Origin of the sequence: Ruegeria sp. HKCCD6604 (genome assembly GCF_013110635.1) — a bacterium.
Lineage (GTDB): Bacteria > Pseudomonadota > Alphaproteobacteria > Rhodobacterales > Rhodobacteraceae > Ruegeria.
The window spans coordinates 171,752-284,321 of sequence record NZ_WVQW01000001.1; the positions used below are offsets into that span (position 1 = coordinate 171,752).

The window sequence follows — 112,570 nt, forward strand, 5'->3', positions numbered from 1 at the left end:
TTGTATGTCAGTGACACACGTGCTGCGATTTCCGGTTTCTCCCATGCAACCCCGATAACGTAGCCGAATGCAGTGTCGGCATCGGTGTCAACCTGGTACCCTGCTGCAAGCGGGACGGTGACAGAAGCCTTCACACGCTGTGCTCGAATACCGCCGATCGCGCTGAACCCGCCATCGAATTTGTAACGCAGCAATGCCGTAATGGCGTCCGTGTCTGCTGTAGCCCTCAAAACATCGGTACGACCACCCGGAATAGGGTTGATCGAAAGAGGGTAGGTGTTTGCGTATTCAATGTCGGCCCCAAAGGGCTGGTCATACATGATCGCGAAATCGAGCTTTTCGGTCAGTGACGTTTTATAACCCAGATGCGGTGTGAAAAAGTCGTTCGCAACTTCTCCGGAATCGACCGGCTGCCCGATGTTTGGTCCAGCCAAAGCAGGCATGGTGCCCGTTACGCTGGGGTTGGTGTATCCCAACCGAAACTGGACTGCTGACCCTTCTTCGAAGATCAGGTTGATGCCCTGACCGCTTCGATCAAGGCCGCCTGCGTATCCTGCCGTCGCTCCAACGCACAAAGCACAGGTCGCGAGTAGTGTTTTTTTCATTCTGTCCTCCCTAACAATCTCAGGCGGGTTTCAATGGCGTTTGGCTGAGTGTTGCGAACGCCTATCCCGTGTATGATGAGCGATACTCTCTTTTTGGTTACTTTAAGGTCAACTGGTGACGGTGCGTTACGTATTGCGACTACTGTTTTCAACTGTTGCTAAACTGTTACGGCTTTCAGACCAGATATTCAGGAATATTCCTGAAAAGATGATCGCCGCACCGATCAGAACCCAATGGTCAATGGGTTCGTGGTATAGGATCATTCCGACCACAGCGATGGTGGGAAGCCTCGCAAAATCAAATGGGATCACAACTGTCGCCGGGGCGATCGCCAGCGCGTTGGTAATGCAGAAATGTGCCAGCAGTCCCGCCAGACCGACCAGAACCAAAAACGGAGCGGTTTGCGCCGTGGGCAAGGCAATCTGCCCGTCAAAACCGGCTGCGATGGCCCCAAGCACCGCCTGCATGGAAGTAAGCCAGAAAACGATGCACCCGATGCTGGCAAAACGAGTGAGGTTTTTTGTTGTAATCGTTGTAAATGCGAAGAAAATCGCAGACGCGGCTGCGGTGGCAAGGCCAGGGCTTAAAGGCGCACTGCCTGGGCGCGTGACAATCAGAACGCCAGCAAAACCGATAAGTGCTGCCGTTATCTTGAGGGGCGTCAGACGTTCGTTCAGCAGCAGCGGCGACAGCAGGATCACCCAAAGCGGCTGTGTGAATTCCAGCGCGAACACCTGCGCCAAAGGCGCAACAGCGACCGCATAGAACCAAAGATTCTGCCCTGTGAAATGCAGGGTGTTTCGCAGGGCGTGCAACCCCAGGCGTTGCGTGGAAACCTGAATCCAACCGCCTGTGGCCGTGAATACGAGGGCGACAACAAGAAACCCGACGAGGCTTCGATACATCATGATCTCGAACGTGTCGTGCACGAGGCTCAATTCGCGACCGGCAACCGCCATCGAGGAGAAGGACGCGATGGCTCCGGTCATCCACAAGGCGGCCTTGAATGTGTTTTTTTGTGTCTGATTCACGTACCGCACCCCGGCCTGGCCGCGCGGTCACGGCCTCGATATCGGGGCTTTCGCTACGCGATCAAAAAGATTGAATTCGTTGAATCATTGAAACGCTTATGAAGCGTCAGGTTCAAGGCCGTGCCCGACTTTTTCAGGCACGGCTAGGGAAGATTTCCCGGGATCGGGTCGTTTTGGCGTCGAACGAGGTTGCGTTTTACCGGATCATTCCCACTCGATGGTTCCGGGGGGTTTCGAGGTGATGTCATATGTGCATCGGTTGATGCCTTTGACCTCGTTGATGATCCGGGTTGCCGTTTCGCCAAGGAACTCATGGCTGAACGGATAGTAATCCGCCGTCATCCCATCGACCGAGGTGACGGCCCGCAACGCACAGGCATAGTCATAGGTGCGCCCGTCGCCCATCACGCCGACGGTGCGGACGGGAAGGATGGCGACGAAAGCCTGCCAGATGTCATCATAAAGCCCGTGTTTGCGGATCTGATCGATGTAGATCGCGTCGGCCTCGCGCAGAATCTCCAGCTTTTCGCGGGTGATCTCGCCTGGGCAGCGAATGGCCAGACCCGGTCCGGGGAAGGGGTGGCGCCCGATGAAGCTCTGCGGCAGACCAAGCTCGCGACCCAAGGCGCGGACCTCATCCTTGAACAATTCACGCAGCGGTTCGACCAGTTTCAAGCCCATCTTTTCCGGCAGGCCACCCACGTTGTGGTGGGACTTGATCGTTACGGAAGGCCCGCCCGAGAACGACACCGATTCGATCACATCGGGATAGAGAGTGCCCTGAGCCAGGAATTCGGCGCCGTCGATGGTATCGGCGTGTTTCTGGAACACATCGATGAACAGTTTTCCGATGATTTTGCGTTTGGTCTCGGGGTCGCTCTGACCTTCCAGTTCGCCAAGGAACAACTCGGATTCGTCGGCGTGGATCAACTGAATGTTGTAGTTGTCCCGGAACATGCCAACGACTTCTTCGGCTTCATTCTTGCGCAGCAGCCCATGGTCGACAAAGACGCAAGTCAGCTGATCCCCGATTGCTTCGTGAATAAGGATCGCGGCAACCGAGCTGTCGACGCCACCGGACAATCCGCAAATGACCTTTTTGTCTCCAACTTGTTCGCGGATCTTGCGGATCATCTCTTCGCGATAGGCACCCATGGTCCAGTCGCCCTTGAACCCGGCCAGCTTAACGAAGTTTTCATACAGTTTCGCGCCTTTTGGCGTATGGTGTACCTCGGGGTGAAACTGCACGGCGTAGAAGTGCCGCGATGGATCGGCCGTGATCGCATAAGGTGCGTTGGGCGAGGTTCCGAATACCTCGAACCCCGGTGCGATTTCACTGACATGGTCGCCATGGCTCATCCAGACTTGTTCATCGCCGTCCGCGAACCAGCCATCTAGGATATCCAGTTTGTCTTTCGGTGTAACAAAGGCCCGACCAAACTCGGCTGTGCCATGGCCGCTTTCGACCTTGCCGCCAAGCTGATGCATCATCACCTGCTGGCCATAGCAGATGCCCAGAATCGGAACGCCGTAATCAAAAATCTCTTGCGGGGCGCGGGGCGAGCCCTCGCGCGTCACGCTGTCCGGACCGCCCGAGAAAATCACGGCGCGCGGCGCCATTTCCCGCACGAAATCCATCGTGACATTCTGGTAAGGGTGAATTTCACAATAGACATTCAACTCGCGCAGGCGGCGGGCGATAAGCTGCGTAACCTGGCTGCCGAAGTCGATGATCAGAAGGCGGTCGTGGGATGTCTGGGTCATAACCGGCTCATAAGTTGCAAGCCTTGCATGTGCAAGCGGTATGGCGTCATTTGGTACAAAAGCTGAGTCAAACCGGCGGAAAGATCAGGTGCCATGTCGAAGATCAAATTCAGAACAGCTGATGTGGCGGATGCGGATAAGGTAACGCGGTGCCTGGAAAATGCTTATGCAGATGCAATAAGCCGGATCGAAGATCTGCCGGACGTTACTGCCGGAATCGCGGATGACATCAAGACCCATCGCGTCGTGGTTGCGATATCCGGCGGTATAGTCGGGGTCATCGTTTTTGACCAAGTTGACGACGCAATCATGGTGTACAACCTTGCGGTTGCGCCCGAAGCCCAAGGGCAGGGGGTTGCGCGGCAATTGATGCAGTTTGCCCAAGAAGAAGCACAGGCGCGGAATCTGTCCAAGTTGAAGTTGCGAACTCATAAAATGATGAAAGACACTATTGCGATGTATCGGCACATGGGCTGGAAAGTGACGGATCAGGCGCGCAGCGGCCTTACCATGGAGAAAGCGTTGGCGGCCGATCCTGACTGACCGGCCTGGGGCGGCGATGTCGCTTTTCCCCCCAGAGCGCCGCAATCCCTATGCTTGAGTTCCGGCAAACCTGTATCAAAACGCTCAATCTAACCAATCAGACGGGATTTTCTCATGGCAGAGGCAAACACCCGGCGCAGGGCGAGAGGTGGCGGTGGCGCTGCCCGCCGTGCCGAGCGTACCGCAGTTCGTATCGAGACTGCGAAATACATCGAACGCAACATTCCGAATTTCGAGATCCTCAACGAAGAGGCGCTTGAGATTATCGAAAACAACGCTGAAACCGTGCTGGAAGAAATCGGCGTCAACTTTGTCGACAATCCAGCAGCTTTGGAACGGTGGCGTGACGCGGGCGCAGATATTGACGGTGAGCGTGTGCGCATTCCGCGTGGTCTGGCGCGTGAACTGATCAAGACAGCCCCCAGCCATTTTACCCAGCACGCCCGCAACCCCGAAAAATCGGTTGTGATCGGTGGCCGCAACATGGTTCTGGCCCCGGTTTACGGTCCTCCGTTCGTGCGTGATGCACAGGGTGGTCGACGCTATGCAACCATGGACGATTTCAACAAGTTCGTGAAACTTGCCTACATGTCCAAGTGGTTGCACCACTCGGGCGGTACGGTGTGCGAGCCGACCGACATTCCGGTGAACAAGCGCCATCTGGACATGCTGAAGGCGCATATGACCCTGTCGGACAAGCCTTTCATGGGCTCGGTAACCGATCCCAGCCGGGCACAGGATTCGGTTGAAATGTGCGAAATCCTGTTCGGCAAGGAATTCGTGCAGGAAAACACCGTGATGACCTCGCTGACCAACATCAACTCGCCGATGACATTCGACGATGTGATGATGGGCTCGTTGGAGGTTTATGCGCGCAACAATCAGGCCTGCATCATCTCGCCCTTCATCGTGGGTGGAGCGATGGCGCCAGTCTCGGTGACCGGTACTTTGACGCAGGTTCTGGCCGAGGTCATGGCCGGTGTTGCCTACAGCCAGATCATCCGTCCGGGTGCCCCCGCGATTTTCGGCGCGTTCGTGACGTCGATCGATATGAACTCGGGCGCACCCACCTTCGGCACACCAGAAGCCGCGCATATCACGTATGGTGCAGGCCAGCTGGCGCGTCGTCTGAACCTGCCATACCGCTCGGCAGGGTCGTTCTGCGGCTCGAAACTGCCGGATGCGCAGGCGGCCTACGAAACAGCGAATTCGCTGAACATGGGTCTGCTTTCGGGCGTGAACTTCATGCTGCATTCCTGCGGCTGGCTGGAAGGCGGTCTGGTCGCCGATTTCGAGAAGTTCGTCATGGATGCGGATCAGTTGGGAGTGCTGCATTCACTGGCCAAGGGCGTGGCCTATGATGAAAACGCGCAGGCCATGGACGCAATCCGCGAAGTAGGGCCGGGTGGTCACTATCTCGGCTGTGCCCATACGCAGGCCAACTTCAAGGAATCCTTCTGGAAATCCGAAGTGCTGGACTACAAGCCATATGAAACCTGGCAGGAAGAGGGTGCGCGTGACACGCGGGCTTTGGCCACGGCGCGAGTAGAACATTTGCTGGCCAATTATCAGCAACCACAGATGGACCCGGATACCGCGGCGGCGCTGGAAGCCTATATCGCCGAGAAAAAGGCCTCCATGCCGGATGCTTTCGCCTGATTATTGAAGAACCGAGGCGCGGCTGGCCTGATACAGCTGCGCCTCACCCAACAGCGCAATAAGCAGATCCAGATGCCGCACCAATGAGTAGGCGGCATCATCTTCTTTTCGCAGTTCATTTACCTCTTTCTCAATCTCGAGCAAACGCAGCAGCGCCTGACCTGAACCGGGCAGCGAGCCGTATCCCAGAATGCGTTGCAGATGCCTGTCCCGATTGTAATCCCGCGCCCCGAATCTGGCAGCACGCGCCAACATGCGTGGGCGGCGGAGGGTTGCGATAATTGTCATCAGGTCCTGCATGTTATGTGTCCTTATTTCGGAAATTGATGGATCCTGTTTTTGCACAACTTAAGCGGGTGTTGCCTTGGTCAGAGTCTCCCCGAACGATGGTTTCACGACTGTTTATCTTTTTGAATCAAATCTGGTTCTTGCCTTGTGTGGTTAACGAACGAGTAACGAATGGACCTCTAGTTAGATTTGGTTAACCCACATTCCGAGGGCGAAAAGTGGCAGTTTGTTTTGTCGACGAGGGCAAATAATTATGGAAAACAACATGGCTTTCACCATTCCGGCATGGGTTCCAGAAGGGGCGCAAAGATACCTTGCTCATACCGAGACCGGTCGCTCGATCCGCGATATCGCGCGATCAGCCGGGTGCCATGCGTCAACTATCCTCAGGCAAATTCGACGCATCGAAATGCGCCGCGACGATCCATTGGTGGATGCGGCCTTGCAATCGCTCGCAGAGACACATTTTTCCGCTTCGGAGTGCGCCGACGGCCCGGCAAGCGGGTCAGAAAACGCGGCTGAAGAAGAATTTGAAAATGAGGCACTGCGTGTGTTGCGCCGCCTGAGCGAGACGGGTTCGGTCCTTGCCGTGGCCGAGGAAATGGACAAGGCGGTCGTCGTACGCGACACCGGCAATGCCGGGGCTACAAGAACCGCAGTCGTAGAATGCAGGATCGCGCAGGCCTTGGCTTTGAAAGACTGGATCACCTGCGACAATCCCGGACGCATTTCGCGATATCGGATTTCCGCAGCGGGACGAACGGCGCTAAGCCATTTGATCGCCAAGGCAGAAAACAAGGCACGTGCCGGGACTGACTTTGGTTTTGCCGAAGCTCAGAGTAGCTTTCAGGGCAAGCCTTCGGGCGGGTCCGCCGAGCGGGTCAAACGCATTCGGTACAGTGCTGCGGAAAGCCCGCTGATAGCATTGTCGCGCAGACGGGATCGTGACGGAAAACCGTTTCTGGATGACTCACTCGTCAGCGCCGGCGAGCGCTTGCGCGAAGATTTTGAGCTGGCACAGATCGGCCCTCAGGTTTCGCAGAACTGGGATCGTTTTCTGACGACAGGTGGTCGAAGCAGCTTTGACAGTGAAAGCCATGGAGGAAAGGGGGCTTCTGATGCGAAGGACCGCGTTGCACGGGCCTTGTCCGACCTGGGACCGGGTCTGAGTGATGTTGCGTTGCGATGCTGTTGCTATCTGGAAGGGTTGGAGCTGGCGGAAAAGCGAATGGGTTGGTCAGCGCGGTCCGGCAAAATCGTCCTGAGGATCGCCCTGCAACGGCTGAAACGGCATTATCAGGAACAGGCGGAACGAGATCGGATGATCGGCTGATCAGAAATAAGGCCCGGTGTATACGGGCCTTTTCTTTGGATTTGAGGCTTAGGCCATTTCAGGTTCTGCTGACGCCTTCAGGTGTTTCATCAGGTTTTCCGGCGAGGACACGCCATAGGGATCTTCTGGGCAATTATCCATCAGGCCGGGCTCTTCGAACCACGCCTCGACAACGCCATCATTGACGATGGCCGCATAGCGCCACGAGCGCATTCCGAAACCCAGATTGTCCTTGTCGACCAACATGCCCATTTTCCGGGTGAACTCCCCCGATCCGTCGGGGATGACTTTCACGTTCTTCAGGTCCTGATCCTGGGCCCATTTGTTCATCACGAAACTGTCGTTGACGGACATGCAGTATATTTCGTCGATCCCCATGGCCTTGAAATCGGCATAGCCGTTCTCAAACCCAGGCAGCTGATAAGTCGAACAGGTCGGGGTGAACGCACCCGGCAATGAGAACAGGATTACGCGCTTACCGGCGAAATAGTCAGCTGTCGTCTTGTCTTCCCAACGGAATGGGTTTGGTCCTTCGATGGAATCGTCACGGACACGGGTGTGAAAGGTCACGTCGGGCAGTTTTGCGCCGGTTTTCATAGTCAAACTCCTGTGATTCACATATGATTTTGGTGTGAACTAAAACAGTTCTAAACCGCATTCAATCGCGTAAACGCTGCGATTGCGAATAAGGTCAACGTCTTGCTAGATATTGAAATTAAATCGCAAATACGAATACGCGCATGAAGTATTTCTGCGCTTGCGAGGGTACAACGCATAGCGGCTATGCGCCGCTGGTCTAACACCGCGCTTCTGACTATGTTATGAGCAAGAAGAGTTGACCCAAAGTCAGGAAAACGACCGTGCGAGATCTGAAGATCCCCGAAGAGCGCCATCCGGAAAAAGCCCATCGTCCGGACAATGCACAGCCCAAAAAGCCGAACTGGATCAGGGTCAAGGCACCCGGTGGCAAGGGCTATGCGGATACGCGGCGGATCATGCGCGACAACAATCTGGTGACGGTCTGCGAAGAAGCGGGGTGCCCCAACGTAGGAGAATGCTGGAGCCAAGGTCATGCCACCATGATGATCATGGGCGAGATTTGTACGCGCGGCTGCACCTTCTGCAACATTGCAACCGGTCGCCCCGACGACCTTGACGCGTTTGAGCCGGGTCGCGTGGCCCATGCGGTCGAAAAACTTGGCCTGAACCACGTGGTGATCACCTCGGTGGACCGTGACGACCTGCAAGACGGCGGGGCCGAGCACTTTGCGCAGACAATTCGCGCGGTACGTCATCGTTCTCCGAAAACCACGATCGAGATTCTGACGCCGGATTTCCTGAAATGCGACAGCACGGTCCTTGAAATTGTGGTCGAAGCGAAACCGGATGTGTTCAACCACAATCTGGAAACGGTACCGGGTCTCTACCCCGAAGTGCGCCCGGGGGCGCGGTACTTTCATTCCCTGCGTCTGCTACAGCGGGTGAAAGAACTTGATCCGTCGATCTTCACCAAATCGGGCATCATGGTCGGGTTGGGCGAAAACGAACAGCAAGTGCGTCAGGTCATGGATGACATGCGCGCGGCGGATATCGATTTCCTGACCATCGGCCAGTACCTGCAACCGACACCGAAACATCACGGAGTGGATCGGTTCGTAACCCCGGAAGAGTTCGCATCTTACGAAAAGGCGGCTTATGGCAAGGGGTTCCTGATGGTATCCGCGACGCCTCTGACCCGGTCTTCATACCACGCGGGCGACGATTTCGCCCGGCTTCGCGCGGCCCGGCAAGCAAAGCTACAGCAAGCGTGACGCCGGAGCGGATCGCGCAGCTCATCCGCCTGCGCCACGAGTTTCACCAACAGCCAGAGCTTTCGGGGCAGGAGGAGAATACCGCGGCGCGGGTTGCGGATCTTTTGCGCCAAGCGGGTGCGGACAGGGTTTTGTGCGGCATCGGCGGGCACGGTGTTGCGGCCGTTTACGAAAGCGGTGTTCCCGGCCCCACAGTTGGAATTCGATGCGAACTGGATGGGCTGCCAATTCAGGAACTCTCGGATCTGGAATATACATCTCGGATTGCAGGCAAGGGGCATCTGTGCGGCCATGATGGCCACATGGTGATGGTTCTCGGGGTGGCGGAGGCGTTGAAGGAACAGCGCCCAAAATCTGGCCGCGTGGTTCTGATCTTCCAACCCGCCGAGGAAACCGGACATGGTGCGATTGCATATCGGGCCGATCCTCAGTTCGCTGAGGTTGCCCCTGACATCGTGCTGTCTCTGCATAATTTGCCGGGGCTGGCGCTGGGCGCCGTGGAACTGTGTGAAGGTCCCGCGAATTGTGCCTCGCGCGGGATGCAAATCGTTCTGACAGGCAAAACCTCACACGCAGCGGCCCCTCAGGACGGCGTGTCACCGGCAGTTGCATTGTCCACGTTGATTCCGGCATTGGCCAACTTGGGGGCGGGTGGCGACTTGGATGACACCTACGCTTTGACCACGGTCACCCATGCCACTCTGGGCGAGCGCACAGTCGGTGTCGCACCAGGACAGGCCGAACTGTGGGTGACCCTGCGTACGGTTTCGGACGCGCGGATGGAAAGCCTGATGACCGAGGCCGAAACTCTGGTCAGAAAGACGGCGGAGGCCGAAGGTCTGGCGTTCGAAATCAGCTATGACGAGGTGTTCGAAGCCTGCGTCAATGACCGTGAAACCGTTTCGGTTTTGGCCAAAGCCTGTGCCGATCGGGGCGTCGCGTGCAGGCTGGTCGATCAGCCACAGCGTTTTTCCGAAGACTTCGGCCAATTTGGCAAAGGCGCGCAGGCGGCCATGTTCTGGTTGGGGGCGGGGCAGGACCATCCGCAACTGCACAACCCGGATTACGATTTCCCGGATGCGCTTATTCCGATTGGAACCGGGGTTTTCCTGAGCGCGATTGATGTCGCACTTAGCAACACCTACTAGACGCCATCCACTTATTTGACCAGATCACCAACGATTCCAAAGGCTTCTATAACTGTCTTTGTATCATCAGATATCGAGAGTATTTCATCATCCACCCGGATATAGCGCTGGCCGGGCCCCAAAGGCTTGAGCTTCCAGTTGTCGAGATCGTCGATATAGTCAAAACTCAGATCACCCGGCAGCTTCTGCCCGCGCGTGTATCTTTTGATTTGACCGGGCGGTACGGCTTTGCCGTTTGACTTGATGGATTTCTCTACCTTGTTTTTATTGGCACCTTGCCCTTTGCCCTTGTTGTCTTTTGCAGCACCCGAACTTGCAAGTGCCACGATCGCTATAACGACGCCGGCTGTCGCAACTACACGCTTCATCCATAATCCTCCCGAGCTGATAGGAAGAGTAAGGGCGCGCAAATAAGTTTGTCTATTATTATTCGGGTTTTTGAATTTGAGGCGCTGGGTAGCCACTCAAATTGCCCGGGTAAAGTGCGGCTAGTCCTCGGTGAACCGGACTTTGCCGATAAACGGCAGGTTGCGGTTGCGCTGAGCGTAATCGATCCCGTAACCCACGACGAATTCATCGGGAATTTCAAAGCCTATCCAGTCTGACCGGAAATCAACTTCGCGACGGCTGGGTTTGTCGAGCAGGGCAATCGACTTGAGCCGTTTCGGCTTGCGGCTGCGCAGCAGGTTGGTGACGTGGTTCAGCGTGTGTCCGGTGTCGACGATATCTTCGACCACCAGCACGTCGCGGCCTTCGATGGCGCCGCGCAAGTCCTTGAGAATGCGTACTTCCCGGCTGCTCTCCATCGAATCGCCATACGAGGACGCCTCAAGGAAATCCACTTCGATCGGCAGGTCCAGTTCCCGCACCAGATCGGCGATGAAGACGAAACTGCCGCGCAGCAATCCTACGACGACAAGCTTGTCCGTGTCGCCGAACTCATCCGTGATTTCGCGGCATAACTCTTCGATCCGCGCCGCGATGGCCTTGGCCGAGATCATCTCATCTATCACATAAGCGCGGTTAGTCATCGCAGCCCCCTTGATCTTTGGCGCGCAACATACGACATGACGCGCCATTGTCACCTGCAAATACCGGACATCATGCCAATCCATTCGGAAACCCGCCACCTGCCATACACAGCCCAGCAGATGTATGATCTTGTTGCGGATGTGGGCAGCTACCCAAAGTTTCTGCCCTGGTGCGCCGCGGCCCGGATCCGCAAGACCTATGCGGTCGGTGCGGCCGAGGTGATGGAGGCCGATCTGGTCATTTCGTTCAAGGTGTTTCGCGAACGGTTCGGCAGCCGGGTGACCCTGTTTCCAGATCAGAAGAATATCGATACCGAGTATCTGGACGGGCCTTTCAAATACATGAAATCCGACTGGCAGTTCGAGGACGCGCCCGACGGGGGGTGCAACATCTCGTTCCATGTGGATTTCGAATTCAAGAACGCCATCCTTCAGGGGATCATCGGCGTTGTGTTCAACGAAGCCATGCAGCGGATCGTCCGCGCATTCGAGGCGCGTGCGAAAGAACTCTACGGCTAGGTCTTTACGCGGCAAGGGCGCACGCTAGACTGCGCTCATGACGGATTTCACAGCAGCATTGGCCACCTTCGCGGCGGGCCCGGTTTCAACGACGGCTCAAGCGCGGATTGTCACGTCGCTGTCCGTTCTGGATTGGATGGCGGTTGGTCGTGCAGGGGCGTCCGAGCCGGTATCCTGCATAGTACGCGATATGGTTCTGGCCGAGGGCGGGAACGCTCAGGCCCATCTGTTCGGAGGGGGCGCGGCCCCATTGCGCGGCGCAGCTTTGGTGAATGGAACCATATCCCACGCGCTGGATTACGATGACACGCATTTCGCGCATATCGGGCATCCATCAGTCGCCATCCTGCCTGCGGCCCTTGCCGTAGCCGAGTGGGATGACCGAATTCTGGTTGATCTGCTCGAAGCCGCGCTGGTTGGTATGGAGACGTCAATCCGTGTCGGCCTGTGGCTGGGCAGGGGGCATTATCAGGCCGGGTTTCACCAGACAGCGACATCCGGTGCATTCGGGGCCGCTGTCGCCGTGGGGCGGTTGCTTGGATTCGACAAGGTTCAGATGCGGTCCGTATTGGGTTTGACGGCAACGCGCGCGGCCGGGCTGAAGGCCCAGTTCGGAACAATGGGCAAGCCTTACAATGCCGGGCTTGCCGCTTCGGCAGGGGTCGAGGCGGCTGTGCTTGTTCAGCGTGGATTTCAACCCAACGCCGACGCGCTGGAAGGCACGTATGGATTTGGCGCGACCCATCAGGGTGCAGCGGATCAAAGCGCGCTGGATGGTTTGGGCGATGAATGGTTGTTCGAAACGGTAAGCCACAAGTTCCACGCCTGTTGTCACGGCCTGCACGCGGCGTTGGAGGCGGCGCGCGCGCTAGACATCGCGGAACCCGAAGTGGCCGAGATCAAAATCAAAACCCATCCCCGTTGGATGAGTGTGTGCAATCAGCTTTCGCCCACAACCGGGCTGGGGGCCAAGTTCTCTTACCGGACGGTCATCGCAATGCAGGCGCTGGGGTATGATACGGCTTTGCCGGGCAGCTACACCGACAAGGTCTGCGCGGACCCGCGCATTACGTCTCTGCAAGATCGCATCACGGTCGAAGCGGATGAAAACCTGTCGGAAACGCAGGCGCATCTGGCCTTGCTGCGTCGCGACGGTATCCGCCGCGAGGCGACGCATGACCTGCTGACCCCAATGTCGCGGTCTGACCGCGAGGATCGTGTGCGCGCCAAAGCGTCGAAGCTGATCGGAACGGATGAGGCGGACGCGATCTGGTCGATGCTGCGCACCGGCGGTCGCGCCCGTGATCTGGCCGAACGTATGGCGGGTTAAGCCACGCGCCAGTGCAGCGGAAAACCGGGGTCGAACAACGTGACAGGTCCATCGCCCGTGTCGATCTTTGACGGGTATGCAACCGGCTCGCCTTTGGTCAGGGTAATCGTCTCTTCGTTCACAGGCAGGCGGTAAAAGCCCGGCCCGTTGAGCGAGACGAACGCCTCGAGCTTGTCCAGTGCACCTTCGCGGTCGAACATCTCGGCCACCAGAGACATGGTATTCGTCGCGGTGAAACACCCCGCACAGCCGCAGGCCATTTCTTTGTTTGCATCCGTGTGCGGAGCGCTGTCCGTGCCCAGGAAGAACCTCGGGTCGCCCGAGGTGGCGGCAGCCAGCAAAGCCTGGCGATGTTCCTCGCGCTTGGCGACCGGCAGGCAATAGTAATGCGGTTTGATCCCGCCCACCAGAATATGGTTGCGGTTGATGATCAGGTGGTGCGCGGTGATCGTCGCACCCAGATCCGTTTCGTTGGCTTTGACATAGTCCACGCCATTGGACGTGGTGATATGTTCCATCACCACGCGCAGACCCGGCGTCGATTTTCGGATTGGGTCCAGAACGCGGTCGATGAACACGGCCTCGCGGTCAAAGATGTCGATCTCGGCGTCGGTCACTTCACCATGGACACACATGGGCAGGCCGATCTCGGCCATTTTCTCCAGAACCGGGCGCACTTTGTCAAAGTCACGCACGCCCGAGGCCGAATTGGTCGTGGCCCCTGCGGGGTACAGCTTGACCGCTTTTATCAGCCCGCTGGCATGGGCGGTGGCGACGTCCTGCGCATCTGTATCCTCGGTCAGGTACAGGGTCATCAGTGGCTCGAACACCATGCCGTCGGGCAGGGCGGCCAGGATTCTGTCGCGATAAGTGGCGGCCTGATCCCCGCGCACAACCGGCGGCACGAGGTTCGGCATTATGATTGCACGGGCGAAATGACGTGCAGTTTCGGGCAGAACGGCCTGCAACATGGCGCCATCGCGCAGATGCAGATGCCAATCGTCGGGGCGGCGGATCGTGAGGGTATCAGTCATGGCCTTCCGCTAGCATAGCTGCCCCGAAAGACCAACCAGCCCGGAACGAGTTGCCAAAAAAACTTGTCAACCAACCGGAACGTCGTAGCTCTGACAGGGGCTAGGGCCTTGACGCAAAGGCGCTTGCGTGACCTGTTTGTCGGCGAAGTAGAGAGGATTTCCATGACGCAGCCATTTTCCATCGATGCCGTGCAGCAGATGCTGGGACGTCAGGGCTATGTCTGCGGGCGGGCCCTTGCCACGGTTGTGTTCCTGTCGCTGAAGCTTGGACGCCCGTTGTTTCTGGAAGGCGAGGCCGGAGTTGGCAAAACGGAAATCGCCAAGGCGCTGGCATCCGGTCTGAACCGCCGTTTGATCCGGTTGCAGTGCTACGAAGGTCTGGACGCGTCCTCGGCCGTTTACGAATGGAACTTTCCGGCGCAGATGGTTGCGATCCGAACGGCCGAAGCTTCGGGCGGGGCCGACCGGGGCGCGTTGCAGGCGGAACTGTTTTCGGATGAATACCTGATCGAACGCCCCTTGCTGCAAGCAATGCGCCCCGACGAAAACGGAGCACCGGTTCTTCTGATCGACGAACTGGACCGGACCGATGAACCGTTCGAAGCCTTTCTGCTGGAAGCTCTCAGTGATTTTCAGGTCACGATCCCTGAACTGGGCACCGTTGCAGCACCCCAACCACCCATTGTGATTGTCACGTCGAACCGGACTCGCGAAGTGCACGATGCCCTCAAGCGTCGCTGCCTGTATCACTGGGTCGATTATCCCGATTTTGAACGCGAGATCGAAATTCTGCACGCGCGCGCGCCCGAGGCCGCCGATGCGCTCAGCCGCGAAGTCGTGGCTTTCGTTCAGCGTCTGCGCACCGAGGATCTGTTCAAGAAACCCGGCGTGGCCGAAACCATTGACTGGGCCAAATGTCTGCTGGCGCTGGACGTGATGAACCTTAGTCCCGAGGTGATCGGTGACACGCTGGGGGCGATCCTGAAATATCAGGACGACATCCAGAAGCTGCAAGGGTCTGAGGCCAAGCGCATTCTGGATGAGGCCAAAGCGACCCTTGAGCCGGCCTGACGCGCTATGGCCGAGCAAATCCCGCTGGAGATTCCCGACAACCCGAAGCTGGCGCAGAACATCACCCATTTTGCCCGCGCGCTGCGGAAGGCGGGGCTGCCGATTGGTCCAGGGCGGGTGATCGATGCAATTCGTGCGGTACAAGCCGCGGGTTTTACCCAGAAACGGGATTTCTACTGGACGCTGCACGCCTGTTTCGTGAACCGCCCCGAACATCGCACGGTGTTTGCGCAGGTCTTCCGAATGTACTGGCGCGACCCGCGATACATGGAACACATGATGGCCATGATGCTTCCTGCCATTCGGGGCGTGCAAGAGGAGCGCAAGGCGGATGCCGGTGAAAAGCGCGCAGCCGAGGCCCTGCTGGATGGTGTCGAACGTGACGCGCCCCAGCCGGCTGCGCAAGATGAAGGCGAAACCGAAATCGAGATTGACGCCACGCAAACGGCATCGTCCGAAGAGCGTCTTCGCAACCTGGACTTCGAACAGATGAGCACCGCAGAAATCGCGCAAGCCAAACGCGTATTGGCGCGGATGACCCTGCCGGTCAAACCCATTGAATCGCGCCGCGGACAGGCCAGCCATCTGGGGCACCGTATCGATCGTGCCCGCACCTTGCGCGCAGCCATGCGGCAAGGGGGCGAATTGCGTGATATCGCCCGGCTGCAACCCAAACCGCGATGGCCAAATCTAGTTGCGCTTTGCGATATCTCGGGCTCGATGAGCCAATACAGCCGAGTCATTCTGCATTTCCTGCACACGGTCTCGAACGCCAAGGGGGCGGGTTGGGCCAAGGTTCATGCCTTCACGTTCGGCACGCGCCTGACCAACATAACCCGCCACTTGCATCATCGGGATGTCGACGCAGCGCTCGCCGCTGCCGGGGCCGAGGCACAGGACTGGGAAGGGGGCACACGCATCGGCGACTGTCTGCATCAGTTCAACAGAGATTGGTCAAGACGTGTCATGGGGCAAGGTGCGGTTGTTCTTTTGATCACCGACGGTTTGGAACGGGGTGACCCGGAGACCCTTGAGAAAGAGATCGAGCGGCTGCACCTGTCCTCCAAACGCCTGATCTGGCTGAACCCTCTGCTGCGCTGGGACGGGTTTGCCCCCAAGGCCCAGGGGGTGGCGGCCATGCTGCCCCATGTCGACAGTTTCAGGGCAGGGCACTCGATTGCCTCGCTCGAGGATCTGGCCGCCGTGATTTCACAACCTGACGACCAGGGGCAGAAAGCACGGCTGATGGCCGCGCTTTACGATTAGACCGTTACGACAACTGTTCTTCGTTGCACTTCCGGGCCATTTCCATGGCCTTGTAGGTGCCGGTCAGATCGACGGTAAATGCATAGGATGTCTCGGGGAACACGATCATGACCTTTTTCTTGGCCAGATCATCCGCGAATTGCGGGTTGTCTGACAGAACATAGCCGCCGGAATAACCCTTGGTGATGTTGCCTTTCATACCTGTGGCTTCACCCAGATAGATGTTGTCCCCGATCAGGATGGCCACTTCTTGTGTTTCGCCACGTTTGATGTCGGTATCGGCTTTGGTGAACACCCCCACATACCCCACGCCGCGATCTTCGGTCAGGCCCATCTGAACGACGTTTTCCGCATCGTCCACGGCCTCGATCAGGCAGGATTTCTTTTCGTTGTCGATGAAGACTTTCCAGCCCTCGACCTCTCCATAACGTTCGAATGTGTCAGCCCACGCTGCGGTCGAAGCCAAAAGGCCAACCACTGCGCCCAATGCGAGATAATGTTTCAACTGCTTGTCTCCGAAAAAATGTGTTTGGTATGCAGCTTGGGCAACTGGCCCGCTGCCCGCACAAGCTAAAACCCGGGCCCATAACAATCAATACTATGATTTATTGAATATTGTTCAGGCTTTAGCATCGGCTTGCAGGGTTCAACATAGACGTTTTGACAGGGGCGTTGCGCTTTTCATCCCGCCAATCCTGCCTATGTTGGAGACAGACGACGTCTGGAGGTCCTGATGGAACGATTCGACAACAGCCCGGAAACGGCATTGAAGTGGCACCGCAATGGCAGCGGCGCCGCGCTTGCCACGGTTGTCGAAACCTGGGGCAGCGCGCCACGCCGGGTGGGTTCCCAGCTGGTGATCGGCGGCGATGGTCGGATCGAGGGCTCTGTGTCTGGCGGCTGTGTCGAAGGCGCGGTGATCGTCGAGGCGCTTGAGGCCATTGACGAAGGCGAAGCCCGCTTGCTGGAATTCGGAGTGAGCGACGAAGATGCATTTGCGGTCGGGCTGGCCTGTGGCGGGACCATTCGCGTTCTTGTCGAACCCGTTGGAAAGGTGCTGCCTGAACCGATGCTTGCGGAACTGGTTGCAGCCCGCGCAGCGCGTGAACCAATCGCTTACGAAGTCAACATCGATACCGGGCACAGAGCCTTGCGTCGTAACGCCTATGCGGAACGGCTGCGCATGGATCGGTCTGGTTTTGAAGAAGATGGTCAGACCTTTGTGGCTGTTCACAACCCGCCGCTGCGATTGATCGTTGTTGGTGCGGTGCATATCGCACAGGCATTGGTGCCGATGGCGCGAATTGCCGGGTATGATCCGGCCATAATAGACCCGCGCGACGCGTTTGCATCCAGCGCCCGTTTTCCGGGGGAAACGATCCTTACGGATTGGCCGGATGAGGCCGTTGCAAAACTCGGGTTGGATGCGCGCACCGCAATTGTCCTGCTGACACATGATCCAAAGCTGGATGATCCGGCATTGCAAGCTGCACTGGATGCGGATGTGTTCTATATCGGTGCATTGGGATCGACACGCACCCATTCCAAACGCGTCGAACGTATGAAGGCGGCGGGTTTCAGTGATGAGCAAATCTCGAGGATTCATGGGCCAATCGGGTTGGATATCGGGGCTGCCGGCCCATCCGAGATTGCCGTTGCAATTCTGGCGCAGATGACGGCCGTTCTGCGAGGCAAGGCATGAGGTTTGGTCCGGTACCCGTCTCCGAAGCAAAAGGCGCCATTCTGGCCCATTCGGTGACGGCTGACGGTCAAAAGCTGCGCAAGGGGCTGTCACTGCAAGCAGAGCATGTGGCGCAGTTGACGCAGGCGGGCATCCGCGAAGTGATCGTTGCGCGCCTTGAACCCGGCGATTGTCACGAAGACGAGGCCGCACGTCGTTTGGCCGCAGCTCTTGCGCCAGATGCGGCGTCGGCCAATCTGCGCGTGACCGACGCGTTCACCGGCCGGGTCAACCTGTTGGCGGACGGGCCGGGCGTGGCGGTTCTGGATGTGGATGCGTTGGAAATGTTCAATCAGGTCAACCCGATGATCACGGTTGCGACGGTTCCGCAATACCAGCAGATGGGCCCGAATGGCATGGTCGCCACCATCAAGGTCATCTCATATGCCGTGCCAGAGGCTGATGTTCGGCGGGCCGCCAATTTGGCGCAAGGGGCCGTGCGTCTGGCAAGACCCGTTCACAAGACGGCAGGTTTGATCGTCACCGATATCCGCGGCGGCCCGCCCAACGACAAGGGGATCGCCGCCATTCGCGGACGGACCGAAGCCCTGGGTCTGGATTTGTGTGATGTGCAGATCGTGCCGCATCGCGTGGATGCGCTGGCCAAGGCGGTTTCCAGAACGACCGGTGATCTGCTCATGATCCTGACCGGATCCGCGACCTCGGATCCGGACGATGTTGCCCCGTCTGCTGTTCGGTTTGCCGGCGGGCGGGTGGATCGGTTCGGGATGCCGGTTGATCCGGGAAACCTGCTGTTTCTGGGTGCGATGCAGGATCGACCGGTGATCGGGTTGCCCGGATGCGCGCGATCTTCGGCGTTGAACGGGGCGGATTGGGTTCTGTCACGGGTTGCCTGCGGGATCAAAACGACCGGATCGGATATTGCCGGAATGGGTGTCGGAGGATTGCTGAAGGAAATCCCGACCAGACCGCAGCCGCGCGCCAAACGAAAAGAATGATCCGCCGCTGATCCTGAGCGGGGCTGAATTCTGAGGTTGACCCCAGAGGCTTTGACCGAACCGGCTTATGGTTTTCTGAGCTTTGGCAATACGCCGGGTCGCCAATACGCACCGGTATCTTCCCGCGCTTTCTGATAGGCATCTACTCTTTCTCTGGCGGTCTCTCCGCCGGCGTCAAACAAATGGCCCAGCAGGCATTCAAGAACAGCCATTGCCCCCGAAAAACTGGAAAACGGGTGCAAGGTTCGCGTGCTGACAGGCAGGACGACATCCGGTTCAACCCCCGGGGCGATGACCTCGCTATCCGACAACAGGACGATGCGCATCGACCGGCCCCGAGCATACCGCATCGCCTGAATCGTGTCGGCGGAATAGGGGTGAACCGTGATGGCAAACAGACAATCCTCGGCGGTGGCTTCGACCAGATCATCGATGGCCGAACCCATGTGGCGGGGCACCAGCTGAAGCCCGGGATGGGCCATGCGTGCAGCGTAGTGAAAGTAATAGGCCAGCGCGTGGCTGGATCGTGTGGCCGTCACATAACAGCGACGCGCCGATCTGATGTGCGCGACGGCCTGTTCCGTCAAATGGGGGGCCATGAGACGCAGCGATCTGGCCACGACATTTATTTCGTTCTGCGCAAATCGTGCCTGCGCCGCACCAAACTGTCCTTGTTCCTTTAGGTGTTCCAGCCAATCCTGCCCAAACCTGTCCTCACCATCGGTTGTCAGAGCGTTTCGAAATGGGCGCCGAAAAGCGTCAAAGCTGTCATACCCCATGCGTTGCGCCAGCCGGATCAGAACGTTCGAGCTGATGCCGATGCGATCGGTGGTGGTGCGGATCGAATTCAACGCGAACTCGGCGGGATGATCGATGATGTACTTTACAGCGACCTGCATTTGCGCAGGCATTTCATCGATCTCGCGGCGCATTTGCGTAACGATGGCAGTTAGAGCGCGGGTCATGTGGCAAGCAAAACATATGTTCTCTAATTGGTAAATTGAAAACGAAACTTGAGCTCATTAGCTGAGGACAGACGAACACGAGGGCGCAATGACCGAGAGCACAGTGAAAACCACCTCGAAACCATATATACTGGTTGCTCCGAACGGGGCCCGGCGGGGCCGCGCGGATCACCCGGCCTTGCCAGTCACGACGGATCAGATCGTCGCAACGGCGCGGGGCTGCCACGAGGCTGGGGCGAATGGCATACACCTGCATGTACGGGATGCCGACGGACACCACACGTTGGATGCCGGATTGTATCGCGAAACAATTGCGGAGCTGAATAGGGTGGTGCCGGGCATGGATGTTCAGATCACCACCGAGGCAGCAGGCGTATTCGACGTCTCGTCGCAGTTTGAATGCCTGCAACGGGTTCGGCCTGAATGGGCCTCGATTTCAGTCCGGGAAATCGCGCGGGCCCTTGATCTTGCACCTCGGGTCTATGCGCTATGTGCGGCTCAGGGCACGCGGGTTCAGCATATTCTCTACGACACGGAAGATGTGAAGCTGCTGGAAGACTGGCAGTCAAAAGGTATCGTCCAGCCGGACCAGACAGACCGATTGCTTGTGTTGGGACGCTACAGTCAGAATCAGCAATCCGTGCCAGCGGATCTGGATGCGTTTCCGTCCAGCCCGGCCAATTGGATGGTGTGCGCCTTTGGGACGCAGGAACATGACTGTCTGGTCGAAACCGCGCGGCGCGGCGGTGACTTGCGTGTTGGATTCGAAAACAGCCTGACGGCACCGGATGGCACGCTCTGGACGGACAACGCGGCTTCGGTCGCGGCTTTGGTTGAAACACTTGGAAGGACCGGAATATGAGCCATGTTTTCCCACGCCACACCAAATCTGAACTTCCCGTCGCAGCGGGTGGCGACGGCGCTTACCTGATCGATGCCGACGGCAAGCGATATCTGGATTGCGGCGATGCGGCCGTGTCCTGTCTGGGGCATTCCAACCCGGCAGTGATCCGGGCCGTGCAACAGCAGGTGGAACAGATCGCATTTGCCCATACCGGGTTCATGACCTCGGAACCGGCCGAGGCATTGGCCGATCTGCTGATCCAGCACGCGCCGGGGGATTTGGACCGGGTGTATTTCGTATCGGGCGGGTCCGAGGCGACCGAAGCGGCCATCAAATTGGCGCGCCAGTATTTTCTGGAAATCGGGCAGCCCGAGCGCCGCCACGTGATCGCGCGCAAGCAAAGCTATCATGGCAACACTCTGGGGGCCTTGTCTGCCGGGGGAAACGCCTGGAGACGGGCCCAATTCGCACCGATGCTGATCGAAATGACCCATATCTCGGCCTGCTATGAATATGCCGAAAAGCCCGAGGGTGAGAGCAGCTTTGACTATGGTCAGCGCGTCGCCAACGAGCTGGAGGCGGAAATTCTGCGCCTTGGTCCCGAAACGGTTATGGCTTTCATGGCCGAGCCGGTTGTCGGTGCTACGCTTGGCGCGGTTCCGGCGGTTGAGGGGTATTTCAAACGCATCCGGGAAATCTGCGACCAATATGGCGTGCTGCTGATTCTGGATGAGGTGATGTGTGGCATGGGGCGCACCGGTCATCTGTTCGCCTGCGATCACGACGGAGTTGCACCGGATATTCTGTGCATCGCCAAAGGGTTGGGCGCAGGCTATCAACCGATCGGGGCGATGCTGTGCACCGATAAAATTTTCGGCGCAATTCGCGATGGGTCAGGGTTTTTCCAACATGGGCATACCTATGTCGGCCATCCTGTCGCCACGGCTGCGGCTCTTGCGGTGGTCCGTGAACTGACAGAGGGTGATTTGCCGGTGCGCGCCGGACGCATGGGCAGCAAACTGCATTCCGCACTGGAAGCCGCGTTTGGACAGCACCCGAACGTGGGCGATTTGCGTGGCCGTGGCCTGTTCCGGGGTGTGGAATTGGTGGCGGATCGCGAGACGAAGACCCCCTTTGATCCATCGTTGGGCATTGCCGGAAAGATAAAGAAGGCGGCGCTGGCCGAAGGGTTGATCTGTTATCCCATGGCGGGCACCCGGGATGGCCGGAACGGAGACCATATACTTCTTGCGCCGCCTTTCATCATAGATGACAAGCAGATAGGCGAACTTGTCAGCAAACTGGAACGCTCTTTTTCAGCCGTTCTCTGACAATACCGTGAGCACCCTGTTTGCCTGCGACACGTTTGTTATGTGTCGTGGGCTATGGAATTGGAAAAGGCGACGTCCATGGTGCTGGATATCTGGCGCAGTTTCCGAACGCTCCCTGTGTGGGTGCAGGTCTGGGTAGCCTTTGTTTTGGTGCCGGTAAACCTGCTTCCGTTGGCATTTCTGGATCAGCCACAGGGGCACCTGATTGCATTGCTTGCAATTTCAGGCATGGCGCTGAACGTGCCTATCATGTTGGGTGCACGCGGGATGAGCGGTGCGATGGCCTTGCCGCACATTCTGTGCTGGGTGCCGTTGGTCATCATCGCGACGCTTCTGCTGTTTTCTGAAGATCCCCTGAGCCCAGCCTTTGCCGGCTTTCTCCGGGTGCTTCTGATCGTCGATATCACCTCGCTGGTGTTCGATTTCCGGGATGCGGCCCGTTGGTTGCGCAGCAGGCAAGCGCCCTGAGCAAAAAAGCCCCTTCAAGAGAGAAGGGGCTTGGACCGTTTCGATCTTTGGACCGGATTATTTCTGCGGCAGCGGGCCGATCATCATGATCATCTGACGGCCTTCCATCTTGGGCATGTTTTCAATCTTGCCCAAGTCCTTGACGTCCTCGGCAACGCGCTCCAGCAATTCGCGGCCCAGGTTCTGGTGTGCCATTTCGCGACCGCGAAAACGCAGGGTAACTTTGACCTTGTCGCCGTTTTCCAGAAACTTGAAGACGTTGCGCATCTTGACGTCATAGTCATGCGTGTCAGTGTTGGGTCGGAACTTGACCTCTTTCACCTCGATGATCTTTTGCTTCTTGCGGGCTTCGGCTTCGCGTTTCTGCGTTTCGTATTTGAATTTGCCGAAGTCCATGATCTTGCAGACCGGTGGGTTCGCATTGGGCGAAATTTCGACCAGATCAAGACCGGCATCGGCGGCCATCTGCATGGCTTTGGCGGGATGAACCACCCCGACATTTTCACCTTCGGCGCCAATCAGGCGAATTTCGGGGGCACGGATCTTATCATTGACGCGCGGGCCGGTGTCTCGTTGTGGCGGCGCGTTGTGAGGTCTGCGAGCTATGGGTTCATTCCTTTGATAATTGCAGAATTTCGAGCCCGGAATTTAAACCGGGCCGGGCCACACTTCAAGCGGCATAAACACCGGCAGTTGCGAAAAAACAGTGTTTTGTCCGCTGATTTTTGCGTTCGGGGCTGCAAAGCTCCGAACGCATGGTGCCTTTAGCCGACAAAGGCCTTTTCGATCACGAACTCTTTGGGTTCGGAATTCGCGCCCTCACGCAGACCAAAACCTTCAAGGATTTCCTTGATGTCCAGGTTGAAAGCCAGCGAACCGCAGACCATGGCGCGATCGGTTTCGGGCTTGATTCCGCCTTCGATGCCCAGATCGCTGAACACGGTGCCATCCTTCAGCAGGTCGGTGATCCGGCCCATCTTGGGGCTCTCTTCGCGCGTGGTTGTCGGGTAGTAGCGGATCTTGTCAGCAAAGCCTTCGCCTATAAGTTCGGCAAGCATTTCATCCTGACGGATGCTGTCGATCAATTGGCGGCCATATTCCAGTTCGGCCACTTCGCGGCAGGTATGGGTGATGATCACCTCGTCATAATCTTCATATGTTTGCGGTTCACGCAACAACGAAGCAAACGGGGCAAAGCCGGTGCCGGTGGCAAAGAACCACAAACGCTTGCCCGGCAGCAGTGCGTCATGCACCAACGTGCCAACCGGCTTGGGGCGCAGGATGATCTGGTCGCCGGGCTTGATATGCTGAAGCTTCGACGTCAGCGGGCCGTTCTGAACCTTGATCGAATAGAACTCCAGCTCATCGTCCCACGACGGCGAAGCGATTGAATAGGCGCGCAGCAATGGCTTGCCATTGTCGCCCAGCAGACCAATCATCACGAACTCGCCCGAGCGGAAACGCAGCGTGGCGGGGCGCGTCACCTTGAAAGAGAACAGGCTGTCGGTCCAATGCTTGACCTCGGTTACAGTTTGCGCGTCCGGCAGGACCGGGGCCTTCACGGCAGTTGCTTCGCTCACGGGCTTCATCTCTGTCATCGTTTACCTGCCGGTCTGCTAAACCGACATCTCCGTTTAATCTTTGATCCAAGTCAGGAAAAGGGGACAGATTGCCCCCTTTGCGTTTCAAGCTGGCGATGGGCGGCTTTTAACCGCGCAAACGCGCCTGATAGTTGTTCTCTTTCCAGTTGGCCCGGGAAAGCCACTGATCTTCGGGCTGGCGATCTGCCAGGTCTCCGTCAATCTCAACTTCGTCAAAGCCGCAGCGACGTGCCATGGCATATTGGTCTGCCAGAACATGACCCTTGGCGCGCAAGCGTCCCGTATAGCCCTTAAGGCGCAGGGTGCGGGCGATGGTAAAGCCGCGACCGTCGGCAAAGGATGGAAAATCCACCCGGACCAGCTTGGCACTGCCCAAGCGGTCAAAAAGCTCATCCGGGTCCGTGTCCGAGCTGACGTCCAGCGCAACCACGTCATTTGCGGCATCATCCAGAGTGACAAAGCCGTCGGTCCAGTCATCGGGCGAAAAGCCCTCATCCGTTACGATTACGTTCATGTTTTCTCTCCGATGCGCACCATCTTGCCATCGACAAAATGAATGCCGCATTCTTCCTTGTTCTGATCGCGCCAGCGCCCGGCGCGGGGGTCTTCGCCTTCCTTCACCGGTGAAGTGCAGGGCGCACAGCCGATCGAAGGGTATCCTTTGGCCACCAGCGGATGCCGGGGCAGGTTGTTTTCTTCCATATAGGCGCGCACATCGTCCGGCGCCCAATGGGCCAGCGGATTGACCTTGATCCGGCCCGTGCCGTCTTCGACCTCGAAAAACTCGAGCGCGGCGCGCGTGCCGGACTGAAACCGTTTTCGGCCGGTAATCCAACCGCAATACCCGGTCAGGGCTTGCTGCAAGGGAAAGGTCTTGCGCAAGTTGCAGCACGCATCCGTATCCCGCAGGCGCAGCGCGCCATAGGGGTCTTCGCGTTGCAGTTCTTCGTCATCCGCCCGGATGATCCGGATGTTCCTGAGACCCAGACGCTCGCTGACTTCCTGCTGGTATTCCAGCGTTTCGGTGAACAGCAATTGGGTATCCACGAACAACACCGGCGTCATCTTGTCGATCACCGCAGCCATGTGCAGCAGCACCACCGATTCCGCACCAAAGCTTGAGACCAGAGCAAGCGCATCGATCTCTTCAAGGGCGCCATGCATCACGTCATGGGCGCTGTGGTGACGGAACCGGGCATTCAATGCGTTGACCTTTTCGGTCAGGTCGCTGCGGTCTTTGCCCAGTTCCGTTTGGATCAGATCAAGCGGCATTCGCCCGAGCCTCGGGGTAGAGAGCGGCCTTGAACGGCTCCATGCCGACGCGGCGATAGGTCATCAGAAAAGTTTCTTCAGCACTCTCGCGCAGATCCAGGTAGGTGTCGACGATGCGTTCCACGGCCGGCACGATCTCGTCATAGGCAAAACCCGGACCGGTGCGGTCGCCGATCGCTGCCGTCTCAGTGGCGTCGCCACCCAGTGTGATCTGGTAGTTTTCGACGCCTGCACGATCCAGGCCCAAGATGCCGATATGGCCCACATGGTGGTGGCCGCAGGCGTTGATGCAGCCCGAGATCTTGATCTTCAGGTGCCCGATGTCATGCTCCAGCTTCAACTCTTCAAAGCGGGTCGCGATTTCCTGAGCAACCGGGATCGAGCGGGCCGTCGCCAGCGCGCAGTAATCCATGCCGGGGCAGGCGATGATATCGCTGATCAGGCCGATATTGGCGGTGGCCAGTTCGTGCTGTTTCAGCTTGGCGTGAATCGCGGGCAGGTCCGATTTGTGGACATGCGGCAGGATCACGTTCTGCTCGTGGCTGATACGCAGCTCATCATAGGCGAATTCTTCGGCCAGATCGGCCATCACGCGCATCTGCTCGGCGGTCGCATCACCCGGCGTCTGGCCGTGTTTCTTGATCGAGATCGTAACGATCGCGTGGTCCGCGTTCTTGTGCGGCGCGATGTTGGTATCGACCCACGACCGGAAAACCGGATCGTTGGAATAGGCGCTTTCAAACGACGCAACCGAACCTTCGCGGAAGGCCGGAGGCGCAAAATGGCCCTTGATCTCATCCAGCAGCGCCATGTCGGCGCCCTTGAACTGTGGGCGAACCTGCAAGAAACGTTCATTCACCTTGGCGCGGATGGCGTCGATGCCGTGTTCATGCACGGTGATCTTGATGCGCGCCTTGTACTTGTTGTCGCGGCGACCGATCTGGTTCCAGACCGACACGGTGGCTTCCAGATAGGCCAGCAGATCATCGAATGCGACGAATTCGGACAGTTCCTTGCCGATCATCGGGGTGCGGCCAAGACCACCACCCACGATAACGCGGGCACCCAGAACGCCGTCACGTTCGACCAGTTGCAGGCCGATGTCATGCGCTTTGATCACGGCGCGGTCGTTTTCCGAACCGGTGATCGCGATCTTGAACTTGCGCGGCATGAACTGGAACTCTGGGTGGTCGGTCGACCACTGGCGCAGCAGTTCGGCATAGGGGCGCGGGTCGGCGACCTCATCCGCGGCGGCACCGGCGAAATGGTCGGCGGTCACGTTGCGGATGGTGTTGCCCGAGGTCTGGATGGCGTGCATGCCGACCTCGGCCAGCGCGTCCAGCATGTCTGGCACATCTTTCAGTTTCGGCCAGTTGTACTGGATGTTCTGACGGGTGGTGAAATGACCATAACCTTTGTCCCACTTTTCAGCCAGCAGGGCCAGTTGACGCATTTGCGCGCTGTTCAGCGTGCCGTAGGGAATGGCGACTCGCAGCATGTATGCGTGCAATTGCAGATACAGGCCGTTCATCAGGCGCAAAGGCTTGAATTCATCTTCGGTCAGCGAACCGTCGATGCGGCGCTCGACCTGAGCGCGGAACTGCGCGTTACGCTCTGCCAGAAAATCTTTGTCAAACTCGGAGTAGCGATACATGTCTAGCTGTCCTTGGTTGCAGCCCCGAACCTGGGGCCTTGAAGGGGAGAGAGAAGGGCCAGAGGTCAGGCCCGGGGCTGCGGGGAAGTTTCCTGTTTGCCGTGGGCATAGTTGGACGGACCAGTGCGGCGGAAGTCTTCCCGGAAATGGGTGGGCTCGGGGCCGTTTTCGCCAGCGACGGCATCGGCCAGATAAGCGCCCACGATTTTGTTTGCCTGACGCGCGGCATCCAGCAGGCGAACCTGCGCATGCGCCTCGTCGGTGATCAGTTCTGCTTCGCTCAGGTCACGAGACCAGCGGTCATCTTCCGTCAGATAAATCACGTCACCTTCGAGCAAGTCATTTGCAGTGACGATTTTGGGGGTAAAAGCGCGGGCCATCAGGCAAGCTCCTTGTTGAATTCGGTTACAGCCTGCGCCGCTTCGCGCGGGGCAAGGCCATAGAAGGTCAGGGCCGGTCCATCCATTTCGGCGGCGGCCAGATCGGTGGGCAATTGGTCCAAGGTGGTGGCCAAAATCCGTTGGTCGGGACGCGATGCATTCTCGACCAGGGTAATGGGGTTGGTGCGATCGGCGCCGTGCATGATCAGACGGCCCTGAATGAACCGAGCGGATTTCTTGCCCATGTAGATTGCCGCCACGGAACCGGCCTGAGCCAGAGCGTTCCAATCGTGATCCGCGAATCCTTGCATGTCGTGCCCGGTCAAAAAACGCACCGATGAGTTGCGTCCGCGGCGGGTCAAGCTTTGACCGATGCCAGCCACTGCGGCAGAGGCCGCCGTGATGCCGGGAATGATCTGCCAGGAAATACCGGCCGCATCGACGGCCTCGATTTCTTCGTCCAGGCGGCCAAAGATTGTGGGATCCCCCGATTTGAGACGCACCACACGGTTGCCATTCAGGGCGTGTTCAACCAGAAGCGCGTCGATATCGCTTTGCTTCCATGAGGGGCCGAACCCGGCCTTGCCGACATCGACCAAAGCGGCGTTCTGGGCGGCAACGTCCAGCACAGGCTTGCTGATCAGGCGATCATGCAGCACCACATCCGCGCGCTCGAATGCGGCCAACGCCTTGAGCGTCAGCAATTCGGGGTCACCGGGTCCGGCGCCGACAAAGTCGACATGACCTTTGGGCTTGGTTGTGTGAAAATCCTGCATCGGATCGTCTCGGGCATTGTTTGACTTGACCCTCAATATAGGAAATATTCCCACCAAAGCGCCATATCGCCGCTGAAATAAGGACAAATGTTCTGAAATTCGGGAAAACCGGAACAGGGGCATCGAAACAGAAGGAAAATTGGAATGTCGGTGCGGATAGACGACACGGATCGAAAAATTCTGGCCGAGCTGCAACGCGATGCGGGCCAATCTTTGGACGAAATTGCGGCTCGGGTCGGCAGTTCAAAGACGCCTGTCTGGAATCGCATTCGCAAGCTCAAGGGGGCGGGAATCATCGGCCAGCAAACGGTTCTGCTGGATGCCGAGGCACTTGGGTTCGAAGCCACCTTTTTTGTTTTGATCCGCACCTCGGAACATGAGGCGGACTGGCAACGTAAATTCCTGAAAGCATTGAAGGATCACCCCGAAGTGCAAGAGGCGCACCGGTTGGCGGGTGATATCGACTATATCCTGAAAGTCCGGGTCAAGAACGCGCGCGCCTATGATCAGTTCTATCAGTCGCTCATCTCGGAGGTGCGCGTGCACAATGTCACGGCGTTGTTGTCCATGGAAGAGATCAAGTCCACGACGATGTTGCCGCTGAATGCGTTGGCAGAGGGGGCCTAGAACACTCGACCGTGGCTCCTCCGCCAGTGTCTTTCAGGGGGCTTTGAGCCAGATGAACTGATGGGTGTTTTCATCCGGCCGGAAGCAAAATCGCCAGAGGCATCGTGTGGAAATGCGAAAGGTGATGGCTAAGGTCTGACCAGCAGCTGATTCAGCCCGTGAAAGTGATAGCTGTCCGAATAATGCGGCGGCGCAGCCAGTTGCAGGTTTGGACAGCTTTCGAACAGGATCGGCAAAGCAATCCGCATTTCAAGACGCGCCAGAGGTGCGCCGACGCAGAAATGAATTCCGCCCCCAAAGCTTGTGTTGACTTCAATCGGACGGCTCGGCTGAAACGTGTTCGGTTCAGCCCAGACAGCGGGGTCGCGGTTGGCCGCGCCAAGCAACAGTGCCACTTGATCGCCACGTTTGAATGAATGGCCGAACAGATCCACGTCCTCATACGCGTAACGTGTGAACATGTGCAGAGGCGGGTCATAGCGCAGGATTTCTTCGATGGTTGCGTCGAGTCCATCCGGTGCCAGGGCGTCGGGGGCGGTACGGGTCTGCAACAGGGTTTTCACCCCGTTCCCCAGTGAATGCACGGTGGCCTCATGGCCTGCGTTGAGCAGCAGGATGCAGGTGGCAACCAGCTCGTCCAGTGACAGTTTCTGGCCTTCTTCCTCGGCGCTTATCAACCGGGTTATCAGGTCGTCCCGTGGATCATTGCGCCGCAGCTCTATGTATTCCTTCAGGAATTCGGTGAACTCCCGAGATGATTTGGCGGCCGTGTCTTCGGTGTCCTGCGTGCGATTGGCCTGATACATGGCAACCATATCGTGAGACCACCGTAGCAGATCGGGCGCCATGGCTTCGGGGACGCCCAGAAGCCGGCAGATCGTGACCACCGGAACCTGAGTGCAATAGGCTTCCAACAGGTCGAACGTGTTCCGAGGGAATTCCTTGATCAGGCCGTGGCACAGATCTTCGATGGAAGGTTGCAGCGCAGAAATCGCCCGTGACGTGAAGGCGCGCATCACCAATGATCGAAGGCGTGTGTGCCTGGGTGGTTCTGCTTCAAGCAGTGAATGGGCCTCGATGGCCAGCCAGGGCGCCAGGTGGGCTGGACCTTGCTCTGCCAGTTCGGGCGGTACCTCGCGGCCAAATCTGCGGTCCCGAAACAGGGCGCGAACCGCGCGGTATGAAACCGCGGCGACCATATCGTAGTCCTGCCAATAGAACAGATCGCCTGCGCGTCGCGCCTTGTCGTAGAACGGGTAGGGGTTTTGGACGAAACCCGGGTCTGTCGGCGATTGCGAAAAAGACTTCATGCGCCGCACACTTGCCATGCGGCGCGTTGAATGCAAGACCCTGTCTATGCACAGGGTTTGGTTCATTTCCGGTTTTTTGATCGCCGTTGGGCTATTGTCGGGGTTTGTCTGGTCTTATGGCTATCGACAGGCCCTGTCTCAGTTGAGCGAGAAGGCAGAGGCCGATCTTGAGCTGGCGGCTGACCGGCTGAGCACGCAGATGCAGGTGTATCAGGAACTTGCCGTGCTGATGGCGACACATCCCGTTTTGCATGAACTGGAAACACAGGCCGACAGACGCCAGGCCCGGGAAATGCTGCTGGACGTTGCAGACAAGACTGCCGCCGTAAACATGATGTATCTGGACAAGAACGGGCAGGTTTTGGTGTCGGCGCAGCTGGTGTCCCAGCGCAGCATGGCCGGGCACCCAGCTTTCCGCCGCGCGATGCAGGGCGCCCTGGGCAGCGCGCATGAGGTTGTGCCCGCGGGCGATGACCGGATCTATTCCTATGCCGCCCCCACTTTTGGCCCGTCTGGCCAGATCGAAGGCGCGTTGATGGTCGTTGCTGATGTTCAGGACGTTGAACAAACGTGGCGTGGCAGTACCGAGGCGGTTTTCTTTGTCGATTCAGATGGTGTCGTTTTCATTTCCAACAGATCCGACCTGCTGTTCTGGCGCCGGGCGGACGGTGAGGCGGGATTGACGCCGCCAGATGGTGCGGCCGTCGATTTTTCTTCGAAACAGGTTGGCAGGCACGAGTTGTGGCATTTGAACTGGGGGCGTTACCTGCCGCGCGATGCGCTGCATCTGACCCTTGATTTGCCGGTGATCGACATGACTGCCGAGGTTCTGGTGGACGTGGCGCCGGCCCTTCAGCTTGCCAGGCTTCAGGCGGCGGCCGTCGCAGCGATCTGTCTGGCCTTTGGGGCCATGCTCTTTCTTGCCATGGAGCGGCGGCGGGCATTGGCAGAAGCGAATGCCGTTCTGGAAAGCCGTGTGGCCAAACGTACCCATGACCTGACAGTGGCAAATGCCAGTTTGCGCAAGGAAGTGGCGGAACGGGAAGAAGCCGAGGCGGCGCTGCGGCGGGCCCAGGCAGACCTGGTGCAGGCGGGAAAGCTCAGCGCTTTGGGGCAAATGTCGGCGGGCATCAGCCACGAACTGAACCAGCCGCTTATGGCCATACGACAATTTGCGGATAACGGTTCAGCGTTCATGACGCGGGGAAAACCTGAAATGGCTGCCGAGAACCTGGGCCGGATCTCGGAAATGGCGGCGCGGATGGCGCGGATCATCAAGAACCTTCGCGCCTTTGCCCGCAACGAAAGCGAACCGATGGGGCGGGTTGACCTGATTCAGGTTCTCAACACCGCTGTTGAACTGACCGAGGCCCGCCTGCGAGACGACGACGTAACCCTGAACTGGACCCCCCCGAATGGCGCTGTGTATGTTTGGGGGGGTGAAGTACGTTTGGTGCAGGTGTTCGTGAATCTGATCAACAATGCGGCGGATGCAATGCTGGGGCGACCAAAACGGATTATTACGATAACGCTGCGAAAAGGCGCACGATTGAGCGTTTCCTTGCAGGATACTGGCCCGGGCATTGAAGACCCCGACCGGATGTTCGAGCCCTTCTATTCCACGAAAAGCGTTGGATCGTCAGAAGGTTTGGGGCTGGGGCTTTCCATTTCCTACGGGCTGGTTCAAAGCTTTGGTGGGGATATACGGGGCGCGAACACGGCGGATGGGGCCATGTTTACCGTCGAACTGGAACCCTGCGACAAGGAAGAGGCCGCATGATGCGCAGGGTTTTGTTGGTCGATGATGATGCCGCCGTACGCGAGGCCCTGTCTCAAACTCTAGAATTGGCGGACTATCAGCCAACGACCGCTGGATCCTTTGTGGCGGCCAAGGATCACATCAGCCGCGAGTTTCCCGGTGTCATCATCTCTGATATCCGCATGCCGGGGCGGGACGGGTTCCATCTTTTGTCTTATGCCCGAGAGGTCGATCCGGATCTTCCCGTGGTTCTTCTGACGGGTGAGGGCGATATTCCCATGGCCGTCGACGCCATGGGAAAGGGTGCGTTCGATTTTCTGGAAAAGCCGTGCGCCGCGTCCGATCTTCTGGAGGTGCTTGAACGCGCCTTTGCAGCCCGTTCGCAGGTATTGGAGCAAAGAGCGGCGAAATCCGAGCTGGAACGAGGAGACCCCGCCGCGCGTTTGCTGTTCGGCCTGTCGCCCCAGGCCGAGGCCCTGCGCGAGCGGGTTCGGACCGTTGCGCCAACAGGTGCCGAAGTTCTTGTGACAGGACCGCCAGGCAGCGGCATCTCGAAGGTCGCCGAGGTCGTGCATCTGATGTCGCCAGCAGGGCAGGGACCATTTGTCAAACGCACGGCCTCAAGCCTCAGCCCCGACGACTTGGCCGAGAGCTGTGAAGATGCGGCAGGTGGGTCATTGTTTCTGGATGAAGTCTCGGCCATGCCCCATGCCACGCAATTTGCGGCGTTGGAGATCATCGAGCATGGACCAGGCGGGCGTATCATTGCGGGAACGACCGCTGATCTTTCAGCGCTGAGTTCTGAAGGCCGGTTCAATGCAGACCTGTTTTACAGGCTGGATGTCATGCGGGTGCGTATTCCATCGCTGGCAGAACGCCCCGACGACATTCCGGTGATCTTCCGCCATTACGTTGCACAGGCCGCAGAACAGGCGGGGATCGTGGCGCCGGAAATCTCGTCCGAGCATCTGGCGTCGCTAATGGCCAGCGACTGGCCGGGGAATGCGCGATCCCTGATGTCAGCCGCGATGCGCTTCGTGCTGGGAATGCCGGAAGAAGTCGCGCAGGCAACTGATCTGGGGCTCAGCGAACAGATGGCGCGGGTGGAGCGGTCGCTGCTCATCGCGGCGCTGGGTCGTCACAACGGTAAGGCATCAGATGCGGCGAAGGCATTGAAACTGCCGCGCAAGACATTTTACGACAAGCTGGCACGGTACCAGATTCGGGCCGAGGATTACCGGCGATAACGGTCGGGCTCCCGCCACCTTTTTCCGTTTTAACATGCGTCTAAAGCTGTTGGGCCGGGCAGCCCGCTGTCGCGGGCTGCGGTTTCGCGCCAGTTGATTCGGGTGTTTTGATTCGCAGGGTGTGCGGATTTCCGCACAAACTGGAAGATTGCTGTGCGGAATTTCGCACTCGGGGTTTCGAGTGCGTCAAGTATCCATTGCAGAACGGTTCATAACCTTATGAAATAAAATCACTAAATAGAAACTCGAGGAGCAAAAAACAAATCGTTGAGTGGATCGTGCCGATTCGTTTCACTTCGCTGCATCTGATACCGAATTGGTGTCGAAGGACAGTTTCAAGGAAGTCTGGGAGGAAAAGACAGATGAAATTCCTGACAACGGCAGCAACCGCTCTGGCGCTGACAGTCACAGCCACCGCAGGGATGGCAGCCTGTGACGATGGTGAAATCGTCGTCAAGTTCGCGCATGTGACCAACACTGACAAACACCCCAAGGGCATTGCCGCATCGCTGCTGGAACAGCGCGTCAATGATGAGATGAACGGCGTGATGTGCATGGAGGTCTATCCGAACTCGACCCTGTACAACGACGACAAGGTGCTGGAGGCGATGTTGCAGGGCGACGTTCAGCTGGCCGCACCGTCGCTGTCAAAGTTCGAGAAGTTCACCAAGCAGTTCCGCCTGTTTGACCTGCCGTTCATGTTCAAGAACATCGATGCTGTGGATGCATTCCAGGCTTCGGCTGATGGTCAGGCGATGAAGGACAGCATGCAGCGCCGTGGCCTTCAGGGGCTGGCCTTCTGGCACAACGGCATGAAGCAGATGTCGGCCAACAAGCCGCTGGTCGATCCGTCGGATGCAAACGGTCTGAAGTTCCGCGTGCAGTCTTCGGACGTTCTGGTGGCACAGATGGAGGCCATTGGTGGCAGCCCGCAAAAAATGGCGTTCTCGGAAGTTTACGGCGCGCTGCAACAGGGGGTTGTGGATGGTCAGGAAAACACTTGGTCGAACATCTATGGCAAGAAGTTCTTCGAGGTGCAGGACGGCATCACCGAGACCAACCACGGCATCATCGACTATCTGGTCGTAACCTCTGTGGACTGGCTGGACAGCCTGGATCCGGACGTACGTGACCAGTTCCAGACCATTCTGGCTGAAGTCACGGAAACACGGAACAAAGAGGCCTTTGCCGTGAACGAAGCAGCCAAAGCTTCGATCGTTGAAGCAGGCGGTGTCATCCGCGAATTGACCCCGGAACAGCGTCAGGCCTGGGTTGATGCGATGAAGCCTGTTTGGGACCAGTTCGCAGGTGACGTGGGTCAGGACAAGATCGACGCGGCTCAGGCCATCAACGCCGGCTTCTGAATCTGGCCAAAGGCCGCGCGTCCGGGGACTGGGGAGTATTCGACGCGCTGGCCGGGCGGGCTGAACAAGCCCGCCCAACACTCTCTCATCACAAAAAATGCGGGGACAGAAAGATGTCTGGTGCGAATTCCGGCCAAGGCGGGCTGGTCGACCATATCGAAGAAACCCTGATCGCGTGTCTGTTGGGCCTGATGACGGTCGTGACATTTGCCAACGTGATCGCGCGGTTTGTTTTCAATTCCAATATCCTGTGGGCGCTTGAACTGACGGTGTTCACTTTTGGCTGGCTGGTGCTGCTTGGTGCCTCTTACGCGGTCAAGAAACACTCTCATCTGGGTGTTGATGCGATCCTGAACATGCTGGCCCCGGCGCCGCGTCGCATTCTGGCGCTCATCGCTGTGGGGTGCTGTCTGGTGTTTTCGCTGCTGTTGCTGAAAGGCGCCTATGACTATTGGGCGGTCTTCGCGGATCTGCCGCCGACATCCGGACGCTGGTTCCCGACCGGGCTCAACTTCGACGCCCGCAGCCAGAGCTTCTATGAGGTTGACGATATCCCGATGGTCGCTCCGCTGCGGTTTCTGGAAGACCTGATCAACTATGGCGAAGGATACGAGAAGCTTCCCAAGGTGGTGCCCTATCTGGTGCTGCCGGTATCGATGCTGCTGCTGGTGATCCGGTTCGCCCAGGTTGCCGTTCAGATCTGGCGTGGTGAAACGGATCGCCTTGTCGCCAGCCACGAAGTCGAGGACGAGATCGAAGAAGTCCGTGCTCAGCAAGGAGAGCACAACTGATGGACGTCGTACTTCTTTTCTCGATGGTTGTCGGCCTGCTGCTGATCGGTGTGCCGATTGCGGTTGCGCTTGGCCTCAGCTCGACCCTGTTTCTGCTGATCTACTCTGACAGTTCACTCGCTTCTGTCGCGGGCACGCTGTTCGAGGCTTTTGAAGGGCATTTTACCCTGCTGGCGATCCCGTTCTTCATCCTGGCGTCGTCCTTCATGACAACAGGCGGTGTCGCACGACGGATCATCCGGTTCTCGATCGCCTGTGTCGGGCATTTGCCCGGCGGGCTGGCGATTGCGGGCGTCTTTGCCTGTATGCTGTTCGCAGCCCTGTCCGGGTCGTCCCCGGCGACCGTGGTCGCCATCGGCTCGATCGTCATCGCGGGGATGCGTCAGGTGGGCTATTCCAAGGAATTTGCCGCCGGTGTGATCTGCAACGCGGGGACACTGGGTATTCTGATCCCTCCGTCCATCGTCATGGTCGTATATGCCGCCGCTGTTGAAGTCTCGGTTGGGCGCATGTTCCTTGCGGGGGTTATTCCCGGTCTGATGGCTGGTTTGATGCTGATGATCACCATCTATGTCATGGCCAAGGTCAAGAACCTGCCCAAGGGTGAATGGAAAGGCTGGGGAGAGATTTTTACCTCGGCCCGTGAGGCCGGTTGGGGTCTTTTCCTGATCGTCATCATTCTGGGTGGTATCTATGGTGGCATCTTCACCCCGACCGAGGCCGCCGCAGTCGCCGCAGTCTACGCGTTCTTCATTGCCAGCTTTGTGTACAAGGACATGGGCCCGCTGAGCACGGAAGAAGGCACACAGAACCTGCCGCTGCTAAAAAAACCCTATGCGCTGATCACGGCTTTCTTTCACCCGGACACCAAGCATACGCTGTTCGAGGCTGGCAAGTTGACTGTCACTCTGCTGTTCGTGATCGCCAACGCGCTGATCCTCAAGCATGTTCTGACCGACGAACAGGTGCCGCAGCATATCGCCGAAGCGATGCTGTCGGCGGGCCTTGGCCCGGTGGCTTTCCTGATCGTGGTGAACGTGATCCTGCTGATCGGCGGTCAGTTCATGGAACCGTCTGGCCTGCTGGTCATCGTGGCGCCCCTGGTGTTCCCGATCGCTATCGAGCTGGGCATCGACCCGATCCATCTGGGTATCATCATGGTGGTCAACATGGAGATCGGGATGATCACGCCTCCGGTCGGTCTGAACCTGTTCGTGACTTCGGGTGTTGCGGGTATGCCGATGATGAGCGTTGTGAAGGCGGCGCTGCCCTTCCTTGCGGTGCTGTTCGTCTTCCTGATCATGGTGACGTATATTCCGTGGATTTCGACCTTCCTGCCCAACACCTTCATGGGGCCGGAAATAATAACCAACTAGACTGCCTGAAAACTGAGCAAAGCCGGGTGGTGTCAACTGCCCGGCTTTTTCGTGTCTTGAAACCGCGCGATGGGTTCTTATCTGAGGCATAGAGGACGACCTCTGCTTTCTGGGACATCATTCGGGACGACCCGTACGGATATGAGGTTGTCTTATGCCCTGGATCTTTCTTCTGTTTGCTGGCCTTTTGGAAATTGTCTGGGCGGTTGCCATGAAGCAGTCGGCCGGTTTTACCCGATTGTGGCCGACGGCCGTGATGGGCGTTTCGATGTTGGGTTCATTTGGTCTGCTGGCGCTTGCAATGCGGGACTTGCCGTTGGGGACCGCATACACGATCTGGACTGGGATCGGTGCGGTGGGGGCGTTCAGTGTCGGTATTCTGTTTCTTGGCGAAGCCCTGACACCTGCGCGGATCGCAGCTGCGGTTCTGATCGTGACAGGCCTTGTGGTGATGAAGCTTTCCTGAAGCCCTTGACTGGCCAAGCCAAAGTACTTCGGCAGTTTGCAGTACACACACGAAGCTCGGAATTTTGACCGGCTCTGACAAACGCATTTTGTGTGGCTTCTAAAAAGGCGAACGCCGGATTTGATGGCGGCGGATGTCGCATCGCATAGGTTCTGGCGCGGGATTGCGGAGTTGTCTCACAAGGTCGCAATCAGCCTGTACAGGGCGGCAACCCGACCGTGCTGGAAGAGACGGAAGCCCTGCGTAAGGCGGGGTGTCAGAAAACATATCGCGCCATTACCCAGTTTAATTTTGTTCGCTTCCCATCGCTCAGATCGGAATCCCGCGTATCTTCGTCAACTCACGGAGTTTCGTGCGCAAGGCAGGATTTTTGTACGATAAAAGGGGACGGGCCTGTTGTAGTGAACAACCCTGACCGCAACGCGTTGAAGCGACGATCTATTGAATAACCGATCCTTGGGCCGAAGAAACTGCGGGACGAAGTCTGAAATTAGGCGCCTTCCAGCGCTTGAATGATTCCTGAGAAATCAGACGCTTTCAGGCTGGCCCCGCCCACAAGTGCGCCATCGACGTTGGAAACTGAAAATATATCCGCCGCATTGTCGGGTTTTACCGAACCGCCATAAAGCAGGCGGACGGAACGGCCCACGCCTTCGCCAAAGCGGCGCTCCAGCCGGGCGCGCATGAAGTCGTGAACTTCCCCGATTTCTTCCAGGGTGGGAACTTTGCCGGTGCCAATTGCCCAGATCGGTTCATATGCGACGATCAGGTTCTCGCCGGTTGACTGATCCGGGATCGACCCGGACATCTGGCCGCCGATGATGTCGAGCGTATTGGCAGCTTCGCGCTGCTCAAGGCTTTCACCCACGCAAATGATCGCCTTCAGACCTGCATCCATCGCTGCGCGCGCCTTGGCCCGCACATCTTCATCATGTTCACCGTGGTCCACGCGGCGTTCGGAATGGCCCAGGATGACCGATGTTGCACCGGCATCCACCAGCATATCCGCACTGATATCTCCGGTGTGTGCGCCTGATTTTGCGGCATGACAGTTCTGACCACCGACAGAGATGGCGGTGCCCTGAACGGCAATTGATGCGCGGCTGAGCAATGTTGCCGGTGGGAAAATCAAGATATCCACCGATGCCGCCGGGTGGATCTGAGACAGCGCCTTCAACTCGGTCAGCTCAGCGCCGGTCCCATTCATTTTCCAGTTTCCAGCCGCCAGCTTCTGCCGCATTTCGGTATCTCCCTGATCATCCGATGATTTTAGCATGCGGATAGCATTGTCGGCATCATCTTACAATTCTGCTCGCATGCTGATGCCGGACGGAAACATCGAAGATCGGTCCGCATGCGACGTTCAAATCAAAAGTGATGAGGCGGGCTTAGCCTTGTTGGCCGATGCTTTCGTCAAATTTGATCGACTCACCGCAGCCGCAGGCGTCGACGACGTTCGGGTTCTTGAATTTGAATCCGGATTCCAACAACGACACTTCGTAATCGATTTCGGTTCCAAACAGAAACATCTGGGCCATTGGCGCAATCATGATGCGCGCGCCATCCTGTTCGACGACTTCGTCATGGGGATCTGCCTGATCGACGTATTCCATGGTGTATTCCATGCCTGCACAGCCGCCTTTTTTGACGCCGATGCGCAAACCAGCGTGACCGCCCGAATTCATCAGGCGGGTAATCTGCTCTGCGGCTTTGGGCGTCATGGTCACAGCCTGTTTGCCGGGGATGCCGAACATGTAAGTCTCCGTTGTCGCGCGTTACACCCAATCTAGGGGCCAAGGCTCTTTTGCTCAAGGCAATGTCGTGTAAAGAAATTGAATTCGCTGGAAAGCTTAGTGTTTCTGCGTCGCCGCTCCGCAAACTTGCTTTGATACGTGAGGCGGGGTTAGCATCGGTCTTATGAAGTTTTGGAACCCTGCCCGAATAGATGGCATGACATGAAGTGGTAAAAATATGAATTATTTAGAGTCGAAAGTTAAAGTAGCTTTACTTGCGGCCGCACTTTTTTCCGTAAGCGTGTGTGCGATGTCCGACGAAGCTTGGGCGGCCACGGGATCGGAACGGCACCCGGTGAATTGTGCAACGGCGGAAGGGGATCTGCGCGCAATTGCATCGGAAAAGAAACATGCGGAAGACAAACAACTGGAAAGCATTGCTGCCATAACACCTGCCGGGGCTCTGTTGGGGCTGGTCACGGGAACCGAGCAAAAAAGACTGCAAATGCTGTCAGGTGACTACGTCAAGCAACTGGACGCCAGAGCGGCAGAGATCAAGGAAACCTGCAATCTGAATTGATCGCCGTGGTCGGAACAAAAAAGGACCGTTCTCGGGCAAGAACGGCCCATATTCTTGAGCTGGGAAGCGGGGGGCGGTCATGGCATACCCAGCCGACGGCACCGCATACGCGAATGCCACCTTCAGATGTTATCCGTCAGGAGTGTGACAGGGGCTGCACGATAGGGTGACGAAAATGCCAAGCTTTCGTGACAGTCGGCTGGGGGCAAGTGCCTGATGGCTACATAAAGCCCAATTCCAGGCGCGCCTCATCTGACATCATCTCCATGCCCCAGGGCGGTTCCCAGGTCAGTTCGACATCGACTTCCTTGACGCCCGCAACAGGCTCTATGGCCTCGACAATCCAGCCGGGCATGTCGCCCGCGACCGGACATCCGGGTGCCGTCAGGGTCATGATGACCTTCACGGCGTTGTCCGGCGAAATGTCGATCGTATAAATCAGGCCCAGGTCATAGATGTTGACCGGAATTTCCGGGTCGTAAACCGTGCGGCACGCTTCGACGACAGCCTCGTACAGCGGGTGTTCAATCGTTGACGGCGCAATCAGCGGGGTGCCTTCAAACTGTTCGCTCGGGTGGGTCATCTTTGCCTCGGGTCAGTTGCCTGAGTGATTATATAGGGAATACCTGCAACAGCGTCCAGTAGGGGCGTGACGCTCGGGTGAGCGTCACTGTGTCTTAGTCATTGATGTCATGCGTGAAGGTTTTGACCTGACCATGCGGCAAGGCAAAAAGCCGGCGCAGGACAAGCCATGCGATCAACGAAAGAACTGCGAAGATCAGCGCAATCACATGCAATGACAATGTCAGACCGGGGATGGCGAGGATGAGACCGGTGATCGCGGCCCCGATTGCAAAGCCCAGAAAGATGAATCCGGGCAGAACGATTTCCAGGATCCCCAGAGCCAGCGCGGCGGCCAGCCAGATCCACCAGGTCAGCCAAAAGGGATCAGCCATCATCTACCTCCTTTGAGCATCTTGAACGCGTCACCAAAGGCTTCGAGCGCATTGGCAGGCACAACTATGGTCTGCTTGCCGGAACCGTTGCCCAGTGCATTAAGGGCTTCAACCTGTTTCAGCGCAACCTGATACTGCGCAGCCTCGATGCCATTGTCCTGAATGGCCTTGGCGACGACGCCTGTAGCGTAGGCCTCGGCCTCGGCCTGAATGCGTCGCGCCTTGGCGGTTTGCTCCGCTGCGTACAGCTCGGCATCGGCGTGCAGCTCGACGGCGCGTTTTTGGCCTTCGGCTTCGGTCACCTGCGCACGGCGGGCGCGTTCAGCGTTCAGCTGTTGCAGCATGGCATCGCGGGTGGCCTGATCCAGATTCACATCCAGAATCTCGGCCCGGGTTACTTCGATTCCCCAATCATCCACTGCGGTTTCAACGCTTTCCTGAATGCGTGTGATCAACTGTGCACGGTTCGACTGCACTTCGTCCAGATCCATCTTGCCGATCTCGGCACGAACGATACCGGCAACCGTGGTGGCAATCGCTCCGTCAACGTCGCGGATACGATAGACCGTCTTTTCCGGTTCGAGAATGCGGTAGAAGACAGAGGTGTCGATTTGCACCAGCACGTTGTCCTTGGTGATCGCGTCCTGTGTCGCGTTCGGCAACTGGCGTTCAAGGATCGAGATTTTGTGGCGGGCAACGTCCAGTAACGGAACAATGAAATTGATGCCGGGGCCAAGCACCGAATGCAGTCTTCCAAACCGTTCAACCACGTATTTTTCGGATTGCGGAACGATCTTGATGCCCTTGAAAATAATGATAACCACCAGCACGGCGGCCAGCAGGTAAATGATGTTTGATGAAAGCAGTCCGATGATCTGATCTTCGGTCATTCTGTCCTCTTTTTATTGTGTACTATGGTATACATATGGGGATCGAGTCGCTCGATTTCAACTCTGGTATGGAGGGAAAGCTGGCGGATGCAAACGCCTCACTACGGGAATTCAGCATTGAGCCGAACTGCTGTGACTGCTTTGCATCCCGGCTTGTTTGCGGTATCGGGCGGGGATGAAATTGATAATCGATACAGACCCCGGCATCGACGATGCCATGGCGATTGCCTATGCCGCCGCTGCGCCTGAATTTGACCTGATCGGCCTGACCACGGTGTTCGGCAATACGTATGTTCATCAGTCCAGCCGCAATGCCCGTTTCCTGTTGGACAAGCTGGGCCTGGACCTTCCGGTGGCGGAAGGCGCGCCTTTCCCTCTGGGGGCTGACATGCACGTCCCATCGGACCATGTCCATGGTCCCGAAGGGTTTGGCGATCTGACCGAGATTCCCGAGATCGGACGGAACCATGATCTTCCCGCCGCAGAGTTTCTGGCCGAGATGGCCCGGATGCACAAAAACGAGTTGGTGGTATGTGCGGTCGGACCGCTGACCAACATTGCCAACGCCATGCGATTGGACCCGGAATTTGCCGGCAATCTCGGCCGGTTGGTGATCATGGGCGGTGCCGTCTACTGCAAGGGCAACGTCACCGACCATGCAGAAGCCAACGTCTATCACGATGCGGTTGCCGCGGATGCGGTCTTTTCCGCACCGCCCGAGACCATGCTGGTTGGTTTGGACGTTACCCTGAAAACACTTTACGAGACCGCGGACTTCGACGCGCTGGCTCAAAAATCGCCCGGCATGGGATCTTTTCTGCGTGATATCTCTCGATTTTACCTGAAATTCTATAAAGAAATCGGCGGATTGGAAGGGTGCGGCCTGCATGATTCAACCGCCGTGATCGCCTGTTCGCACGGGGCCATGTTCGACATGGTCGAAACCGGGCTGCGTGTTGTGACGGAAGGCGACCGGATAGGTGCGACGCAACCTGACCGGGATCGTCCCGCAGTTCATGTTTGTTGTGATGTGGATGGGGCGGGTGTCGTGCGTCTGTTTACTGACCGCGTTGCATCCTTGCCCTGACGGGTTGCAAAGACCGATCGGATCGGGCAAATCCTGCCCGGTTCGGCGATCCGAGGCGATGACATGACCCAGCAATTCTCTTTCAAGCTCAAGGCCACAGACGGCAAGGCGCGCACCGGTGTTATAAGCACTCCGCGTGGCGAGGTGCGGACACCTGCCTTCATGCCGGTTGGTACCGCGGCGACAGTCAAGGCGATGATGCCGGAAAGCGTCCGGGCCACCGGGGCCGACATCCTGCTGGGCAACACCTATCACCTGATGCTGCGCCCCACGGCCGAGCGGATTGATCGCCTGGGCGGGTTGCACAAGTTCATGAACTGGGACCGGCCGATCCTGACGGACTCGGGGGGGTTTCAGGTCATGTCGCTGGCCGGTTTGCGCAAGCTGACCGAAAAGGGTGTGACCTTCAAATCCCATATTGATGGATCGAAGCACGAGCTGACGCCAGAAAGATCAATGGAAATTCAGCGCCTTCTGGGTTCCGACATCGTGATGTGCTTTGACGAATGCCCTGCATTGCCTGCAAATCGCGACCGGATCGCCGAGTCTATGCGTTTGTCGATGCGTTGGGCCGAGAGGTCCCGTGACGCATTCGGGGATCGTCCGGGGCATGCTCTGTTCGGAATCATGCAGGGCGGTCTGGAGCGGGATCTGCGGGAAGAAAGCGCCGAGGCGTTGAAGAAGATTGGTTTCGAAGGTTACGCCGTTGGCGGTCTGGCAGTGGGCGAGGGGCAGGAGGCCATGTTCGACTGTCTCGATTACGCGCCTGATTTCCTGCCCATGGACAAGCCGCGTTACCTGATGGGCGTTGGCAAGCCGGATGACATAGTTGGAGCAGTGGCGCGCGGGATCGATATGATGGATTGCGTTCTGCCCTCGCGCTCGGGCCGTACCGGTCAGGTGTTCACGCGCCATGGCGTGGTGAACATCAAGAACGCGCGTCATGCGGATGATCCGCGCCCGCTGGATGAAAACTGTACTTGCCCGGCCTGTTCGAACTATTCACGTGCCTATCTGCACCATGTGTTCCGCGCCAACGAGATGATCTCGGGCATGTTGCTGACCTGGCACAACCTGCATTACTTTCAGGAAATCATGCAGGGCATGCGGGACGCGATCGCTGAAGGCTCATTCGAGGCGTGGCAGGCCGCGTTCCACGCGCAACGCGCACAGGGCGACATCGAACCCCTGTAACCTGTCCGTTCAGGTGACAATTGCGGGGTTTTCCGGTATTCTGAAACCACTTTGTTCAAAGTTGTTTTGTTTGTGACCCGGAGAATTTTTGATGTTCCGCTTTTTCCTCGGCGCAGTCATTTTTTGCGCATCCCCTGCCGTTGCTGACGTCTGGACCTTTGAGACCCCATCCGAAAACATTCAGTGTTCGGTGGGGGAAAGCGCCGAGACCTCGGACATTCGGTGTACGATCATAGAAAGATACGGCCCTCCGGCGTTGCCGCGCCCCGCGAACTGTCAATCTGACTGGGGGCATGATTTTCAGATGTTCGACACCGGTCCCGTGGAATTGCTGTGCCAGCCACTGAACCGGAGCCGGGACGGATTTGACCGTGCGGAATACGGTGTAACCGGTCGGTTCGGAGGATTTACCTGCACCTCCTCCACGAAAGGTCTGGAATGTCGCAACCTGGATGGCCACGGTTTTTTTCTGTCCCGGGCAGTGCAGCAGGTGTTCTGACCCCGAAATTGCGCATTGCATATGCATGCTACACTAATTTCGGTGGATATGTTCCCGGGACATCTTGCAGTCCCGAAAACCTCGGTTCATGCTGCGACACGATACATGGCGATAAGGTTGAAAAAGGGCGATGAGGCCCCACCTTTATCGTCCAAGACAGGAGATGGCCGGATGTTGCCTCGATGAGGGACAAGCGCCATCTTGCCAACGATAAGGATAGAGCATGCAAGAGCCTCTGAATTCCTCATACCCCGTCCTGCCGCTGCGCGATATCGTGGTGTTCCCACATATGATCGTGCCGCTTTTCGTGGGCCGAGACAAATCGGTCCGCGCGCTGGAAGAGGTGATGCAGGATGACAAACAAATTCTGCTGTCCAGCCAGATTGACCCCAGCGTCGACGACCCGGATGAGAACGGTATTTACCAGTCCGGTGTTCTGGCCAATGTGTTGCAGCTGCTGAAACTGCCCGACGGCACCGTCAAGGTGCTTGTCGAAGGGCAGGCGCGCGTGCAGATCACCGAGTTTCTTGAAAACGAAGAGTTTTTCGAGGCGCGGGCGGAATATCTGACCGAAATCCCGGGTGACGTCACCACAACCGAAGCTCTGTTGCGCACCGTCGCGGACGAGTTCGAGCGCTATGCCAAGGTGCGCAAGAACATCCCCGAAGAAGCGCTGACGGCCGTGGGTGAAACCACCGAGCCGGCAAAGCTGGCCGACCTTGTGTCGGGCCATCTGGGCATCGAGGTCGAACAAAAGCAGGACCTGCTGGAAACACTCAGCGTCAGCGAGCGGCTTGAAAAAGTCTATGGCCTGATGCAGGGCGAAATGTCGGTTCTGCAGGTCGAGAAAAAGATAAAGACCCGCGTCAAATCCCAGATGGAGAAGACCCAGCGCGAGTATTATCTGAATGAGCAGATGAAGGCCATTCAGAAAGAGCTTGGCGATGGCGAGGACGGCGCGAACGAGATCGCCGAACTGGAAGCCAAGATCGCCGAGACCAAGCTGTCGAAGGAAGCGCGCGAGAAGGCGGAAGGCGAGCTGAAGAAGCTCAAGAACATGTCGCCCATGTCAGCCGAAGCAACCGTGGTGCGCAATTATCTGGACTGGATTCTGTCTTTGCCGTGGGGCACCAAATCCCGCGTCAAAAAGGATCTGGGTCGTGCGCAGGATATACTGGACGCCGATCACTATGGCCTTGAAAAGGTCAAGGAGCGGATCGTCGAATATCTCGCCGTTCAGCAGCGTTCGAAAAAGCTGAAAGGCCCGATCCTGTGCCTTGTCGGCCCTCCGGGCGTGGGCAAGACCAGCTTGGGTAAATCCGTCGCCAAGGCCACGGGGCGCGAGTTCATTCGCATTAGCTTGGGTGGGGTGCGCGACGAATCCGAGATCCGCGGCCACCGCCGGACCTATATCGGTTCGATGCCCGGCAAGATCATTCAGGCGCTGAAAAAGGCGAAAACCACGAACCCGCTCATCCTGCTCGATGAAATCGACAAGATGGGGCAGGACTTCCGTGGTGACCCGGCCTCGGCGATGCTCGAGGTGTTGGACCCGGAACAGAACAACACGTTCATGGATCACTATCTTGAGGTCGAATATGACCTGTCCAACGTGATGTTCCTGACCACGTCCAACAGCTATAACATGCCCGGGCCGTTGCTGGACCGGATGGAGATCATCCCACTGGCCGGCTATACCGAGGATGAAAAGCGCGAGATCGCCAAACAGCACCTGATCGCCAAGCAGGTCAAAAACCATGGTCTGAAAACCAAGGAATTTGAGCTGACCGATGACGCGCTGCAAAAGATAATCCGCACCTACACCCGCGAGGCCGGTGTGCGGAACCTCGAGCGCGAAATCGCCAAGGTGGCACGGAAAGCGCTGACCAAGATCATCAAGAAAGAGGCGGAAACCGTTACGGTCACGCCAGAAAACCTGGATGAATTCCTGGGCGTGCCAAAGTTCCGTTACGGTCTGGCCGAGCAGGACGATCAGGTCGGTGTCGTGACCGGTTTGGCCTGGACCTCGGTCGGGGGCGATCTGCTGCATATCGAGGCGTTGAAGCTGCCCGGCAAAGGTCGGATGAAGACGACAGGCAAGCTGGGCGATGTGATGAAAGAATCCATCGATGCGGCGTCGTCATATGTGCGGTCGATTTCTCCCAAGATCGGAGTGAAGCCGCCTCAGTTCGACAAGATCGACATCCATGTGCACGTGCCGGATGGCGCAACGCCCAAGGATGGTCCGTCAGCGGGTCTGGCGATGGTGACATCGATCGTATCGGTTCTGACGGGCATTCCCGTTCGCAAGGATATCGCTATGACGGGCGAGGTTTCGTTGCGCGGGAACGCAATGCCGATCGGCGGCTTGAAGGAGAAACTGCTGGCTGCGTTGCGCGGTGGTATCAAGACGGTCCTGATCCCAGAGGAAAACGAAAAGGACCTGGCGGATATCCCGGACAATGTGAAGGAAGGGCTGGAAATCATCCCGGTCAAGCACGTCTCGGAGGTTCTTGAGCATGCTCTCGTTCGTACACCGGAGCCGGTTGAATGGGACGAAGCCGCCGAGGAGGCCGCCGCAGCCGCAGCAGCCTCGTCAGAGGCGACGGGGCCATCGGCCACGGCACACTAAGCAGATTGAGCGAATGAAAAAGGCGGGGCGAATGCCTTGCCTTTTTTACAATCCAATGACCGGTTGTTTTGGATCAAGTATTTCTTCTTCGGCTATGTATTTATTGAATTTTTTCGATGGTAGCGCCGAGCGGACGGCAAGAACGAAAATGATCGACGAAAACAGGATGCAAAGCAGAAGGTCCCACCCAAACGGGATCTGCTTCAACGAACCGGCTCCGAATTGCCCAAGGAATGAGATCAGCCCAAGGCCTGAGAAATAAGGCACAAGCCACAGGGCCTCGGTAACGTCCATTTCATCCAAACGTCCCCGGAACCGGATCAGCAACAGAATTTTCCCGACAATCAGCGCGATGCCAAGCCGCCAGACCGTGTCCCATCCGCTCCAATACACGATCAGCGTGGCGATGGCGAAAGCGGACAGTGCGACAAGGCGTACGGCCGGTATTCGGATCGATCTGGGATGATCTGGCATAAGGTTTCTCAGGCATACCACGGCTATGGGCCCGACGGCGAATGACAAGACGATGGCCGCACCGTTCAGGGCAATGACGGTGGTAAAGGGTACTGTCAGCAGGAAAACCGTTCCGATCAGAAAGTTCAGCCCCAGCGCCCACAGCGGAACCCCGAATGACGACAAAACCTGCAACCGTTTGGGCAGGAAACCGTTTTTTGAAAGGGCGAGGGCGATACGGGCGTTCGACCCGGTTGCGACCAGCCCGTTTCCAAAGGGGCCTATCACGGATCCGATATTCAGCAGGCTCAGAAACCAGACCAGCCCAACAGACATGATGATGGCGTCCAGTGGTCCTTCGCCCCCAAAGCTCAACTGTGCCCATCCTTTGGACAGCATGGATGGGTCCAGCGCACCGATGAAGGCCACTTGCAAGCCAAGGTAGATGAAGGCGCAAAGAACTATCGACAACACCAATGCGGCCGGAATTGCAAATTTTGGATTTCGAACTTCGCCAGCCATATCAACCACATGGCGAAAGCCGATGAATGAAAAAATAATGCCCCCGGTGGAAACGGCGGCCATGATACCCTGCGCGCCGTAGGGCGCAAAACTATCCGGTTGGGTGAAGTTCTCGATGTTGAACCGGCTTGCGACAAGCAGAATGGACAGGACAACTGGTATGGCGATCTTGGCCCAGGTCAGCGCAGCATTGACGCGCGTGAAGAACTTGACCCCAAGCGCATTCACCGCGACGAACAGCAGCATGAAAACCAGCGCAACGAAAATACCCGCCCCGGTCAAATCACCTGTCTCGGCCGTATGCAGCCAGGGCGCATACGGCGCCAGGTACTTCAGCATGGCCTCGACTTCGATTGGCGCTGTGGTGTTGTAGCCGATCCAGGCGGTCCATCCCATGGCCATCGATACGATGTTGCCATGCGAAAACTGAGGCACGCGCGCGATCCCTCCGGGAATGGGTAGCATGGCGGAAATCTCTGCGAAGGTGATGGCCAATATGAACATGGCAACCGCGCCGACTATCCACGAGATCGTGGCCGCAGGCCCTGCATGCTGAACGGCCAGAAGGGGGCCGAATAACCAGCCCGAGCCGATGATTCCTCCGACTGAAATGAAGGTCAGTCCCAGAAGGCCAATGTCGCGCTTTAACCCCGTCATGGTGACCTCAGCCTTTGTGTGTGTGGCCTGTTGTCAGGCCAAATAGGGCACGATAGCCACCGAACGCGCGACATGGCAAGCCCGCTGGTTCCAAGCGAAAATCCGAAAAGGGGGTGGTGGGTGATAAGAGATTTGAACTCCTGACATCTTCGATGTGAACGAAGCGCTCTACCACTGAGCTAATCACCCATGACACGCGGTCATATCTTCCCCGGGGGTGCGCTGCAAGCGAAATTGAACAATTCGCGAGGGCAAAAAACAGCGGGCAAACAAAAAACTGGATTCTGACAAAAAACTGCAAAACGCCGCTTGACGCTGCCCGACCGTGGCCATAATACACCCAAACGTTCAGCAATGAACATGCAGCGGGCGGTTGTAGCTCAGTTGGTTAGAGTACCGGCCTGTCACGCCGGGGGTCGCGGGTTCGAGCCCCGTCAACCGCGCCATCGCTGCCAACCTTGGTCCAGGACAAAGGCCATGAAATAGATGCGCGGTTGTAGCTCAGTTGGTTAGAGTACCGGCCTGTCACGCCGGGGGTCGCGGGTTCGAGCCCCGTCAACCGCGCCATTTTCTTCTCAAAACCGTCGGTCCGCCAGATAGCCAGGCATTGCGCTGTACGATTCCATGCCCATGGTTTGATTTGGTCGGCGAAAACCTGTGCGTTCACTAAATGTTCTAACTTTTCTGTTGGAGACTCGGGCAAGCTCGCCTATCTCTAAACCACTTGTTTGTTGGGGGCCGGAAATGGCTGAGCTGAAGAATATAGAGGTGCGCGGCGCGCGCGAGCATAACCTCAAGGGCATTGATGTCGATATCCCTCGGGATCAGTTGGTGGTGATCACCGGGCTGTCCGGTTCGGGCAAGTCGTCGCTGGCGTTCGACACGATTTATGCCGAAGGTCAGCGCCGCTATGTCGAAAGCCTGTCCGCCTATGCGCGGCAGTTTCTCGACATGATGGAAAAGCCCGATGTTGACCATATCAGTGGACTGTCTCCGGCGATCTCCATTGAACAGAAAACGACCTCGAAGAACCCGCGTTCGACTGTGGGAACCGTAACCGAGATCTATGACTATCTGCGTCTGTTGTTCGCGCGCGCAGGTACGCCGTACAGCCCGGCCACCGGCCAGCCGATCGAGGCGCAACAGGTGCAGGACATGGTCGACCGCATCATGGCGATGGAGGAGGGCACGCGGGGTTATCTGCTGGCTCCGATCGTGCGCGACCGCAAAGGTGAGTACCGGAAGGAATTTCTGGAACTGCGCAAGCAGGGGTTCCAGCGCGTGAAGGTGGATGGTGAGTTCCATGAGCTGGATCAACCCCCGACATTGGACAAGAAGTTCCGTCACGATATAGACGTTGTGGTTGACCGCCTGGTTGTTCGTGAAGGCATGGAAACGCGTTTGGCCGATAGCCTGCGCACCGCTCTGGATCTGGCGGACGGAATCGCGATTCTGGAAACCGCCCCACGAGAAGGAGAGCCGGAACGGATTACCTTCAGCGAGAACTTTGCCTGCCCGGTCAGCGGTTTCACTATCCCCGAGATCGAACCGCGCCTGTTTTCGTTCAATGCGCCATTCGGAGCCTGCCCGGATTGTGACGGCTTGGGGGTCGAGCTGTTCTTTGACGAGCGTCTCGTGGTGCCGGATCAGACGCTGAAACTGTATGACGGGGCCCTGGCACCATGGAGGAAAGGCAAGTCGCCGTATTTCCTTCAGACCATCGAGGCCATCGCCCGTCACTATGAGTTTGACAAGAACACGCCTTGGAAAGACCTGCCCAGCAAAGTGCAGCAGGTGTTCTTGCGGGGCTCGGGCGATGAGGAGATCCAGTTCCGCTATGACGAGGGCGGACGGGTGTACCAGGTGACACGCAGCTTCGAAGGCGTGATTCCAAATATGGAACGGCGTTATCGCGAAACTGATAGCGCGTGGATACGCGAGGAATTCGAACGGTACCAAAACAACCGCCCATGCGGCACCTGCGAAGGGTATCGTCTGCGCGCCGAAGCCTTGGCCGTGAAGATTGCGGGGCTGCATGTCGGTCAGGTGGTGCAAATGTCCATCCGCGAAGCGCTTGCCTGGATCGAGGATGCTCCGAACCATCTGAGCGCTCAGAAGAATGAGATCGCCCGGGCCATTCTGAAGGAAATCCGCGAGCGGCTGGGTTTCCTGAATAATGTTGGTTTGGAATACCTTACGCTATCTCGTTCAAGTGGAACCCTGTCAGGCGGCGAAAGTCAGCGTATTCGTCTGGCAAGCCAGATTGGATCGGGCCTGACCGGGGTGCTTTATGTATTGGACGAGCCCTCGATCGGCTTGCACCAGCGTGACAATGACCGGTTGCTTGGTACGCTCAAGAATCTGCGGGATCAGGGCAACACCGTGATCGTCGTCGAACATGACGAGGAAGCCATCCGCGAAGCCGATTATGTGTTCGACATCGGCCCCGGTGCGGGCGTGCACGGCGGGCAGGTGGTCAGCCACGGCACGCCCGAGCAGATCGCAGCGGATGCGGCCTCGATCACGGGGCAGTATCTGTCAGGTGTACGCGAGATTCCGGTACCCGCCGAGCGGCGCAAGGGGAACAAGAAAAAGGTGACGGTGGTAAAGGCTTCGGGCAACAACCTCAAGGACGTGACGGCCGAATTTCCTTTGGGCAAGTTTGTTTGTGTCACGGGTGTATCTGGCGGTGGTAAGTCGACCCTGACGATTGAGACGTTGTTCAAGACCGCCTCGATGCGCCTGAATGGCGCGCGGCAGACGCCTGCGCCGTGTGAGACAATCAAGGGTTTGGAGCATCTGGACAAGGTCATCGATATCGATCAACGCCCGATCGGGCGGACTCCGCGGTCGAATCCGGCAACCTATACCGGGGCCTTCACTCCGATCCGAGACTGGTTCGCCGGGCTGCCCGAGGCGAAAGCGCGAGGATACAAGCCGGGCCGTTTCAGCTTCAACGTGAAGGGCGGCCGCTGTGAGGCCTGTCAGGGGGACGGCGTCATCAAGATCGAGATGCACTTCCTTCCCGACGTCTATGTCACCTGCGAAACCTGCAAGGGCGCGCGGTACAATCGCGAGACGCTTGAGATCAAGTTCAAGGGCAAATCCATTGCGGATGTGCTTGATATGACGGTGGAAGACGCGCAGGAATTCTTCAAGGCCGTGCCATCGATCCGCGACAAGATGGATGCGCTGGCCCGCGTTGGTCTTGGCTATATCAAGGTGGGTCAACAGGCGACCACGCTGTCGGGTGGTGAGGCGCAGCGCGTGAAACTGTCCAAGGAACTGTCGAAACGATCAACCGGGCGGACGCTCTATATTCTGGACGAACCGACCACGGGTCTGCATTTCGAAGATGTACGCAAGCTGTTGGAAGTGCTGCATGAATTGGTCGATCAGGGGAATACCGTCGTGGTGATCGAACACAATCTGGACGTGGTGAAAACCGCCGACCATATCATCGACATCGGGCCTGAAGGCGGTGACGGCGGTGGAGAGATCGTAGCCGTCGGAGCGCCCGAAGAGATCGCTCAAGTCGAACGCAGTCATACCGGTAGGTATCTGAAAACCATGCTCAACCCGGATCGGGTGGCGGCGGAGTAGGCGGCTTCAGGCTGCCTTCACTCCACCGCCTGCTCAATCTAGTTTTTCTTGGTTGGGCAGGTGCTGATGCCCAACACAGAGTATATCGGGCATGAATTCAGCAGACCGGTGACCAACGGCACGATGCCGATCCACATCCAGGTTCCGTATCCCAATAGGGCGCCCAGAATAAGCGCGGCGCCTAATGCGATCCGAAGCGATTTGTCGAGCCCACCCATGTTTTTGGTCGTCACGTAAGAATCCTTTCCAAAAGGTTGCACCCTTTGGGTATCAAACATTCCGTGGGCGGAATATGACTTGGATCAACTTCGCCCACGCTTTTCAAACCGAGGCAGCATGGCGCTGAAATCGCGGCCCAGACCGTCCTCGTTTTCGACGAATTGCTCGTAAAGTGCAGTCGCGGCCTGTCCCATCGGTGTATCCGCATCCGCACTGGATGCGGCCTGTTGGCTGAGGCGCAGGTCCTTCAGCATCAACTCGGCTGCAAATCCAGGAGTATAGTCATTATCGGCTGGGCTTTGCGGGCCAACGCCCGGGGCAGGGCAATAGGCGTTCATCGTCCAGCTGTATCCGGATGAAGTGCTGACCACATCGAACATCTTTTGGCGGTCCAGACCCAGTTTGTCGGCCAGGGCAAAGGCCTCGCACGTGGCGATCATGGTCACGCCGAGGATCATGTTGTTGCAGATCTTGGCGGCCTGGCCGGCTCCGGCTTCGCCGCAGTGTACCGCTTTCTGCCCCATGATGTCGAACAGAGGAGCAGCCTTTGCAAAGGCGTCGTCTGACCCGCCGGCCATGAATGTCAGGGTGCCACCTGCCGCGCCGCCGACCCCCCCCGAAACCGGAGCGTCCACGAACAGCAGACCAGCGCCGCTGGCCTGTTCCGCGACTGCGCGTGCGCTGTCCACGTCAACTGTCGAGCAATCGATCAGCACGGCACCCTTTGCCATGGCGGGAATGATCTGATCCGCAACTGACCGCAGGATGGCGCCATTCGGCAGCATGGTAATGACTGCATCGGCAGAGGCGACGGCTTCGGTCGCAGTACCGGCCTGCGTCACCCCGTCAACGGCAACGCCTGCCGTGTCGAATCCGAGAACCTGATGGCCGGCCTTTGCCAGATTGGCCGCCATGGGTGCCCCCATGTTTCCCAGCCCTATGAACCCGATCTGCATCTCTCAGTCCTCCTCGAATGTCAGGGTGTCCGCACCCAATGGCTGCAACATTTTCGAGACGGCCACCAGGGGGACGTCCATATCGGGAAACTGCCAGTTCGGGTTGCGGTCTTTGTCTATGATCTGCGCGCGGATGCCTTCCAGAAAGTCACCATGCTCCATCGCCCGGTGGGTAAAGCGGTATTCCATCTCCAAGGCGCGCCGCATGGTCAGCGAGGGGCCACGCAGACGGTGCAGCATCTCGATCGTGCAGGCCACGGAAAGCGGCGCGTTTTTCGTTATTTTTTTCAGAGTTTTGTCTGCAAATTCCTGACCGTCATTGCGCAGGCTGATCAGGATATCGCCCAGAGTTTCACCGGAAAAATGCTTGTCGATTTCGGTTTGCAACTCTGCCAATTCGCCCTTGGGTGGTGTTTCGGCATGTTCGGCCACCAGTTCCGCGTTTCCAGACGCTTCCAGCATTTCGATCAGATCAGACCATTGCGATTGCGGTATGAAATGGTCGGCAAACCCCGCAAAGATCGCGTCCGCAGGCCCCATTCTGAAGCCCGTGGTCCCAAGGAATTCACCCAGTCGCCCCGGTGCAAGGGCCAGCATCAAAGACCCGCCGACATCCGGAACCAAGCCAATCGAGCATTCCGGCATTGCAATCATGGAGCTTTCTCCGACGACGCGGTGGCTGCCATGGCAGCCGATTCCGACACCTCCGCCCATGGTAAACCCCTGAAGAAAACTGATGACCGGTTTGGGATATTCGAAGATCAGGGCATTCAGACGATATTCATCGCGCCAGAACTTCTGACCATAGGCATAATCGCCCTTGGTGCCCGTTTCATAAAGTTCGGCGATGTCACCCCCCGCACAAAAGGCTTTTTCCCCCTCGGCGTCCAGAACGATCAGGTCAACGGCATCGTCTTCCCGCCAATTGCGCATCGCTGTGTCGATGGCCATGCACATGTCATAGCTCAGCGCGTTCAGCGCATGAGGACGGGTCAGGGTGATGCGACCGGCACGGCCTGTGGTGCGGATTTCAATATCTGACATCGGGGCCTCAGCGATTGGCGAGCAACTGGCGTGAAACGATCACGCGCATAATCTCATTCGTGCCTTCCAAAATCTGATGCACGCGAAGATCGCGCACAAGCTTTTCGATGCCGTAATCCGCAAGATATCCGTACCCGCCATGCAGTTGCAGGCACTGATCCACCACCTTCGATCCGGTTTCGGTCACGAATTTCTTGGCCATGGCGCAGAATTTCGTGGCATCGGGCGCGCCGTTGTCCAGTTTCCACGCCGCCTGACGCAGGAAGGTGCGGGCGGCCTGTAATTCGATCTCCATATCCGCCAGACGGAACTGAAGCGCCTGGAACTGATCGATGGATTGGCCGAACGCCTTGCGCTCGGACATGTATTGCAGGGTCATATCCAGCCCGGCCTGTGCAGCCCCAAGAGAACAGGCCGCGATATTGAGCCGCCCGCCATCGAGGCCCATCATCGCGTATTTGAAGCCGTCGCCTTCGGTGCCCACCAGGTTGCCTGCGGGAATTTTGCAGTCGTCAAACTGAACCTGCGCAGTGGGTTGGCTTTTCCAACCCATTTTCTGTTCCAGCGCCCCAAAGCTGAGCCCCGGCGTGCCGTCCTCGACATATACGGTCGAGATCCCCTTGGGCCCGTCCTGACCGGTGCGTACCATGCAAACATAGGCATCCGAATAGCCACCGCCCGAAATGAACGCCTTGGTACCGTTCAACGTATATCCTTCGTTGGTGCGTTCGGCGCGGGTTTTCAAGGCCGCCGCGTCAGAGCCGGAACCGGGTTCCGTCAGGCAATAGCTCAGAACCGTATTCAGGCTCAGAACATCCGGCATGATGCGCGCCTTTAGGTCATCATCTGCGAAATTGTCCAACATCTTGGCGCACATGTTGTGGATCGACAGGAAGGCGGCGACCGAGGGGCAGGCCATCGACAGCGCCTCGAAAACCAGCGTGGCATCCAAGCGGGTCAGATTTGACCCTCCGCTTTCCTCGGATACGTACAGCGCGCCGAAACCAAGCTCGCCTATCTGGGGCCACAGGGTTTTGGGAATGGTTCCGTCCGCTTCCCACTGGCGCGCAAAGGGGGCGATGTTTTCCTGCCCGAACGCGTGCGCCATGTCGAATATGGCCGTTTGTTCCTCGCTGAGTGCGAAATCCATGACGCTCCCTCCAGTCGGCAATGAATTGAACGGTTGTTTATTTCTGAATTCTTACAGAAATTTTGCAGGCGCAACAATGAGTCGGTTGAAACGGATCACAAGCCGGAAACGTTCAGAGATCGGCGTGAAATTCCTCGATCAGGTGGCGCACGACGGCTTGCCCCGGATCGTCCCCCCGCGCTGTTGCCTCGGCATGAATACGGCGTTGGCGCGTGGCGGAAGTGCCGTTTTCAGCAATCTGCCTGAGCCGTGCAAGCTCGGTCATCGTGCCAAGTGCTTCGGTGTCTTCTGCCAACAACCCCATGAGATCGCCGATCAGTTCGGACATGGGCTTGACCGAACGGTCGCCGAAATCGATCAGCCCTTCACCCACTCCGTAGCGCTGTGCGCGCCAGCGGTTTTCACCGATCAGGAAACGATCATATTGCCGCCAGCGCAGGTTGCGGTCTTTCAGGCGGCACAGCATCCGGGTCAAGGCCTGCACCAGTGCCGCCAACGACAACGTGTGCTCCAGCCGGGGCTGAACATCCATGATCCGTGTTTCCAAAGTCGGGAAACGATGCGAAGGGCGCAGATCCCACCAGATCTTGGTGGTGTCTTCTATGACGCCAAGCTCGACCAGAATACCCGTGGTCCGTTCATACTCGCTCCAACTGGCAAAAACTGGCGGTAGCCCGGTGCGGGGCAGGTTGTCGAACACCGTCAGCCGGTATGAAGACAGGCCGGTATCCTCGCCGTTCCAGTAAGGCGAAGAAGTGGACAGCGCCAGGAGATGCGGCAGAAAGTATGACAGTTGCGGCATCAGGTCGGCCCGAAGCGCAGGGTCTTCGACCCCAACATGAACATGCATCCCGCAGATCAGCATCCGCCGGGCAACGCCGCCGAGTGCGTGTTGCAACGCGTCATACCGTTCTTTCCGGGTGTGGTGTTGATCTTTCCAGTTGGCGAAGGGATGGCACGAGACGGCGATAGGGGACAGGTTGTATTCACCCGCCCGTTTCGACACGCATGACCGCAGCCGCTTCAGATCTTCGCGCGCTGAAGCGACCGTGGTGTGTGGTCTGGTTCCAACCTCTATCTGGCATTGCAGGAACTCGGGGCTGACCTGACCTTCGAAATCGCTTTGGCAGGCCGCCATCAACGCTTCGGGGGCTTCGGACAATTGCAGGCTGTCACGATCCACCAACAGGTATTCTTCTTCGATCCCGAGTGTAAATTCCTGCTGCATGGGGCCCCTCGCAGTTGTCAGTTCCATCAGTGAATACGGAAATTTTCGTTTTGCCAAGGGTTTGCCCGGCTTGCCCTTGCAGTGAAACGGTTTGCAACGGTAAGGAACATTGCATCACAGATCGCGGAGCCAGCGCCTTGAAACCCAGAAAATTCCCGAAGATCAACGCAGCCCTTGAAGAATTGGGGGTGAAACTGGTCGACAGAGTTACGGAACAGGATGAACGGGCGCGGCTGGAAGCCTTCGAAGCGGCAGGAGGGTTGACGCGCCCCGCCTATGCGTTGTCGCCGGGGATGGAGGGGTTCGACATCTCGCAACTGGTGGCGGAACACGAGCGTCACAAAACAGCCCTTGAGGCGCTGAAAGATCCCGCACGCAACCAGACCGGTTATCGTATCGGCAATGGTTACTATGACAGCCCGGATGCGGATGCGTTGTATCTGATGATCCGCCGCTTTCAGCCCAAACGCGTGATCGAGGTCGGATGCGGCAATTCCACCCGTGTGACCCGTCAGGCAATCATCGACGGCAATCTGGATACCACCATTACCGCTGTTGATCCGTACCCACGCGCCGATATCGCCCATGTGGTCGACCGGTTCGAACAGAAACGTCTTGAAGATACAGACCCGGCACTGTTCGCAGAGCTGGAGGCCGGAGACATTCTGTTCATCGATTCCAGCCATGTTGTGCGGATGAGCAACGATGTCGCCCATCTGTTCTGCCGCATCATACCTTCGCTCAACACCGGCGTGGTGATCCACGTTCACGACGTGTTTTTGCCCTACGAATATCCCAAGCGCTTCTTCTATGATTGCCCGGGCTGGGGAGAGCAGTACGTATTGCACAGCTTGCTGCAATCTGGCGCGTATTCAATGCTTTGGCCGGGATATTACCTGCAACAGGATCGGCCTGATGCCGTTGTTGCCTTGCCGTTCCTGGCCGAGGGGCGGGCGCAAAGCATCTGGGTGCAGCTCAAAGAAAACTGAAACCAAAGTGATCCATTGCGGCAAAAGGTCCGTAACCCTTTCCATAACACGCTGGAGAGGAGAAGACAGCTATGTTCCGTCGTACATTCATGGGCGCAGCCGCCGCACTTGCATTTGCTATGCCGCTCAAGGCTCAGGCCGCTGATATCGTCGACACCGCCGTTGCCGCCGGGTCGTTCAACACTCTGGTCGCCGCCGTTCAGGCTGCAGGCTTGGTTGACACCCTGAAAGGTGATGGTCCGTTCACCGTGTTTGCACCCACGGACGAAGCCTTTGCTGCGCTTCCTGAAGGCACTGTCGAGACGCTTTTGAAACCAGAAAACAAGGATCAACTGGTCGCGATCCTGACCTATCACGTGGTACCGGCCAAGGTTATGTCCGGTGATATCGCGGGCAAACGCGCCAAGGTTCTGACTGTTCAGGGCGACCGGCTGAGCGTCAACGCCAAAAACGGTGTGAAAGTGAACGACGCCAAGGTCGTACAGGCCGACATCGAAGCCAGCAATGGTGTCATCCACGTCGTCGACGCGGTAATCCTGCCGGAATAAACGCCGTCTTCCGAAGACAAGAAAGCCCCGGCGATTGACCGGGGCTTTTGCTTTTCAGAGAGGGTGGATCAGACCAGTCTAACCTGCGTGCCGACTTTTACCAGCGGATACAGCTCCTCGACATGCTGGTTGTACAGGCCAATGCAACCTGACGAGCTCTGACGACCGATCTTGCGGGTGTCGTGTGTGCCATGAACAAGATAGGCAGGCCAACCCAGATACATGGCGCGGGTTCCCAGTGGGTTGCCGGGATCGCCACCTTCCATCCGAAGTGGCAGCGAAGGGTCACGTTCGCGCATCGATGCCGTAGGTGTCCAGCTTGGGAATTCAGTTTTGCGCACTACTTTTGTGTATCCGCGTTTGGTAAGCTCTTCGCTCATGGGTACGGAACTTGGGTACAGTTTGTATGTGCCGTCAGGCCCCCAGTAATGGACGGCGCGGCTGGTGATATCGGCCAACAGGCAACCAACGCCCAATTCATCGAAATGGTCCTGCCAATTCTGCTGCGAGAAGGATGATATGTTGCGTCGGACTGGCAATTGCGTACTGATCGCGTCTTCCGTTTCAGGGAAAGCATCCGTGCTTTGTGCCCGAACAAGGGCAGGTGTTGCCACCAAAGAGGCCACGCCCAGCAAGGCAGAGCGACGGGTCATACGGGATTGGGACAAGGTTGCCTCCGATAAGTTCACTGCTCAGTACATCGTTCACGCCAAAATATGGGTGTTGGTTGAATTTTTCCAGAGTGAACCACTTGAATTTCCTGTGACCGAGCGGACGAAAGCTGGTTTTCGGCGGAAAGATGCAAAAAGCCCGGCCATTGAACGGGCCGGGCTTCAAGCGTCAGGAAACTGTGGGATCAGTCCATTGCTTTGAAGTTGAACTCGCCACCTTCCTTGATGCCTGACGGCCAGCGTGCGGTCACGGTTTTGGTGCGGGTGTAGAACTTGAAGCTGTCCGGGCCGTGCTGGTTCAGATCGCCAAACATGGATTTCTTCCAACCGCCGAAGGTGTGATAGGCCAGCGGAACCGGAATCGGAACATTGATGCCGACCATTCCGATGTTCACACGGCTGGCAAAGTCACGTGCGGTATCGCCATCGCGGGTAAAGATCGCGGTGCCGTTGCCGTATTCGTGATCCATGGCCAGTTTAAGGGCCTCTTCGTACGAACCCGCGCGCACGGTGGACAGAACCGGGCCAAAGATTTCCTGTTTGTAGATGTCCATCTCGGGCGTCACGTGGTCGAACAGGTGCGGGCCGACAAAGAAGCCGTCCTCATAGCCTTGCAGGCTGAAGTCGCGGTTGTCGACAACCAGTTTCGCACCCTGTTCGACGCCTGAATTGATCAGGCCCAGAATGCGCTGTTTGGCGGCGGCGGTCACAACCGGGCCCATGTCGACATCATCGCCGGCAGTGTAGGGGCCAACCTTCAGCTTTTCGATTCGCGGCACCAGTTTTTCGATCAGTGCGTCCGCGGTCTCTTCACCCACGGGAACAGCAACCGAAACGGCCATGCAACGTTCGCCAGCCGCACCGAAACCGGCGCCAACCAGCGCGTCCGCCGCCTGATCCAGATCGGCGTCGGGCATGACGATCATGTGGTTCTTGGCACCGCCGAAGCACTGTGCTCGTTTCCCATTCGCGGTTGCGCGGCTGTAGATATACTGTGCGATCGGGGTTGAACCCACAAAGCTGACGCCCTGGATGATCTCGCTGTCGAGGATGGTGTCGACAGCTTCCTTGTCGCCGTTCACGACCTGGAAAACGCCTTTGGGCAGGCCTGCTTCGACGAACAGTTCAGCCAGCATCAGGGGCACGGACGGGTCGCGTTCGGACGGTTTCAGAACAACGGCGTTACCGCAGGCCAGGGCAGGGCCAACGTGCCAGAGCGGCATCATGGCCGGAAAATTGAACGGCATGATCGAGCCGACAACACCCAAAGGCTGGCGCATGGAATACATGTCAATGCCGGGGCCCGCGCTGTCGGTGAACTCACCCTTCAGCATCTGCGGTGCGCCAATGCAGTATTCGATCACTTCCAGACCACGCTGCAAATCACCCTTGGCGTCGGGGATGGTTTTGCCGTGCTCGCGGCTCAGCGCTTCGGCCAGTTTGTCCATGTCGCGGTTCATCAGGCCGACCATGGCCATCATGACGCGCGCGCGTTTCTGCGGGTTGGTTGCGCCCCATGCGGGCTGGGCCGCGGCGGCGGCCTCGATCGCGGAGGTGGTTTCCGCCGCACTGGCCATCGGGCACTTGTATTGAACTTCACCCGTTGCCGGGTTGTAGACGTCGTCGAAACGACCGGACGTTCCGGCGACCATTTCGCCGTTCAGGAAATGGGTCAGGTCTTGCATCAATAGCTCCTCCGATAGATTTGCGCGCAGAATAGGCTTGCAGAAATCCCGCGAACAGAGGCAATGTCTCAAAAGAGTTTTGCAAAAATGCAAAAGGGATCAAAATGACCCCAAATTGGGATGATATGCGGATTTTCCTGGCTGTTGCGCGCGAGGAAAGCCTGTCTTCCGCTGGTCGTATCCTGAAGATCGACCCTGCCACCGTCGGTCGACGCATTGCGCGCCTGGAGGCAACGCTGGATTCCACATTGTTCACCAAGTCGCAGCAAGGCTATGTTCTGACCCCGGCGGGCCAGCGGCTGTTGGAACACGGGCTGCACGCAGAAGAGGCGATGCGCGCGGCGGCCGGGGCGGTAACAGGACCAACGAAAACGCTAAGCGGGCAAATCCGGATTGGTGCGCCGGACGGCAGTGCCAACTACCTGCTGCCGCAGGTGTGTTCCAAAATCAGCGACGCAAACCCTGATCTGGACATTCAGATCCTTGCGCTTCCGCGTGTGATCAACCTGTCCCGTCGCGAGGCGGATATGGCGGTTACGGTCAGTGCGCCGACCGCTGGACAGCTGTTGGTGAAGAAGGTCAGCGACTACAAGCTGCACATGGTCGCGACCGAAGAGTATCTGAAGCGACATGATCCGATCCGGAGCATAGCTGACCTGAAGGGCCACAGGTTGATCGGCTATATCCCTGATATGATCTTTGACCGGGAACTTGACTACCTGAATGACATTGGCGTTGACCGTGTCGCTCTTGCATCGAATTCGGTATCGGTTCAACTGCGGCAAGTCTGTCTGGGAACAGGGGTGTGCGTGGCGCATGATTTCACGTTGCCGTTCCACCCGGGGCTTCGGAAAATCCTGACGGATCAAGTGAGTTTGACGCGCAGCTTCTATCTGGTCAGGCATCAGGGGGACCAGCGCAACGAGCGGTTGAACCGCTTTGCGGATGCCCTGACACGCGGTATTCGCGATGAAGTGCTTCGTTTGGAAGCAGGTCCCGACGCTTGACAGGTCGCGGCAATCGCGCAACGCTTTGGAATAAGTGTTATTATTCCGGAGGTATTCTTCATGCTAGTCCAGGCCATCCTGAAGTCCAAAGCGACAGATGGTGTCGTGACCGTGGCGTCAACGGCGACAATCTCAGAGGCCTCGAAGATTCTTGCGGACAAGCGGATCGGAACGGTCGTTGTTTCCGACGACGGTGGCGAAACCGCGGCCGGCATCCTGTCGGAACGAGACATCGTCCGGGAACTGGCGGCCAGCGGCAGTGGTTGTCTGAACCAACCGGTAAAGTCTTATATGACCCAAGACCTCGTCACGGCGACGCGCCAGACCACCGTGGAAGACATCATGTCCCGTATGACAGAGGGGCGCTTTCGCCACATGCCGGTGGTTGAAGATGGAAAACTCGTAGGCATTGTCACTTTGGGTGATGTGGTGAAGGCTCAGCTTTCCGAACTTGCGATGGAAAAAGATGCCCTTGAAGGCATGATAATGGGGCACTGACGACAAGGGTTGCCCAAGCAATCACTTGCACCTGCAGCAAAGTTATGTTTGCTTGCGCAGAAATTTTGTTGCGCAGGAGGGCGCGATGCGGGTTGGATTGTATCCTGGAACCTTTGATCCCATCACCATGGGGCACATCGATATCATCCGTCGGGCGGCAGCTTTGGTGGACAAACTGGTTATCGGTGTGGCCATCAACCGGGACAAGGGCCCTCTGTTCTCGCTGGAAGAGCGCGTGGCCATGATCGAAGCGGAATGCGCCAGGCTGTCCGAGCAGACCGGAACCGAAATCATCGCGCATCCCTTTGAAAACCTGCTGATTGATTGTGCGCGGGATGTAGGCGCGCAAATCATCGTGCGCGGCCTGCGTGCGGTTGCCGATTTCGAATACGAATTTCAGATGGTCGGCATGAACCGGGCTCTGGACGATTCGATCGAGACCGTGTTCCTGATGGCCGAAGCGCGCCATCAGGCGATCGCGTCCAAGCTGGTGAAGGAAATCGCCCGGCTGAACGGGGACGTGTCGAAATTCGTCACGCCCCGTGTCAATGATGCGCTGAAAAAAAGGTTAGGCTAAGGCACCCATTGCGGCCGCAGTATCCAGCATCCGGTTCGAAAAGCCCCATTCATTGTCATACCACGCCAGCACACGAACCAGCGTGCCATCAGTGACTTTGGTTTCAGCCAGTGACACGGTCGAGCTGTGCGGGTCGTGATTGAAGTCGATGGAAACCAGAGGACGGCTTTCCGCGGCAAGAACGCCGGGGATTTTGGCAGCCGCATCGACGAACAGTTGGTTGACCTCTTCTTCGGTCGTGGGGCGTGAAACCTCGGCCACAAGATCAACGACCGAGACATTGGGGGTTGGAACGCGGATGGCCTGACCGGTCAGTTTTCCTTTGAGTTGCGGCAGCACCAGGCCCACGGCAGCGGCCGCACCGGTTGTCGTAGGGATCATCGACAGCGCCGCCGCTCGGGACAGGTAGGGATCTTTTCCCACTGTATCATGCACCGGCTGGCTGGCAGTGTAAGCGTGAACAGTGGTCATGTTGCCGTGCTTGATACCAAGGCCGGCATCCAGAGCAGCAGCAACAGGAGACAGACAGTTGGTGGTGCAGGACGCGTTGGACACCACCAGATCATCGGCGGTCAGCTCGCCATCGTTGACGCCAAAGACGATGGTTTTCACACCGCCGTCACCTCTGGCCGGGGCAGAGATCAGAACTTTCCGGGATCCGTTCTTGAAGTGACGTTCCGCCGCCTCGCGCGTACGAAACACACCCGTACATTCCAGAACGACGTCTATATCCGACCAGGGCAGATCCTCGGGGTTGCGCTCGCTGCTCAGCCGAATTGGTCCACGACCCACGTCCAGACCTGCATCGCTGAGCGTAACCGGGTTGGGGTAGCGGCCGTGAACGCTGTCAAATTCAAACAGGTGCGCGTTCATCTCGGGTTTGCCAAGATCGTTGATCGCGACGATCTCAACGTCCGTACGTCCGCTTTCCATCACCGCGCGCAGAACCCCGCGCCCGATCCGTCCAAATCCGTTGATCGCCAGTTTCAAGGTCATGGTCTGCTCCGTCCAAATGTCTCAGCAAGATGAGTTAGCGCTAACAATGACAGATCAAGCGAAATGTCAAGGAAAACCTCTGTCAGCGCCAGAAAGCGAGCCAGTCCAGAAAGTCGTAAAGCTTCTTTCCGAGGAAAAGCAGATGTTCGGTGCCGTACAGCGCCACATCCAGCATGATACCGCCGAGAAGAAGAAGGCCGAGCCAGATAGCGATTTGGTTGGTCATGGCTGTCCCGAACGTAAAATGCCCGCTCAGATAACCTGAGCGGGCATCAAGGTACAAGCGAAGTCCGAAGGGTCAGTTAAGGCGGCCCATCGCAACAGCTACGTCGGCCATACGGACCGAGAAGCCCCATTCATTGTCGTACCAGGCCAGAACGCGGACCATGCGGTCATCGACAACGCGGGTCTGATCCGGTGCAAAGATCGAGCTTTCCTCGGTGTGGTTGAAGTCGGTCGACACCAGCGGAGCGGGCTCATATCCCAGAACGCGCTGCATCGGGCCTTTGGCGGCCTCTTCGACGATGGCGTTGATTTCCGCCGTGCTTGTGTCGCGTGAGGCACGGAACGTCAGGTCCACCGCTGAAACATTCGGGGTAGGGACGCGAATGGCGGAACCGTCAAGACGGCCTTTCAGGTTTGGCAGAACTTCACCCAGCGCCTTGGCGGCGCCGGTCGAGGTCGGGATCATCGACATTGCAGCAGCGCGGGCGCGATAGAGGTCGCTGTGACGGCGGTCCAGTGTCGGCTGGTCGCCTGTGTAGGCGTGGATGGTCGTCATGATGCCGTGTTCGATACCGACGCCCTCGTCCAGCACCTTGGCCAGCGGGGCGAGGCAGTTGGTCGTGCACGAACCGTTCGAAACCATGTTGTCATTGGCGGCCAGCGTGTTGTGATTGACGCCGAAAACGATGGTCTTGTCCACGTTCTTGCCCGGAGCCGACAGAAGAACCTTGCCGGCGCCACGTTCCAGATGCGTTTTGGCCTTCAGGCCATCGTTGAACTTGCCGGTGCATTCGAGAACGACGTCACAGCCTTCCCAGTCCAACTCGGTCATGTCGTAGGTCGAGAACATCTGCATCGGGCCGCGACCCAGATCCATGGTATTGCCGTCAATGGTGATGTCGCGCGGAAAACGCCCGTGAACACTGTCATATTTCAGCAGATGCGCCGAGGTTTCCAACGGGCCAGTTGCGTTGACTTTGATCACTTCGATGTCGTTGCGCCCGGACGCGGCGATGTGCGACAGGGTGCAGCGGCCAATACGGCCAAAACCATTGATACCGACCTTGATGGTCATATGACGTCTCCAGATGCGCTTGCTTTGAGGGCCATATAACGGCGAAAAGGGAATCTCAAAAGGGCAAAAACGGCATATTTTTAAGGTGTTAGCGCAAACCTGCGCCGGTTGCGCTAACGCTTGCGCTAGCCGTTGGATCAGGTAGGGTCCGGTTGGCGACAGCAGATTGAAGGGAAGCGCGATGAGTGGTCTTTTGGCCCTGTTGGATGATGTGGCGGGCATTGCCAAAGTTGCGGCGGCATCAGTGGATGATGTGGTCGCGGCGGCAGGCAAAGCGGGGGCCAAAACCGCCGGTGTGATCATTGATGACGCAGCAGTGACGCCGAAATACGTGCAAGGTTTCGCCCCGGCGCGCGAGTTGCCGATCATCTGGCGCATTGCGCGCGGGTCGATCTTCAACAAGATCATACTCTTGCTGCCCGTCGCCTTGTTGCTGGCCAATTTTGCGCCGTGGCTGATCACGCCCTTGTTGATGCTTGGCGGGTCATATTTATGTTTTGAAGGGGCCGAGAAGATTTTTCATGTGCTGTTTCCTCATGGCAGCCATGTGATCGAGGACGACATGAAAAACCGCGATCCGGGCCACCTGGAGGAGCAAAAGGTCAAGGGCGCTATCAAGACCGATTTCATTCTGTCTGCCGAGATCATGACCATTGCATTGGCGGCGATCGAAGCCCCGAACCTGTGGATGCAGGCTGCGACGCTGGCCGTTGTCGGGATCGGCGTGACGGTGGCCGTCTATGGGTCCGTCGCGCTGATCGTGAAAATGGATGATGTGGGGCTTTATCTGGCGCAGAACGCGCCGACACCTATCGGTCGCGGTCTGGGCCGAGGGTTGGTCAAGGCAATGCCTGGGGTGATGAAAACCCTGTCGATTGTGGGAACTGCGGCGATGCTGTGGGTGGGGGGCTCGATCGTCATCCACGGGATGGAGGTTCTGGGCTTTGGCTGGCTGGGCCATCATATCCATGATTGGGCCTATGCCATTGGGCATTCCGTGTCTGATCAATGGGTTGGTGCGGTTGAGTGGGTATCCAAGGCCACGATGGATGGCGTATTTGGTTTGGCGTGGGGATTGGTTTTGATCCCGGTGGCGACCAAGATAATCATGCCGCTGTTCAGCAAATCCGAAACGCATTGAAACCAAAATGAAAAGGGCGGCCAAGGCCGCCCTTTACTCGATCAGAAGGGACTGTCTTACAGTCCCAATAATTCCTTGACCTTGGCCACGGTTGCTTCGGCCGTGATGCCGAAATGCTTGTACAGCTCACCGGCAGGGGCCGAGGCACCAAAGCTGGACATGCCGATGAAGCCTGCCTTGGCTTCGCGGCCACGCTCGCCCAGCAGCCAGCGATCCCAGCCACCGGCGCGCACGGCGGCCTCGATGCCGACGCGGGCCGGACCGGCAGGCAGTACCCGCTTGCGATAGGCTTCGTCCTGCTGTGCGAACAGCTCCATGCAGGGCATCGAGACGACGCGGGTGCCGATGCCTTCGGCTTCGAGCATCGCTTTGGCTTCCATGGCCAGCGAAACCTCTGACCCGGTGGCAATCAGGATCGCCTGACGCTTGCCCTCGGCCTCGGCCAGAACATAGGCGCCTTGTGCGGTCAGGTTCTTGGTCTTGTGATCCTTGCGCACGGTCGGCACGCCCTGGCGGGTCAGCGACAGGACCGAGGGGCTGTCCTTGAAGGTCAGCGCCAGTTCCCAGGCTTCGGCGGTTTCGATCGTATCGGCGGGGCGGAACACATAGGTGTTCGGCGTCGCGCGCGAGATGGCCAGATGTTCCACCGGCTGGTGGGTCGGACCGTCCTCGCCCAGACCGATCGAGTCATGGGTCATTACGAAAACCGACGGGATCTTCATCAGTGCCGCCAGCCGCATGGATGGGCGGGCATAATCGGTGAAGGCCATGAAGGTGCCGCCATAGGGGCGGATACCGCCGTGCAGCGCCATACCGTTCATCGCTGCGGCCATGCCGTGTTCGCGAATGCCGTAGTGGATATAGCGGCCCTTGCGGTTTTCCGGCAGGAACACGCCCATATCAGCCGATTTTGTGTTGTTCGATCCGGTCAGGTCGGCCGAGCCACCAACAGTCTCGGTCATGATCGGGTTCACGACGTTCAGAACTTTTTCGGACGAGGCGCGGGTGGCCAGTTTCGGCTGCTCTTCAGACATCTGCTTTTTGAACGCACGAATGGCGCCAGCCAGCCGCTTGGGGGCCTCAAATGCATAGGCGCGTTTGAATTCGGCCTGCTTCCTCTCGGAAAGCTGGGCAAAACGTTCTTCCCAAGCCGCACGTTCGTCTGCACCGCGTGCACCAATGGCTTCCCAAGCGGTTTTGACGTTGGCTGGAACTTCGAATGTGTCGTGCGGCCAGCCATAGGCCTCTTTCGCGGCTTTCAGCTGTTCCTGATCCGTCAGTGCGCCATGACCCTTCGAGGTGTCCTGCGCAGCATGACCCAGGGCGATATGGGTTTCACAGGCGATCATGGTTGGTTTCTTGGACTTTTTCGCCTGAACTATGGCCGCATCGATGGCTTTGGGGTCATGACCGTCGATCTCAATCACGTGCCAGCCAGAGGCCGCAAACCGGCGGACCTGATCGGTGCGATCGGCGATATCGACAGTGCCGTCGATGGTGATGTTATTGTTGTCCCAGAAGACGATCAGTTTGCTCAGCTCATGGCGGCCGGCCAATGTGATCGCTTCCTGACTAACACCTTCCATCAGACAGCCGTCACCCGCGATCACGTAAGTATAGTGATCCACGACCTTCTTGCCGTAATGCGCGCGCTGGATTTCCTCGGCCATGGCAAAACCCACGGCGTTCGAGATACCCTGACCAAGCGGGCCGGTCGTGGTTTCAACACCGTCGATCAGAAAGTTTTCAGGGTGGCCCGCGGTCTTGGCGCCCAACTGGCGAAAATTCTTGATCTCTTCCAGCGTCACATCGGCATGACCGGTGAGATAGAGAAGCGAATAAACCAGCATCGAACCGTGACCAGCCGACAGGATGAACCGATCGCGGTCCGGCCAGTTCGGGGCCGAGGCGTCGAATTTCAGGTGCTTTTCGAACAGAACGGTCGCAACATCGGCCATGCCCATCGGCATACCGGAATGGCCGGAATTTGCGGCGGCGACGGCGTCAAGGGTCAGGGTGCGGATGGCCGCAGCTTTGTCCCAGTGTTCGGGGTTGGCTTTGCGCAGCGCAGTCAGGTCCACGGGCGTTGTTCCTTTGGATAAAAAGCAGATTGCGCGCTCAATACCATTCAACACCCAAAGTGCAAGCGGAACCGGGCTTTGGCAACGCACGATAGGTGAAGAGCGCGGCCCAAGTGATTGAAACCAAACAGTGGGTATTTTCTGTCGCATTCCGTTAGACTGTCGGTAAGCGGGATTCGGTATTGATTCGGATCACTTCGCGACAGAATGAACCTTGATAAAGAGGTGACAGGGGCATGAGCCAGTTAGAGGAACTACAGCACCGTATTATTGCTGCGATGGACCGTATCAGTGCGGGCGTCGAAGGGTTGGGCGGTGCGTCCCGGAACGCTGAAGTAAGTGAGAGGCTTCAGGCCGAACTTGAAGACGAAAGAGTTGCCAATGCGCAGCTTCAGGAACGACTGAAGACCCTGAAAGAGCAGCACGAAAAACAAGTGGACGCGTTGCGTGCTGATCTGGAAGAGTTGCGCACGGAACCAGCGGATGCCCCAGACGCGGATGCGCTGCGCGCAGAGCTGGAGGAAGCCCGGGCGAAAATCGCGTCTGTCGAAGCGGCCCGCGCCGAGCTGGCCGAGGCCAAGGCGGCCTTGGACAACAGTGCCGAACTGGACGCGTTGAAGGCCGAGAACGAAAGGCTGCGCGCCGAACTTGACGGCATCGAAGATCCTTCGGCGGTGAAAGCCGAGCTTGAGCAATTGCGTGAATTGCTTGCTCAGGCAAAAGAAGTCGAGGCGGAAAACAGCCGCCTCAAGGCAGAGCTTGAAGATACGGTACGGGTCGATGATCTGAGCGCCGAGCTTGAGATGCTGCGGGCCGAACGGGCCAGCCATGGCGCTGCGATGTCCCGCCTGGATGACGATCTGCAACGTATGCGCAAGGCGAACGAGCAGTTGCGGAATTCGGTCGAAGAGTTGCGTTCCGCGGCCGCAGAAGGGCTGACGGACGCTGAATTGCTGAACCGCGCCACCGTTGCCGAGCTTGAGGCAACGCGTGCGGCGCAGGCTTCGGATGCCGCCGAAGCGCAGGCCGTGTTGGCACGGTTGGAACCTCTGCTGTCGCAGGCAAAACTTGTAGAAGGTGAGGTAGAGTAATGCCCGAGGTAACCATTCATATTGGCGGGCGGGGTTTTGACGTGTCCTGCCGGGACGGGGAAGAACCCTTTCTGCACGCGGCCGCCAAAATGCTGGATGACGAAGCGCAGGTTCTGTCCGATCAGATTGGGCGGATGCCGGAAGCGCGCATGTTGCTGATGGCCGGTCTGCTGCTGGCTGACAAGACGGCGGCGACGGAAGACAAGGTCAAGTCGCTGGAGGCCAGGCTGGCCGAGGCCGAGGCCGAGCTTCAATCGCTGAGAAACGCGCCCGCGCCGGAACCTGAACGTATTGAAGTCGCGGTGGTGCCGCCATCCGTCACGGATACGCTGGCCGAGCTGGCAGCACGTGCGGAAGCGCTGGCTTCGGTCGTCGAGGAGAAGAAGGCACAATGACATATCTGCGCAATTTCTTCTGCGGTGCTTTGCTTGTTTTCCCGGCAACAGCGGCACTCGCCGAAATCGACATTCTGTCTGTCACCTTTACCTGCGAGAACGGCGTGCCGTTGCCGGTGACCTATTTCAACGCGCCCGACGGTTCAGGCGCGGCGGCGACGATGGTGGACAACACTCTGGTCGCGATGCGTCAGGTCGAAAGCGGGTCGGGCATCCGCTATGAATCTCTCGGAGCCGAAGGAACCTATATCCTGCGCTCAAAAGGCTGGAACGCGTCAATCAGCTATTTGGCGGCAGGTGCCGCCAATGAGCAGGCGATTTATCGGGACTGTTCCAGCCGGTAGGCAGGACTACGCGTTTGCTTCGCGGATTTTGTCGGCTGCTTCCTTGTTGTAGCCGACACCGTTTTCATCAAAAAGCGTGTCCAGCTCACCCGAAAGGGTCATCTCGGTGATGATGTCGCAACCGCCTACGAATTCGCCTTTGACATACAGCTGCGGCACGGTCGGCCAGTCGGAATAATCCTTGATGCCCTGGCGCACGTCTTCGTCGGCCAGCACGTTCACGTCGGTGTATTCGACGCCCATATAGTTCAGAACGCCGGCCACGCGCGAGGAAAACCCGCATTGCGGCATTTCCTTGGTGCCTTTCATGTACAGCACCACGTCATTGGCTTTGACGGTTTCGTCGATCTGGGTTTTCACATCGGTCATTTTGCGTTTCCTATTCGTTTCTCCAACGGGAGAGTCATATGTTCGCCTCGAAAGAAGCCGAGAAGCTTATTCTGGCACTTTGGTGGTGAGCGCCAGCGCGTGCAATTCTCCGTCCGGGCCGTCCATCTTGCCCTTCAGAGCTGCGTAAACAGCGCGCTGTTGCTGAACCCGGTTTTTGCCGCGAAAGCTTTCATCCACCACCATGGCAGACATATGAACACCGTCACTTCCGCCGACCTGAATCTCGGCGTCGGGAAAGGCTTCGCGCAGCAGGTGTTCGATTTCGTGGGCGCTCATCGGCATGTAGGTATCTCCAGAAGGTCTTTCCCAAGATGTAGAGCGCATGAACCGGGCGTGCAAGAGCACTGGCACATGCAAAAACAACCAATCCCGCACCGGCTCACAGCGCGGGTTTCGATTGGCATTCGTGTTGCGTTGTCAGGCGACAGCTTCGGCAAAGCTGTTGCGGTAAATCGCGGCAAGTTCATCAAGCGAGGCTTCCGAACTGCCGATCTTCACCGTATCGCCGGTGAAACGACCAACCGCATTCAGAGGAACGCCGGCCTGACCGGCCGCAATCATCAATGCCTCGGCCTGATCGAAATTGCACGCAACAAGATAGCGGGCCTGGTCTTCACCGAACAGGAATTCAGTCGGGGCGTCGTCAAGACATACGCCAACGCCTGCGGCTTCTGCCAGTTCGAAGGCAGCCAGAGCGATGCCGCCATCGCTGAGGTCGGTGCAGGCCTTGATCATCTCGCGGTTGGCGCGGATGAAATCACCGTTGCGCTTTTCGGCATCCAGATCGACATGCGGGGCGTCGCCGTCTTCGCGGTTGAACACCTCGGCCAAAAGGGCGGATTGACCCAGATGCCCCTTGGTTTCACCGATCACCAGCACGACGTGGCCTTCGCGCACTTCGTTGCCGATGACCTCGTCCGAGTGCTGCAACAGGCCGACTGCGCCAATGGTGGGGGTCGGTAGAATGGCCTGTCCGTCGGTCTCATTGTACAGCGAGACGTTGCCCGACACGATCGGCATATCCAAGGCGCCGACTGCGGCGCCGATGCCCTGTATGGCGCCGACAAACTGGCCCATGATTTCGGGCTTTTCGGGATTGCCGAAGTTCAGGTTGTCCGTGGTGGCCAGCGGCTTGGCTCCGACGGCGGTCAGGTTGCGATAGGCTTCGGCCACGGCTTGTTTGCCGCCCTCAAGAGGGTTTGCGCGCACATAGCGCGGGGTGACGTCGGATGTGAAGGCAAGCACCTTGTCGGTCCCGTGGACGCGGACCAGGCCCGCACCCAGACCCGGCGTGCGGACGGAATCCGCCATCACCATGGTGTCGTATTGTTCATAGACCCACTGCTTGCCTGCGTAGTTGGGCGAAGCGAGCAGGGCGCGCAGCCCGTCAATCGGGTCGATCTGGGGCACTTCGGCCAGTTCCTCTGCCTGTGGCGTAGGCTCCCATGGGCGGTCGTATTCCGGCGCGGTGGAAGACAGTTTGGACAGAACCAGATCGGCTTTGACTTCACCGTTATGCATGATCAGGAAGCGGTCTTCGGCAATGGTTTCGCCGACGATCGCGAAATCGAGATCCCATTTTTCGAACACGGCGCGGGCCTCTGCCTCAAGCTCGGGCTTGAGGACCATCAGCATACGCTCCTGAGACTCGGACAGCATCATTTCATAGGCTGTCATGTTTTCTTCGCGCTGAGGAACGTTCTCCAGATCAAGACGCACGCCAAGGCCACCCTTGTCACCCATTTCAACGGCCGAGCAGGTCAGGCCCGCCGCGCCCATGTCCTGGATCGAGATCACCGCACCGGTCTGCATCAGTTCCAGCGTCGCCTCCATCAGGCGTTTTTCGGTGAAGGGGTCGCCGACCTGAACGGTGGGGCGCTTTTCTTCGATCGTGTCGTCGAATTCGGCGGATGCCATGGTTGCGCCACCCACACCATCACGCCCGGTTTTTGCGCCCAGATAGACGACGGGCATACCCACGCCCGACGCGGCCGAATAGAAAATCTTGTCACTGTCAGCCAGACCGGCCGCAAAGGCGTTCACAAGGCAGTTGCCATTGTATGCGGGGTGAAAGCGCACTTCGCCACCGACGCAAGGCACGCCGAAGCAGTTGCCATAGCCACCGATGCCCTCGACCACGCCGTTGACCAGTTGACGGGTCTTGTGATGGCCGGGTTCGCCAAAGGACAATGCGTTCATGGACGCAATGGGACGCGCGCCCATGGTAAAGACGTCGCGCAGGATGCCCCCCACGCCGGTCGCCGCACCCTGATAGGGTTCGATATAAGACGGGTGGTTGTGGCTTTCCATTTTGAAAACCACGGCCTGACCGTCGCCAATGTCCACCACGCCTGCGTTTTCACCGGGTCCGCAGATCACCTGGGGCCCAGAGGTGGGCAGGGTGCGCAGCCATTTTTTCGAAGACTTGTAGGAACAGTGCTCGTTCCACATGGCCGAGAAAATGCCGAGCTCGGTGAAAGTAGGTTCACGCCCGATGATCTCGAGGATCATGTCATATTCCTCGGGCTTGAGCCCGTGTGCGGCAATCAGATCGGGTGTGATGGCGGGCTCTTGCATCTTCTGTCCTGTGTCCAAGTGGGCCGAGATTGCGCGCCTTGTAGGGCAAGCGCGCGCGTGTGGAAAGGGTCAAGACGGCGCAGGTTGCGTCTTTCAAAGAAAAACGGAACCGGCATCACTGCCGGTTCCGGATGAATGCGCCCCAAAATGGGTGCATGCAGCTGGCGTGGACCGCGAAGCTTACGCCGATCCCTGATCCTTGTTGAGCTGCGCTGCGGCTGCGGCGCCAACAGCCGTCTTCTGTTCCGGGGTCAGGTTTTCATTGTCGTCCAGACCCGGAATTGCAACGCGCACCTCGCGGCGGGCAAAGTCGATGCCGTTTTCCTTGAAGGCCGCCTTGACCCGGTTGAAGATCTCCTTGCGCAATGTGAACTGCTTGCCGGGCTTGGCCATGAACTTGCCACGGATGATCATGCCGACATCGTCAAAATCGAACACACCTTGCGATTTGAACGGTTGCAGGAAGCCATCCTTGTGGGTCTCGTCCTCCATCATCTCAGCACCGATCTTCTTGAAGATCTTCTTGACCTTGTTGGGATCGGTGTCGAACGGCACGGTGAATTTCAGCTTCATGATTACCCAGTCGCGGCTGAAATTTGTCAGCTTCTGAATCTCACCGTAGGGAATCGTGTGTACGGGGCCGCGATGGTGACGCAACTGCATCGAGCGAACCGAGATTTTCTCGACAGTTCCCATTGTGCCGCCGACATCGACATATTCTCCGACGCGGAAGGCATCGTCGATCAGGAAGAAAACCCCGCCCACGATGTCAGCAACCAGCTTCTGCGCACCAAAGCCGATCGCCAGTCCCAGAACACCGGCACCGGCCAAAAGCGGCGTGATATTGATGCCCAATGCGCCCAGCGCCAGCAGGCCAAAAATCACGGCAATCGTAATCTGGGCGGTGATCCGCATCAGAGGCAGAACCGTCGCCAGACGAGAGCCGCCGGCACCGCCGCCTTCACCGCCTGCCTCTTCGTCCAGGGCCTCGGCCGCAGTCTGTTCCCTGGCCAGTCGGCGGTTGATCCAGAGCGAGACGACCTCGTTCAGGATATAGCCAACGGCGATGATCAGCAGGAATTCGATCACAGCCCCGCCGACTTCGGCACCGACACCGGCCGAAGCGACATTGCGCAGGTCAAGATGCCATGCGCGTGCAATCATGAAAACAACGACCAAGCCGGCGATAACGCGACCAATCCGGATATAGCTGCGTTTCGCGGAACGGTAGGCGCGTTCGGCAAGAGGACCTTCGCCCGACATTGGCGGTTGCAAATGCCGCACGAGACCGCGGATCAGCGTATCTAGCGCAGGTGCAATCAACAACCAGAACATCGTCGTGAAATGCGCACCGCTGGTCAGCAATCTCAGTGTTGCCGGATCACGCTGCGCGACCAGGAACTCGACCAGCAGCCAGATTGCCACCGAAACGCCGATGGCAAAATAGGGGTAATAATGCGCAACTTCCTCATCGAATTTCGTGTGATCCGGGTCTGTCCCAAGCATCATCTGCGACAGTCCTTCGCGCGCGGTCCAGGCGATTACGGCGATATAGACGTGAATTGCAGCGTTCAGCCAGAAGCCAATGCGGGTATCGTCACCCGTGACGCCATTGAGCGCGTTGAACCGTACGACGAACAGCGTGAACCCGATCAGGATCAACAGGCCGATCAGGTTGCGGTGCAGGTACTTTGCCCAGTGGTCGTCGATATTGACCAACCGAAATTGCGGCTTTTCCGGTGCCAGAACAAACCGGGACGCTGCTGCACCCAATCGCGGCACCCAGATAAGATAGAATACAAACGGTGCAGCATAGGTGATCTGTTCCGTGGTCAGAAGACCGCGGCCAACCGCGCGGATCACGACATAGAAAATGATCAGCCCGGCGATTTCGCGGCAGAACCGACGAAACAGGTATCTGACGGCGCCCCAAAGGTCGGCCTCGTCCGCCGCTTCGGTCGCTTCATGCCAGCGACGTGTCAGGAAGATGAACAGCTTTTCCGCAATGAACCCGACAACAAGTACAGAAAGGACAAGCCCCATAAGTGTAAAGACACCGGTCGTTCCGAATGTATCGCTAAAATTGCTGAACGCGGTAATCTGCGCGGTGATAATGTTGGGAGCAGTGGTCAGTACATGTGTCCAGGATGCGACCATGGCTGCCCAAATCTCGCTTATCTCGGTCAACGGGTCTTCTACGTCCGCCTTTTCGGCGGCTTGTTTTTCCGCCACAGCATCAAGACGCTCCAATAGAATTGCGCGAACCTGATCATCGGACATGCGTGCAACAAGATCGTCGACCTGTTCGGGTGTCAGGTCTTCCGGAATGGCCACTGTAGAAGTTGAACCGGAGTCCTGTGCATATAGTGGCACTGCCATGAACAATGCGGAGACGAGCGCCAAAACCAGGCGGAGTGGGTGGAACATGTATTTTCCCTCAAACACGAAATTGTATCGTTTTTTGGGGATCATATGCCTATGCGTGTATTTTTCCCAGAGCTTTCGCTGACTTAATGCAGGGTCCAGCCAAAAAAAAGGCCGAGCTATGAGCTCGGCCGTAGTCCAACAGGGAGGTATGAAGATGATGAGCGTTTCAGCATCACCGCCTTCGAGTGCTCATTTAGGGGTCAGTTTGTGAACGTTCAAGGCAATTAACTCTGTGATCACTTCATGTCCGTTATGCTATTTGCGCATAGCTACAGTTTTCCCATCTGTTTCAGCTGCTTACGCTGTGCGATGATTTCGTCCTGCACGAAGTCCCGAAACGCGCCAACGCGTTTTGAATGCCGTAATTCTTCCGGGTAGGCCAGATAAACCGGAACATCTGCGGTTTCGATGTCTGACAGGATGGGCACGAGGTGCGGAAAATCCTGAGTGACATAATCGGGCAGAACACCGATGCCCAGATTGTGCAAAACGCCCTGAAGCACACCAAAATAGTTGTTCACAGTCAGCAAGGACCCGGGATTATAGGTCATCAGGTGGCGCACCATGGCGGCACTGGCTCCAACCTGCGGCGCCGCAGGGGTCTGACAAATCAGGCGGTGGTCCTTGATCTCTTCCAGGGACTGCAACATGCCGCCGTGGTTTTCGATATAATCCTGGGTTGCATACAACATCATCTGAACGGTCATAAGGCGCTTGCGCACCAGATCAGCCTGGCTGGGCTCTTTCATGCGGATGGCGACGTCCGCTTCGCGCATCGGAAGATCCAGAACGCGTTCTTCAAGCATCAGGTCGATGTTCAGGTCCGGGTATTGCTCATAAAGTTTCGGCAAGCGCGGTGCCAGCCAGAGTGTTCCAAAGCCGAAGGTCGTTGTGACACGCAAAACACCAAAGACTTCTTCCTCGCTGTCCCGAATACGTGCGGCTGCGGCATCCAGCCGTTTCGACATGGCGGATGTGGCGTCAAACAACAACTCGCCCTGTTCGGTGAGAATCAGTCCCCGCGCGTGACGGTGGAACAGGGTGGCATCCAGAGACTCTTCCAATGCGCGGATCTGTCGGCTTACGGCGGATTGAGACAGGTTCAGCTTGTCTCCGGCGTGCGTAAGGCTGCCCGCATCGGCCACCGCGTGAAATATTCTAAGCTTGTCCCAATCCATCACCGCAACTTTCGTTATCTTTCAGAAGCCCTATATGAAATAGGTAACAAGTTCTACATTCAAAGGACGAAATCGTTACATATCAGTGGATAAATTCTATACAGGTCAGAAATTATGACCTAAAATGAACCCAAGTAAAGCACACTGATCTGACGAGGGGAGACGTCTGATGAGCCAGCCACAGATAACGCTGAACGACCGGTTCGATCTTGAGAAAAACCCGGTTCTTCTGAATGGAACGCAGGCGCTTGTGCGCTTGATGCTGATGCAAAAGGCCAGAGACCGGCAAGCGGGCCTTAACACCGCAGGATTGGTCACCGGATACCGCGGGTCGCCTTTGGGGGCAGTGGATCAGCAAATGATGCGGGCCCAAAAGCCTCTGGCCGAAAGCGATATCACGTTTCAGTTCGGTTTGAACGAAGACCTGGCGGCTACCGCGCTTTGGGGCAGCCAGCAGGCGGGTCTGCGCGGCGACGGCAAATTCGATGGGGTCTTCGGGCTTTGGTATGGCAAGGGACCGGGCGTTGACCGGTCCGGTGACGTCATGCGCCACGCAAACATGGCAGGGACAGCCAAACATGGCGGTGTGCTCATGGCGATGGGCGATGACCATACCGGCGAAAGCTCGACGGTGCTGCATCAGTCGGAATGGTCGCTGGTCGACATGTACATGCCGATCGTCAGCCCCGCTGGCGTTCAGGAAATCCTCGACTATGGAATTTATGGATTTGCACTCAGCCGTTTCGCGGGTGTCTGGGTGGGTCTGAAGACGATGAAAGACACGATCGAAGTCACTTCGGTCGTGGATGGAAGTCCGGACCGGATGCAAATGGTCATCCCTGAATTCGACATGCCGGAAGGGGGGTTGAACATCCGGTTGGGCGACACGCCGCACATGCAGGAAACGCGCGTCATCGATTACAAAAGGTTCGCGGCCGAAACGTTTTCACACGCCAACAAGCTGGACAAACGGATGTGGGGCAAACCCGGCGCCAAGATCGGCTTTGTCGCGGCGGGCAAAAACTGGTTGGACCTGACACATGCGCTTTCGCTTCTGAATATCGACGAAGCCGAGGCCGAGCGTCTGGGGATTACCACGTACAAGGTGGGGCAGACTTTCCCGCTGGATATGGCCGGATTCCACGACTGGGCCGAGGGGCTGGACCTGATCGTGATAGTCGAGGAAAAGCGCAAGCTGATCGAGGTTCAGGTCAAAGAGGCCATCTTTGACGACCGGCGCGGACGGCGGGTCTATGGCTGGTACAAAGGCGGTGCCGGGACATTGCACCGCGAAGAACTGTTCCCGACGCGCGGTGCGCTTGACCCGATCATGATCGCTGAAAAGCTGGGCGAGATCCTGATTGAAGAGGGGCGCGAGACCGATGGTATCCGGGCCGGGCTGGCGTCTTTGTCAGAAGCGCGCCGGGCCGACAACGCACAGGAAATAGCAACGCGGCTTCCGTATTTCTGTTCCGGCTGCCCGCATAACAGCTCGACAAGGGTACCGGAAGGCAGCCGCGCCTATGCCGGTATCGGCTGTCACTACATGGTTCAATGGATGGATCGCGAGACGACCGGTTTCACTCAGATGGGTGGGGAAGGCGCCAACTGGATCGGTGAGGCTCCGTTTTCAACGACCAAGCACGTATTCCAGAACCTTGGCGATGGCACGTACAACCATTCCGGCGTTCAGGCGATCCGGGCTGCGTTGTCCGCAGGAACGAACATCACCTTCAAGATCCTGTTCAACGACGCGGTTGCCATGACCGGCGGGCAGGAGAATGAGGGCGACCTGACCGCCGAACGGATCGTTGCCGAGGTCAAGGCAATGGGTGTCCGAGAGGTGGCTCTGGTTTACGATGAAAAAGAGGACGTCAACTTCAAGGCTCTGCCCGCCAGCGTTCAGACATACGAGCGTGCCGACCTCATGCAGGTGCAGGAGAAGTTTCGCGAGATCGAGGGCGTATCGGTCATCGTCTATGTACAAACCTGCGCTGCCGAAAAGCGCCGCCGCCGCAAGCGCGGGACATTCCCCGATCCCGACAAGCGTGTGTTCATCAACACCGATGTCTGTGAAGGCTGCGGCGATTGCGGTGTACAGTCAAACTGCGTGTCGATCGTTCCCAAACAGACCGAGCTAGGCCGCAAGCGGGCCATTGATCAATCGAGCTGCAACAAGGATTACTCGTGCTTGAACGGTTTCTGCCCGTCTTTCGTGACGCTTGAGGGCGCGAAAATTCGCAAAGAGGCGACGACCGAAATTGATCTGCCAGATTTGCCAACACCAGATCTGCCGAAGATCACCGGCACGCACAACGTCGTGATTACCGGCGTCGGCGGTACGGGTGTCGTCACCATTGGCGCCATCCTTGCGCAGGCGGCGCAGATTGACGGAAAAGGCGCGGGCATGATGGAAATGGCGGGGCTGGCGCAGAAAGGCGGCGCAGTCCACATCCACTGTAGATTGGCCAACCGCCCCGAGGATATCAGCGCGATTCGCGTCGCCACTGGCGAGGCCCACGCGCTGATCGGCGGCGATCTGGTGGTCTCGGCCGGCGCAAAGACGTTGGGCCTGACGCGCACTGGACGTACGGGGGCCGTCGTGAACAGCCATGAAACGGTGACGGGCGACTTCACGCGTGATACCGAGTTCCGCATTCCGGCGGATCAGCTGGAACTGGCCCTGCAAGCGCGGCTGAAAGAAGATGTCTCGCTGTTTGATGCGACCGAACTGGCGCGCGCGGTGATGGGGGATTCAATCTATTCCAACATGATGATCTTCGGCGCGACCTGGCAGCGCGGGCTGTTGCCGGTCAGCCATCAGGCGATCTTTGAGGCCATCGAATTGAACGGCACGGCGGTCGAACGCAACAAACGTGCGTTTGATATTGGACGTTGGGCGGTTCTGCACCCGGAAGACGTGCAATCCATCCTTGCGCCGACCGTGGCTGAGATGCCTAAGACACTGGATCAGATCATCGCGTTTCGCGCGCAGCACCTGACGGAATATCAAAGCGCCCGGCTGGCCAGGCGGTACCGCAAGCTGGTGGACAGTGTCGAGGACGCGCATGTGCGCGAAGCGGTGGCAAAAGGGTATCACAAGCTGTTGTCGTACAAGGACGAATACGAGGTTGCGCGCCTTCTGCTGACCAGTCGGGAAAAAGCGGCGGCCGAGTTTGATGGTGATTTCAAGATGACCTTTCACCTTGCCCCGCCGATATTCGGCGGATCAGGCAGCAATGGCAGGCCGAAAAAGCGTGCCTTCAGCGAATCCATCCTGACTGCATTGAAGCTGTTGACCAAACTCAAGGCATTGCGCGGCACACCACTGGACATTTTTGGGTATTCATCCGAACGCAAGATGGAGCGCGCCCTGATCCGACAGTATGAAAAGGACATGCGCGAGGTTCTGCCCCTGGTGTCGCAGGACACCCGTGATGCGATTGCCGCCCTGGCCCGTTTGCCGCTGGATATCCGCGGATTTGGGCCGGTACTGCGGGAAAATGAGGCCAAGGCTGCGAAACGGCGAGAAGAGCTGCTGGCCGTCATCCGCAGCGGTGGGCCTGAATTGCAAGCTGCGGCAGAGTAATTCGTCACAAGGGTGTCACGATAGCTGGTCAAACCTGTTGCTTGTACTTATTTTGCGGGCAGCAAAACGGAGCCCTTCATGTCTTCTCGTCGTCATGTCGTTCGTGACATCTCGTATGCGCATTCCGCCGAAACCAAGGGGGGGCGGTTGGTCATCAGGCTGATGGAGAACACCACGGGACGGTTGCGTCTGATCAAACGGGCCGACGGATACGAACAAGAAGTCGCAAAGGGTCGGGATTTTTGGTCGGTCATGGTCGATCGCTATGGATTGACCTTGGATGTCGTTGGTGGCGCACTGGCGAATATCCCCAAGGAAGGTCCGCTTATCCTGATTGCAAACCATCCATATGGAATTCTGGATGGGCTGATGATGGGGCATATATTGTCCCAGACCCGTGGTGATTTCCGGATTCTCGCAAATCGCGTTTTCCGCAAGGCCGAAGACCTGAACCGTATCGTTTTGCCTGTTTCGTTTGATGAAACCAAAGAAGCGGTGAAACTGAATCTGGATACGCGGAAGACCGCATTGAATTACCTTGGCGATGGCGGCGCGATCGGGATTTTCCCTGGGGGTACGGTTAGCACTGGCGTTAATCCGTTCGCGCATCCCATGGATCCGGGTTGGCGCGGTTTCACAGCCCGAATGGTGGCCAAATCCAATGCCACCGTCGTTCCGGTGTTCTTCGACGGGCACACGTCACGTCTGTTTCAGATTGCTAGTCATATGCACAACACCCTGCGCATGGGGTTGCTGATCAAGGAATTCAAAAAACGTGTCGATACTCCGGTCAAAGTGGTGATTGGCACGCCTATCGGGCGCGACATTCTGGATCCGCTGGGCAAGGATACGCGCAAGATGATGGATTTCCTGCGCAAAGCGACGTATGAGCTGTCTCCGACACCGCTGAAGTCTTATGACTATGGCTATGAATTTGAGGAACGGCATCGCGCCTGAAGGGGCTAATGGCAGTAGGTATCTTTGATTCCGGATTGGGCGGTCTTACCGTCCTGAGCGCCGCGCAGACACGTCTGCCTGACGTTGATTTCCTGTATTACGCGGACAGCGCGCATGCCCCTTACGGTGTGCGCGATGCCGAGGACATCTATCAGCTGACCCGAAAGGCCGTGCAGGACCTTTGGGATCGCGGCTGCAACTTGGTGATTCTGGCCTGCAACACCGCCAGCGCGGCGGCGCTGCGCCGGATGCAGGAAGAGGGCGTGCCCGAAGGCAAACGTGTGCTTGGTGTCTTTGTTCCCTTGATCGAGGCCCTGACCGAACGGCAATGGGGCGACAATTCCCCACCTCGCGAAGTGGCGGTCAAGCATGTCGCCTTGTTCGCCACGCCCGCCACTGTATCCAGCCGGGCCTTTCAGCGCGAGCTGGCGTTCCGGGCAATTGGCGTGGATGTCGAGGCGCAGGCGTGTGGTGGCGTCGTGGATGCCATTGAAGACGGTGACATGATCCTGGCCGAGGCGCTGGTGCGCAGTCATGTGGAAGCCCTCAAGCGCAAGATGCCTGAACCGCAGGCGGCCATTCTGGGCTGTACGCATTACCCGCTTATGGCTGACGTGTTTCAGGCGGCATTGGGACCTGACGTGCAGGTCTATAGCCAGGGGGAACTGGTTGCGGAAAGCCTTGCGGATTATCTCCATCGCCACCCCAACATGCTGGGTAACGGCCCGGGAGGGTTCCTGACGACGGGGAAACCCAATGTGGTGAGCGATCGGGCGACACAGTTCCTCCGACGACAAATCACATTCGAGGCCGCCTGACTTCGGTCAAGGACGCGGCCGCTCTGCTTTCATTAATTCAAGACCGTCGCATCGGCGGTCGTAACATGTGACACACGTTGAGAAGAGGTCTGACATGACCCATAAAATCGCAATTCTGGGCGCTTCGGGTTATACCGGTGCGGAACTGGTACGGCTGATCGCCGAACACCCCAACATGGAAATCGCCGCGCTGGCCGCCGAACGCAAGGCGGGGATGACCATGGCGCAGGTTTTCCCGCATCTGCGCCACATGGATCTGCCGGACCTGTGCAAGATTTCCGAGATCGATTTTTCCCGGATCGATCTGTGCTTTTGTGCCCTTCCGCACAAGACAAGCCAGGAAGTGATCAGTGCGCTGCCCAAGGATCTGAAGATCATCGATCTGTCTGCTGACTTCCGGCTGACTGACCCGGATGAGTATGAAAAGTGGTACGGAAACCCGCATACCGCGCTCGAGCAGCAGGAAGAGGCCGTTTATGGCCTGACCGAGTTCTATCGCGACGAAATCCGGGGCGCACGGCTGGTGGCGGGTACGGGGTGCAACGCGGCAACCGGTCAATACGTTCTGCGGCCGCTTGTTTCTGCCGGGGTGATTGATCTGGACGATATCGTGCTGGATCTGAAATGTGCTGTATCCGGGGCAGGGCGGTCGCTGAAGGAAAACCTGCTGCACGCCGAACTGAGTGAGGGCACCAACGCCTATGCCGTCGGCGGGACCCACAGGCATCTGGGCGAGTTCGATCAGGAGTTTTCCAAACTGGCCGGTCGTACGGTTCATGTGCAGTTCACTCCGCACCTGATCCCTGCAAACCGGGGCATTCTGGCCACCACCTACGTGAAAGGGGACCCGAATAGCATCTATGAAACGCTTGCAAAGGCTTATGCGGATGAGCCTTTCATTCAGATGCTGCCGATGGGCGAGACACCATCGACCCACCACGTGCGCGGGTCCAACTTCTGTCATATCGGTGTTGTGGCAGACCGGATCGAACGGCGCGCGATCGTGATCGCGGCGCTGGATAACCTGACAAAAGGTAGCAGTGGCCAAGCCTTGCAGAACGCCAATCTGATGTTAGGTGAGACTGAAACCCGGGGCCTGATGATGGCACCGTTATTTCCGTGAGGACGGTATGAAAACGCTCAAGAAACGTCGCCGAGTACAAGTCATTCTGGTAGCTGTCGTTGCCTTGGTGGCATCGACTGCGTTGATTGGCTATGCCATGCGCGACGGGATCAACTTTTTCCGCTCGCCAAGCCAGGTGATTGCCGAACCACCCAAGCCGACCGAGGTCTTTCGGATTGGCGGCCTGGTCGAAGAAGGTTCAATCATCCGTGGGCAGGGCGAAACCGTACATTTTGTCGTCACCGACGGCGGCGAAAGCGTAAAGGTATCTTTCACTGGGGTTCTGCCTGATCTGTTTTCGGAAAATCAGGGCATGGTCGGCACCGGGCGTTACGTGAACGGTGTGTTTGAAGCCACTGAAATTCTTGCCAAACATGACGAAACCTATATGCCGAAAGAAGTCGTGGACGCGTTGAAAGAGCAGGGCGTGTACAAAGAGGCTGAAGAAAGCTGACCTGACCCACATTCGTGTTGAGGGCGTTGCGCGCGGGATGCGGGCAGCGCCCTCGGTCGTTCAGGCTTGTTAATTCTTTTTCGGGATCGTCAGCGCCATTCAATGAAATGAGGGCGCTATGCAAACGGTTCGGCAGATTGCCAATGAAATTGTGCGCCGGGAAGGCGGGTACGTGAATGACCCGGACGATCCGGGCGGGGCAACCAAGTTCGGTGTCACGATCCACACGATGCGCCGGCTTGGATTGGACCTGACCGGGGATGGGCTGGTTGACGTGGCGGATGTCCGGGCGCTTACTCAGCGCGAGGCGGTCGATATCTTTGTTCAGCACTACTTTGAAAAGCCACGCATCGCGCTGTTGCCGGATGTTCTGCATGCCCCTGTCTTCGACATGTACGTCAATGCCGGTGCGCAAGCAGTAATAATCCTGCAACGGCTTTTGCGTGATATGGGGTTTGACGTGGTGGCAGATGGCGTGATCGGCGCGCAAACGGCGCGGGCGTGCGAAGACGCGGCCCAACCAGATCCCAACGCGTTGCGCGATGCGTACGGCGTGGCGCGGCGGAACTATTACTTTCGGCTGGCCGACAAACGCCCGGCATCCAGAAAATACGCGCGCACCCGATCCGGTGGCAAAGGAGGCTGGATCAAACGGGCCGAAGAGTTTCTGTCGCCACGCTATCGTCTGACGGAAAGTGAATTCAAGGAAAGGGTTGCGGCATGGGGTTGATCTCGGGGGTATTGGCGCTGCTGTTTGGGGGCGGTCGCAACGCTGTGCGTGAGACGGTTGAAATATACCGGGAAAACGCCGAGTCCCGTGCCGAGCGCGCGACAGAGTTGCAAAGTCAGGCAATGACGCAGTTCGGCCGAGAGTTCGTGGTTCCTCAAAAAGGCCTGTTCGACCGCGTCATGGATGGTGTCAACCGGTTGCCACGCCCGGCGTTGGCACTAGGAACGCTGGGATTGTTTGTTGCCGCGATGGTGGATCCGCTGTGGTTCGCTGAATGCATGCAGGGCATTGCGCTGGTGCCGGAACCTCTTTGGTGGTTGCTGGGCGTGATTGTCTCTTTCTATTTTGGCGCGCGCCATCAGAGCAAAATGCAGGATTTTCAGCGGGATATAGGCGCAGCCATGCAGCGGTTGCCGACGGTCATGGGGAACATAGAAACGGTGCGGGCCATGCGCAGCGACAGCCCGGGCGTCGCCGACCCCGGCCCTGATGCCAACCTGATACAGAACGCCTCGCGTCCTGATGCGAATCCAGCATTGACCGATTGGCGCAAGCTTCGGGGGCTTTGACCCGCGACACTATGTGCCCTCGGATCGTGCGAAAGTTAATGGCCCCCGGTTCGGCCTCGCAGTATATTCCGGGGCATGATTACAGAGCTTGGCCACTTCGCCCTCATCCTCGCCTTTTTCGTCGCCATCGTGCAAAGCGTGGTGCCTCTGATCGGTGCGTCAAAAAACTGGACCGGCTGGATGGCTTTTGCCGAGCCTGCTGCCATCGTCCAGTTTCTGCTGACTGCATTTTCCTTCGGTGCGCTGATCTGGGCTTTCATCGTGTCGGACTTTTCGCTGCGGATCGTGGTCGAAAACAGTCATTCGGCCAAGCCGATGATCTACAAGATCAGCGGGACGTGGGGAAACCACGAAGGATCGATGCTGCTCTGGGTGCTGATTGTCACGCTGTTCGGAGCGATGGCGGCGTTCTTTGGGGGCGGGTTGCCCCCAAGCCTGAAGGCGCGTGTGCTTGCGGTTCAATCTGCCATTGCCGTGGCATTTTTTGCTTTCATACTGTTTACCTCGAACCCGTTTGACCGGCTGGCAATTGCGCCGTTTGACGGGCGGGATTTGAACCCGTTGTTGCAGGATCCCGGTTTGGCCTTCCACCCGCCATTTCTGTATCTCGGCTACGTGGGGCTGAGCATGGCGTTCAGTTTTGCCATAGCCGCGCTGATCGAAGGGCGTATTGATGCGGCGTGGGGCCGCTGGGTTCGCCCATGGACGCTGGCCGCCTGGGTGTTTTTGACGATCGGCATCGCACTGGGGTCCTGGTGGGCCTATTACGAGCTGGGCTGGGGCGGTTTCTGGTTCTGGGATCCGGTTGAGAACGCCTCTTTCATGCCGTGGCTGCTGGCGGCAGCGCTGCTGCATTCGGCAATCGTTGTTGAAAAGCGCGAGGCGCTGAAAAGCTGGACCATCCTGCTGGCAATCATTGCCTTCGGGTTTTCGCTGATCGGAACATTCATCGTTCGTTCGGGGCTGCTGACCTCGGTTCACGCCTTTGCCAATGACCCGGAACGCGGGGTGTTCATCCTGTTCATTCTGGTGGTTTTCATCGGTGGGGCGCTGACTTTGTTTGCCGCGCGGGCGCAGGCGATGGAGGCCAAGGGTGTTTTCGGCATGGTCAGCCGCGAAAGCGCGCTGATCGTAAACAACGTCCTGCTGGCGGTCAGTTGTTTCGTGGTCTTTGTCGGTACGATGTGGCCGATGGTGGCCGAGATGATGTTTGATCGCAAACTCTCGGTCGGGGCGCCGTTTTTCAACGCTGCATTCTCTCCTTTCATGGTTTTGCTGGGATTGATCCTTCCCATCGGGGCCATGTTGCCGTGGAAACGCGGGCGGATTGGAAAAACGGCCTGGTCGCTGCGCTATGCCTTTGGTCTGGCCTTGGCGATTGCCTTGCTGGTTTGGGCGATGCAGACCGGCCGCAGCGCTTTGGGGCCGGTGGGTCTGTTCCTTGGGGCGTGGATTACATTTGGCGCCATCGTTGATTTGTGGAGCCGTACGGGGCGCAACGGCAGCCTGAAACGCTTGTTCCGCCTGCCAGGTGCGGATTGGGGTAAAGCCGTCGCTCATACCGGGCTGGGTGTTACCATCTTTGCCATTGCAGGCCTGACTGCATGGGAGGACGAGGATATTCGCGTCGCCCAACCCAACCAACCTTTCGAAGTGGGACAGTTCACGCTGACGCTGCAAGATGTCCGTCGGGTCGAGGGGCCGAACTATTTTTCGACCACGGCGGATGTTCTGGTTGAAAAGAATGGTCGTCCGATCGGGACATTGCACCCGGAAAAACGGGACTACCCCGTTGCGCGGATGCCCACGACCGAAGCGGCGATCGATTATCGTTTCCTCGGGGACCTTTACGTCGTGATCGGCGATCAACAGGCAGATGGTGGCTGGGTGATGCGAACCTATATCAAGCCGCTTGCAAACTGGATCTGGGGCGGCTGTATCCTGATGGCGCTTGGCGGTGTCCTGAGCCTGTGTGACAGGCGCTTCCGTGTGGCCGCAGGCGCAAGAAAAACCCCGGTCGGCGGAGTACCTGCGGAATGAAACGCCTTGTTCTGATTCTGATGATGCTCGCAACACCCGTCTTTGCGGTGCAGCCTGACGAGGTTCTGGATGATCCGGTACTGGAACAGCGTGCGCGGGATCTCAGCGCCGGACTGCGTTGCCTCGTGTGCCGCAATGAGAGCATCGACGAAAGCAACGCGGATCTCGCGCGTGATCTGCGCGTGTTGTTGCGGGAACGGTTGGTGGCTGGGGATACGGACGAACAGGCGATCGCGTTTATCGTTGATAGGTATGGCGAATACGTACTTCTGAAACCGACTGCCAGCGGCTCGAACCTGTTTTTGTGGCTGGCCGGGCCAATCATGCTGTTGATCGCTGCCGCGGTTGGGTTGAACTTTCTCCGTACCCGGGCCAAGGCCCGTGCTTCGGTGGACTCTGCCGCGTTGAGTGAGGACGAAAAAGAACGTCTGCGTCAAATTCTTGAAGACTGACGCGTGGTTCTGCTTTTCCCGTCCCGTCCGGGCCAGTAAGTGTGCAAAAACACATGGCGCGACGGGAGGGTTTTCATGAATTACGAAACGGTTGCTCTGGAGATTGCAGACGGTCTGGCGGTTCTGACGCTGAACAGGCCGGACAAGATGAACGCGCTGACCACCCAGATGCGGGCAGAGATTACGCACGCCATGAAAGATGCAGCGATCAAGGCGCGCTGTGTCGTCATCACCGGTTCGGGCCCTGCGTTTTGTTCCGGGCAGGATCTGGGCGATGCGTCTTCAACCGGCAAGATCGATCTGGAACGGTCGCTGCGCGATGAATATGAACCGATGCTGGAGACGATCCACAATTGCCCGGTGCCCACGATTGCCGCGGTGAACGGACCGGCGGCCGGGGCAGGCGCGAACCTTGCCCTTTGTGCCGATGTGGTGATTGCCACCGAAAGCGCCTACTTCCTACAGGCATTTGCCCGTATCGGTCTGCTTCCCGATGCCGGTGGAACATGGTTCATGCCCCGTCAGATGGGGTTGGCCAAAGCAATGGGCGCGGCCTTGTTTGCCGAAAAGATCACGGCAAAGCAGGCGGATGAATGGGGCATGATCTGGGAAGCCGTGCCGGATGACGCTTTCGCCGATCATTGGCGCAAGAGGGCAGAGTATCTGGCAAAAGGCCCCACGGCCGCCTATGGCGCGATCAAGCAAGCCATTCGCCGAACGTATGAAAACACTCTGCAACAGCAGCTTGCGACCGAGGCGCACCTGCAAGGCGAATGTGGCCGTTCGAGGGACTTTGCCGAAGGTGTCGTGGCCTTCATGGAAAAACGCCCTCCGAAATTCGAAGGGCGCTGATCAGGCTGACATCATGCGCGGCGGCGGCGGCGTGTGCGGCGTTCCGGTGCCGCATCGTCATCCGTCCCGTCCGAGGCGGATGTGAACGGACCCAGCGTATCAGTGATCTGATCGAGCGTCGGGCGTTCGCCGCGAGGCATGGTATCCAGCGCCTCACGCATCTTGCGCAGGTGGTCGGGCATGGTTCCGCAGCACCCGCCAATGATGGTCGCGCCGGCATCCCGCGCCATGGCGGCATACTGCCCCATAAGTTCGGGCGTGCCGTCATAATGGATGTGACCATCCACGTATTTCGGAATTCCTGCATTGCCCTTCGAAATCAGCGGGCGTTCAGTGCCTTGCGCGGCAAATCCCAGTACTGTGCGCAGAATGTCGGATGCGCCGGTGCCGCAATTGGCACCGAAAGCGATGGGGGGATTCGGCAGAGTTTCGACCAGCTGGGCCAGATCGGCCGAGGTGACACCCATCATCGTGCGTCCGGCAGTGTCAAAGCTCATTGTGCCGCACCAGGGCATGTCGGTCAGGGCAAAGGCTTCGGCGGCGGCGCGAAACTCTTCGGGGGCGCTGATGGTTTCCACCCACAGAACATCCACCCCACCTTCTTTCAGCGCTTCCGCCTGTTCATGGAACATTTCCACGGCTTCGGCGTGCGACAGGCTGCCGACCGGCTCCATGATTTCACCAGTCGGGCCGACCGATCCTGCAACGACGACAGGTCGTCCGGCCTTGTCGGCGATTTCGCGCCCCAGCTCGGCGCCGATGCGGTTCAGCTCGCCCACGCGGTTGTGCGCGTCATGAAGTTTCAGCCGTGCCGCTGTGCCGCCGAACGTGTTGGTCAGGAACAGATCGCTGCCTGCATCAACCGACCCCTGATACAGAGCCCGGATCTTGTCCGGGGCATCCACGTTCCAGAGTTCGGGAGCGTCACCAGATTGCAGGCCCATGTTGAACAGATTCGTTCCCGTGGCACCATCGGCCAGAATGGCGTCATTGGATTCCAGAAGCTTGCTCAGCGCGTTTGTCATAGGGTTGTTCCAGGAAAAGGCGCAAAACGCCGTTAAAAAAAGAGACGCCCCGTGTCTCATGACCAAGGCGTCAAATCAAATTCATAAAACTCATGAAGATCATGAGTCGGACGCCCTAGGCTCAGTTGGTCTCGCTCAGGACCTGCGCCTTGGCTTCCGGCAGAAGCTCGGCCATTTTTGCGCGGATTTCCTCGTCCGAGGACAGGTTGCCCAGATCGCCCGAAACCTTGCGAACGACATCTTCGTGCCCGGCTTCCTCGAAGTCGGAAATCACGACCGTCTTTGCATATTCTTCGGCGTCGGCACCGGATTTACCCAGTTTTTCAGCAGCCCACAGACCCAAAAGCTTGTTGCAGCGGGCTTGTGCCTTGAACTGCATCTCTTCGTCATGGGCAAACTTGGCTTCAAAGGCGTTTTCGCGTTCGTCGAACGTCGTCATAGGGCAAGGACCTCTTGGGTTATGTCTTCTTTCCTGATGATATGACTATACGACGTCCCATGCGCAAGGGATTTGCGCTGCGTCAAAGCCTCTCGGGTACATGAACTTGCGGGAAATGGGTGCTTGGACTATGAGGACGCCAACGTGAGGGGACTCAATCCCTCTGTGCAGAGTGGAAAGGTCGCTTATGGCGCGTCGCAAGAAAATCTACGAAGGCAAGGCCAAGATTCTGTACGAAGGCCCCGAACCGGGAACGATCGTCCAGTATTTCAAGGATGACGCCACCGCCTTCAACGCGGAAAAGAAGGACGTGATCGACGGCAAGGGTGTGCTCAACAACCGCCTGTCGGAATTCTTCATGACCGGCCTGACCCAGATTGGCATTCCGAACCACTTCATTCGCCGCCTGAACATGCGTGAACAGCTGGTTCGCAACTGCGAAATCGTTCCGCTGGAAGTGATCGTGCGCAACTATGCCGCCGGATCGATGTCCAAGCGCCTGGGCATTGCAGAGGGCACGCAACTGCCGCGCCCGATCGTCGAGTACTGCTATAAGGACGATTCGCTGGGTGATCCGTTGGTCACCGAAGAACACATCGCCGCGTTTGGCTGGGCCAGCCAGCAGGACATGGACGATATCCTCAGCCTTGCCTTGCGCGTGAACGATTTCATGAGCGGTGTGATGCTGGCGGTGGGCATTCGTCTGGTCGACTTCAAGATCGAGATCGGCCGCGTGTTTGAAGGCGATTATCAGCGCCTGATCGTTGCTGACGAAATCAGCCCCGACAGCTGCCGCCTGTGGGATATCGAAACCGGTCAGAAGCTGGACAAGGACGTGTTCCGCCGTGATTTGGGCAGTTTGACCGACGCCTATTCCGAAGTTGCACGCCGACTGGGTGTCCTGCCCAGCAACAATGTCACCAAGCCGACGCTGATCAACTAGGAACGGCCGGACCACAAGTTTGCCAAAGCGCCGCAACCGTGTTTGCGGCGCTTTTTCGTTCGCGGTTGAAATTGACAGTTTCTCGTTTCCCCAGCATGTTTGCCTCGGGCAGGCACAAAAGGTTCAGGATGGGTGTCAAATGGCGGAACTGTTTGATCAGACAGTGTTTCTGAAGTTTCTGGCCGCCGTGCTTGCAATCTTCAATCCGCTTTACAACATCCCGATTTTTCTGAGCATGACGAAAAACTGCACCGCGGCAGAACGGCGGCATGTTGCGGTTGTTGTCATGATCTCGGTTACGGTTATTGCGCTGACCGCTGTCGTGATCGGGGAAGAGGTGCTTGGGGTTTTTGGCATTGATGTGCCGGCTTTCCGGATTGCCGGAGGGATCATCATCTTCGGAATCGGGATGTCGATGTTGAAGGCCGAGGACCGGCCGCCGGGCGATCAGGCCGCGATGGATGACGGGCACGAGCGGAAACTGAATTTTGCGGTCGTACCGCTGGCGATACCTTTGACCATCGGGCCGGGCACGATCGCCATCACGATCGTTTTTTCGCACCAACTGTCAAGCGGCGCCGAAATCGTGACGCTGGGTTCGGCGATCCTGATTGCCTGCGCGATCGTGGGGCTGGGATTGTTGTTCGCGGATCAGATCTCGCGCCTGTTGGGTGAGACTATGATCAACGTCCTGACCCGGATCATGGCCATCCTGCTGGTCGCCGTCGCGGTCGAGATGGTTCTGACTGGCACGTTCCATGCAATTGACGCGCATTATCCGGGATTGGCCAAAGAAGGCGGATAGTTGGATTGCTGCGGCAAACTGCTTTGCAAACAGGGTTGTCGAAAGCCATTTGGCGCGCTATCCCCCGCGCAACGAAATGGGCCTCGGATTGCGGCCCGCAGGTGGAGTTGCCAAAATGAAAGCACGGGTTCATGTGATGCTCAAGAACGGGGTGCTGGACCCGCAGGGCGAAGCGGTTCGGCACGCATTGGGCGCAATGGGCTTTGATCAGGTCGAAGGTGTGCGTCAGGGCAAGGTGATCGACCTTGAACTGGCCGACGGCGCGACCGAAGCAGATGTGACCGAGATGTGCGAAAAGCTTTTGGCCAACACTGTTATCGAACGCTACGAGATCGAACTGGTCTGATGGAATGCGGGCCGCGCGTCTGATCACCTACCGTCAGCCGCTTGAGGTAACGACGATCCCGGATCCCGCACCGGCGGCAGACGGCGTGGTCGTGCGGGTGCTGGCCTGCGGCGTGTGCCGGTCTGACTGGCACGCGTGGTCTGGTTCGGACCCGGACGTCATCCTGCCCATGACGCCAGGGCACGAGTATTGCGGCGAGGTGGTTTCCGTCGGCGCGCGCGTCACCCGGTGGCGTGTCGGGGATCGGGTGATTGCGCCTTTCATTCTGGCCTGTGGCCGGTGTCCGGATTGTGCGCAGGGTCATCAGACGATCTGCGCGGATCAGCTTGTGCCGGGGTTCACCTGTGACGGCGCTTTTGCGGAATATGTCGCGGTGGCCCATGCCGACGCGAACCTGACATCCTTGCCGGACAGTATCGCGCCGGACATCGCGGCCGCGTTGGGTTGCCGCGTGACGACAGCGTGGCAGGCATTGGTCGGTCGGGCACAGGTTCAGGGCGGTGAATGGATTGCCGTCTTCGGCGGTGGCGGTGTCGGGATTTCCACTTTGCTTCTGGGCAAGGCGCTTGGCGCACGTGTGGTAATTGTCGATATCACGGATGACAAACTGAACTATGCCAAGGCTCTGGGCGCAGATGCGGTGGTCAATGCGGCAACCTGCGACGCGCCGCAGGCGGTGAAGGATATCACTGGTGGCGGCGCCCATGTTGCGATCGAGGCGCTTGGCGTCGAAGCAACGACCGTTTCCGCGATGCGTTCCCTGCGCAAAATGGGGCGCATGGTGCAGATCGGGATGCCTGCTGGAGATCACACCCAGATGGCGTTGCCGATGGATGTGCTTTACTCTGGCCAGCTTTCTGTCTTTGGCACACGCGGAATGCCAAGCTGGCGCTATCCGTCTTTGTTGTCGCTGATCGCGGGCGGTGGAATTGACCTGAGCCCGTTGGTCACGCGAAAAATATCTCTCAACCAGGTGAGCGCCGAGCTTGCCGCCTTTGACCATCCAACCCCTCCGGGCGTTGCGGTCGTCACCGATTTTGTCTCGTAGGAGGGCCCGCCATGCGCGCAGCCGTAATCGTTTTCCCCGGATCAAACTGTGACCGAGACCTCGCGGTCGCCTTTGAGCAGGCCGGTTTTCAGGTCGACATGGTCTGGCACAAGGATGCGGCGCTGCCGGACGGTGTTGATATCGTGGGCGTTCCGGGCGGGTTTTCTTACGGTGACTATCTGCGGTGCGGTGCAATCGCTGCGCAGTCGCCGATCTGCAAGGCCGTGGTCAACCACACCGAACGCGGCGGTTATGCGGTCGGGATCTGCAACGGATTTCAGGTTCTGACAGAAACAGGTATCCTGCCGGGGGCGCTGCTGCGCAATGCCGGGCTGAAATACATCTGCAAGACTGTGGGCCTGAAAGTTGAAACCAGCGACAGCGTCTTTACCGGTGGCTATAACGCAGGCGACGTGATCGGTATTCCGATTGCGCATCACGACGGCAACTATTTCGCGGATGACGCAACGCTGGCAGTGTTGAGAGATCAGGACAGGATCGCATTCACCTATACCGAGAACCCCAACGGCTCGGTCGGTGATATCGCGGGGATCCTTTCCGAAAACCGTCGTGTTCTGGGTATGATGCCGCATCCCGAGCGCGCGGCCGATCAAGGGCATGGCGGCACCGACGGGGCGGCGCTGTTCCGCGCATTGTCAGGTGTGTTTGAAGCGGCGTGACTTGAGGTCACGCGCGCCCGCGCGTAACGTCTGATCATGAACTCGGACGTGCGATCAGGCTGGTCAAAGCTGCTGAAACCCTTTCGCGGCGCCCCGTTGGGGTGGCGGCTGCGGCTGGCTGTTATTGTATTGATGGTGGCAACAATCGCAACGGTTTGGATCACCAACCGCTTGTTGACCGACAGGTTCACCGAATCCACCCGCAACCGGGCCGAGCTTCGCCTTGCGCTGTATTCCGGCAATTTGCTGAGCGAACTGCGCCGCAACTCGATCGTGCCCCAGTTGCTGGCGCGGGACCCGACACTGATTTCGGCGCTGCAATCCAGGGACTATTCGTTATCGACGCAGCGTTTGATTTCGTTCGTTGAGGAAATCGGTGCGGCGTCGTTGATGCTGTTGGATGGTGACGGGCGAACGGTTGCGGCGACGGATCGGAACAGGCTGGGCGAGGCGCACAGGAATATTCCGTATTTTGTGGACGCGATCCGGTCAAATGCGACGATCTTTTCCGTTATTCCCAAGGAATCCGGCGGATACAGCTTTGTCTATTCGCGCCGGCTTGAAAACAGCGCGGAAATACTGGGCGTGATCGTTGTCGAAGTTGATCTGCAAAAGTTTGAACAGGCATGGGCCGGTATTTCGGATGCGGTGATGGTCACTGACAGTACCGGAACCATCATTCTGTCCACCGAACCGCGCTGGCGGGGTCTGGATGAGGGGGCGGCCCTGCTGCGTCAACCGCCGCAAGGGGCGATCCAGCGGGCCATTCGGGCGACGACCGACTGGACCGCTTTGCCACCTGACGCCTACCTGCAAGGCGAGGCCGTGATGCGTCTGGAAACGCGCATCCCGTTCCGCGGCTGGCAAATGACATCTTTCACGACCTATGCCTCGATCCGCGAGAAAGTGAACAGCGTTCTGGCGCTCGAGATCATGGGCTTTGCGATTCTTCTGGCGCTGGCGTTCTACGCGCTGAGCCGACGCGCGACGCTGCGCATGACCCTGTTTCAGCGCGAGTCGGCAGAGCTTCGCGCATTGAACGCCAGGCTACAGCGGGAAATCGCTGAACGCGAACGGGTTGAAAAGACGTTGGATTTGGCGGAACAGACCCTTGCCCAAAGCTCGAAACTTGCAGCTCTGGGTGAGATGTCAGCGGCGGTCAGTCACGAGCTGAATCAACCTCTGGCTGCAATGAAAACCTATCTGGCCGGCGCCCGTCTGCTGTTACGTCGAAACCGGCCGGAAGAAGCGCTGGCAAGTTTCGGTCGCATCGATGGCCTGATCGAGCGGATGGGCGCGATTACGCGGCAGCTCAAATCTTACGCGCGCAAGGGGGCAGATGCGTTTTCACCTGTAAATCTTGGCGAAGCGCTGGCCTCGGCCTTGTCGATGATGGAGCCGCAGTTGCGTCAGCGCCATGTGAAGATCACCCAGATCCTGCCGGAAGAACCGGTGGTGGTGATGGGGGACCGGATGCGGATCGAGCAAGTGATGGTCAACCTCTTGCGCAATGCGCTGGACGCCACCAAATCAGTGGCAGAGCCGGATGTGGAAATCATCCTGGCGGCGGGTGACACGGCTGTCCTGACGGTACGCGACAACGGGCATGGGATCGAGGATATCGAGAACCTGTTCGAGCCGTTCTATACCACCAAACAGCCCGGGGACGGGGTGGGCCTGGGGCTTGCCATCTCGTCGGGGATCGTGAACGACCATGGGGGACGGCTGACTGCGCGCAACGGCCAATACGGTGGCGCGGTGTTTGAAATGCAGTTGCCAGCACTGGGAAGCGACGGCCTTGAGGCCGCGGAATAACGAGGAATGACTATGGCACAGGCCATGAAAATCGCCATTGTGGATGACGAACAGGACATGCGCCAATCGATCAGCCAATGGCTTGCTTTGTCCGGATATGACACGGAAACCTTTGCCAGCGCCGAGGACGCGCTCAAGGTTCTGGGGCCGGATTATCCGGGAATCGTGATCTCGGACATCAAGATGCCGGGAATGGACGGCATTCAGCTTCTGAAAAAGTTGATGGGGGCCGACAGCACCTTGCCGGTGATCATGATCACCGGGCACGGCGACGTGCCGATGGCGGTTGAAGCGATGCGCGTTGGCGCGTTCGACTTCCTTGAAAAACCGTTCAACCCCGACAAGATGTCCGAACTGGCCAAACGCGCCAGCAATGCGCGCCGTCTGACTCTGGACAACCGTGCCCTGCGGCGCGAGCTGTCCGGCGGCACCCAGATCATGAACAAGCTGATCGGTGCCAGCCCGGTCATGGAGCGGCTGCGTGAGGATATTCTGGATCTCGGCCAGGCTGACGGCCATGTGTTGATCGACGGTGAAACCGGTACCGGGAAAACGCTTGTGGCTCACGCGCTTCATGCCGTTGGCAGCCGTGCCGGCAAGAAGTTTGTTCTGGTGTCCTGCGCCGCGCTTGAAGAAGACGCACTGGCCAAGCGCCTGTTTGGCCCCATGATGCCCGAAGATGCGCAACTGCCCGCCATCGAAGAGGCGCGTGGCGGCACGCTGGTTCTGGAAGATGTGGAAGCGTTGAGCGATACGTTGCAGGCCAAGCTGCTGAGCGTGATGAACGAGCAGGGCACACCTGCGGAGACCCGGATCGTTGCCATCTCGAACCTGCAGGAGGCGGGCAAGACGTCGGAAGACGTGCTGCGCCCGGACCTGTTCTATCGCCTGGCCGCGCTGCGCATCACCATGCCGCCGTTGCGGCAGCGGGGCGAAGATATCCTGACCCTGTTTACCCGTCTCAGTGAGCAGTTTGCCGAAGAATACGGTTGCGATGCCCCCCAGGTGAGCGCGCAGGAAGCTGCGCAATTGTTGCAGGCGCCATGGCCCGGCAATGTGCGCCAGTTGATCAATATTGCTGAACGGGCGGTGCTGCAATCGCGCCGTGGCTCGGGCACCATCGCGTCTCTGTTGATGTCCGATCACGAAGAGATGCAGCCGGTGATGACCACCGAGGGCAAGCCGCTGAAGGAATATGTCGAAGCGTTTGAACGAATGCTGATTGATAATACGATGCGCAGGCACAAAGGCTCTATCGCGTCAGTCATGGACGAGCTTTGCCTTCCTCGCCGGACGCTGAACGAGAAGATGGCCAAATACGGCCTTCAGCGTTCGGACTATCTGTAAGCGATGCGATTTGGGGGCTCTGCCCCCGTCGCCTATGGCGCCTCCCCCGGGATATTTTTGGCCAGATGAAGGGGATCCGTTGCGCTGGTTGGTGGCGGAGTGCAGTTTGCCCATTGTCTTTTCCACAGGGTTGCTTTTATTGTGTCGGAACGGGCCGGGCGATTTTGACGCCTGCAAGTCCCGAATCTTTGAGTTTCGCTGCTGATCCGTTGGTGAGGGTCAAGACCTCGCGGTTCAGCAGACCGATTATGCCCCTCAAGGGGCAGTGGAGTACCTGAGCCCGGGATCACTGGGCGAAAGGAATAAATGGGCAGGCTGCGTTCAGACGCGCCTGTCGGAGAAGAACCGCGATGACGCGCGCGCAACGATTGAGAGAACGGGCAGGGGGCCACAGCGCCAGACCCTGCCGCGCGCCGTCTGATATCGCCCTGACAAGACACCTCCCCAAAAGCGCCTGTCCGCCTGGACAGGTCAGGACAACGCGGTTGGCGCGGTGCACCAAGGACAAATGGCTAAGAAAATGCTTATCGATGCCACCCACGCGGAGGAAACCCGCGTCGTGGTGGTTGACGGAAACAAGGTCGAGGAGTTCGATTTTGAATCCGAAAACAAACGCCAGCTTGCCGGCAACATCTATCTTGCAAAAGTAACGCGGGTTGAGCCGTCGCTTCAGGCGGCCTTTGTGGATTATGGCGGGAACCGGCATGGCTTCCTGGCATTCTCTGAAATTCACCCGGATTATTACCAGATCCCCGTCGCCGACCGTGAGGCGTTGATGGAGGAAGAGCGCGCCTACGCCGAGGCCATGAAGGCGCGTGATGAGGCTGAAGAGGCCAAATCCAAGAAACGGCGGACTCGGTCTCGCGCGAAGGCTGCTGACGTGAAATCGGATGATCCGGTTGAAACGATGGAGGTTTCGACCGAACCAACCGGCATGGAAACCATCGATCTGGACGAGGGTGAAGAAGCAGATGTTGATGTTCCGGAAGGAACGTCGCCGATGGAAGTCGTCGCTGAAACTCCGGTAGAGGAGCCGGTTGACGATGACGCGCCGGCCACTGAAGAAGCAACCGAAACCGCATCGGATGAGGCAGCACTAGACGACGTTGCCGAGGAAGCCACTGAACAGGCTGTCGATGTGTCGGACGACGACGCAGAGGATCAGGCCGAAGAGCCAGTGGAAGCCGTTGAAGACATTCAATCGGAAGGGCATGAAGCCCAATCCGAGCCGGAGCAAGCAGAAGAACCTGTTGAAGCTGCGGATGATGAACAAGACCCTGATGAGGACGTTGACGAAACCAAAAGCACAGACGCTGCATCAAAAGACGCATCGATTGAATCGGTTGCTGATGATGATGACAGCGAAGACATTCGTCCGCCGCGCAAACCGCGCCCGCGTCGTTACAAGATTCAGGAAGTCATCAAAGTACGTCAGGTCCTTCTGGTGCAGGTTGTCAAGGAAGAGCGCGGAAACAAGGGTGCTGCGCTGACCACCTATCTTTCGCTGGCAGGACGGTATTGTGTTCTGATGCCCAATACCGCACGTGGCGGTGGCATCAGCCGCAAGATTACCAACGCGGCGGACCGGAAAAAGCTGAAAGAAATCGCAACGGATATCGATGTGCCGACCGGGGCGGGTTTGATCATTCGAACCGCCGGAGCCAAGCGAACCAAATCCGAGATCAAGCGCGACTATGAATACCTCCAGCGTTTGTGGGAGCAGATCCGGGCGCTGACACTGGAATCCATCGCGCCGGCAAAGATTTATGAAGAAGGTGATCTGATCAAACGGTCGATCCGAGACCTTTACAACCGTGATATCGACGAGGTCTTGGTCGAAGGCGAGGGCGGGTACCGCATCGCCAAGGACTTCATGAAGATGATCATGCCGTCGCACGCCAAGAACGTGAAACGGTACGAAGATGCGCTGCCTCTGTTCGCGCGCTATCAGGTGGAAAGCTATCTGGCCGGGATGTTCAATCCCACCGTACAGCTGAAATCCGGTGGCTATATCGTAATCGGCGTGACGGAAGCACTGGTGGCGATCGACGTGAACTCGGGCCGTGCCACCAAGGAAGGTTCGATCGAGGAAACCGCACTCAAGACCAACCTCGAGGCCGCTGAGGAGGTTGCACGTCAGCTGCGCCTGCGCGATCTCGCTGGTCTGATCGTCATCGACTTTATCGACATGGACGAGCGCAAGAACAACTCGGCTGTCGAAAAGCGTTTGAAAGACAAACTGAAAACGGACCGCGCCCGCATTCAGGTCGGTCGTATTTCGGGTTTTGGTCTGCTGGAGATGAGCCGTCAGCGTCTGCGCCCCGGCATGATCGAGGCAACGACGCAGCCGTGCCCGGCCTGTCACGGCACCGGTCTGATCCGCTCGGACGACAACATGGCCTTGTCGATCCTGCGTCAGATCGAAGAAGAAGGTACCCGCCGCCGTTCGCGCGAAGTCTTGGTGCGCTGCCCTGTCAGCATCGCCAACTTCCTGATGAACCAGAAGCGAGAGCATATTGCGCAGATCGAGGCGCGTTATGGGCTTTCGGTGAGGATCGAAGGGGATATCCATCTGGTCAGCCCGGACTTCTCGATGGAGAAGTTCAAGACGGCCAGCCGGATTGTTCCCGAGGCCACGGCGCCTGTTGTTTCTGTCGATGCGTCGCTGATGGATCTTGTCGATTCATCGGACGCGGAAGAGACCGAAGAGGAAATCGCTCAGACCGAAGAAGAGGCAAAGCCCAAGCGCAAGCGCCGTCGTCGTCGTCGCAAGAAAGGTTCGGGCAATGGCGACACGCCAGAGCAGGCCGCGGAAGAGGGTGAAGCGCCAGCACAAGAAGACGCAGAAAGCGATACGCCTGACGTCGAAAGTGCTGAGCCGGCTGAAGCTGAGGCTTCGGAGGAAGAAAAACCGGCAAAGCCCAAGCGCAAACGCGCCCCGCGCCGTCGCAAGAAAGATGCGGTTGCCGAAGAAGTTGCGGATCAGCCTGAAGAGCCATTTTCCACGACGGCTGACGCTGCAACGGAAGAGCCGGCAGCCGAGGAAACCGGCGAGAGCATCGCGGGCGAAAGCGCCGAGGTCGCCGCCGAGCAGGTTGAGGAGGCCGCTGAACTAGCCGAAGCACAGGTTGACGCTCCGCCGTCGGAAGGGCAACCTGCAAACGGTGTGGATGCGGCACAAGCGGTTGAAGAAGCGGATGAGGCGGAAAAGCAATCTGCGGAAGCTGTAGAAGCCGCTGACGTTGCAGAAACCGACGATCCTGCCCAAGACGGGCCAGCAGAAGCAACGCCCGAGCCGGTGCTTGAAAGCGTGGCGGAAGAGCCTGAACCTATACCCGCCAAGCCCAAACGCCGCGGTTGGTGGTCGCTGGGAAGTTAATGAAAAAGGCGGGCTGATCGGCCCGCCTTTTTTTGACCTGCAACAAAGGTCAGCTGGATTTTTGGATCAGATAGATCTGATGTGCGCCGTCAGTGTCCTGCGAAAGCAGTGTATGCCCGGCCTCGGCACAAAAATGCGGAACATCCACGATGGCCGCAGGATCATCGGCCAGCACCCGCAGAACGGCACCCTCCGGCATGGATTTCAGTCGTTTGCGGGCTTTCAGGACGGGCAAGGGGCACAACAGGCCCAAAGCGTCCAGGGTATCTGTAATCTCTGACATGATTTTCGGGATAGGGTGAAGTTGTAATATTGTCCAGATTCCGAGCACGAGGATGTGACTGTTTGGCCCCGTGACGGATCGCTCTTCATCACATATGTGCAGAAACATGTTCGGAATCGAAATCATCGACGCGGGACTGCTGCCCGCCATGTTCGTCGCGCTGCTGGGTGGCCTGATCAGCTTTCTGTCGCCTTGCGTATTGCCAATCGTACCGCCTTATCTGGCGTATATGAGCGGCGTTACCATACATGAGATGCAGGACGAGGCCCGTGCGCGGCGCAAGGCAACCCTGTCGGCGATGTTCTTTGTCATGGGCCTGTCGACCGTGTTTCTGCTGCTTGGCTTTACCGCATCGGCCTTTGGTGCGTTTGTGCTGCAAAATCAGGTGCTGTTCGCCAAGTTATCCGGTGCCGTTGTCATCGTCTTTGGCCTTCACTTTCTGAATGTCTTCCGGATTCCTTTTCTGGATCGCGAAGCACGGATTGAAACCGGTGATTCCGGTGGGTCGGTCTTTGGCGCTTACATCCTTGGCCTGGCTTTTGCATTCGGCTGGACCCCGTGCATTGGTCCTCAACTGGGTGCGATCCTGTCACTGGCGGCGAACGAAGCGTCGGTCGCGCGCGGCACGTTTCTGCTGGGGGTTTACGCTGCGGGTTTGGGTATTCCGTTCCTGTTGGCGGCCATGTTCCTGAATCGCTCCATGACCGTGATGAACCGGATCAAACCGTATATGGGCACGATCGAAAAGATCATGGGCGGGCTGTTGCTGTTTGTGGGCATCATGCTGATAACCGGGCTTTTCACCCGTTTCAGCTGGTGGTTGCTGGAGACTTTTCCGGCGCTGGCAAATTTCGGGTGATCAACTGACCCTCTTACCTTGACCTCAAGCCTGCGTTAACCTGCGCATCAGAAGGTAAGGGCATGAGCAGTCACACAAATCAGCCGCAGGTGCGCAGACGTCGGGTGTTCTATATACCCGGCTATGATCCGATGCCGCCCCGGCGATATCGCGAGCTGTATCGCACCGAGTCTCAGAAGCAGGCCCGGATCTCGGGGTACGAGATCGCAATCGCCCCAAAGACAACGGACGGACGTTTTGGCTGGCGTGTGAACTCGGAACAAGATGGGCTGACTGTTGAAACGGAATTCGAGGTTCTGGTGTGGTCCGACATCGTGCGCGACAGCATGTCGGTCTCGATCCCGGCGACCTATTGGCAATTGGCCCGCACGGCGTGGATTTACATATCAACCGGTACGTTGTGGCGTCTGATGCGATTGCGCAAGGGCCCGGTGATCGCTGCGTTGTATCCAGTGGCGATGTTGGTGTCTCAGCTGCTGATCGCGCTTGCGTTGGCGTGGGCGTGCATAGCCATGGCTGGTTGGTGGGGGGTATTCCCCGGAGCGGCCATCGCCGTCGCGTTACTGCTGTGGTTTCGCAAGGTCGATAACCGGCTGTTTGCGTATTACCTGATGCATGATTACGCCTATTCAGCGCAGTTGAGCGGGCAAATGCCGGTCGAGCTGCGGGAAAGGTTGTCTTCGTTTCGTGAAGCGATCCAAGACGCGTTGAATTCCGATGTGGATGAGGTGCTGGTCGTTGGCCACAGCTCGGGCGCGCATCTGGGGGTGTCTGTTCTGGCCAAGCTGATCCGAAGAGCGAACGTGCACGAGCAACGCGCGGTGCTGTCGTTTCTCAGCCTGGGACAGGTGGTTCCCATGGTCTCGTTTCTGCCCCAGGCACACGATTTGCGGTCCGATCTGCATTTCCTGTCCACACGGTCCGAGCTCAGCTGGATCGATGTCTCGGCTCCCGGTGATGGCTGCGCCTTTGCGCTGTGCGATCCGATTGCGGTCACAGGGGTGGTCGATGCTGATAAACGCTGGCCGCTAGTCCTGTCAGCGGCTTTTTCGCAAACCTTGTCTCCGGAACGCTGGAAAGCTTTGCGATGGCGATTTTTTCGGCTTCATTTTCAGTATCTTTGCGCCTTCGATAAGCCGGAAAGCTATGATTATTTCCGGATAACGGCTGGCCCGTTGACGCTGGGGCAAAGGTTTGCGGATCGTGAGGCTTCGCGCAGCCGCATCGAGACGCCTGTCTCCAAGTTCACTTCGGTACACCCATGACCATAACCCCGCCCAAGCCAGACCCGCGCCCCGAGAAAGTTTCGTTGCTGCGCTATGTGAAACTGTTCAGACATGACCTGCTGTCGGCCCAGCCAGCCCGGCTGTATCGCGCGTGGATGGCAGAATTCAAAACCCCGTTCTTCCGGTCGTTTCTGATCAATCAACCGGATCTGGTTCAAACGGTCCTCAAGAAACGGGCTGACGATTTCCCCAAATCCGGCAGGATCAGCGAAGGCCTGCGTCCGTTGCTTGGCAATTCAGTGTTTCTGACCAATGGCGAGGTCTGGAAACGACAGCGGCGGATTATCGATCCCGCGTTCGAAGGGGGCCGTCTGAAGAATACATTCCCTGCCATGCTGGCCGCTGCCGAGGCGTGTGTGGAACGGCTGCGGCCTCATGTCGGCGGGGAACTCGAATTCGAAGAACAGACAAGCCATGCGGCGGCGGACGTGATATTTCGCACCCTGTTTTCCGTTCCTATCGACAACGCTATCGCCAGCCAGGTGTTCGAAAAGTTCCGGGCCTATCAACGCGCGCAACCTTTGCTGAATCTGGCGGCTTTTGTTCCTTTGCCAAAGTGGCTGCCCCGGTTTCATTCCGGGGCGACCAAACAGAACGCGCGGGATATCAGGGCGCTGATTGCCGAACTGACCAGAACACGCGCAAAGGCCATTAAGGACGGAACGGCACCTGACGATCTTGCGACCAAGATCATGACGACGGCTGACCCCGAAACCGGGCAGTTCTTCGACCCCGAGGAAATGGTTGATCAGGTGGCGATCTTTTTTCTTGCCGGGCATGAAACCAGTGCGTCAGCCTTGGCCTGGACGCTGTACCTGATGGCGCTTTATCCGGAATGGCAGCAGAAGGTTGCAGAGGAGGCCGCTGTTCTGGATGATCCTTCATTTGCCTCTGTTTCAAAACTCCGGATCAGCCGGGATGTGTTTCGCGAAGCGCTGCGCCTTTATCCTCCGGTGCCCATGATGGTCCGCGAGACCACGTGCCCTGAACGGTTCCGTAACCGGGATGTGCCGGTCGGCGCGCAGATCGTGATCAGCCCGTGGCATTTGCACCGTCAGGCACGTTTGTGGGATGATCCGGACGGTTTTGATCCAGACCGTTGGGGCACGGAAAACGGCAAGCGGTGTCAGCGCGACGCTTACATCCCGTTCTCTGCGGGCCCCCGAGTGTGCACCGGGGCCGGGTTTGCAATGGTCGAAGGGCCGCTGATCCTGTCGATGCTCTTGCGCCGCTACCGGTTCGAAACAATCCCGGGAAAAACACCTCTTCCGGTCGCTCACCTGACGGTTCGATCCAAAGATGGCATATGGTTACGCCTGTTTGAGCGCTAACAACCTACCATCGGTTCACGCCCTGTTGTATGCGGGGAAGAACATCGGAATCATCATTGAACGGGAAAACAATATGTCCAAAGCAGAACAGCGCGCGCAGATGATCAACGGCACGGGCTTTATCGCGGCACTGGATCAAAGCGGCGGATCAACCCCGAAAGCGCTTGCGTTGTATGGCGTCGAGGCATCCGACTACAGCTCGGAGGAAGAGATGTTCGGTGAAATCCAGAAGATGCGTGCCCGCATCATTCTGGCCGACGATTTCACAAAGGACAAAGTGATTGGCGCAATCCTGTTCGAACGTACCCTGGGCGAAGAGATCGAAGGCCGCAAGGTTGCCGATTACCTTTGGTCGGTCAAAGGTATCGTTCCTTTCCTGAAGATCGACAAAGGCCTGGAAGAACAGGCAAATGGCGTTCAGATGATGAAACCGATCCCCGGTCTGGCCGAGACCCTGGCCAAGGCCGATGGTGTGTTCGGCACCAAGGAACGTTCGGTCATTCACGAAGCGAATGCCGATGGCATCGCGGCGGTGGTTGCCCAACAGTTCGACGTCGCCCGCGAAGTCACCGATGCCGGTATGGTTCCGATCGTGGAACCCGAAGTGAACATCCATTCGGCAACCAAGGCCGAGGCGGAAGACATCCTGAAGGCTGAAATCCTCAAAAACCTCGATCAACTGGCCGAGGGCCAGGAAGTGATGCTGAAGCTGACGATCCCGACAAAGGCAAACCTGTATGACGCGCTGGCTGACCACCCGCGGGTCTTGCGCGTTGTGGCCCTGTCTGGCGGTTATTCGACGGAAGAAGCCTGTGATCTGTTGGGCCGGAACGGCAAGATGATCGCATCTTTCTCGCGGGCCTTGACCGAAGGTCTGTCGAAGCAGCAGTCAGATGCCGAATTCAACGCGGCGCTGGGTGCCAACATCGACAAGATTTACAAAGCCTCGGTCTGATCCGTCAGACAGGTTTGACGAAAGAGCGGCGCAACTGTGCCGCTTTTTTTCTGCCGATGCAGATCTCGGCGTGATCATTGACCAGCCCCATGGCCTGCATGAACGCAAACACGGTTGTAGGGCCAACAAACTTCCATCCCCGTTTCTTGAGATCTTTCGACATGGCCACCGACTCGGGCGATGTGGACGCTGTTTGCGGAGGCGGAGGCGTTTCAGCCTCGTAACGCCAGACATAGGCCGCCAGAGATCCTTCGGCCGCCACAAGGTCCTGCGCGCAACGTGCATTGTTGATCACCGCTTCAATCTTGCCGCGATGACGGATGATCCCAGAATCCTGTAGCAGGCGTTCCACATCTTCATCAGAAAACGCGGCCATCCTGTTGAAATCAAACCCGCAAAAGGCTTTCCTGAAGTTTTCGCGCTTGTTCAGGATCGTTCGCCAGCTAAGGCCTGACTGAAAGCTTTCGAGGCACAGTTTTTCAAACAGCCGTTGGTCGTCGCCGACAGGGTAACCCCATTCATTGTCGTGATATTCAAAGAATTCGGGCGCGGCCTGACACCATGCGCATCTTTGCTGCCCATCCGGCCCGGTAATGGTGTCGCTCATGGTTGTACCCTTTTTGTTCCCGCTCACGTTACACGTCGAGGCGAGGGCGTGACAAGTCTCAATCAGGGTTGCGGAACCAGTTCAGCACAAAGACGCGTATGGCCGATGCAAGACCCGTTTCCGGGTCGCGGGCCACATCTATTTCGGCCGCCAAGACATTGATTGGCTTGCCTTGTTCCTGAGCGATCTCGCGAAAAGCACGCCAGAATTCATCCTCGAGTGATACCGAGGTTCGGTGTCCTTGCAGGGTCAAAGAGCGTTTGACAGGACGGCCGCTCATTCGTCCAGCTCATGATCGTCGAGGTCGCGCTTTTGTTTTTTCTGTTGAAGCTTCACGACTTCTTTTTCAGCTTTTGTACGCCCAAACGCGACGGCGTTCCGGTCAGCGCGGGCCTTTCTTTCGGTCCGCGCTTTTTCTTTTCGATACCGGTTCAGATTGACCGGCTTGCCCATCAGTCTCTTGGGCCGATCATCTGTTCGGGACGGACGACGGCATCAAAGGTCGCTTCGTCCACAAAGCCCAGCGCGATGGCTTCTTCCTTGAGCGTGGTACCGTTCTTGTGGGCGGTTTTCGCAACGGTGGTCGCATTGTCATAACCGATGGTAGGGGCAAGCGCCGTGACCAGCATCAGCGATTCCTTCATCAGCTTGTCGATGCGCGGCTCGTTCGCTTTGATGCCCATCAGCATCCGCTCGGTAAAGCTGTCGGTGGCATCCCCCAACAGCTGGATCGATTGCAGCAGGTTGTAGGACATCATCGGATTGTAGACGTTCAATTCGAAATGCCCTTGCGACCCGGCAAAATTCATCGCTGCATTGTTGCCCATCACATGCGCGGCGACCTGCGTCAGCGCTTCGGCCTGCGTCGGGTTTACCTTGCCGGGCATGATCGACGAGCCGGGCTCATTTTCCGGCAGGATCAGTTCACCCAGGCCGGAACGAGGCCCGGAGCCCAGGAAACGAATGTCGTTTGCGATCTTGTAGCAGCTGCCGGCAATCGTCGCCAAAGCGCCCGAAAGGAAGACCATGGCATCATGGGCGGCCAGCGCTTCGAACTTGTTCGGCGCCGTCACGAAGGGCAGGTCGGTGATTTGGGCCATATGGCCTGCGACGGCTTTGTCCCAGCCGTGCTGGGTGTTCAGGCCGGTGCCAACGGCCGTTCCGCCCTGGGCCAGTTCATAAATCCCCGGCATCGCCGCATGTACGCGTGCGATTCCCTGACGAATCTGGTGGGCATAGCCACTGAACTCCTGACCCAAGGTCAGCGGTGTCGCGTCCTGTGTATGGGTTCGGCCGATCTTGATGATGTCCTTGAACTCCTCGGCCTTCTGCTCGAGACCGGACGCCAGTTTTTCAAGGCCGGGAAGCAGCACATCGCGTACGCTCATCGCTGTTGCGATATGCATGGCGGTTGGGAAAGTATCGTTCGACGATTGCCCCATGTTGCAGTGGTCATTCGGGTGTACCGGGTTTTTGGATCCGATCTTGCCGCCCAGAATCTCGATGGCTCGGTTGGCGATGACCTCGTTCGCATTCATGTTCGACTGGGTGCCGGAACCCGTCTGCCACACGACCAACGGAAAGTTGTCGTCGAACTTGCCATCGATCACCTCGCCTGCGGCCTGGATGATCGCATCTGCTATCTTTGCGTCCAGCTTGCCCGTTGCCTTGTTTTCCATGGCGCAGGCTTTCTTGATTACGCCCAGCGCGCGCACGATGGCGACCGGCTGTTTTTCCCAGCCGATGGGAAAATTCATGATCGAGCGCTGCGTTTGGGCGCCCCAATACTTGTCGGCAGGAACCTCGAGCGGGCCAAAGCTGTCGGATTCTGTGCGGGTTTGAGACATCGGTCACTCCGTCTGGTATGCAGTTGTATGCCGTTTAGCCGCAGCCACGCCGTGACGCAATCGGCCAGTTGCGCGCACCTTAAACTTAAGGGCGTCAAAGGTATAGGCGCGGGGTGCGTCACTTTAATCGTTGTTGGCGGGGAATGTGCATTGTTTGCGGATACCTCTGGGCTACAATGGAGCAATAGACGCCATGGAGGACAAAATGCCAAATTTCCATCGCCTTACGCTTGGAAAAGCAGTCGCGATACTTGCAGTTTGCGCTTTGTGGCTGTCGGTTCTGAGCGCAGCGGCCCGCGCGGCAGACATCACACCTTTCATAGGAGATTATATCGGTTCAGCCGAAGTTGTGGACGCGGATGGCACGACAACGCCCCGCGACATGAGCGTTTCCATCGTCGAGACCAAGAACGGTTTCAACGTCAGTTGGCGGACGACGACATACAAGCTGGATGGACGCGTAAAGGAACAGAAGTTCTCGATTGATTTTGTTCCGTCAGACCGCCCGGATGTGTTTTCGGCGGCGATGAAACGCAATGTCTTTGGTCACGAAGTCCCGCTGGACCCGATGAAGGGCGAGCCATTTGTATGGGGCCGCATCGTCGGCGAAACACTGACCGTGTTTTCTTTGTTCATTGACGAGGACGGAGGATATGAGTTGCAGCAATTCGACCGCACGCTTGCCCAAGGCGGGCTGAACCTCGCGTTTTCACGATTCATAGATGGTCAAAAATCACGATCGGTCGAGACTTTCCTGATGAAACGATAAACCCCGCGCCGGGCGGGGTTTGAAGGTTCATTTCCGAAAGCTGTCCAGCGATACGATATCCGCATCGTGATGTATTTCTTCTTCTTCGACTTCGATGTCGTCTTCGATGATTTGATCTTCTTCGATTTCGTCTTCCGGGCTTTCGAAGCGAAGGCCGAATTCCACGGATGGGTCCACGAAAGTCTTGATTGCAGAATAAGGGACGTACAGCGGTTCCGGGGCATCGCCAAAGTTCAAAGTGATGCCAAAGCCGAGGTCACCAACTTCGAGGTTCTCGAACCAGTGCTGCATGACGATGGTCATTTCTTCGGGATATCGTTCACGCAGCCAGTCGGCGATTTCCACACCATCTTCACGTGTGTCGAAAGTGATGAAAAAGTGGTGCGCCCCGGGTAGACCGGTTTCAGAAACTTCCTTCAGCACTGTTTTGATCAGGCCGCGCATGGCGGTGTGCATCAGGTTTCCATAATCGATGCCTTGCGACATGTGTGATCCTCAAAAGTGGTTATGCTCAGCATAGGGGTTTTGTTCGGAAACGAAAGGGCGGGTACGACCGGATTGATCAGATATTGTGTGCAGCCAGGCCGGCAATCGACATCAGGGCAAGCACGGTTCCCATCCCTAATTTCAGTCGAAAAATCAAGGTCCCAGCAAGGATAGTTAGACCGAATGCGGTAAAATTCAACGCGGAAATCTGCGGCATGGGGATTGCCAGAGGACCCCATGATTTTTCAGACACTGATTCGAAAAGAACATTCAGGGCGAACCACACGGAAAGGTTGAGAATCACCCCGACGACGGCCGCAGTGATTCCATGCAGGGCCGCAGACAGGCGGGGACGCGCGGCCAGACGGTCGAGATATGGGGCCGCAAGAAAAATCCAAAGAAAGCACGGAACGAACGTCGCCCACAATGCTACCGCACCGGCTGCAAGCGCCAGCGTGAACCCGCCGGTCAGTTGCCCGGTCAGCATGGCGACAAACTGTGTGACAAGTATGAGCGGCCCCGGAGTCGTTTCCGCCAGCCCCAGCCCATCGATCATCTGATCCGTGCTGATCCAGTGGTACTGGTCGACAACCGTTTGGGTCATATAGGCCAATACCGCATATGCGCCGCCAAAGGTCACAACGGCGAGTCGGGCAAAAAACCACCCCAGATCGCTCAGCAGTTGATGGCCTGTGACGCTCAGAGCAACGAGCGGGCCCAACCAAAGGGGCAACCAGACTGCAATCGTTCGCAGAGACCGCGCCAGATGTGGTGTTCCTTCTGGCGTGGGAGTTTCTACGGGTCCTTTAAAGGTCACGTAGCCCCAGGCTGCGGCAACGAATATGATCGCCGGAAAAGGAAGGTTCAGCAAAAAAATGGCCAGGAAGGACAGGATTGCGATTGTTCGATGCTCGCGATCATTCAATGCCTTGCGCGAAAGATTGCGGAGCGCCTGCAAAACGATGACGATGACGGTTGCCTTGATGCCCGTAAAGGCCGACTGCACCAAGGGAACATCGCCAAATGCTGAATAGAGCGCGACCAGAACCGCAATCACGAACGCGCCGGGTAAAACGAACAAGCTGCCGGCAATCAGCCCGCCGGCAACGCCGCGCAGACGCCACCCCGCATAGGTTGCCAGCTGCATCGCCTCGGGGCCCGGCAGCAACATGCACAGAGACAGGGCGCGCAGGTAAGTCTGTTCATCCAGCCAGGGTCGGCGTTCGACCAATTCCTGATGCATCAAGGAGACTTGAGCCGCAGGACCGCCGAAAGACAGCAGGCCGATCCTGCCAAAGACCTTGAAAATCTCGGCCAGTGTCGGTGTCATGACGTTCGCCCGGTGCGCCAGTCATGGCTTTCGTCAAACCCATCGCGCGACCAGCGATACATCGCGTCGTAAAAATTCATCCCGGCTTTCAGGTTTTCATGGTCATCGCGGTACTGCCTTGAAAGCCCGACGGACACCGCCAACAATCCCGCCGCTTCAGGCGCAAGCGCGTGCCGGTTCGTGTCCGCCGCCCGGATGACTGTCGCCAACCGGTCCAGTGCAGGGGAGTGAAGCCCGAATTCATCCAGCATGGTGTCAAACGTGCAATTGTCGCCTCGGTGGCTCCAGAACGTGTTCTCGATATCAAAAGGTGACGCCCCGAAAACAGTCGCAACGCTTTCGACTTCGCCGGGTGCCACAAACAGGAACTTGGCGTCGGGATCAACAAACCTGCGTATCAGCCAGGGACATGCGATTCTGTCGATCTTGGGTCGGTGACGCGTGACCCACAACGTGTTGCCACCAATTCGATCAGGAATGCGTGCTGCGGGCACACGTGGTGCATCGGCCATGTCGCGCCAGGCATGCATTCCACCTTCCAGATATTCGGCTTGATGCCCTTCGCTGCGCAACCAGGAGACAACGCCCTGGCTCAGCTTTTTGCCTTTCTGACAGATAATCACGGCTGGGCGATCGGAGATCTTGCACGAAAGCTCCCGAAGATCTGCGGCCGGGTGCCGGATTGATGCGGGGATCAGATAGGGATCTTCTTCAAAATCGTCATTCAGGCAGACGTCGAATAGAACGGGCACGTTCGGAGTACCAATCAGACGCAGGAGCTGTTTGGGAGAAATAGAGTTGGGCGATGCCATGGCATGTTTCCTTGTGACCGCGGATACATGCGAAACTTGGGCTGTCGCCTCACGGGGCGTTCGCAATCTTACCCCATGGCACTTGCTAGCGCGCAAGGGTCATGGGGGTCAAGATTGCTTTGGGTTCACGCCCAGTCCAGGCGTTGCCCGGTGATGCATACGGGCAGGGTGTCCGATGGAAACTGGCCCAGTTCTTCAAAAAACGAGATGAAGTCAAAATGGTTGTAGGCTTCAACCATCTTTTCGTCCTTGAACCGCGCCATGACCTGGCCGGTGACTTCCATTGGCGCGCCATTGTCAGCCCGAAAAGTACGCACATGCAGAATGGCGGACACCCAGTCGCCGTTTTCGATGATCTTGGGCAATTCGACCTTGATGTCCCCCAGAATATGGCGGAACGCCATGACCAGATCCCGGAAATCGTCCGCACCGACCTGCATTTCTGGAATCAGCCCCTCGGCCATCGTTTCGGGTGCGAAGAACTGATCAATTGCTTCGGTGTTTCCATTTTCCCAAACCTCGGAGTACCACTTTCTGAGTATCTCTGAATTCGTCATCCCAGTTCTCCTGTCCAAGTGCTGGCAAGATGGCAAAAAGGAATGAATAAACTCTGAATCCGCCTAAGGGCGGGTAAATAAAATCAGACATGTGGGGGATTAATGCAGGTTTCTGTTGCCAGGTACCTGCGAACCCCGCCTTACGCGGCTAGGCGCAAGGGCTTAAGTTTCGGTCTTGCCACTGCTTACGCAGCAACTGCAACCGGAGCACGATTGTCGTTTGCAATTGTACTGTTTTCGCCGGTAACGGTGGCAGACAGCCGAGACAAAGCTAACCCCTTTAGACGTTCGTCGATCCTGTTTCGGCCCCAAAATCCCCAAACGAAGGATGGTTGGTGGAGCCGCCGGGTACCGCCCCCGGGTCCGATCCGCTTATTACGAGCGCGTTTATGTCCATAGTCCCGAAGGACGACTCTTATATAGGTGAGGTAATGGGTGGATGCAAACTCAGAATGAACGCAACCGTGTTTAACATTTCCAATCTGTTAGGTGGCTTTGTTGAAGTTTGCAGCAATCAGCCAGACGGCCAAAACCAGTTCGATTCCCCCAAAGATCAACGCCTTGGCCAAGGGGGGATTGTCCAGCGCGACCGACACAAACCGGCCCAGCGCTGCACCGGAATAGACAATGCCCAGCATGACATAGGCCATTGGGTTGTTCAGCCAGATAACGGCAATCCCCGTCACAACAAACAAACCACCGACCGAGGCGCGCATCTCGGACAACCCCATCGTGCTGTTGGTCGGGGCCAAATCCAGGGCCGACGCGGTGTGGGCCGGCGCCAGAAACCCGAATGCGCCGAACCCGATGGTCAGCAATGCCGCGATGACGTTCAGAGTTGCGACCATTCCGGCCCCCTTATGGTTCAGGCCGCGTAGGCGGCGTCAAAGAAATCACGTTCCAGTTCGACAGCGCGATGGAACAGTCGCGTGACCTCGGCCTGTTCGGCCGCATCCAGCGTCGGCCAGACGTTGTCCAGCTGACTGCGCAGATATTCCACGACGCTTTCGAACCCTTCGCCCGCATGTAGCGTGATCCATTCCGCAAACCAGAACGGCAAGCCGTCTTTGGGCGGGTTTTCCGGGCTGGCCCAGCTCAGGTAAACCCATTCCGCCACGACGAGTACCGCCAGCATGTTCTGATAACGGCCAGAGGCTGCGGCTTCGGCCATCAGATCCTGAAACGCGCGTGTGGCGGGCGCGGGCTCGGTGCTGGGCTCAGTGCCCAAAGCGTCCATCGCGCGCAGGAAATAGGTGTTCTCGGGGCCTGTGATCACCGCCAGAAACTGTGCGGCCGGTACGCTGTCAGCAAGGGTCGGCGCATGCGCGATGGCGCTGGCCAAAAGACGCACGAAACCGTCGACGAACTGATAGT

At 57.9% G+C, this 112,570-nt stretch carries 112 protein-coding genes, 3 tRNA genes and 1 other RNA gene (2 of these 116 cut by a window edge); 61 read left to right on the forward strand and 55 right to left on the reverse strand.

Going from position 1 to position 112,570, the window contains the following annotated elements:
• The 3 genes from GS614_RS00810 to guaA all read right to left on the reverse strand — a co-directional run.
• On the reverse strand, positions 1–605 hold the 5' portion of the coding sequence (locus GS614_RS00810; protein ID WP_171725287.1) for an OmpP1/FadL family transporter. Its footprint begins 556 nt before the window's first position; only the first 605 of its 1,161 coding nucleotides appear in the window; it begins with the start codon at positions 603–605; the stop codon falls past the left edge of the window.
• Between the two features lie 126 nt (positions 606–731).
• The gene (locus tag GS614_RS00815) at positions 732–1,637 is read right to left on the reverse strand and encodes a DMT family transporter (RefSeq protein WP_371809372.1); all 906 of its coding nucleotides are present in this window, start codon (positions 1,635–1,637) and stop codon (positions 732–734) included.
• Positions 1,638–1,841: 204 nt separating this feature from the next.
• Entirely contained in the window at positions 1,842–3,401 is a 1,560-nt protein-coding gene (gene guaA, locus GS614_RS00820; RefSeq protein WP_171725288.1) for a glutamine-hydrolyzing GMP synthase, read from the reverse strand.
• A 93-nt stretch (positions 3,402–3,494) separates the two neighbouring features.
• Between guaA and GS614_RS00825 the strand changes: the two genes are divergently transcribed.
• Positions 3,495–3,944, forward strand: a complete 450-nt coding sequence (locus tag GS614_RS00825) for a GNAT family N-acetyltransferase (protein WP_171204661.1) — start codon at positions 3,495–3,497, stop codon at positions 3,942–3,944.
• Between the two features lie 114 nt (positions 3,945–4,058).
• Complete coding sequence (locus GS614_RS00830; protein ID WP_171725289.1) at positions 4,059–5,603, forward strand: trimethylamine methyltransferase family protein; 1,545 nt, start codon at positions 4,059–4,061, stop codon at positions 5,601–5,603.
• Here the strand turns inward: GS614_RS00830 and GS614_RS00835 are convergent, their stop codons facing one another.
• Positions 5,604–5,903, reverse strand: coding sequence for a DUF6477 family protein (locus GS614_RS00835; RefSeq protein WP_171725290.1), 300 nt, complete (start codon positions 5,901–5,903; stop codon positions 5,604–5,606). It lies immediately after the preceding gene.
• 241 nt (positions 5,904–6,144) lie between these two features.
• Here GS614_RS00835 and GS614_RS00840 point away from each other — a divergent pair, with 241 nt between their 5' ends.
• Complete coding sequence (locus GS614_RS00840; protein WP_152457815.1) at positions 6,145–7,224, forward strand: DUF6456 domain-containing protein; 1,080 nt, start codon at positions 6,145–6,147, stop codon at positions 7,222–7,224.
• A gap of 48 nt (positions 7,225–7,272) precedes the next feature.
• On the opposite strand, the gene GS614_RS00845 is transcribed toward GS614_RS00840, so the two are convergent.
• A complete protein-coding gene (locus GS614_RS00845) occupies positions 7,273–7,821 on the reverse strand; it encodes a peroxiredoxin (protein WP_171168387.1) in 549 nt (182 codons plus the stop codon).
• A 263-nt stretch (positions 7,822–8,084) separates the two neighbouring features.
• On the opposite strand from GS614_RS00845, the gene lipA reads away from it, so the two are divergent.
• Together lipA and GS614_RS00855 are read left to right on the forward strand one after the other, a co-directional pair.
• Positions 8,085–9,035, forward strand: coding sequence for a lipoyl synthase (gene lipA, locus GS614_RS00850; protein WP_171116194.1), 951 nt, complete (start codon positions 8,085–8,087; stop codon positions 9,033–9,035).
• The gene (locus tag GS614_RS00855) at positions 9,032–10,183 is read left to right on the forward strand and encodes an amidohydrolase (protein ID WP_171725291.1); all 1,152 of its coding nucleotides are present in this window, start codon (positions 9,032–9,034) and stop codon (positions 10,181–10,183) included. Before lipA ends, GS614_RS00855 begins: the two co-directional genes overlap by 4 nt.
• Before the next feature lie 11 nt (positions 10,184–10,194).
• Here GS614_RS00855 and GS614_RS00860 read toward each other — a convergent pair whose 3' ends face one another.
• Both GS614_RS00860 and hpt read right to left on the reverse strand, forming a co-directional pair.
• The gene (locus GS614_RS00860; protein ID WP_171116189.1) at positions 10,195–10,647 is read right to left on the reverse strand and encodes a hypothetical protein; all 453 of its coding nucleotides are present in this window, start codon (positions 10,645–10,647) and stop codon (positions 10,195–10,197) included.
• A 24-nt stretch (positions 10,648–10,671) separates the two neighbouring features.
• Entirely contained in the window at positions 10,672–11,214 is a 543-nt protein-coding gene (gene hpt, locus GS614_RS00865; protein ID WP_152457820.1) for a hypoxanthine phosphoribosyltransferase, read from the reverse strand.
• A gap of 72 nt (positions 11,215–11,286) precedes the next feature.
• On the opposite strand from hpt, the gene GS614_RS00870 reads away from it, so the two are divergent.
• Both GS614_RS00870 and GS614_RS00875 read left to right on the forward strand, forming a co-directional pair.
• Positions 11,287–11,733, forward strand: a complete 447-nt coding sequence (locus GS614_RS00870) for a type II toxin-antitoxin system RatA family toxin (protein WP_171363068.1) — start codon at positions 11,287–11,289, stop codon at positions 11,731–11,733.
• Between the two features lie 37 nt (positions 11,734–11,770).
• Positions 11,771–13,063, forward strand: coding sequence for an MmgE/PrpD family protein (locus GS614_RS00875; protein WP_171725292.1), 1,293 nt, complete (start codon positions 11,771–11,773; stop codon positions 13,061–13,063).
• Here GS614_RS00875 and pyrC read toward each other — a convergent pair.
• Complete coding sequence (gene pyrC / locus GS614_RS00880) at positions 13,060–14,097, reverse strand: dihydroorotase (protein ID WP_171725293.1); 1,038 nt, start codon at positions 14,095–14,097, stop codon at positions 13,060–13,062. The two genes, GS614_RS00875 and pyrC, sit on opposite strands and share 4 nt — an antisense overlap.
• A 162-nt stretch (positions 14,098–14,259) precedes the next feature.
• Between pyrC and GS614_RS00885 the strand changes: the two genes are divergently transcribed.
• The gene (locus GS614_RS00885) at positions 14,260–15,168 is read left to right on the forward strand and encodes a MoxR family ATPase (RefSeq protein ID WP_171725913.1); all 909 of its coding nucleotides are present in this window, start codon (positions 14,260–14,262) and stop codon (positions 15,166–15,168) included.
• A 6-nt stretch (positions 15,169–15,174) separates the two neighbouring features.
• The gene (locus tag GS614_RS00890; RefSeq protein WP_171725294.1) at positions 15,175–16,434 is read left to right on the forward strand and encodes a VWA domain-containing protein; all 1,260 of its coding nucleotides are present in this window, start codon (positions 15,175–15,177) and stop codon (positions 16,432–16,434) included.
• A 4-nt stretch (positions 16,435–16,438) separates the two neighbouring features.
• On the opposite strand, the gene GS614_RS00895 is transcribed toward GS614_RS00890, so the two are convergent.
• Positions 16,439–16,939 (reverse strand): hypothetical protein, encoded by a 501-nt coding sequence (locus GS614_RS00895; protein WP_171725295.1) that lies wholly within the window; start codon positions 16,937–16,939, stop codon positions 16,439–16,441.
• 228 nt (positions 16,940–17,167) lie between these two features.
• On the opposite strand from GS614_RS00895, the gene GS614_RS00900 reads away from it, so the two are divergent.
• Positions 17,168–18,136, forward strand: a complete 969-nt coding sequence (locus tag GS614_RS00900) for an XdhC family protein (protein ID WP_171665538.1) — start codon at positions 17,168–17,170, stop codon at positions 18,134–18,136.
• Positions 18,133–19,134, forward strand: coding sequence for a molybdopterin-binding protein (locus GS614_RS00905; RefSeq protein ID WP_171665536.1), 1,002 nt, complete (start codon positions 18,133–18,135; stop codon positions 19,132–19,134). Before GS614_RS00900 ends, GS614_RS00905 begins: the two co-directional genes overlap by 4 nt.
• A gap of 65 nt (positions 19,135–19,199) precedes the next feature.
• On the opposite strand, the gene GS614_RS00910 is transcribed toward GS614_RS00905, so the two are convergent.
• Positions 19,200–20,099 (reverse strand): MurR/RpiR family transcriptional regulator, encoded by a 900-nt coding sequence (locus GS614_RS00910; protein ID WP_171725296.1) that lies wholly within the window; start codon positions 20,097–20,099, stop codon positions 19,200–19,202.
• Positions 20,100–20,187: 88 nt separating this feature from the next.
• Between GS614_RS00910 and GS614_RS00915 the strand changes: the two genes are divergently transcribed.
• From GS614_RS00915 to GS614_RS00925, 3 genes are read left to right on the forward strand one after another with little or no spacing between them, the layout of a single operon-like run.
• Positions 20,188–20,961 carry a 3-keto-5-aminohexanoate cleavage protein gene (locus tag GS614_RS00915; RefSeq protein WP_171725297.1) on the forward strand — a complete coding sequence of 258 codons (774 nt, stop codon included), beginning with the start codon at positions 20,188–20,190 and terminating at the stop codon, positions 20,959–20,961.
• A complete protein-coding gene (locus tag GS614_RS00920; RefSeq protein ID WP_171725298.1) occupies positions 20,958–22,274 on the forward strand; it encodes an aspartate aminotransferase family protein in 1,317 nt (438 codons plus the stop codon). The genes GS614_RS00915 and GS614_RS00920 overlap by 4 nt, the downstream gene beginning before the upstream one ends.
• A gap of 54 nt (positions 22,275–22,328) precedes the next feature.
• The gene (locus GS614_RS00925; RefSeq protein ID WP_171725299.1) at positions 22,329–22,742 is read left to right on the forward strand and encodes a hypothetical protein; all 414 of its coding nucleotides are present in this window, start codon (positions 22,329–22,331) and stop codon (positions 22,740–22,742) included.
• 57 nt (positions 22,743–22,799) lie between these two features.
• Here the strand turns inward: GS614_RS00925 and infC are convergent, their stop codons facing one another.
• The 7 genes from infC to cobA all read right to left on the reverse strand — a co-directional run bounded on the left by infC (position 22,800) and on the right by cobA (position 28,425).
• Positions 22,800–23,348, reverse strand: a complete 549-nt coding sequence (gene infC, locus GS614_RS00930; RefSeq protein WP_152457832.1) for a translation initiation factor IF-3 — start codon at positions 23,346–23,348, stop codon at positions 22,800–22,802.
• A gap of 158 nt (positions 23,349–23,506) precedes the next feature.
• Complete coding sequence (locus GS614_RS00935; RefSeq protein WP_152457833.1) at positions 23,507–24,340, reverse strand: ferredoxin--NADP reductase; 834 nt, start codon at positions 24,338–24,340, stop codon at positions 23,507–23,509.
• Positions 24,341–24,449: 109 nt separating this feature from the next.
• The gene (locus GS614_RS00940) at positions 24,450–24,857 is read right to left on the reverse strand and encodes a DUF934 domain-containing protein (protein WP_171116164.1); all 408 of its coding nucleotides are present in this window, start codon (positions 24,855–24,857) and stop codon (positions 24,450–24,452) included.
• Complete coding sequence (locus tag GS614_RS00945; protein WP_171116163.1) at positions 24,854–25,615, reverse strand: phosphoadenylyl-sulfate reductase; 762 nt, start codon at positions 25,613–25,615, stop codon at positions 24,854–24,856. The genes GS614_RS00940 and GS614_RS00945 overlap by 4 nt, the downstream gene beginning before the upstream one ends.
• Positions 25,605–27,269, reverse strand: a complete 1,665-nt coding sequence (locus GS614_RS00950) for a nitrite/sulfite reductase (protein WP_171362938.1) — start codon at positions 27,267–27,269, stop codon at positions 25,605–25,607. Before GS614_RS00950 ends, GS614_RS00945 begins: the two co-directional genes overlap by 11 nt.
• A gap of 65 nt (positions 27,270–27,334) precedes the next feature.
• Entirely contained in the window at positions 27,335–27,649 is a 315-nt protein-coding gene (locus tag GS614_RS00955) for a DUF2849 domain-containing protein (protein WP_171204680.1), read from the reverse strand.
• Positions 27,649–28,425, reverse strand: a complete 777-nt coding sequence (gene cobA / locus GS614_RS00960; RefSeq protein WP_171116159.1) for a uroporphyrinogen-III C-methyltransferase — start codon at positions 28,423–28,425, stop codon at positions 27,649–27,651. The genes GS614_RS00955 and cobA overlap by 1 nt, the downstream gene beginning before the upstream one ends.
• A gap of 144 nt (positions 28,426–28,569) precedes the next feature.
• On the opposite strand from cobA, the gene GS614_RS00965 reads away from it, so the two are divergent.
• Positions 28,570–29,052 (forward strand): Lrp/AsnC family transcriptional regulator, encoded by a 483-nt coding sequence (locus GS614_RS00965; RefSeq protein ID WP_117869097.1) that lies wholly within the window; start codon positions 28,570–28,572, stop codon positions 29,050–29,052.
• Between the two features lie 128 nt (positions 29,053–29,180).
• Here the strand turns inward: GS614_RS00965 and GS614_RS00970 are convergent, their stop codons facing one another.
• The gene (locus GS614_RS00970) at positions 29,181–30,362 is read right to left on the reverse strand and encodes a cytochrome P450 (RefSeq protein ID WP_171725300.1); all 1,182 of its coding nucleotides are present in this window, start codon (positions 30,360–30,362) and stop codon (positions 29,181–29,183) included.
• Between GS614_RS00970 and GS614_RS00975 the strand changes: the two genes are divergently transcribed.
• From GS614_RS00975 to GS614_RS01000, 6 genes are all read left to right on the forward strand, one after another.
• Positions 30,361–32,142, forward strand: coding sequence for an ATP-binding protein (locus GS614_RS00975; protein ID WP_171725301.1), 1,782 nt, complete (start codon positions 30,361–30,363; stop codon positions 32,140–32,142). The genes GS614_RS00970 and GS614_RS00975 overlap by 2 nt on opposite strands.
• Positions 32,139–33,368, forward strand: a complete 1,230-nt coding sequence (locus GS614_RS00980) for a sigma-54 dependent transcriptional regulator (protein ID WP_171116154.1) — start codon at positions 32,139–32,141, stop codon at positions 33,366–33,368. The genes GS614_RS00975 and GS614_RS00980 overlap by 4 nt, the downstream gene beginning before the upstream one ends.
• Positions 33,369–33,730: 362 nt before the next feature.
• The gene (locus GS614_RS00985; RefSeq protein WP_171116152.1) at positions 33,731–34,732 is read left to right on the forward strand and encodes a DctP family TRAP transporter solute-binding subunit; all 1,002 of its coding nucleotides are present in this window, start codon (positions 33,731–33,733) and stop codon (positions 34,730–34,732) included.
• A gap of 113 nt (positions 34,733–34,845) precedes the next feature.
• Entirely contained in the window at positions 34,846–35,523 is a 678-nt protein-coding gene (locus GS614_RS00990) for a TRAP transporter small permease (protein ID WP_171116150.1), read from the forward strand.
• Positions 35,523–36,899 carry a TRAP transporter large permease gene (locus GS614_RS00995; protein WP_152457844.1) on the forward strand — a complete coding sequence of 459 codons (1,377 nt, stop codon included), beginning with the start codon at positions 35,523–35,525 and terminating at the stop codon, positions 36,897–36,899. Before GS614_RS00990 ends, GS614_RS00995 begins: the two co-directional genes overlap by 1 nt.
• Positions 36,900–37,053: 154 nt before the next feature.
• Positions 37,054–37,365 carry a multidrug efflux SMR transporter gene (locus tag GS614_RS01000; RefSeq protein ID WP_171328559.1) on the forward strand — a complete coding sequence of 104 codons (312 nt, stop codon included), beginning with the start codon at positions 37,054–37,056 and terminating at the stop codon, positions 37,363–37,365.
• 490 nt (positions 37,366–37,855) lie between these two features.
• On the opposite strand, the gene tpiA is transcribed toward GS614_RS01000, so the two are convergent.
• Positions 37,856–38,605 carry a triose-phosphate isomerase gene (tpiA, locus tag GS614_RS01005; RefSeq protein ID WP_171362934.1) on the reverse strand — a complete coding sequence of 250 codons (750 nt, stop codon included), beginning with the start codon at positions 38,603–38,605 and terminating at the stop codon, positions 37,856–37,858.
• Positions 38,606–38,753: 148 nt separating this feature from the next.
• Positions 38,754–39,119, reverse strand: coding sequence for an iron-sulfur cluster assembly accessory protein (locus GS614_RS01010; protein WP_171362933.1), 366 nt, complete (start codon positions 39,117–39,119; stop codon positions 38,754–38,756).
• A 289-nt stretch (positions 39,120–39,408) separates the two neighbouring features.
• On the opposite strand from GS614_RS01010, the gene GS614_RS01015 reads away from it, so the two are divergent.
• Complete coding sequence (locus GS614_RS01015; protein WP_171328554.1) at positions 39,409–39,678, forward strand: hypothetical protein; 270 nt, start codon at positions 39,409–39,411, stop codon at positions 39,676–39,678.
• Between the two features lie 220 nt (positions 39,679–39,898).
• Here the strand turns inward: GS614_RS01015 and GS614_RS01020 are convergent, their stop codons facing one another.
• From GS614_RS01020 to GS614_RS01030, 3 genes are all read right to left on the reverse strand, one after another.
• Complete coding sequence (locus GS614_RS01020) at positions 39,899–40,261, reverse strand: SUF system Fe-S cluster assembly protein (protein ID WP_152457849.1); 363 nt, start codon at positions 40,259–40,261, stop codon at positions 39,899–39,901.
• A gap of 94 nt (positions 40,262–40,355) precedes the next feature.
• Positions 40,356–40,634: an NfeD family protein gene (locus GS614_RS01025; RefSeq protein ID WP_171116140.1), complete on the reverse strand. Its 279-nt coding sequence runs from the start codon at positions 40,632–40,634 to the stop codon at positions 40,356–40,358.
• Positions 40,634–41,524, reverse strand: a complete 891-nt coding sequence (locus tag GS614_RS01030; RefSeq protein ID WP_152457851.1) for an SPFH domain-containing protein — start codon at positions 41,522–41,524, stop codon at positions 40,634–40,636. Before GS614_RS01030 ends, GS614_RS01025 begins: the two co-directional genes overlap by 1 nt.
• A 175-nt stretch (positions 41,525–41,699) precedes the next feature.
• Between GS614_RS01030 and GS614_RS01035 the strand changes: the two genes are divergently transcribed.
• From GS614_RS01035 to lon, 4 genes are all read left to right on the forward strand, one after another.
• Positions 41,700–42,611, forward strand: a complete 912-nt coding sequence (locus GS614_RS01035) for a nucleoside hydrolase (RefSeq protein WP_171725302.1) — start codon at positions 41,700–41,702, stop codon at positions 42,609–42,611.
• 63 nt (positions 42,612–42,674) lie between these two features.
• Complete coding sequence (gene tgt, locus GS614_RS01040; protein WP_171725303.1) at positions 42,675–43,805, forward strand: tRNA guanosine(34) transglycosylase Tgt; 1,131 nt, start codon at positions 42,675–42,677, stop codon at positions 43,803–43,805.
• A gap of 91 nt (positions 43,806–43,896) precedes the next feature.
• Positions 43,897–44,304 carry a DUF6636 domain-containing protein gene (locus GS614_RS01045; RefSeq protein ID WP_152457854.1) on the forward strand — a complete coding sequence of 136 codons (408 nt, stop codon included), beginning with the start codon at positions 43,897–43,899 and terminating at the stop codon, positions 44,302–44,304.
• Between the two features lie 223 nt (positions 44,305–44,527).
• On the forward strand, positions 44,528–46,936 hold the full coding sequence (gene lon / locus GS614_RS01050) for an endopeptidase La (protein ID WP_171168329.1): 2,409 nt from the start codon (positions 44,528–44,530) through the stop codon (positions 46,934–46,936).
• Positions 46,937–46,981: 45 nt separating this feature from the next.
• Here lon and GS614_RS01055 read toward each other — a convergent pair whose 3' ends face one another.
• On the reverse strand, positions 46,982–48,568 hold the full coding sequence (locus GS614_RS01055) for an APC family permease (protein WP_171168328.1): 1,587 nt from the start codon (positions 48,566–48,568) through the stop codon (positions 46,982–46,984).
• A gap of 114 nt (positions 48,569–48,682) precedes the next feature.
• Positions 48,683–48,757: transfer RNA gene (locus tag GS614_RS01060), tRNA-Val, on the reverse strand.
• 180 nt (positions 48,758–48,937) lie between these two features.
• Between GS614_RS01060 and GS614_RS01065 the strand changes: the two genes are divergently transcribed.
• From GS614_RS01065 to uvrA, 3 genes are all read left to right on the forward strand, one after another.
• Positions 48,938–49,014: transfer RNA gene (locus GS614_RS01065), tRNA-Asp, on the forward strand.
• Positions 49,015–49,058: 44 nt separating this feature from the next.
• A tRNA-Asp gene (locus GS614_RS01070) sits at positions 49,059–49,135 on the forward strand.
• 177 nt (positions 49,136–49,312) lie between these two features.
• Complete coding sequence (gene uvrA, locus GS614_RS01075) at positions 49,313–52,171, forward strand: excinuclease ABC subunit UvrA (RefSeq protein WP_171725304.1); 2,859 nt, start codon at positions 49,313–49,315, stop codon at positions 52,169–52,171.
• Between the two features lie 38 nt (positions 52,172–52,209).
• Here uvrA and GS614_RS01080 read toward each other — a convergent pair whose 3' ends face one another.
• From GS614_RS01080 to GS614_RS01100, 5 genes are all read right to left on the reverse strand, one after another.
• The gene (locus tag GS614_RS01080; protein WP_371809373.1) at positions 52,210–52,404 is read right to left on the reverse strand and encodes a DUF2892 domain-containing protein; all 195 of its coding nucleotides are present in this window, start codon (positions 52,402–52,404) and stop codon (positions 52,210–52,212) included.
• 69 nt (positions 52,405–52,473) lie between these two features.
• Positions 52,474–53,346, reverse strand: coding sequence for a 3-hydroxyisobutyrate dehydrogenase (gene mmsB, locus GS614_RS01085; protein WP_171725306.1), 873 nt, complete (start codon positions 53,344–53,346; stop codon positions 52,474–52,476).
• Positions 53,347–53,349: 3 nt separating this feature from the next.
• Positions 53,350–54,390 carry an enoyl-CoA hydratase/isomerase family protein gene (locus tag GS614_RS01090; RefSeq protein ID WP_171725307.1) on the reverse strand — a complete coding sequence of 347 codons (1,041 nt, stop codon included), beginning with the start codon at positions 54,388–54,390 and terminating at the stop codon, positions 53,350–53,352.
• 7 nt (positions 54,391–54,397) lie between these two features.
• On the reverse strand, positions 54,398–55,540 hold the full coding sequence (locus tag GS614_RS01095; protein ID WP_171725308.1) for an acyl-CoA dehydrogenase family protein: 1,143 nt from the start codon (positions 55,538–55,540) through the stop codon (positions 54,398–54,400).
• A gap of 112 nt (positions 55,541–55,652) precedes the next feature.
• Entirely contained in the window at positions 55,653–56,768 is a 1,116-nt protein-coding gene (locus GS614_RS01100; protein ID WP_171725914.1) for a carboxylate-amine ligase, read from the reverse strand.
• A gap of 137 nt (positions 56,769–56,905) precedes the next feature.
• On the opposite strand from GS614_RS01100, the gene GS614_RS01105 reads away from it, so the two are divergent.
• Together GS614_RS01105 and GS614_RS01110 are read left to right on the forward strand one after the other, a co-directional pair.
• Positions 56,906–57,757 carry a class I SAM-dependent methyltransferase gene (locus tag GS614_RS01105; protein WP_171725309.1) on the forward strand — a complete coding sequence of 284 codons (852 nt, stop codon included), beginning with the start codon at positions 56,906–56,908 and terminating at the stop codon, positions 57,755–57,757.
• A gap of 71 nt (positions 57,758–57,828) precedes the next feature.
• The gene (locus GS614_RS01110; protein WP_152457864.1) at positions 57,829–58,305 is read left to right on the forward strand and encodes a fasciclin domain-containing protein; all 477 of its coding nucleotides are present in this window, start codon (positions 57,829–57,831) and stop codon (positions 58,303–58,305) included.
• A 68-nt stretch (positions 58,306–58,373) separates the two neighbouring features.
• On the opposite strand, the gene GS614_RS01115 is transcribed toward GS614_RS01110, so the two are convergent.
• Both GS614_RS01115 and GS614_RS01120 read right to left on the reverse strand, forming a co-directional pair.
• Positions 58,374–58,958, reverse strand: a complete 585-nt coding sequence (locus GS614_RS01115) for a L,D-transpeptidase (RefSeq protein WP_171116564.1) — start codon at positions 58,956–58,958, stop codon at positions 58,374–58,376.
• Between the two features lie 203 nt (positions 58,959–59,161).
• On the reverse strand, positions 59,162–60,661 hold the full coding sequence (locus GS614_RS01120; RefSeq protein WP_171168316.1) for a CoA-acylating methylmalonate-semialdehyde dehydrogenase: 1,500 nt from the start codon (positions 60,659–60,661) through the stop codon (positions 59,162–59,164).
• A 104-nt stretch (positions 60,662–60,765) separates the two neighbouring features.
• Between GS614_RS01120 and GS614_RS01125 the strand changes: the two genes are divergently transcribed.
• The 3 genes from GS614_RS01125 (at position 60,766) to coaD (ending at position 62,743) form a co-directional block, all read left to right on the forward strand.
• A complete protein-coding gene (locus GS614_RS01125; RefSeq protein ID WP_171725310.1) occupies positions 60,766–61,668 on the forward strand; it encodes a LysR family transcriptional regulator in 903 nt (300 codons plus the stop codon).
• Between the two features lie 60 nt (positions 61,669–61,728).
• Positions 61,729–62,166: a CBS domain-containing protein gene (locus tag GS614_RS01130; RefSeq protein ID WP_171168312.1), complete on the forward strand. Its 438-nt coding sequence runs from the start codon at positions 61,729–61,731 to the stop codon at positions 62,164–62,166.
• Positions 62,167–62,251: 85 nt separating this feature from the next.
• On the forward strand, positions 62,252–62,743 hold the full coding sequence (coaD, locus tag GS614_RS01135; protein WP_152457869.1) for a pantetheine-phosphate adenylyltransferase: 492 nt from the start codon (positions 62,252–62,254) through the stop codon (positions 62,741–62,743).
• Here the strand turns inward: coaD and gap (GS614_RS01140) are convergent.
• The 3 genes from gap (GS614_RS01140) to gap (GS614_RS01150) all read right to left on the reverse strand — a co-directional run bounded on the left by gap (GS614_RS01140) (position 62,735) and on the right by gap (GS614_RS01150) (position 65,039).
• Entirely contained in the window at positions 62,735–63,739 is a 1,005-nt protein-coding gene (gene gap / locus GS614_RS01140; RefSeq protein WP_152457870.1) for a type I glyceraldehyde-3-phosphate dehydrogenase, read from the reverse strand. The two genes, coaD and gap (GS614_RS01140), sit on opposite strands and share 9 nt — an antisense overlap.
• An 82-nt stretch (positions 63,740–63,821) precedes the next feature.
• On the reverse strand, positions 63,822–63,965 hold the full coding sequence (locus GS614_RS01145; RefSeq protein ID WP_171116107.1) for a hypothetical protein: 144 nt from the start codon (positions 63,963–63,965) through the stop codon (positions 63,822–63,824).
• Positions 63,966–64,037: 72 nt separating this feature from the next.
• Positions 64,038–65,039: a type I glyceraldehyde-3-phosphate dehydrogenase gene (gap, locus tag GS614_RS01150; RefSeq protein WP_171116104.1), complete on the reverse strand. Its 1,002-nt coding sequence runs from the start codon at positions 65,037–65,039 to the stop codon at positions 64,038–64,040.
• Between the two features lie 181 nt (positions 65,040–65,220).
• On the opposite strand from gap (GS614_RS01150), the gene GS614_RS01155 reads away from it, so the two are divergent.
• A complete protein-coding gene (locus tag GS614_RS01155; protein WP_171231698.1) occupies positions 65,221–66,180 on the forward strand; it encodes a DUF808 domain-containing protein in 960 nt (319 codons plus the stop codon).
• A 56-nt stretch (positions 66,181–66,236) separates the two neighbouring features.
• Here the strand turns inward: GS614_RS01155 and tkt are convergent, their stop codons facing one another.
• Complete coding sequence (gene tkt, locus GS614_RS01160; RefSeq protein WP_171725311.1) at positions 66,237–68,261, reverse strand: transketolase; 2,025 nt, start codon at positions 68,259–68,261, stop codon at positions 66,237–66,239.
• A 236-nt stretch (positions 68,262–68,497) separates the two neighbouring features.
• Between tkt and GS614_RS01165 the strand changes: the two genes are divergently transcribed.
• From GS614_RS01165 to GS614_RS01175, 3 genes are read left to right on the forward strand one after another with little or no spacing between them, the layout of a single operon-like run.
• The gene (locus GS614_RS01165) at positions 68,498–69,352 is read left to right on the forward strand and encodes a hypothetical protein (protein ID WP_171725312.1); all 855 of its coding nucleotides are present in this window, start codon (positions 68,498–68,500) and stop codon (positions 69,350–69,352) included.
• Positions 69,352–69,747 carry a cell division protein ZapA gene (locus GS614_RS01170; protein WP_171116096.1) on the forward strand — a complete coding sequence of 132 codons (396 nt, stop codon included), beginning with the start codon at positions 69,352–69,354 and terminating at the stop codon, positions 69,745–69,747. The genes GS614_RS01165 and GS614_RS01170 overlap by 1 nt, the downstream gene beginning before the upstream one ends.
• Entirely contained in the window at positions 69,744–70,091 is a 348-nt protein-coding gene (locus GS614_RS01175; RefSeq protein ID WP_152457876.1) for an MliC family protein, read from the forward strand. Before GS614_RS01170 ends, GS614_RS01175 begins: the two co-directional genes overlap by 4 nt.
• A 6-nt stretch (positions 70,092–70,097) precedes the next feature.
• On the opposite strand, the gene grxD is transcribed toward GS614_RS01175, so the two are convergent.
• From grxD to GS614_RS01200, 5 genes are all read right to left on the reverse strand, one after another.
• Positions 70,098–70,460 carry a Grx4 family monothiol glutaredoxin gene (gene grxD / locus GS614_RS01180; protein WP_171116094.1) on the reverse strand — a complete coding sequence of 121 codons (363 nt, stop codon included), beginning with the start codon at positions 70,458–70,460 and terminating at the stop codon, positions 70,098–70,100.
• A gap of 66 nt (positions 70,461–70,526) precedes the next feature.
• The gene (locus tag GS614_RS01185; RefSeq protein WP_170354080.1) at positions 70,527–70,763 is read right to left on the reverse strand and encodes a BolA/IbaG family iron-sulfur metabolism protein; all 237 of its coding nucleotides are present in this window, start codon (positions 70,761–70,763) and stop codon (positions 70,527–70,529) included.
• A gap of 135 nt (positions 70,764–70,898) precedes the next feature.
• Positions 70,899–73,058: a phosphoribosylformylglycinamidine synthase subunit PurL gene (gene purL, locus GS614_RS01190; RefSeq protein WP_171116092.1), complete on the reverse strand. Its 2,160-nt coding sequence runs from the start codon at positions 73,056–73,058 to the stop codon at positions 70,899–70,901.
• A gap of 180 nt (positions 73,059–73,238) precedes the next feature.
• Complete coding sequence (locus GS614_RS01195) at positions 73,239–75,485, reverse strand: mechanosensitive ion channel domain-containing protein (RefSeq protein WP_171613906.1); 2,247 nt, start codon at positions 75,483–75,485, stop codon at positions 73,239–73,241.
• 269 nt (positions 75,486–75,754) lie between these two features.
• The gene (locus GS614_RS01200; RefSeq protein ID WP_171116088.1) at positions 75,755–76,663 is read right to left on the reverse strand and encodes a LysR family transcriptional regulator; all 909 of its coding nucleotides are present in this window, start codon (positions 76,661–76,663) and stop codon (positions 75,755–75,757) included.
• Positions 76,664–76,832: 169 nt separating this feature from the next.
• Between GS614_RS01200 and GS614_RS01205 the strand changes: the two genes are divergently transcribed.
• The 10 genes from GS614_RS01205 (at position 76,833) to GS614_RS01250 (ending at position 88,247) form a co-directional block, all read left to right on the forward strand.
• A complete protein-coding gene (locus tag GS614_RS01205) occupies positions 76,833–80,252 on the forward strand; it encodes an indolepyruvate ferredoxin oxidoreductase family protein (RefSeq protein WP_171116085.1) in 3,420 nt (1,139 codons plus the stop codon).
• 78 nt (positions 80,253–80,330) lie between these two features.
• Positions 80,331–81,209, forward strand: a complete 879-nt coding sequence (locus tag GS614_RS01210) for a lysophospholipid acyltransferase family protein (RefSeq protein ID WP_152457883.1) — start codon at positions 80,331–80,333, stop codon at positions 81,207–81,209.
• A gap of 8 nt (positions 81,210–81,217) precedes the next feature.
• Positions 81,218–82,027: a glutamate racemase gene (locus tag GS614_RS01215; RefSeq protein WP_171168294.1), complete on the forward strand. Its 810-nt coding sequence runs from the start codon at positions 81,218–81,220 to the stop codon at positions 82,025–82,027.
• A 94-nt stretch (positions 82,028–82,121) separates the two neighbouring features.
• The gene (gene argC, locus GS614_RS01220) at positions 82,122–83,150 is read left to right on the forward strand and encodes an N-acetyl-gamma-glutamyl-phosphate reductase (protein ID WP_171328521.1); all 1,029 of its coding nucleotides are present in this window, start codon (positions 82,122–82,124) and stop codon (positions 83,148–83,150) included.
• Between the two features lie 7 nt (positions 83,151–83,157).
• Positions 83,158–83,604 carry a cytochrome c maturation protein CcmE gene (ccmE, locus tag GS614_RS01225; RefSeq protein ID WP_171116077.1) on the forward strand — a complete coding sequence of 149 codons (447 nt, stop codon included), beginning with the start codon at positions 83,158–83,160 and terminating at the stop codon, positions 83,602–83,604.
• 118 nt (positions 83,605–83,722) lie between these two features.
• Positions 83,723–84,334 (forward strand): holin-associated N-acetylmuramidase, encoded by a 612-nt coding sequence (locus GS614_RS01230; protein WP_171725313.1) that lies wholly within the window; start codon positions 83,723–83,725, stop codon positions 84,332–84,334.
• Positions 84,325–84,903: a holin family protein gene (locus tag GS614_RS01235; protein ID WP_171168288.1), complete on the forward strand. Its 579-nt coding sequence runs from the start codon at positions 84,325–84,327 to the stop codon at positions 84,901–84,903. The genes GS614_RS01230 and GS614_RS01235 overlap by 10 nt, the downstream gene beginning before the upstream one ends.
• A gap of 75 nt (positions 84,904–84,978) precedes the next feature.
• Positions 84,979–86,943 carry a heme lyase CcmF/NrfE family subunit gene (locus GS614_RS01240; RefSeq protein WP_171116071.1) on the forward strand — a complete coding sequence of 655 codons (1,965 nt, stop codon included), beginning with the start codon at positions 84,979–84,981 and terminating at the stop codon, positions 86,941–86,943.
• Complete coding sequence (locus GS614_RS01245; RefSeq protein ID WP_171116069.1) at positions 86,940–87,395, forward strand: cytochrome c-type biogenesis protein; 456 nt, start codon at positions 86,940–86,942, stop codon at positions 87,393–87,395. The genes GS614_RS01240 and GS614_RS01245 overlap by 4 nt, the downstream gene beginning before the upstream one ends.
• Positions 87,396–87,470: 75 nt before the next feature.
• Positions 87,471–88,247: an enoyl-CoA hydratase-related protein gene (locus GS614_RS01250; protein WP_171116067.1), complete on the forward strand. Its 777-nt coding sequence runs from the start codon at positions 87,471–87,473 to the stop codon at positions 88,245–88,247.
• A gap of 11 nt (positions 88,248–88,258) precedes the next feature.
• On the opposite strand, the gene bmt is transcribed toward GS614_RS01250, so the two are convergent.
• Both bmt and GS614_RS01260 read right to left on the reverse strand, forming a co-directional pair.
• Positions 88,259–89,272 carry a betaine--homocysteine S-methyltransferase gene (gene bmt, locus GS614_RS01255; protein ID WP_171116065.1) on the reverse strand — a complete coding sequence of 338 codons (1,014 nt, stop codon included), beginning with the start codon at positions 89,270–89,272 and terminating at the stop codon, positions 88,259–88,261.
• 121 nt (positions 89,273–89,393) lie between these two features.
• Positions 89,394–89,711 carry a DUF1476 domain-containing protein gene (locus tag GS614_RS01260; RefSeq protein ID WP_152457893.1) on the reverse strand — a complete coding sequence of 106 codons (318 nt, stop codon included), beginning with the start codon at positions 89,709–89,711 and terminating at the stop codon, positions 89,394–89,396.
• 187 nt (positions 89,712–89,898) lie between these two features.
• Between GS614_RS01260 and purC the strand changes: the two genes are divergently transcribed.
• From purC to GS614_RS01300, 8 genes are all read left to right on the forward strand, one after another.
• Entirely contained in the window at positions 89,899–90,654 is a 756-nt protein-coding gene (gene purC, locus GS614_RS01265; RefSeq protein ID WP_117869044.1) for a phosphoribosylaminoimidazolesuccinocarboxamide synthase, read from the forward strand.
• Between the two features lie 139 nt (positions 90,655–90,793).
• On the forward strand, positions 90,794–91,459 hold the full coding sequence (locus GS614_RS01270) for a MarC family protein (RefSeq protein ID WP_171116063.1): 666 nt from the start codon (positions 90,794–90,796) through the stop codon (positions 91,457–91,459).
• Between the two features lie 115 nt (positions 91,460–91,574).
• The gene (gene purS / locus GS614_RS01275; RefSeq protein WP_117872765.1) at positions 91,575–91,805 is read left to right on the forward strand and encodes a phosphoribosylformylglycinamidine synthase subunit PurS; all 231 of its coding nucleotides are present in this window, start codon (positions 91,575–91,577) and stop codon (positions 91,803–91,805) included.
• Between the two features lie 4 nt (positions 91,806–91,809).
• Positions 91,810–92,853 carry a zinc-dependent alcohol dehydrogenase family protein gene (locus GS614_RS01280; RefSeq protein WP_171725314.1) on the forward strand — a complete coding sequence of 348 codons (1,044 nt, stop codon included), beginning with the start codon at positions 91,810–91,812 and terminating at the stop codon, positions 92,851–92,853.
• Between the two features lie 11 nt (positions 92,854–92,864).
• On the forward strand, positions 92,865–93,533 hold the full coding sequence (gene purQ, locus GS614_RS01285; RefSeq protein WP_171362904.1) for a phosphoribosylformylglycinamidine synthase subunit PurQ: 669 nt from the start codon (positions 92,865–92,867) through the stop codon (positions 93,531–93,533).
• A 132-nt stretch (positions 93,534–93,665) separates the two neighbouring features.
• The gene (locus tag GS614_RS01290; RefSeq protein WP_371807735.1) at positions 93,666–95,348 is read left to right on the forward strand and encodes an ATP-binding protein; all 1,683 of its coding nucleotides are present in this window, start codon (positions 93,666–93,668) and stop codon (positions 95,346–95,348) included.
• Between the two features lie 12 nt (positions 95,349–95,360).
• Complete coding sequence (locus GS614_RS01295; protein ID WP_171168276.1) at positions 95,361–96,695, forward strand: sigma-54 dependent transcriptional regulator; 1,335 nt, start codon at positions 95,361–95,363, stop codon at positions 96,693–96,695.
• Between the two features lie 508 nt (positions 96,696–97,203).
• Positions 97,204–100,074: a ribonuclease E/G gene (locus tag GS614_RS01300; RefSeq protein ID WP_171725315.1), complete on the forward strand. Its 2,871-nt coding sequence runs from the start codon at positions 97,204–97,206 to the stop codon at positions 100,072–100,074.
• 49 nt (positions 100,075–100,123) lie between these two features.
• Here the strand turns inward: GS614_RS01300 and GS614_RS01305 are convergent, their stop codons facing one another.
• On the reverse strand, positions 100,124–100,357 hold the full coding sequence (locus GS614_RS01305; RefSeq protein WP_152457900.1) for a sulfurtransferase TusA family protein: 234 nt from the start codon (positions 100,355–100,357) through the stop codon (positions 100,124–100,126).
• Between the two features lie 106 nt (positions 100,358–100,463).
• Here GS614_RS01305 and GS614_RS01310 point away from each other — a divergent pair, with 106 nt between their 5' ends.
• From GS614_RS01310 to GS614_RS01325, 4 genes are all read left to right on the forward strand, one after another.
• A complete protein-coding gene (locus GS614_RS01310) occupies positions 100,464–101,216 on the forward strand; it encodes a cytochrome c biogenesis CcdA family protein (RefSeq protein ID WP_171725316.1) in 753 nt (250 codons plus the stop codon).
• A gap of 62 nt (positions 101,217–101,278) precedes the next feature.
• A complete protein-coding gene (locus GS614_RS01315; RefSeq protein WP_171725317.1) occupies positions 101,279–102,481 on the forward strand; it encodes a hypothetical protein in 1,203 nt (400 codons plus the stop codon).
• The gene (locus tag GS614_RS01320) at positions 102,478–103,833 is read left to right on the forward strand and encodes a cytochrome P450 (protein WP_171725318.1); all 1,356 of its coding nucleotides are present in this window, start codon (positions 102,478–102,480) and stop codon (positions 103,831–103,833) included. Before GS614_RS01315 ends, GS614_RS01320 begins: the two co-directional genes overlap by 4 nt.
• 73 nt (positions 103,834–103,906) lie before the next feature.
• A complete protein-coding gene (locus GS614_RS01325; protein ID WP_171725319.1) occupies positions 103,907–104,788 on the forward strand; it encodes a fructose bisphosphate aldolase in 882 nt (293 codons plus the stop codon).
• A 4-nt stretch (positions 104,789–104,792) separates the two neighbouring features.
• Here GS614_RS01325 and GS614_RS01330 read toward each other — a convergent pair whose 3' ends face one another.
• The 4 genes from GS614_RS01330 to fumC are packed head-to-tail and all read right to left on the reverse strand — an operon-like array spanning position 104,793 to position 107,242.
• Positions 104,793–105,395: a DNA-3-methyladenine glycosylase I gene (locus GS614_RS01330; RefSeq protein WP_171725320.1), complete on the reverse strand. Its 603-nt coding sequence runs from the start codon at positions 105,393–105,395 to the stop codon at positions 104,793–104,795.
• 58 nt (positions 105,396–105,453) lie between these two features.
• Positions 105,454–105,675: a ribbon-helix-helix domain-containing protein gene (locus tag GS614_RS01335; protein ID WP_171116045.1), complete on the reverse strand. Its 222-nt coding sequence runs from the start codon at positions 105,673–105,675 to the stop codon at positions 105,454–105,456.
• Entirely contained in the window at positions 105,672–105,848 is a 177-nt protein-coding gene (locus GS614_RS01340) for a DUF4169 family protein (RefSeq protein WP_171116043.1), read from the reverse strand. Before GS614_RS01340 ends, GS614_RS01335 begins: the two co-directional genes overlap by 4 nt.
• Positions 105,848–107,242, reverse strand: a complete 1,395-nt coding sequence (gene fumC / locus GS614_RS01345) for a class II fumarate hydratase (protein WP_171725321.1) — start codon at positions 107,240–107,242, stop codon at positions 105,848–105,850. The genes GS614_RS01340 and fumC overlap by 1 nt, the downstream gene beginning before the upstream one ends.
• 205 nt (positions 107,243–107,447) lie before the next feature.
• Here fumC and GS614_RS01350 point away from each other — a divergent pair, with 205 nt between their 5' ends.
• Entirely contained in the window at positions 107,448–108,011 is a 564-nt protein-coding gene (locus GS614_RS01350; protein ID WP_171725322.1) for a hypothetical protein, read from the forward strand.
• A gap of 27 nt (positions 108,012–108,038) precedes the next feature.
• Here GS614_RS01350 and GS614_RS01355 read toward each other — a convergent pair whose 3' ends face one another.
• From GS614_RS01355 to GS614_RS01385, 7 genes are all read right to left on the reverse strand, one after another.
• The gene (locus tag GS614_RS01355; RefSeq protein WP_152457909.1) at positions 108,039–108,497 is read right to left on the reverse strand and encodes an SspB family protein; all 459 of its coding nucleotides are present in this window, start codon (positions 108,495–108,497) and stop codon (positions 108,039–108,041) included.
• Positions 108,498–108,573: 76 nt separating this feature from the next.
• Positions 108,574–109,827, reverse strand: a complete 1,254-nt coding sequence (chrA, locus tag GS614_RS01360; RefSeq protein ID WP_171725323.1) for a chromate efflux transporter — start codon at positions 109,825–109,827, stop codon at positions 108,574–108,576.
• On the reverse strand, positions 109,824–110,639 hold the full coding sequence (locus GS614_RS01365; protein WP_171725324.1) for a sulfurtransferase/chromate resistance protein: 816 nt from the start codon (positions 110,637–110,639) through the stop codon (positions 109,824–109,826). Before GS614_RS01365 ends, chrA begins: the two co-directional genes overlap by 4 nt.
• A gap of 125 nt (positions 110,640–110,764) precedes the next feature.
• On the reverse strand, positions 110,765–111,196 hold the full coding sequence (locus GS614_RS01370) for an ester cyclase (RefSeq protein WP_171725325.1): 432 nt from the start codon (positions 111,194–111,196) through the stop codon (positions 110,765–110,767).
• 101 nt (positions 111,197–111,297) lie between these two features.
• Positions 111,298–111,645, reverse strand: a transfer-messenger RNA (tmRNA) gene (ssrA, locus tag GS614_RS01375).
• Between the two features lie 36 nt (positions 111,646–111,681).
• On the reverse strand, positions 111,682–112,044 hold the full coding sequence (locus GS614_RS01380; RefSeq protein WP_152457913.1) for a DUF4345 family protein: 363 nt from the start codon (positions 112,042–112,044) through the stop codon (positions 111,682–111,684).
• 17 nt (positions 112,045–112,061) lie between these two features.
• On the reverse strand, positions 112,062–112,570 hold the 3' portion of the coding sequence (locus tag GS614_RS01385; RefSeq protein ID WP_171725326.1) for a TenA family protein. The gene runs 142 nt beyond the window's last position; only the last 509 of its 651 coding nucleotides appear in the window; its start codon lies beyond the right edge, outside the window — the gene reads right to left on this strand; its stop codon occupies positions 112,062–112,064.

Excerpts from the sequence above, each read along its gene's own strand:
- guaA (WP_171725288.1), bottom strand. The coding sequence starts at position 3,401 with ATGACCCAGACATCCCACGACCGCCTTCTGATCATCGACTTCGGCAGC.
- GS614_RS00825 (WP_171204661.1), top strand. The coding sequence starts at position 3,495 with ATGTCGAAGATCAAATTCAGAACAGCTGATGTGGCGGATGCGGATAAG.
- GS614_RS00830 (WP_171725289.1), top strand. The coding sequence starts at position 4,059 with ATGGCAGAGGCAAACACCCGGCGCAGGGCGAGAGGTGGCGGTGGCGCT.
- GS614_RS00835 (WP_171725290.1), bottom strand. The coding sequence starts at position 5,903 with ATGCAGGACCTGATGACAATTATCGCAACCCTCCGCCGCCCACGCATG.
- GS614_RS00840 (WP_152457815.1), top strand. The coding sequence starts at position 6,145 with ATGGAAAACAACATGGCTTTCACCATTCCGGCATGGGTTCCAGAAGGG.
- GS614_RS00845 (WP_171168387.1), bottom strand. The coding sequence starts at position 7,821 with ATGAAAACCGGCGCAAAACTGCCCGACGTGACCTTTCACACCCGTGTC.
- hpt (WP_152457820.1), bottom strand. The coding sequence starts at position 11,214 with ATGACTAACCGCGCTTATGTGATAGATGAGATGATCTCGGCCAAGGCC.
- GS614_RS00870 (WP_171363068.1), top strand. The coding sequence starts at position 11,287 with ATGCCAATCCATTCGGAAACCCGCCACCTGCCATACACAGCCCAGCAG.
- GS614_RS00875 (WP_171725292.1), top strand. The coding sequence starts at position 11,771 with ATGACGGATTTCACAGCAGCATTGGCCACCTTCGCGGCGGGCCCGGTT.
- pyrC (WP_171725293.1), bottom strand. The coding sequence starts at position 14,097 with ATGACTGATACCCTCACGATCCGCCGCCCCGACGATTGGCATCTGCAT.
- GS614_RS00885 (WP_171725913.1), top strand. The coding sequence starts at position 14,260 with ATGACGCAGCCATTTTCCATCGATGCCGTGCAGCAGATGCTGGGACGT.
- GS614_RS00890 (WP_171725294.1), top strand. The coding sequence starts at position 15,175 with ATGGCCGAGCAAATCCCGCTGGAGATTCCCGACAACCCGAAGCTGGCG.
- GS614_RS00900 (WP_171665538.1), top strand. The coding sequence starts at position 17,168 with ATGGAACGATTCGACAACAGCCCGGAAACGGCATTGAAGTGGCACCGC.
- GS614_RS00905 (WP_171665536.1), top strand. The coding sequence starts at position 18,133 with ATGAGGTTTGGTCCGGTACCCGTCTCCGAAGCAAAAGGCGCCATTCTG.
- GS614_RS00910 (WP_171725296.1), bottom strand. The coding sequence starts at position 20,099 with ATGACCCGCGCTCTAACTGCCATCGTTACGCAAATGCGCCGCGAGATC.
- GS614_RS00915 (WP_171725297.1), top strand. The coding sequence starts at position 20,188 with ATGACCGAGAGCACAGTGAAAACCACCTCGAAACCATATATACTGGTT.
- GS614_RS00920 (WP_171725298.1), top strand. The coding sequence starts at position 20,958 with ATGAGCCATGTTTTCCCACGCCACACCAAATCTGAACTTCCCGTCGCA.
- GS614_RS00925 (WP_171725299.1), top strand. The coding sequence starts at position 22,329 with ATGGAATTGGAAAAGGCGACGTCCATGGTGCTGGATATCTGGCGCAGT.
- GS614_RS00935 (WP_152457833.1), bottom strand. The coding sequence starts at position 24,340 with ATGACAGAGATGAAGCCCGTGAGCGAAGCAACTGCCGTGAAGGCCCCG.
- GS614_RS00940 (WP_171116164.1), bottom strand. The coding sequence starts at position 24,857 with ATGAACGTAATCGTAACGGATGAGGGCTTTTCGCCCGATGACTGGACC.
- GS614_RS00945 (WP_171116163.1), bottom strand. The coding sequence starts at position 25,615 with ATGCCGCTTGATCTGATCCAAACGGAACTGGGCAAAGACCGCAGCGAC.
- GS614_RS00950 (WP_171362938.1), bottom strand. The coding sequence starts at position 27,269 with ATGTATCGCTACTCCGAGTTTGACAAAGATTTTCTGGCAGAGCGTAAC.
- GS614_RS00955 (WP_171204680.1), bottom strand. The coding sequence starts at position 27,649 with ATGGCCCGCGCTTTTACCCCCAAAATCGTCACTGCAAATGACTTGCTC.
- cobA (WP_171116159.1), bottom strand. The coding sequence starts at position 28,425 with ATGCAGGATTTTCACACAACCAAGCCCAAAGGTCATGTCGACTTTGTC.
- GS614_RS00965 (WP_117869097.1), top strand. The coding sequence starts at position 28,570 with ATGTCGGTGCGGATAGACGACACGGATCGAAAAATTCTGGCCGAGCTG.
- GS614_RS00975 (WP_171725301.1), top strand. The coding sequence starts at position 30,361 with ATGCGCCGCACACTTGCCATGCGGCGCGTTGAATGCAAGACCCTGTCT.
- GS614_RS00970 (WP_171725300.1), bottom strand. The coding sequence starts at position 30,362 with ATGAAGTCTTTTTCGCAATCGCCGACAGACCCGGGTTTCGTCCAAAAC.
- GS614_RS00980 (WP_171116154.1), top strand. The coding sequence starts at position 32,139 with ATGATGCGCAGGGTTTTGTTGGTCGATGATGATGCCGCCGTACGCGAG.
- GS614_RS00985 (WP_171116152.1), top strand. The coding sequence starts at position 33,731 with ATGAAATTCCTGACAACGGCAGCAACCGCTCTGGCGCTGACAGTCACA.
- GS614_RS00990 (WP_171116150.1), top strand. The coding sequence starts at position 34,846 with ATGTCTGGTGCGAATTCCGGCCAAGGCGGGCTGGTCGACCATATCGAA.
- GS614_RS00995 (WP_152457844.1), top strand. The coding sequence starts at position 35,523 with ATGGACGTCGTACTTCTTTTCTCGATGGTTGTCGGCCTGCTGCTGATC.
- GS614_RS01000 (WP_171328559.1), top strand. The coding sequence starts at position 37,054 with ATGCCCTGGATCTTTCTTCTGTTTGCTGGCCTTTTGGAAATTGTCTGG.
- tpiA (WP_171362934.1), bottom strand. The coding sequence starts at position 38,605 with ATGCGGCAGAAGCTGGCGGCTGGAAACTGGAAAATGAATGGGACCGGC.
- GS614_RS01010 (WP_171362933.1), bottom strand. The coding sequence starts at position 39,119 with ATGTTCGGCATCCCCGGCAAACAGGCTGTGACCATGACGCCCAAAGCC.
- GS614_RS01015 (WP_171328554.1), top strand. The coding sequence starts at position 39,409 with ATGTCCGACGAAGCTTGGGCGGCCACGGGATCGGAACGGCACCCGGTG.
- GS614_RS01020 (WP_152457849.1), bottom strand. The coding sequence starts at position 40,261 with ATGACCCACCCGAGCGAACAGTTTGAAGGCACCCCGCTGATTGCGCCG.
- GS614_RS01025 (WP_171116140.1), bottom strand. The coding sequence starts at position 40,634 with ATGGCTGATCCCTTTTGGCTGACCTGGTGGATCTGGCTGGCCGCCGCG.
- GS614_RS01030 (WP_152457851.1), bottom strand. The coding sequence starts at position 41,524 with ATGACCGAAGATCAGATCATCGGACTGCTTTCATCAAACATCATTTAC.
- GS614_RS01035 (WP_171725302.1), top strand. The coding sequence starts at position 41,700 with ATGAAATTGATAATCGATACAGACCCCGGCATCGACGATGCCATGGCG.
- tgt (WP_171725303.1), top strand. The coding sequence starts at position 42,675 with ATGACCCAGCAATTCTCTTTCAAGCTCAAGGCCACAGACGGCAAGGCG.
- GS614_RS01045 (WP_152457854.1), top strand. The coding sequence starts at position 43,897 with ATGTTCCGCTTTTTCCTCGGCGCAGTCATTTTTTGCGCATCCCCTGCC.
- lon (WP_171168329.1), top strand. The coding sequence starts at position 44,528 with ATGCAAGAGCCTCTGAATTCCTCATACCCCGTCCTGCCGCTGCGCGAT.
- GS614_RS01055 (WP_171168328.1), bottom strand. The coding sequence starts at position 48,568 with ATGACGGGGTTAAAGCGCGACATTGGCCTTCTGGGACTGACCTTCATT.
- uvrA (WP_171725304.1), top strand. The coding sequence starts at position 49,313 with ATGGCTGAGCTGAAGAATATAGAGGTGCGCGGCGCGCGCGAGCATAAC.
- mmsB (WP_171725306.1), bottom strand. The coding sequence starts at position 53,346 with ATGCAGATCGGGTTCATAGGGCTGGGAAACATGGGGGCACCCATGGCG.
- GS614_RS01090 (WP_171725307.1), bottom strand. The coding sequence starts at position 54,390 with ATGTCAGATATTGAAATCCGCACCACAGGCCGTGCCGGTCGCATCACC.
- GS614_RS01095 (WP_171725308.1), bottom strand. The coding sequence starts at position 55,540 with ATGGATTTCGCACTCAGCGAGGAACAAACGGCCATATTCGACATGGCG.
- GS614_RS01100 (WP_171725914.1), bottom strand. The coding sequence starts at position 56,768 with ATGCAGCAGGAATTTACACTCGGGATCGAAGAAGAATACCTGTTGGTG.
- GS614_RS01110 (WP_152457864.1), top strand. The coding sequence starts at position 57,829 with ATGTTCCGTCGTACATTCATGGGCGCAGCCGCCGCACTTGCATTTGCT.
- GS614_RS01115 (WP_171116564.1), bottom strand. The coding sequence starts at position 58,958 with ATGACCCGTCGCTCTGCCTTGCTGGGCGTGGCCTCTTTGGTGGCAACA.
- GS614_RS01120 (WP_171168316.1), bottom strand. The coding sequence starts at position 60,661 with ATGCAAGACCTGACCCATTTCCTGAACGGCGAAATGGTCGCCGGAACG.
- GS614_RS01125 (WP_171725310.1), top strand. The coding sequence starts at position 60,766 with ATGACCCCAAATTGGGATGATATGCGGATTTTCCTGGCTGTTGCGCGC.
- GS614_RS01130 (WP_171168312.1), top strand. The coding sequence starts at position 61,729 with ATGCTAGTCCAGGCCATCCTGAAGTCCAAAGCGACAGATGGTGTCGTG.
- coaD (WP_152457869.1), top strand. The coding sequence starts at position 62,252 with ATGCGGGTTGGATTGTATCCTGGAACCTTTGATCCCATCACCATGGGG.
- gap (WP_152457870.1), bottom strand. The coding sequence starts at position 63,739 with ATGACCTTGAAACTGGCGATCAACGGATTTGGACGGATCGGGCGCGGG.
- GS614_RS01145 (WP_171116107.1), bottom strand. The coding sequence starts at position 63,965 with ATGACCAACCAAATCGCTATCTGGCTCGGCCTTCTTCTTCTCGGCGGT.
- gap (WP_171116104.1), bottom strand. The coding sequence starts at position 65,039 with ATGACCATCAAGGTCGGTATCAATGGTTTTGGCCGTATTGGCCGCTGC.
- GS614_RS01155 (WP_171231698.1), top strand. The coding sequence starts at position 65,221 with ATGAGTGGTCTTTTGGCCCTGTTGGATGATGTGGCGGGCATTGCCAAA.
- GS614_RS01165 (WP_171725312.1), top strand. The coding sequence starts at position 68,498 with ATGAGCCAGTTAGAGGAACTACAGCACCGTATTATTGCTGCGATGGAC.
- GS614_RS01170 (WP_171116096.1), top strand. The coding sequence starts at position 69,352 with ATGCCCGAGGTAACCATTCATATTGGCGGGCGGGGTTTTGACGTGTCC.
- GS614_RS01175 (WP_152457876.1), top strand. The coding sequence starts at position 69,744 with ATGACATATCTGCGCAATTTCTTCTGCGGTGCTTTGCTTGTTTTCCCG.
- grxD (WP_171116094.1), bottom strand. The coding sequence starts at position 70,460 with ATGACCGATGTGAAAACCCAGATCGACGAAACCGTCAAAGCCAATGAC.
- GS614_RS01185 (WP_170354080.1), bottom strand. The coding sequence starts at position 70,763 with ATGCCGATGAGCGCCCACGAAATCGAACACCTGCTGCGCGAAGCCTTT.
- purL (WP_171116092.1), bottom strand. The coding sequence starts at position 73,058 with ATGCAAGAGCCCGCCATCACACCCGATCTGATTGCCGCACACGGGCTC.
- GS614_RS01195 (WP_171613906.1), bottom strand. The coding sequence starts at position 75,485 with ATGTTCCACCCACTCCGCCTGGTTTTGGCGCTCGTCTCCGCATTGTTC.
- GS614_RS01200 (WP_171116088.1), bottom strand. The coding sequence starts at position 76,663 with ATGGATTGGGACAAGCTTAGAATATTTCACGCGGTGGCCGATGCGGGC.
- GS614_RS01205 (WP_171116085.1), top strand. The coding sequence starts at position 76,833 with ATGAGCCAGCCACAGATAACGCTGAACGACCGGTTCGATCTTGAGAAA.
- GS614_RS01210 (WP_152457883.1), top strand. The coding sequence starts at position 80,331 with ATGTCTTCTCGTCGTCATGTCGTTCGTGACATCTCGTATGCGCATTCC.
- GS614_RS01215 (WP_171168294.1), top strand. The coding sequence starts at position 81,218 with ATGGCAGTAGGTATCTTTGATTCCGGATTGGGCGGTCTTACCGTCCTG.
- argC (WP_171328521.1), top strand. The coding sequence starts at position 82,122 with ATGACCCATAAAATCGCAATTCTGGGCGCTTCGGGTTATACCGGTGCG.
- ccmE (WP_171116077.1), top strand. The coding sequence starts at position 83,158 with ATGAAAACGCTCAAGAAACGTCGCCGAGTACAAGTCATTCTGGTAGCT.
- GS614_RS01230 (WP_171725313.1), top strand. The coding sequence starts at position 83,723 with ATGCAAACGGTTCGGCAGATTGCCAATGAAATTGTGCGCCGGGAAGGC.
- GS614_RS01235 (WP_171168288.1), top strand. The coding sequence starts at position 84,325 with ATGGGGTTGATCTCGGGGGTATTGGCGCTGCTGTTTGGGGGCGGTCGC.
- GS614_RS01240 (WP_171116071.1), top strand. The coding sequence starts at position 84,979 with ATGATTACAGAGCTTGGCCACTTCGCCCTCATCCTCGCCTTTTTCGTC.
- GS614_RS01245 (WP_171116069.1), top strand. The coding sequence starts at position 86,940 with ATGAAACGCCTTGTTCTGATTCTGATGATGCTCGCAACACCCGTCTTT.
- GS614_RS01250 (WP_171116067.1), top strand. The coding sequence starts at position 87,471 with ATGAATTACGAAACGGTTGCTCTGGAGATTGCAGACGGTCTGGCGGTT.
- bmt (WP_171116065.1), bottom strand. The coding sequence starts at position 89,272 with ATGACAAACGCGCTGAGCAAGCTTCTGGAATCCAATGACGCCATTCTG.
- GS614_RS01260 (WP_152457893.1), bottom strand. The coding sequence starts at position 89,711 with ATGACGACGTTCGACGAACGCGAAAACGCCTTTGAAGCCAAGTTTGCC.
- purC (WP_117869044.1), top strand. The coding sequence starts at position 89,899 with ATGGCGCGTCGCAAGAAAATCTACGAAGGCAAGGCCAAGATTCTGTAC.
- GS614_RS01270 (WP_171116063.1), top strand. The coding sequence starts at position 90,794 with ATGGCGGAACTGTTTGATCAGACAGTGTTTCTGAAGTTTCTGGCCGCC.
- purS (WP_117872765.1), top strand. The coding sequence starts at position 91,575 with ATGAAAGCACGGGTTCATGTGATGCTCAAGAACGGGGTGCTGGACCCG.
- GS614_RS01280 (WP_171725314.1), top strand. The coding sequence starts at position 91,810 with ATGCGGGCCGCGCGTCTGATCACCTACCGTCAGCCGCTTGAGGTAACG.
- purQ (WP_171362904.1), top strand. The coding sequence starts at position 92,865 with ATGCGCGCAGCCGTAATCGTTTTCCCCGGATCAAACTGTGACCGAGAC.
- GS614_RS01290 (WP_371807735.1), top strand. The coding sequence starts at position 93,666 with ATGGTGGCAACAATCGCAACGGTTTGGATCACCAACCGCTTGTTGACC.
- GS614_RS01295 (WP_171168276.1), top strand. The coding sequence starts at position 95,361 with ATGGCACAGGCCATGAAAATCGCCATTGTGGATGACGAACAGGACATG.
- GS614_RS01300 (WP_171725315.1), top strand. The coding sequence starts at position 97,204 with ATGGCTAAGAAAATGCTTATCGATGCCACCCACGCGGAGGAAACCCGC.
- GS614_RS01305 (WP_152457900.1), bottom strand. The coding sequence starts at position 100,357 with ATGTCAGAGATTACAGATACCCTGGACGCTTTGGGCCTGTTGTGCCCC.
- GS614_RS01310 (WP_171725316.1), top strand. The coding sequence starts at position 100,464 with ATGTTCGGAATCGAAATCATCGACGCGGGACTGCTGCCCGCCATGTTC.
- GS614_RS01315 (WP_171725317.1), top strand. The coding sequence starts at position 101,279 with ATGAGCAGTCACACAAATCAGCCGCAGGTGCGCAGACGTCGGGTGTTC.
- GS614_RS01320 (WP_171725318.1), top strand. The coding sequence starts at position 102,478 with ATGACCATAACCCCGCCCAAGCCAGACCCGCGCCCCGAGAAAGTTTCG.
- GS614_RS01325 (WP_171725319.1), top strand. The coding sequence starts at position 103,907 with ATGTCCAAAGCAGAACAGCGCGCGCAGATGATCAACGGCACGGGCTTT.
- GS614_RS01330 (WP_171725320.1), bottom strand. The coding sequence starts at position 105,395 with ATGAGCGACACCATTACCGGGCCGGATGGGCAGCAAAGATGCGCATGG.
- GS614_RS01335 (WP_171116045.1), bottom strand. The coding sequence starts at position 105,675 with ATGAGCGGCCGTCCTGTCAAACGCTCTTTGACCCTGCAAGGACACCGA.
- GS614_RS01340 (WP_171116043.1), bottom strand. The coding sequence starts at position 105,848 with ATGGGCAAGCCGGTCAATCTGAACCGGTATCGAAAAGAAAAAGCGCGG.
- fumC (WP_171725321.1), bottom strand. The coding sequence starts at position 107,242 with ATGTCTCAAACCCGCACAGAATCCGACAGCTTTGGCCCGCTCGAGGTT.
- GS614_RS01350 (WP_171725322.1), top strand. The coding sequence starts at position 107,448 with ATGCCAAATTTCCATCGCCTTACGCTTGGAAAAGCAGTCGCGATACTT.
- GS614_RS01355 (WP_152457909.1), bottom strand. The coding sequence starts at position 108,497 with ATGTCGCAAGGCATCGATTATGGAAACCTGATGCACACCGCCATGCGC.
- chrA (WP_171725323.1), bottom strand. The coding sequence starts at position 109,827 with ATGACACCGACACTGGCCGAGATTTTCAAGGTCTTTGGCAGGATCGGC.
- GS614_RS01365 (WP_171725324.1), bottom strand. The coding sequence starts at position 110,639 with ATGGCATCGCCCAACTCTATTTCTCCCAAACAGCTCCTGCGTCTGATT.
- GS614_RS01370 (WP_171725325.1), bottom strand. The coding sequence starts at position 111,196 with ATGACGAATTCAGAGATACTCAGAAAGTGGTACTCCGAGGTTTGGGAA.
- GS614_RS01380 (WP_152457913.1), bottom strand. The coding sequence starts at position 112,044 with ATGGTCGCAACTCTGAACGTCATCGCGGCATTGCTGACCATCGGGTTC.